Here is a 115,343-nt window from a genome sequence, read left to right as displayed (position 1 = left end):
CCTGACCGTCGCCTCTGCTCTGGTCCACTCCGATGCCCTGCTGTTGGAACTGGCCGGCAACTCGGTCTCAGTGGTGCTGCTTCTGCTGCTCCCCGCCCTGGCCGGGACCCTGCTGGGGCGGCGGCGGCCCCTGGTCAGCCTGCTGCGGGAACGCAACGCCTATCTGGAACAGACCCGCACGCTGACCGCCGAGGCCGCCCGAGCGGAGGAACGGACCCGGATCGCCGGAGAGATGCACGATCTCCTGGGCCACCGGCTGAGCCTGATCTCCGTGCACGCCGGGGCACTTGAGCTCGCCACCGCGCGACAGGCACCCGCCCTCGTCGCACAGGCCGAGCTGCTGCGCACGACCGCCGGTACGGCCATGGGGGAACTGCGCGAGATCCTCGGTGTCCTGCGGCACGTGGACGTCATGGAACCGACGGACAGGACCGGGGACGAGAGGGGAACGCGGGGCGACATCACCGGTCTGGTGACGGAGTCTCGGCAGACAGGCAGCACCGTCGAGCTGGACTGGTCCGTTCCCGACACGGCCGAAGTGGGCCTCGCCACCCGTCAGGCGATCCACCGCGTGGTCCGCGAAGGGCTGACGAACGTGCTGAAGCACGCGTCCGGCGCCCCCACCAAGGTGGAGGTCAAAGGAACGGACAGGGGGATCGAGGTGTCCGTCACCAACGAGGCACCGCGCACGGCGGGCAACTCCCAGGGGGGAAGCCACAGCGGACTCGCCGGCTGCCATGAACGGATCTCGTTGCTCGGCGGCACGTTCGAAGCGGGCGCCTTGATGAACGGCGGTTTCCGCATGGCGGCTCGACTGCCCGCCCAGCGGATCAACACCCGTGAATTCGCCGCGCCCGAGAGGGTCTTGACGGGAACTCCGCCGGACACGGCCCGTCTTCCCTCCGGCGGCATCGGGCCGGAAGGGTCCCGTGCCCCGTTGTCGGACGAGATCCTGACCTGGCCGCGGGTCCTGGGATCGGGCTGTGTGGCGCTGCTCGTGGTCCTGCCGACCGTGGGCTTCCTCGTCGTACTCCTGACGACGGCGGTCCTAAGATGAGCTGATGATCCGAGTCCTGATCGCCGACGACGAGGCACTGATGCGTGCGGGAATCCGGATGATCCTGGAGAACGCCGAGGACATCGAGGTGGTCGCCGAGGCGGGCGACGGTCTGGAAGCCGCCGCTGCATGCCGCACCCAGGACATCGACGTCGCTCTCCTCGACATCCAGATGCCTACCCGGGACGGAATCGCGGCCGCCGAGGACATCGCCCGGCTCTCGCCCCGCACCTGTGTCGTGATGCTGACGGCGTTCGGCGAGGAAGCGAGCGTGACGCGCGCCCTGCGGGCCGGGGCGAGCGGATTCCTCCTCAAGGACACCGGCCCCGTCGAACTGATCCGCGCCGTCCAGCTCGCCGCGAAAGGTGAACCGGTGCTGGCACCCAGGATCACCCGGCAGTTGCTGGAACGGCATGTACGGTCCGGCCGGGACACCGAGGCCGCTCTGCGCAGGACCGATGAACTGACCCCGGCCGAACGGGATGTCCTGCGGCTGCTCGGCACGGGCCTGTCCAACGCGGAGATCGCCGATCAGCTGTATCTGAGCGCCGGCACGGTCAAGGCGCACATCAGCCGGATCCTCACCCGCACCGGCTGCGCCAACCGCGTACAGGCCGCCGTTCTCGCACACGACGCCGGCCTGCTCACCGATCGTTGAGCCGGCCCGGCGAGAGTCGTTCGGCGGGTGTCCGCACCGCGCATTGCCCGACCGTCGTCGAACCGGATCCTCACAGCCCGGCGGACACCGCGATCACGTGCTTGCCCACGCTGCCGCCGCGCTCGAACGCCTGGTGCGCGGCGGGGATGTCCGCGAGCGGGTGGATCTCGTCGACCACCGCGCGCAGTGCACCCGAAGTGACGTGGCCGGCCAGATCGCGCAGCATGGCGGCATCGGGATTCGCGCTGAAGGTACGGATGCGGCGGGCGCCGTAGACGGTGGATGCCGCGATCGCGGCCAGGGCCGGGGCCGACAGACCGACGGTGACCATCCGGCCTCCCTTCGCCAGCCGTCCTCGGTAGCAGTGCAGTTCCGTGCCCACGGTGTCGACGATGACGTCGAACGGCCCGATCCGGTCCGAGGTGGTGGAGCCGTAGTCGAGGACCTCGTCGGCGCCCAGACCGGTGAGGACCGTGGCGTGGCGGTCCCGGGCCAGCGCGGTCACATGGCAGCCGAGCGCATGCGCCAGCTGCACGGCGGCCGTGCCGACTCCGCCCGCCGCGCCCCGTATCAGGACCCGTTCCCCGCTCACCAGGTGCACGCTGTCGCGCAGCGCTGTCAGCGCGGTCGTGCCCGCGACCACGAGTGAGGCCGCGTCAGTCGATGAGAGGCCGGCCGGAACGGGCGCGACGCGGTCCGCGGGGACCACGACGTACTCGGCCGCCCCACCGACGGTGTGCCGCTGCCGCGGGTGCACCGTGCCCCACACACGTTCGCCGGCCCGGACCCCCTCCACACCGTCGCCGGTCGCGGCGACCGTGCCCGCGAAGTCCAGCCCCACGCCGATCGGGAAGCTGCGACCCGACATGAACTTCAACTCCCCGGCGCGGACGATCACATCGTGCCCGTTCACACTGGACGCTTCGACCGCCACCAGAACCTCACCCGCACCCGGAGCCGGGCGGTCCACGTCGTTGACCCGCAGGACGTCCGGGGCACCGTAACTCGTGATCTGAGCGGCCTTCATGTCGCTGTTCCTCTCGTGGACGGCTGTCGTTGGTCCGATCATGGGCCCCGCCGGCGGTTTCACGGTCGTTCGCCTTTTCCTGGGACTGGCAGACCCACCCTCACAGGCCGCGCCCCGGGCATACTGCTGCCGTGACCGACGACCTCCTCGCACTCACCGACCACCCTGACCCCCGACGTGAACTCGCCGAGTTCCTACGGACCCGCCGTACCCGGCTGCGGCCGCAGGACGTCGGTCTGGAACCCGGCCCGAGACGGCGCGTCGCCGGGCTGCGGCGTGAGGAACTGGCCCTGTTGGCCGGGGTGAGCGCGGACTACTACCAGCGCATGGAGCAGGGACGCGACGTACGGCCCTCCGAGCAGGTCCTGGACGCCCTCGCGCGCGCCCTCAACTTCTCCGCGGAGGAGTCCCGGCACCTGCACAGCCTCGCCGCCGCCGCACGCACCCCCGCCCACCGACCGCGCCAGTACGTGCCGGAGGAGGTACCGCCCACCACGCTGCGGCTGTTGCGCACCATGACCTCGCCCGCCGTGGTCATCGGCCGCTTCCTGGACGTACTGGCCTGGAACCCGCTGGCCGGTGCCCTGTTGGGCGAGTTCGCCCAGCGGCCTCGGACCGAGCGGAACCTGCTTGCCCTGCTGCTGCACCCGGAGGCCGACCAGGCATGCCCGGAACGGGCAGCCACCGTCGGCGAGTTGACCGCGATGCTGCGCGCGCAGGTCGCCGCCGATCCGGGGCACCCGCGCGCCGTGCAGCTGGTGGGTGAACTCGCGGTGCACAGCGCCGAGTTCGCCACGATATGGGCTCGCCACGACGTGGCGGAGACCACACGCGGCCGGATGCGCGTCAATCACCCGCTGGTCGGGGAACTGAACCTGGACTGGGACGCCTACCCGATGCCCGGCGCTCCCGGCCCCGTGGTGATCGTCTACACCGCCGAGGAGGGCGGACCCGACGACGAGCGCCTCCAGCTGCTCGCCGGCCTGGTCAACACCACTGACCCGTCCTCGACTTCCGCCTGACGGCGCACCGAATCCGGACCGATGATCAGCGTGGCACCCCGGCTCCCCGGCACGGGCTCGCCGAGTGCTGTTCAGGGCCTCGGAACGTTGCGCAGGTTGGCCCTGGCCAGGTCGAGCATCTTGCCCACGCCCCCGTTGAGCACCGTCCTGCCTGCCGAGAAGGCGAATCCCTTCACCTGTTCGCCGGAGATGTGCGGCGGGATCGACAGTGCGTTGGGGTCGGTGACCAGATCCACCAGACACGGCCCGTCGTACGCCAGCGCCTCCCGCAGGCCTTCGCGGATCCGGCCGGGCTTCTCGATGCGGATCGAGTGGATTCCGACCCCTGCGGCGATGGCGGCGTAGTCCACCGGCTCGTGGTCGGTCTCGTAGTCGGGCATGCCGTCGACCATCATCTCCAGCTTGACCATGCCGAGGGAGGAGTTGTTGAAGACGATCGTCTTCACCGGCAGGTTGTGCAGTTTGACGGTGAGCAGTTCGCCCATGAGCATGCCGAGTCCGCCGTCACCCGACATCGAGATCACCTGACGGCCGGGGTAGGCGAACTGGGCGCCGATGGCGTGCGGGAGAGCATTCGCCATGGTGCCGTGCAGGAACGAACCGATCACGCGGCGGCGGCCGTTGGGAGTGAGGTAGCGGGCCGCCCACACGTTGCACATGCCGGTGTCGACGGTGAACACCGCGTCGTCGTCGGCGAGTTCGTCGAGGACCGACGCCGGATACTCGGGGTGGATCGGCACCTGGTGCTCGACGTCACGGGTGTAGGCGGAGACCACGTTCTCCAGGGACTTGGCATGGTGGTGCAGGGTCCGGTCCAGGTACGAGCGGTCACGCTTCGTCTCCACCAGCGGCAGCGCCGCGCGCAGCGTCTCCCCCACGTCGCCGTGCACGCCCAGCTCCAGCTCGGTCCGGCGCCCGATCCGCGCCGCGTCGTGGTCGATCTGCACGGTGCGGGCCTGCGGCAGGAAGTCGTCGTACGGGAAGTCGGTGCCCAGCAGTACCACGAGGTCGGCCTCGTGCATCGCGTCGTAGCAGGCGCCGTAGCCGAGCAGCCCGCTCATGCCGACGTCGTACGGATTGTCGTACTGGATCCACTCCTTGCCGCGCAGGGTGTGCCCGACCGGCGCGTGCACCCGGCCCGCGAGTTCCATCACCTCGGCGTGGGCATCCCGTACGCCGGCACCGCAGAAGAGCATCACCTTCTGGGCCGAGTTGAGCTTCGCCGCGAGGTCACGCACCTGCTCGGCGGGCGGTACGACCCTGCCGTGGGCGGTGACGAAGCTGCTCGTTCCGGTGGGGTTGGCGGCGGGCGCGTGGGACAGGTCGCCGGGCATGACGAGCACCGACACCCCCTTGTCGGACAGCGCGCGCTGTACGGCGATCCGTACCATCCGCGGCATCTGTGACGGCTGGCTCACCATTTCGCAGTACTGACTGCACTCGGTGAACAGCCGCTCCGGATGTGTCTCCTGGAAGAATCCGGTGCCGATCTGCTTCGACGGGATGTGCGAGGCGATCGCGAGCACCGGGGCGCCGGAGCGGTTCGCGTCGTACAGCCCCTGGATCAGGTGGGTGTTGCCCGGACCGCAGCTGCCCGCGCACACCGCGAGCCGCCCGGTCAGCTGCGCCTCGGCCGCAGCGGCCAACGCCGCCGCCTCCTCGTTGCGCACATGGATCCACTCGATGCCTTCGGTACGCCGGATGGCATCCACGACCGGATTGAGGCTGTCGCCGACGACGCCGTAGATGCGTTCCACCCCTGCTTGTCGCAGGACATCGATCAACTGCTGTGCCACGGTCGGGTTACGCATCGCGGGCCTCCTTGAACGGGTTGCTCGGCAGTACTGGTTCCGGCCCGCGCCGGGAAGCCCGGTCACCACACAGTCACAGTCACCGGCGCGGGCGGTGCGGGTCAGGTCCGCCCTGATACCCGGTACCCACCGTTGCACACCGCTGCCCTGGGACATGATCGCCACGAGGCAGTCGGAAATTCCCCGTTCAGAGGGTCCCGGTGTCGGTTTTCCGGGTTCTGGCGGGTGTGGCTGGATCGAGTCCGGGGCCGGGCGGAAAGTGACGTCGAAGTCATCCGACCCCGGTGCCCAGCGCGCCGCAGAGGGAGAGTTTCCGTGAATCCCACGACCACGACGAACGCGCCGCAGGAACGGCGGGCGGCCACGCTCGTCATGGCCTGCCTGGGGGTGTTCGTCGCCTACCTGCCGGTGACCACCGTCTCCGTGAGTCTGCCCGCCGTCCAGCGGGCCCTGGACGCCTCGACGTCCCAGCTGTCCTGGGTCTCCGACGCGTTCGTGCTGCCCATGGCCGCCCTGATCCTCAGCGCGGGCGTCTTCGGTGACGTCCACGGCCGCAAGAAGGTCTACCTGGCCGGACTCGCCCTCAGCGGCCTGGGCTCGCTCGTCGCCCTGTGCGCACAGAACATCCAGACCGTCTGGGCGGGCCAGGCCCTGGCCGGGCTGGGCTCGGCCGCGCTGCTGCCCACCACACTCGCCCTCATCAGCCACGCCGTGCCCGACCCGCGCGAACGCGGCAAGTACATCGGCCTGTGGGCCACCGCCCTCAGTGCCGCCCTGGCGCTGGGTCCCGTCATCGCCGGCACCGTCCTGAACCACTTCGCCTGGCGCTGGATCTATCTCCTGTCCGTCCCGGTCTCGCTGATCGCCGTGGTCGTCGGCGCGAAGGTCCTGACCGACTCCAGGGCACCCGGCTCGCGCCGTCTCGACTGGCCCGGCCAGATCACCGCCGCGCTGACGATCACCGCTCTCGTGTACGGGATCATCGAAGGCGGGGCCACGTCCTTCACCGACGTCAAGGTGCTGGTCTCCCTGTCCGTCGCCGCGGTCGGCGCCGTCGCGTTCGTCCTGGCGGAACGCCGTAGTTCCAGCCCCATGCTGGACCTGAGCCTGTTCCGCAGTCCGGGCTTCACCGCCACCACCCTGATCGCCATGATCAGCTTCCTGGGTCTGATCGGCTTCTTCTTCGCGCTCAGCCTCTACTTCGGCATGGTCCAGCAGCTGTCGACCCTCGACGCGGCCTGGCGCCTGTTGATGGTGACCCTGGTCACCCTGGTGCTCGGCGCTCCCGTCGGCCGGCTCATCCATCGTGTCTCGCCCCGGGTGCTCATCCCCGGCGGTCTGCTGGTCAGTTCGGCTGCCCTGCTGTCCCTGACGAACATCGGCGTGGACACCTCGTTCGGATCGCTGGCCTGGCGGCTGGCCCTGCTCGGCCTCGGGATGGCCTTCGTCATCACTCCGATGACTGCCACCGCGGTCAGCTCGGTCCCCTTCCACCAGGCCGGCATGGCCGCCGCGGGCAACAACGCCTTCCGCCAGGTCGGCGCGGCCCTCGGCCCGGCCGTCCTCGGCACCCTGCTGTCCACGAAGGCCGTCGACTCCCTGTCGGGCCACCTCACCGACGCCGGTCTGACCGGTCAGACCGTCCGCCACGTCACGGCGGTCGCCGACCACGACGGCATCGGCGCGGTCGCCGGACTCGACCTCGGCGCGGACACGCCCCGCGTGCTGGGCGCCCTGTCCCAGGCGTTCCTGGACGGCCTGCACCTCTGCCTGATCGTCTCCGCCGTGCTGACCCTGCTCGCCGCCGCCGTCGGAGCCCTCCTGCTACGCCGCCCGCAGCACACACCGACCGAGGCCGTGACCGAGCCCCGCGCCGCAGACCCCGTCACCGCGGACGTCCCGCAGCAGCCAGGAGTCTCCTCCCTGACAGCCACCAGCGCCAGGGAGTGACACCAGCCGTACCGGTCGGCACGGGCGTACCGAGCGGAACGCCCGACCGGTACCGGCGTCACCCGTGGGGACGGGGTACGGCGCCGCGACGGGCCCGGGACCGGACGCATCGGTCCCGGGCCCGTCCGCGCGACACGACGGAACCGCCCCGCCCCCGACGAGCACCAGCGGCACCCACCGGATACCTTCCGAACACTTCCGCCGGATCTCATTCCGTCCCGACCAAGGAGGGCCGCCGTGGACTCCCACCCCCTCGACCCGCTCGACCTGCGGCTGCTGCAAGCCCTGCAACTCGACGGACGGGCCCCGTTCAACCGTATCGGCGAGGTTCTCGGGGTGTCCGACCAGACCGTCGCGCGGCGCTTCCGGCGGCTGCGGACCACTGCCGGTCTGCGGGTGCTCGGCATGGTCGACGAGGGCAGGCTCGGCCGCTCCGGCTGGATCGTCCGGCTGCGCTGTACCCCCGACGTGGCCGAGCAGTTGGCGAAGGCGCTGGCGCGCCGTCCCGACACGTCGTACATCAACCTCGTCTCCGGTGGCACCGAGGTCCTGTGCGCGATGAGACCCCGGAGCCGGCAGGACCGCGACGAGCTCCTCTTCGACCGTCTTCAGCGCACTCCCCGCGTCATGTCGGTCAGCGCCCACTGCGTTCTGCACACCTTCTACGGCGGTCCGCTCGGCTGGCTCAACAAGGTCGAGGCACTCGATCCGGAGCAGGTGAACGCGTTGCGTCGGCCCCAGGTGGAACCGGCTGCCGGCACCGTCGCACTCGACGAGGGCGACGAGGCCCTGCTGGCGGTGCTCCGGCGTGACGGACGGGCCACGTTCAGTGAACTCCAGTCCGCCACCGGCCAGTCGGAGTCCGTGGTCAAGCGACGCATGGATCACCTGAGCTCTTCGGGCGTCCTCTACTTCGACGTGCAGCACACCGCCGAATCCGTCGGCAACGGCGTCGGGGCGATGCTCTGGCTCACCGTCGCGCCCTCCGCGCTGAGCGACGTGGGACGCGCTCTCGCCGAGCACCCCGAGGTCTACTTCGCCGCGGCCGTCACCGGCCGGGCCGGCCTCGTCGCCTCCGTCGGCAGCCCCAGCACGGGTGATCTGTACACGTACCTGAGCGAGAGGATCGGGGTTCTCGACGGTGTCCAGGCCGTCGAGACCGTCCTCACTTTGCGCCAGATCAAACAACTCGCCTACGAACCGACGCGCTGACCAGCGGAGCAGCAGATCGCCGTGGCAGCGGAGCAGTACGTCAAGTATTGGCAATGGTTTCCATTTAGATGGGGATCGGCCATGTTTTTGACATTCATTTCCATCTACTGTGGCGAGCGCACCCCTGCCGACCCGCTCCCGTGGAGGATCCATGTCCCCGTCCCCGTCCCGGCGCCTCGCCCTGATCACCGGCGTCTCGCTGACCCTCCTGACGGGGTGCGGCAGTTCGTCGGACTCCGGCGGTGACGGGAGCGGTGCGCAGGAGCCGGTCGCCTCGTCAAAGATCGCCGTGGTCGCCTCCACCAACGTCTACGGCGACATCGTCGAGCAGATAGGCGGCGCGAAGGTCGACGTCACGTCGGTCATCAGCGACCCCGACCAGGACCCGCACTCCTACGAGGCCAACACCCGGAACCAGCTGGCGCTGTCGAAGGCGAAGGTCGTCGTCGAGAACGGCGGCGGCTACGACGACTTCGTCGACCGGATGCTGAAGAGCGGCGGCTCCTCCGCCGAGGTCATCAACGCGGTCGAGGTGTCCGGGAAGACCGCACCGAAGGGCGGCGAGCTCAACGAGCACGTCTGGTACGACTTCCCGACCGTCGCGAAGATCGCCGACCGTATCGCCGCCGCGCTCGGCAAGGCCGATTCCGCGAACGCCGCCCTCTTCGCCAGGAACGCCGAGGCCTTCAAGGCGAAGCTCACGGTGCTGGAGGCGAAGGAGGCCCAGATCAAGAAGGAGCACGCCGGCGAGGGCATCGCCATCACCGAACCCGTGCCGCTCTACCTGACCACCGCGAGCGGTCTGGTGAACAAGACGCCCGCGCAGTTCAGCGAGGCCATCGAGGAGGGCGACGACGTCTCCCCCAGGATCCTTCAGGCCACGCTCGCGGTGTTCAGCGACAAGCAGGTCGGGGCGCTGGTCTACAACGAGCAGACCTCCGGCCCGCAGACCGAGAAGTCCAAGGCCGCGGCAGAGGCAGCCGGTATCCCCGTCGTACCGGTGACGGAGACCCTGCCCGCCGGCAAGGACTACCTCGGCTGGATGACCTCCAACGTCGACGCGCTCGCGAGCGCGCTCGCCAAGTGAGGCAGTCCGCCCCGTCCGCCGTACCCCGCGCCCGCCAGGGTGAGGGGCGGGCCGGGGGCAGCGACCCGGGTGCGGTGGTCAGCCTGCGCGGCGCCGAACTGTCGTACGGCGCACGGGTGGTGTGGCAGGGCCTCGACCTGGACGTACGCCCCGGGGAGTTCCTGGCCGTGCTCGGGCCGAACGGTTCGGGCAAGACCAGTTTCGTACGGGCCCTGCTGGGCCGGCAGCCGCTGTCCGCCGGCACGCTGACCGTCCTCGGCGGCCCTCCGCGCGAGGCCGGCCGGTATCTCGGGTACGTCCCTCAGCAGGCGGAACTGTCCGCGCAGGCGATGCTGCGCGCCCGCGATCTCGTGCGCTTCGGCATCGACGGGCACCGCTTCGGACCCCGGCTGCGCACGGGCGCCGTCCGCCGCCGGGTCGACGAGATCCTCGCCTCCGTCGGAGCCTCGGCGTACGCGGACGTCCCCCTCGGCATGCTGTCCGGCGGCGAACGACAGCGCGTCCGCATAGGGCAGGCCCTGGCGACCGACCCGCGCATCCTGCTCTGCGACGAGCCTCTGCTCTCCCTCGACCTGAACCACCAGCGGGCCGTCACCGAACTCGTCGACGCCCGCCGCCGGTCCCACGGCACGTCCGTGGTCTTCGTGACCCACGAGATCAACCCGGTGCTCGGCCTGGTCGACCGCGTGCTGTACCTGGCACCGGGCGGTCACCGGATCGGGACACCGGAGGAGGTGCTGACCTCGGAGTCCCTGTCGCGTCTGTACGGCACCCGGGTCGACGTCCTGCGCGTCCAGGGGCGGGTCGTGGTCGTCGGCGCCCCCGACGGACCGGCCGCACCCCCGCATCACGCCCACGACACATCCCATCTCCCACCCCATGAGACCGCCCATCGGGCTGTCCTTCAGACCGAGGAAGTACGCCGATGACGCTCGCCGAGGGGGTCTGGCACCAGATCTTCAGCTTCGAGAACTACGGCGAACTCCTGGCGCTGGTCCGCAACTCCCTCATCGCAGGTGCGGCGCTCGGCCTCGTCGGCGGTCTGGCCGGAGTCTTCGTCACCATGCGCGACCTGCCCTTCGCAGTGCACGGCATCAGCGAGCTGTCCTTCGCGGGCGCGTCGGCAGCGCTGCTGCTGGGGGCGAACATCGTGGCGGGCTCGATCGTCGGGTCGCTCCTCGCGGCCGGCGCGATCGGCCTGCTGGGCGCGCGGGCCCGTGACCGCAACTCGGCGATCGGCATCCTCATGCCGTTCGGGCTCGGGCTCGGCGTGCTCTTCCTCGCCCTCTACAAGGGTAGGGCGGCCAACAAGTTCGGTCTGCTCACCGGGCAGATCGTCGCCGTCGACACCCCGCAGATGACCTGGCTCCTGGGCACCTCCGCCCTGGTCCTGGTCGCCCTGACCGTCATCTGGCGGCCGTTGACCTTCGCCAGCGCCGACCCGGACGTCGCCGCGGCCCGTGGCGTGCCGGTGCGCGGACTGTCCTTCGCCTTCATGATCGTGCTCGGCCTCACCGTCGCCCTGTCGGTCCAGGTCGTCGGGGCGCTGCTGGTCCTGACCCTCGTCGTCACACCCGCCGCGGCTGCCGCCCGCGTCACCGCGTCCCCGGTGCTGCTACCGCTGCTCAGCGTGGTCTTCGCCATGGTCTCCATCGAGGGCGGCATCCTGCTCGCCCTCGGCAGCAGCATCCCCATCAGCCCGTACGTCACGACGATCTCGTTCACGATCTACGCGCTGTGCCGCCTGGCCGGCACCTACCGCACCCGGCGGTGGGGAGTCAGGAGGACAGCCCCGCAGGCCGCCTGACTCAGCCCCTTCTCACACCGGCCCGTCCCGCACCACCCCTTGTCACTCACGGACGAACCCGGGCCCCGCGGGACTCACCTCGCGCACACAGAACGGTGATTGCTCCGGTCTCCTCCTCTGGCGCTGCCATATTCGAGAACCACTTCGGAGGTGGCTGTGACGATAGAGGCGACAACATCCTGGCCCACACGCCTGCCCGACCGCACCGCCGACCGCATCACCGTTCTGGAGAGCCGTCGGTCGCGGGCGCTGACGGAGAGCGGGCCGAGAAGACGCGGGGAGTTCGGCGCCCGGGAGCGGATCGACCTGCTGCTGGACGAGGGCTCGTTCACCGAGACCGGGATGTTCGTCCGGGCGCGGCCCACCGGGGACGGCGCCCGGCGCCCGTACGGGGACGGGGTGGTCACCGGACACGGCACGGTCGACGGTCGTCCCGTCTGTGTGTTCGCCCAGGATTCCACCGTCTTCGGCGGCAGCATGGGCGAGGCCTTCGGGGAGAAGACGATCGCCCTGATGGACCTGGCCATGAAGACCGGCTGTCCGGTGATCGGGCTCAACGACGGTGGCGGCGCCCGGATCCAGGAGGGCGTCAGTTCGCTCGCCCTCTACGCCGAGCTGGTGCGCCGCAACGTGCAGGCGTCCGGGGTGATCCCGCAGCTCTCGGTCGTGCTCGGGCCGTGTGCCGGCGGGGCCGCGTACTCGCCTGCCATCACCGACTTCACCGTGATGGTGGACGGTGCCTCGCACATGTTCGTCACCGGGCCCGACGTCATCGAGGCGGTCACCGGGGAGCGGACCAGCGCCGAGGAGCTGGGCGGCGCCCGCACCAGCAACTCCGTCAACGGCAACGCCCACTTCCTCGCCGCCGACGAGGTGGAGGCCCTCGACACCGTACGCGACCTGCTGTCGTACCTGCCCGCGAACAACCTGGAGCGGCCCCCGCAGTACGCACCGGCGGCGCCACCCGACGACGTGTGTCTCGACGGACTCGTGCCGGACCGGCTCGGGCAGGCCTACGACATGCGGGACATCCTGCGCGCGGTCGTCGACGGCGGCGAACTGCTGGAGATCCAGGAGCTGTTCGCGCCGAACATCATCTGCGCGCTGGCCCTCGTCGAGGGCACCTCCGTCGGTGTCGTCGCCAACCAGCCGCTGCACAGTGCCGGTGTGCTCGACATCGACGCCTCCGAGAAGGCCGCGCGCTTCGTGCGGTTCTGCGACGCGTTCGGCATCCCGCTCCTCACCTTCACCGACGTCCCCGGCTATCTGTCCGGCGTCCGTCAGGAGCAGGCCGGGATCATCCGGCGCGGCGCCAAACTGCTGTACGCGTACGCCGAGGCGACCGTCCCGAAGGTCACGGTGGTGGTGCGCAAGGCGTACGGCGGCGGGTACGCGGTGATGGGCTCCAAGCATCTGGGCGCCGACATCAACCTCGCCTGGCCGACCGCGCGTATCGCCGTCATGGGCGCGGAGGGTGCGGTGGGCGTCCTGCACCGGCGTGAACTGGCCGCCGCCGACGACCCGGAGGCGCTGCGGGCCAGCCTGATCGCCGCGTACGAGAGCACGTACGGGACGCCCTACCTGGCCGCCGAACGAGGGTACGTCGACGCCGTCATCGCCCCGCGCGACACCCGCGACCACATCTGCCGCGCCCTGCGCGCACTGCGCGGCAAGCGGGCCCCGATGCCGACGCGCAGGCACGGCAACATCCCCCTCTGAGCCCCGAGTTCCTGCACCGCCCGAGGCTTCCGAGCCGTCCGAGCCGACTGCGTCCCGCCGTTCCCGCCGTTCCCGCGATGTGAGGAGCCATGCCCGATGGACAGCCGCCGCCCCCCGCTCGCCCCCGCCCACCGGAGTCTGCCGGAGTACCTACGACACTGGGCCGAGACCACCCCCGACCGCCGGGCGTTCACCTTCGTCGACCATCCCGCGCCGCACTCGCGCGGCGTCCACCGCACCCTGACCTGGCGCCGACTGGACCTCCGGGTAGGGGCGTTGGCAGCCCGCCTCGCCGAAGAGGCCGAGCCCGGCACCCGGGTCGCGCTGCTGTGCCCGCAGGGTACGGAGTACGTCACCGCCTTTCTGGCGGCGCTCACGGCCGGGCTGGTCGCCGTCCCGCTGTATCCGCCCAGCCTGCCCGGGCACGGCGACCGCCTCGCGGCCGTACTGGACGACGCGTGTCCAGAGGTTGTTCTGACGACCAGTCACATCCTTGACCAGGTGCGGGACTTCTGCGCCCGTCTGCCGGTCCGGATCATCGCCGTGGACCAAATGCCCGACACGGGCGGGGACTTGCCGTCGGCCGTGCCGGACGGTGACTCGGTCGCGTACCTCCAGTACACGTCCGGTTCGACCCGTTCCCCGGCGGGCGTGGAGATCAGTCACGGCAACGTGGTCGCCAACGCCCGTCAGGCGCTGGCGGCTTACGGCCTGGACGAGCATCCGGCGACCTGTGTGGGCTGGCTGCCGCTGTACCACGACATGGGGCTCGTCCTGAGTGTCGCCGCTCCGGTCGTACGGGGACTGCTGTCGGTGCTCATGGATCCTGCCGCGTTCCTGCACGAACCGGTGCGCTGGCTGCGGCTGCTCGCCGCGCATCCTCGTACGCTGAGCGCGGCGCCCAACTTCGCCTACGACTACTGCGCTTCGGCCGTCACCGACGCCCAGAAGCGGGACCTGCGGCTGGACGGTGTCGCCGCGCTGCTCAACGGCAGCGAACCGGTCCGCCCCGGCACGGCCGACCGCTTCCACGCCGCCTTCGCCGCCCAGGGGCTGGCGCCGGACACCCACTGCCCGTCGTACGGGCTCGCCGAGGCCACCGTCTTTGTCAGCGCCGCCCGGCCCGGGGAGCCGCTCAGCCGGTTCTCGCTCGACCGCGACGCCCTCGCCACCGGGAAGGCCCTGTCCGCGCGGGCCGACGACACCACAGCCGTGACGCTGGCCGGCTGCGGCACTCCGGCGGGCCAGCGGGTGCGTATCGCCGATCCCGTGTCACGCGCCCGGTTGTCCGAGGGAGAGGTCGGTGAGATCTGGGTGCAGGGTCCCAACGTGGGGCGCGGCTACCGGAATCGGGACGAGCAGACGCGGCGGGTGTTCGGCGCCATGTTCTCCGACGACACGACCGGTACCGGTCACTGGTTGCGCACCGGTGACCTGGGCACCTTCCTGGACGGGCAGTTGATCGTCACCGGGCGGCTCAAGGACCTCATCGTCGTCGACGGCCGCAATCACTACCCGCAGGACGTGGAGGCCTCGGTCCAGGACACGGACCGCGCTGTCCGGCCCGACCGGCTCGCCGCGTTCGGTGTGCCGGGTGACGCGGGAGAGCTGGTGGTCGTCGTGGCCGAGCACGTACGGAGCATCGGCCTCGCGGACATCGACCTACCGGGACTGGTGCGTGCCGTGCGCGCCGCGGTCTCGGCGCGGCACGGACTGCGGCTCGCCGATGTCGTCCTCGTGCCGCCGGGCACCGTGCCCCGTACGTCCAGCGGCAAGGTGGCCCGGGCGCTTACGCGGCAACGCTATCTGGAGGGGGCCTACACGCCGGAGTCGGCGAAATCGACTAAATCGGCAGAGCCTGCGGAGTCGGGCGAATGAGGCGGGTCGACGAGGGCCCGATACGCCGGCTGGTCGCCGAGCGGGTCGCCGCCTGGAGCGGTACGCCTGCCGAGGACGTGCCCATGGACCGGCCGCTGGCCGACCTCGGAATGTCTTCGCGGGACGCGGTCGTGCTGGCCGGGGAACTCTCGCGGGCAACGGGTCTTGAGCTGTCGGCGACGCTGCTGTGGGAAGCACCCACCGGGGACGCCCTGGTGGCGTATCTGTGCCACACGGAATCGGGGACGCGGACCGGGACCGGGACCGGGACCGGGACCGGGAAAGATCCGGCGGACAGACCGGCCCCTCCCCCGGCTGCGTCCGACGAGCCCATCGCGGTCATCGGGGTCGGCTGCCGGCTGCCCGGGGGTGTGCACGGGCCGGGCGACTACTGGCGGCTGCTGACCGACGGCGTCGACGCCGTCCGCCGGGTGCCCGAGGACCGGTGGCGCGACTTCGGCCCGTTCCCGCCCGACGAGGCGCCCCTGTACGGCGGTTACCTCGACGACATCGCGGGGTTCGACGCGGACTTCTTCCGTGTCACACCGCGCGAGGCCGCGGTGATGGACCCGCAGCAGCGGATCCTCCTGGAGGTCGTCCACGAGGCCCTCGACCATGCCGCCGTCCCGGCCGCTTCCCTCGCCGGCAGCGCCACCGGTGTCTTCGTCGGCGTCTCCGCCGCGGAGTACGGCCTGCTGACGGGTGCCGACCCGGCGGCCGTCGACCCCTGGGCGCCTGCCGGCGGGGCGTTGAGCGTGACGGCTGGGCGGCTGGCGTACGTGCTGGACACCCGCGGACCGAGCATGGCCGTCGACACCGCCTGTTCGTCCTCGCTGGTCGCCGTGCATCACGCCTGTGTCAGCCTGCGCACCGGTGAGAGCGACACGGCGATCGCCGCCGGGGTCAACCTGCTGCTCTCGCCCACCGTCAGTGTGGCGTTCCGGCGAGCGGGGGCGCTCGCGCCGGACGGCCGGTGCAAGCCGTTCTCGGCGGCGGCCGACGGCATCGGACGCGGGGAGGGATGCGCGGCCGTGCTGCTGAAACGGCTGTCCGACGCCGAGCGGGACGGCGACCGCGTCCTCGCCGTCATCCGCGCCACTGCCGTCAACTCCGACGGCCGCTCCAACGGCCTCCTGGCGCCCAACCCCGCTGCCCAGAAGGCCCTGTTGACGACTGTCTACGCTCGGGCCGGTCTCACTCCGGCGCATATCGACCACGTCGAGGCGCACGGTACGGGTACCCCGCTCGGCGATCCGATCGAGGCGGGTGCACTCAGTGCCGTGCTCGGTGCGGGCCGCGACCCCGACCAGCCGCTGCTGCTCGGCTCGGTCAAGGGCAACCTCGCCCACCTGGAGTCCGCCGCGGGCATCGCCGGGCTGGTGAAGACGGTCCTCGCGCTGCACCACGACACCGTTCCGCCGTCCCTGCACTGCGCGGACGGGAGCGCCCTGGACGACCAACGGCTGCGGGTGGTCACCGAGTGTGAGCCCTGGCCGCGCTACGGCGGTACGGCCACCGCCGGGGTGTCCGGTTTCGGGTTCGGCGGCACCAACGCCCATGCGGTACTGGAGGAATGGCGGCCCGACGTCCTCCCACCGCCCCGGGAGGACGACCCGGCCGCCCGCCTCCATCTCCTCTCCGACGTCGACACCGTCCGACTCCGGGACACCGCGATCCGGCTCGCCGACTGGCTCGGTACGCCCGAAGGCAGCGGCGCGGACCCCGCCGACGTGGCGCGCACGCTCGCCGGGCGAGTCGGGCGGGGTGCTGTGCGCGCCGCGGTCGCCGCCCGCGACACCGTCGAACTCGCGGACGGGCTGAGGGCGTTGGGGCATGGGAACCCTCACGCGCAGGTCGTGACCGGCGAGCGGGATCTCGTCGGGCGCGGGCCGGTGTGGGTGTTCTCCGGGTACGGCAGCCAGTGGACCGGCATGGGGCAGCGGCTGCTGGCCGAGGAACCCGCCTTCGCCGCCGCCGTGGAGAAGCTCGACGCGCAGATCGCCCCGGAGTGCGGGCTGTCCCTGTACGAGCACCTGGCGAACGGCGGCGACCTGGACCGGCTGGAAGTCGCCCAACCCGTGCTGTTCGGGCTCCAGTTGGCCCTCGCCGAGCTGTGGCGCTCGTACGGTGTCGAGCCCGCCGCCGTCATCGGCCATTCCGTGGGCGAGGTGGCCGCCGCGGTGTGCGCGGGCGCTCTGGACGTGTCGGAGGCCGCCCGGGTGGTCGCCGTACGGGCGCGGCTGCTCAGCGGACTGCGCGGCGGCGCCATGGCTGTCGTGGACCTCGACGACGGTGAACTCGACGCCCTGGAAAGGGACTTTCCCGGTGTCTGCGTCGCCGTGCACTCCTCGCCCGGACAGAAGATCGTCGCCGGGGAGGAGCCGGCGGTGGCCCGGCTCGTGCGGCGGCTGGAGCAGCAGGGGCGGACCGCGCGCGCCCTGCACGTCGTCGGAGCCGGGCACTCTCCTCAGGTCGAGCCGCTGCTCCCGGAACTGACCGACGCCCTGGCCGACATCAGGGGCGGACAACCCCTCGTCCCCGTCTACTCCACCGTCCTGGACGACCCACGCGACGACTCCCTCTTCGACGCCGCCCACTGGGCAGCGAACCTGCGACGGCCCGTACGCCTGGACCGGGCCGTCGCGGCGGCTTTCGCCGACGGTCACCACGCCTTCGTCGAGATCTCGCCGCACCCGGTCCTGATTCGGGCCGTCCTCGACACTGCGCCCGGCGCCCTCGCCATCGGCACCCTGCGCCGTGACGCCGACAGCTCCGCCGGGTTCCTGACGCAGGTGGGCGCCCTGTACTGCGCGGGCGGGCGCCTGCCGTCGCCGCCGGGCCGTGTGATCGACCTGCCCGCGCCGCGCTGGCGGCACGTCCGGCACTGGTGGACGGACGGTCGCGCGCCGGCCACGACGCCGACGGCGCCCGAGGTGACCGACGTACCGGACACGTCCGTCTCCGGCCGGCTGTGTCATCACATCGCCGCCGTCACCGGGCACCCGGCGACCCGCATCACGCCCGCCACCGCCTTGGCCGACCTCGGCCTGGACTCCCTGATGGCCGTCCGCATCCGCACCGCCCTGCAGGGCGAGTTCGGGATCGAGCTGCCCCTGCGCGACCTGCTCGGCGCCACCAGCGTCCGGTCGGTGGCCGATCACCTTCAACAGATGCTCGTGGCAAGCAAGTCGGCCTCTCCCCTGCGTACCCTGCGCGCCACCGGTTCCCGGGCCCCGCTCTTCCTCGTCCACGCAGCGGGGGGCACCACCGACGTCTACCGGACGCTCGCCGAACGGCTCGGTGACGAGCGGCCGGTGTACGGACTGGAACGGCTACCGGACGCCCGTACGGTGACCGAGAAGGCGTGCCGCTACGCCGAGGCCGTCGCCGCCGCCCACCCCAACGGGGCATTGCTGCTGGGTGGTTGGTCCTTCGGCGGCTTCGTCGCCCAGGAGACGGCGCGGCAACTCACCGCCGCCGGGAGGGACGTGGAGCTCGTGGCCCTCATCGACTCCGTACGGCCACTCCCCCGGCCCGGCGAGACCCCGGCCGACCGGATCCGCGCCCACTTCACGGGCTTCGCCGGTCACGTCGCCGATGCGTACGGAGTCCAACTTGGCCTTCCGTACAACGAGTTGCTCGCGATGGACGACGACGGCGAGCGCATCGACACCGTGCTGCGGGCCCTGCGCGAGGTCGCCGACGTACCGCCTGCCGCCCTGGAGCACCAGCGCTCCTCCTATCTGGACCTGAGGATCGGCGAGGCCCACCGACCCGGACCCTACGACGGGCGGGTGGTCCTGTTCCGGGCCACCGAGCCCGCGCCGCACACCGTGCGCGACCCGGCGTACGAACGGGACGACGAGGCGCTCGGCTGGGACGAGGTGTGCACGCGCCTGACCGTCGTGCCGGTCGCGGGGCACCATCTGTCGCTGCTCGACCCGCCGTACGTCGACGAGGTCGCCGCCCGACTGCGGCGCGCACTCGACGAGCAGAGCCGCTGAACCGGACGACGAGGAGCAAGTCATGGCCCATCCCAGCACCGGAGTGTCCCGACGCACCGTCACCAAAGCCGCGACGGCCGTCGGCCTGACCGCGCTGTTCGGCGGCAGAGCCGCCACCGCCCGAGCCGCAACCCGACTCTCCGCCCGCACCCTGGACGTCTCCGTGTCGTCCTCCGCCCTGGGCCGCAGCGCTCCGGTACGACTGATCCTGCCGTCGAGTTTCGGCACACAGACCGGGCGGACCTACCCCGTGCTGTATCTGCTGCACGGCGCCCACGACGACTACACGTCCTGGACCCGGGAGACGGACATCGAGGCCTTCACCGAGGGCCGCGACCTGATCGTGGCGATGCCGGACGCGGGGCCCACCGGCATTCCCACCGCCTGGCGCGGCGGCCCCGACTACGAGACCTTCCAGCTCACGGAGGTGCCCGCGCTGCTCGCCCGCCAGTACCGGGCCTCCGGTGTCAGGGCCGTCGCCGGGGTCTCCACCGGTGGCTACGGCGCGATGGCGCACGCGGCACGCCATCCGGGGCTGTTCGCGGCAGCGGCCTCGTACAGCGGCATCCTCGACACCATGGCACCCGGTGTGCCCCCGCTCGTGGACGCCATCGTGGCCCGCGAGAACCTGGCGCCCCGCTCCCTGTGGGGCAGCCCCCTCCTGAACCTCCTCACCTGGCGCGACTTCAACCCGCGGTCCCGCGCCGAGGGGCTGCGCGGCACCCCCCTGTACGTCTCCAGCGGCAGCGGGATCGTCGGCGGCACCGGTGACTGGCTGCCCGAGGCGCTGGAGAGCGCCCTGTGGCTCTCCGCACACGCCTTCACCGACACGCTCGCGCTGCTCCGCGTCCCGGTCACGACGCACTACTACACGGGAGGAGGACACGGCTGGGACTACTGGAAAGGGGAGTTCACCGCGTCGTGGCCGATGCTCGCCGGTGCGCTGGGGGTGCCGGAGTGAGGCCGGTGCCGTCGGGGCACGGAACGGAACGGAGGGGACGGCCGTCCAACCCAGGACTCGTCCCTCACCTCACGGGCAACAGCCCTCGGGTGAGCCGCTTCCGGGTGAAAGGAGGGCCCTCCGTGGCGACCCCCGCCCCGCGCGACTTACCGGACGGCCCGGGATCCGCCCCTGTACTGCCTGACCTGGTCAAACTGCTGCGCGACCAGTTGGAGGCCGTCGCCGACGAGGTGGAGCAGGAGGTATGCAGCCAGGTCCCGGAGTACGCCGCCCGGTCGGCGGGCGGAACGGACCGGGCACACCTCAGATCGGGGGTCGTGCAGGCGCTCACCCTGTTCGTCGACCACATCGCCGATCCGTACTGCCAGGGCGACTCGATCACCGCGATCTACCACGAGCTGGGGCGCGGCGAGGCGCTGGAGGGCCACAGCCTCGAAACCCTGCAGTCCGCGCTGCGGGTCGGGGGGCTGCACGCCTGGCGGCTGCTGGGCCGCACGACGGAGGAACTCGGGCTGGACTCGGCGGTCATGGCCGGGCTGGGCGAGCTGGCGTTCCGGACCGTGCACGAGGTCGCCGAGGCCGCGGCAGCGGGCTATGCGGAAGGGCAGCTGCGCAGCACGGACGAGCTGGAGCGGCGTCGGGGGCGGCTGCTCGGTCTGTTGCTGGGCGAGGGGCCGGTGTCCCCGGAGGCGGTGCGGGACATGGCGCACGGCGCCCGGTGGACCGTACCGCCGTACGTCGCGGTCGTCGTCCTCGCGGCCTCGCCGGACCAGCGGGAGGAGGAGCGGCCGTTGGCGGCGGCGGGGGCGCTGGTGGACATGGACTCCCGGCCGCCACGGATGCTGGTGCCCGACCCGGACGGCTCGGGCGGCTTCGGCGGCCGGGCGTTCACGCTCGCGCTGCGGGGGCGGCCGGCGGCGATCGGGCCGACCGTCCCGCTCACCGAGGCCGCCAGGTCGCTGCGCTGGGCCACCCGGGCCCTCGGGCTGATGGGGCGCGGGATACTCCCCCGGCAGGGGGTGGTGCGCTGCGCCGACCATCTGTCGACCCTGCTGCTGCACAGCGACGAACCCATGCTCGAACTGGTCCGGGCGCGCGCTCTCGCTCCCCTCGACGCGGTCTCGGAGCAGCAGCGCGGGAGGCTCGCGGAGACACTGCTCGCCTGGCTGCTCACGGGCAGCATCGTGCCCGATGTCGCCGCCCGACTGCACATCCACCCGCAGACGGTGCGCTATCGCCTGCGCCAGCTGGAGAAGGTGTTCGGCGAGGCCGCCCTGCACGACCCGGCCAACCGCCTGGATCTGATCCTGGCACTCACGTCGGCACAAAAAAACGAGGAATTCCTGAATTCCCGTCCATAACCCTCAGTGCGGCAACACGAATACGTTCGGGATGTCCTTTCTCTTAGGCGCTTGACCGCGCCCCACCCTCAAAGGATCCCCCATGCGTATCCGCTTCTGTATCGCCGCGCTCGCACTCGTCGGCGGAGCCGGACTGGCCACCCTCTCGGCACCCGCCGCCACCGCCGCCGTATCCGCCGCCGCCTGTACCGACATCGACGTCGTCGCAGCTCGTGGCACGTTCGAGCCGGGCACGCTCGGCGCGATCGTCGGCGACCCGGTGTATTCCTCCCTCCAGCGGAAACTGACGGGCAAAAATCTTTCCAGCTACAAGGTGAACTACCCCGCTGACCTTTCCCTCACCTCGGCGGCGCAGGGCAACTCGGATCTGGTGAACCACGTCAGGAGCCAGGCGTCCGCGTGCCCGAACCAGCGTTTCATTCTGGTCGGCTATTCGCAGGGCGCGAACGTCGTCGACAACTCCATCGGAATCAGCAGCGCCGGCGCGGTGGTCGGCAGCCCGATCGTGGCCACCATTCCCGCCGCGCTGGAAGGAAAGGTCGCCGCGGTGCTGCTGTTCGGCAACCCGATCCGCGCCATCGGCAAGAGCGTCACCGGCACCTACCAGAGCCGCACCATCGACTTCTGCGCCAAGGGCGACCCCATCTGTGAGAACGGCGGGGGCGACGTGCTGGCCCACCTCGGCTACACGGCGAACGCCGGCGCGGCGGCCGACTTCGCGGCGGGCAAGGTCTGAGCCGTCTGAACCCGCAGCCACACGGCAAGTCGTACGGAAACTCGTACGGGAAAGGGCCCGGGAGAAAATTCTCCCGGGCCCTTCTTCCATGAGAGGAAGCTCAGGTAGCTATCGTGGATCCCGCGCGAACTCCGTGAGGCTCGTGGAGACGGGCTCCGGACGGCCGTTGTTCTGCGTGGGCGCGGCGGTCAGCACGTCGAGATGCTGGTAACCGTCGGCGATCACGGGATCGAGGTCGGCAGGGACACGGCCCGCCAGCAGTCCGTCGCCCGCGAGGACGGTGAGCGTCGGGTTGGCGGCGAGCCCGTCCGGGTGCACGATGAGCCGCTTCACCTGCGGGGAGGTGGCCAGTTCGAGGTCGGTGACCAGCTTGGTCGGGAAGTACTGCTCGGTGAAGTCGAGCGGCTGCTCGGCGAGGCTGCGGGCCAGTTCCTGGATGTCGGTGACCTCCTTGCCCGCGCCGGTGAACGGCGTCCCGTCGGCCGACCGGTACCCGGGGTCGTCCGGGTCGCCGACGCGGTCGTAGTTCCGCCAGGTGTAGAGCGGTCCGTGCGGGCGGTCCGGGATGGCCTTGTACGCGATGCCGAACAGCCCCGGCTGCGCGTCGCTCCCGTTGGCGGCGGGGAAGCTCTTGTCCACGATCGGCCCGCCGTCGAAGAACCCCACGCTGCTCTGCAGGAACGCCAGCGGTACGGAGTTGTCGTCCAGCAGTGCGCCGAGCACCGTCTCGTTGGTGAGCCGGAAGTCCTTCACCGCCGGTGAGCCCGTGAGGAAGGTGGCGGCGTCCTTGGAGAACAGGAAGCGGTTCGTCGCCTCGATGTTGACGTTGGCGGGCAGATAGGACGGCAGGTCGGCCTCGCCACCCGGATCCCGTATCGCGCCGAGCCCCGCGATGGCCAGCAGGGTCATCGTCTCGGCGTTGAGCAGGACCGGCGCGGACAGCGAGCGCGGCAGCAGTCCGCTGTCGAGCCCGGCCTGCACGACGCCGTAACCGAGGCCGATGTCGGGCAGGTCGGTGTCGTCCGGGATGCTGCCGCTCAGGTCGGCGAGCGAGGTGGAGACGGTGGTGTCGAGGGCGAAGTAGCCCGCGCACTGGCGGTGTCCGGCGTCGGTGGTGGTGGCGGGGTTGCCGTCGAAGTCGGCGACCGCGAAGTACCCGGTGATCACACCGCCCAGGGAGTGCCCGCCGCACAGCACCTTCCGCTCGCGCAGCTCCTGGTCGGGCAACTCGGCGGTGAGCAGGGTGTACTGGTCGCGGACGGTCTGCTCGATACCGAGCTTGGCCATCCACCCGAGCTTGTCGTTGCCGACGAACCCGGCGAACGTACGGCCCGCGACCTGCTTGCCCCGGTAGTAGTAGTCGACGGCCGCGTGCTGGTCGCCGGAGTCGATACCGGTGTGGTCCTCCATGCAGTTGGATCGCCGGTCCAGGGCCCAGAACTCGATGTGCAGGCCTCGTTCGGCAGCGCGCGCCACAGTGTTGCGGGCGACGCTGTCGAAGGCCCCGGCGCCCTCCAGGATGCCCGGCTGGGCGACGAGGATCCGGTCGGCGTCGGCCGATTCCGTGGGCCCGTCGGAGGAGCGGTAGCGCAGGTACGACAGCCAGTCGCACGCCGCCGGCCGGGCCCCGAAGGACACCGGCAGTGGTGCTTTCACCCGGACCACCGTCTCGGTCACTCCGGCGACCGCCGTGCTCGACGACGCCACGGGGGCCTCGGTGCGCGTGCTCTCGCCGTGCGCCTCCGGGGCCACCGCGGTGAGCGTCCCGGTGGTCAGCAGCACCGCCAGCGCGGTGCCGCGCAGCCCCTTGAAGGGCGTCCCTCTGCTGCGACTCGTATTCATAGCCGGACCGTAGGACCGCGCGGACCACGCGATCAGGCGGTGCTCACAAGAACGCAGCTCCCGGTGGCGCCTTTGTCATCAGGCACCAACCGGTCCTCTCTTCCTGCCTACGGTTCTTCCCGTCTACGGTTCTTCCCGCCTACAGACCATCGTTCTTCATGGCGGCGACGATCCGGACGTGGCGGTCGGCCGCGGTGCCGGACCACTCGTTCTCGTAGTTCAGGCCGTAGGGCCAGAAATGACCGCCACCGGTGGACAGTTTGGCGCTGGAGCCGTCGAACTGCCTTACCAGCGCGGCGGCTTGCGTACCGGTCCAGGTGCCGCTGCCGCCCAGCGAGGACCAGCCCGAGCTGGTGCCCACGCCTATGGTGTGGGCGATCTCGTGGAGAGCGGTCCGCTCGGTCATGTAGCTGCGGTTGCTGCCGAAGCGGATGGTCCCGTTGAGGCTGCCGTCGGCGGTGGGCACACCGGGCTCGTAGCGGACGGTGATGGTCTTCCCGAGGTCGCTGAGGTTGTTGTAGCGGGACACGGCGGCGTTCATGGCCGTGGTGATGAGGTTGTAGGCACTCTGCTGGTCCGCCGTGGGGCTGCTCGCCCGGACCAGGGACCAGGTGATGGTGGCCGCCGCGGCCTGCTCTCCGGCCACCGGGGCGGTCTGCGGGGCTGCTTGCGCTATGCCGGGTCCGGCCAGCATCGCTGCTGCCAGGGCGGCCACGACCGCTTTGTTGCGCCAAGAAACTCGCTGTGAACTCATGGGGGCTCCTGTGGGGGGATGAGCCGTCGCATTGGGGGACGACGGCATCCTGAAAGCGCTTTCCCAGGTTGCCGGGAGGCTAGCCAGATGTTTCGGGCACGTCAATGAACTGCGCCAAGTGCCGCCGCCACAACGGACCTTGCACACCATCTTGACGTGTTCATTTTTGTCATCAAGCATGCCGTCAGCGCGATTCCTTCTGTTCGGTTCTGTTCGCCTCCTTGTTGTGGAAGGGAGTGCCGTGTCCCTTCGGCACAGCCATCGCATCGTCCGGGCTCTGGCTCCGGCGGTTCCCCTGATACTCGGCGCGGGTCTCCTGGTCCCACAGCCCGCGGCGAGCGCGGAGGCGACGGCACAGAGCACGGTCACCGTGCGAATCGATCCGTCGTACCAGCAGCAGGAGTTCGAGGGCTGGGGGACGAGCCTCGTCTGGTTCGCCAACGCGACGGGCGGCTACCCGGAGCCCGTCCGAAGACGGCTCGTGGACATGCTGTTCGGCGAGGACGGGCTCGATCTCAACATCGCGCGCTACAACATAGGCGGCGGCAACGCCCCGGACGTCCGCACGAACTACATGAAGGCCGGCGCGACCATGGAGGGCTTCTGGAAGGCCCCCGAGGGCACCACCCAGAAGGACATGGACTGGTGGGACCCGAACGACCCGGACGACTGGAACTGGGACGCCGACGCGAACCAGCGCTGGTGGGTGGACCAGGTCAAGGACAAGGTCACCACCTGGGAGGCGTTCAGCAACTCGCCACCCTGGTTCCAGACGGTCAGCGGGTACGTCTCCGGGGGCTTCGACTCGAACACCGACCAGATCCGCGCGGACCGTGTCGACGAGTTCGCCGCCTATCTGGTGCGGGTGACCGAGGAGATGGAGAAGCGGCACGGCATCAGGTTCGACACCATCGATCCGCTGAACGAGCCCAACACCAACTACTGGGGTACCCAGTTGGGCACCGACGGTCAGCCCACGGGCGGCCGGCAGGAAGGCGCGCACGCCGGACCGGCGCTCCAGCAGAAGGTCGTTCTGGCCCTCGACAAGGCACTCGCCGGAGCGAAGACCGACGCCACCGTCTCCGCGATGGACGAGACCAACCCGACCATCTTCACCCAGAACTGGAACGCCTACAGCGCCGACGCCCGGGCCGCCGTCGACCAGCTCAACGTGCACACCTACGGCACCGGAATGCGCACCAGCGCCCGGGACATCGCCAAGGGCGCCGACAAGAAGCTGTGGATGAGCGAGGTCGAGGGCAACTGGGGTACCGGATCCGACTTCACGAGCATGGACCCGGGGCTCGGCATCGCCACCCGCATGGTCGACGACATGCGTGAACTGGAGCCCTCGGCCTGGGTGTTCTGGCAGCCGATCGAGGACTCGATCCCGCAGGCGGCGGCCGGCAAGAACTGGGGCAGCATCCACATCCCGTTCAACTGCACGGCGGCGGACACCCTGGAGACCTGCCCGATCAAGACCAACTCCAAGTTCCACACCATCCGGAACTTCACGCACTACATCCGGCCCGGTGACCACTTCGTGAAGACCGACGACGCGTCCACCGTCGCCGCCGTGAAGGCGTCCGGCCGTGCGGCGACGGCGGTGCACGTGAACAGCGGCACGACCGCGCGTTCCGTGACGCTCGATCTCTCGCGCTTCGGCAAGGCCTCGCGGAAGGCCTCCGTCACGCCCGTGGTGACGAGCGCCGACGGCGCGCTGGTGCGGGGCACTCCGGTCCGGGTGACCGACCGGTCGGCGACGCTCACCGTCCCCGCGAAGTCGGTGACGACCTTCCTGATCGAGGGTGTCAGCGGCGTGGCGAAGGACGCCGCCCTCGTACAGCCCGGGCACGTCTACCGGCTCCAGGGCACCCAGAGCGGCAAGTCGCTGGCCCCGTCGGACGACGGCACCGGCGTCGTCATCCGCACGACCGACGCAGCCAACCCCCAACAGCTCTGGTCCGTACAGCAGTTGACGCCCGGCACCGAGAACCGCGAACGCTACGCCCTCACCAGCGCCACCACCGGGAAACTACTCGCCGTGCGCGACAACGTGGCCGTCCTGGAGAACCCGGACACGGCGAACGGTGAGCCCGACAGCGGCGCCCAGTGGATCCTGTCGACCACCGGCGACGGCTCCTGGACGTTCGTGAACGCCGCCACGGGCCGCCTGCTCGACGTCACCGGGCAGTCCTCCACTGACGGCGCGAAGGTGTCCACGTACACCCCGACTTCGGCAACGAACCAGCGCTGGGCCGTGCCCGACGAGACGGTGCTGCGCACCGAGCCCGCGACGACGTTCACCGTCCCCGGCCTGCGGCCCGAACTGCCGACGACAGTGACTCCGGTGTTCCCGGACGGTGCCCGGGGCACGCTCCCCGTGGTGTGGGATCTGCCGTCGGACCGGGCCTGGCGCAAGGCCGGGACCGTGCGGGTCAGGGGTGAGGCGACCGACGCGCTCGGGCGCACCGTCCCCGCGACGGCGGTCGTCACCGTCGACACGATCGCCTCGACACTGCCCGGCCGCGCCAAGACCTACGTGGGCGGGCAACCGGAGTTGCCCGCCACGGTCGTCGGTGTCGGCGCGCACGGCGGCCTGACCGACCTTCCGGTCACCTGGGATCCGGCGCCCGAGGGGGCGTTCGGCGCGACCGGTACCGTCACCCTGCACGGCGTCGCGCGGATCGTCGGCGGCGGTACGGCCGACGCGACCGTACGCGTCCAGGTCACGGAGCCGGTGGCGACGAACATCGCGCCCGACTCGGACGTCTCCGTCGCCGCCACGTTCACCGAGAGCGGCTACTCGGCGGAGAAGCTGCGCAACGGCGATCTGACCGAGAAGGCGTGGTCGAACTGGAAGTCGGGGAACACCAAGAACGCTTCCGACACCATCACGTACACGCTGCCGAAGGCCCGCGATCTGAGCAGGGTCGTCGCGCGCTTCTACCGGGACGGCTCCAACGCGTCCTTCCCCGCCGGCCTCAAGGTGCAGGTGCGGGCGACCGGCAGCGACACGTGGACCGACGCGAGCGACACCGTGCCGGTCGGGACCGAGGGCGCGCCGGTGATCGACGTACCGCTGACGGCGGGCCCTGCGGCCGGGGTGCGGGTGGTCATGACGGCACGTCAGGGCGGTTACATCACCATGAGCGAGCTCGAGGTGTACGCCAAGTCGCCGGGTGTCGCCTCGGATTCGGCCGCCGCGTCGATCGAGGTGGCCGGCGTGCCGGTCGCGTCCTTCGACCCGGCGACGACCGACTACCGGGTCGCGACCGGCGATTCGGTGCGGGCCGAGGTCACGGCGACGGCTCGCGACCCCTACGCCGACGTCACGGTCGAGAAGGTACGCGACCACGGCCGGACGTCGGCGGTCGTCACGGTGACCGGTGAGGACGGGACGCGGACGACGACGTACCGGATCACACTCGTACGACGCTGAGGGCACGCTCGGAGGGAGGGGAACCGCTCGGTTCCTCTCCCTCCGGCCGTCAGCGCGTCAGGTTCGCCCGGACGGCGGCGGCGACGACCGCGTCCCGCTCGGTCCGGCTCAACAGCCCCTGGGACAGCCAGCTGTCGGCGAGGGCCCGGACCGCGTCGACGAAGGCCCCCTGGGTGACGAAGGGAGCCCGCGCCCAGAGCACGTCGAGGAAGGTCAGTCCGTCCGTGCGGGCGCGGTTGGGCACCCCGGAGGTGGCCGTGCCGAACACGACGACGGGCTCGGAACGCCTGAAGTAGGCGTGGTAGCGGGCGGTGTCCGCGATGTGGAACGGGGCCAGGGTCAGGCCGTGCGTGGTGAAGTGCAGCGGGCGGCCCTCTGGTTTGACCGAGGCGGCGAGGTCGCCCTGCAGCGTGAAGTCCTTTTGAAGTTCTCTGCCCTGTGAACGGGGGAGATTCCTACCTACCTTGCGGTGGTGGGTTTGACGCCACGGGTGCGCCTTGCGACTGCCCTTCCGGCAGCCGGGACGAGCGCGTGGCCCGTCCGGTACAGGTGCAAGACGTTCCGGGCTGCGTTGTGGTCGGCGTTGCCTTCCCATCCGCAGTCCGGGTTCTTGCATACGAACGTGGCCTGGTCTTCGCGGCTGCCGGGGGTGATGAACCCGCAGGCCGAGCAGCGCCGGGAGGTGTTCGGGGCCGGGACCTTGTGCAGGGTGCCGCCCTGGCGAGCGGTCTTGTACGCCAGCTGTGTCACGGTGCGGCCCCATGCTTCTTGGCTGATGGAGCGGTTGAGGCCGGACTTCTGCGCGACGTTCTTCCCGGGTTCCTCGGTGGTGCCCCTGGCGGACTTGACCATGTTCGTGATGGTGAGTGCTTCGACCACAACCGTGCCGTACTGGCGGGCGAGGCCGGTGGTGGTCCGGTGCTGCCAGTCAACGGCGCGGCGCGTGGCTCTTGCGCGGAGCTGCTTGATCTGGTCGTAGGTGGAACGCAGCCGCTTCGAGCCGCGCTCGGTGGGTTTGCGGAAGCTCTTGCGGTGTGCGGCCCGCTGTTCCAGGCGGAGGAGCCTGGCTTTCTCGTCGGGGTTCAACCACTTGTCGCGGTCGGCGGTTGCGTCCGGGAGTCGGGGCACACGCCCGTGGTCCTGATGGTTACCGTCGGACAGGGCGAGGGGCAGGTTCACCCCGACGTCGATGCCGACCTCGGGGCCGGCGTGCGGGGCGGGCCTGGGTTCCAGGGTCTGGATACGGAAGGCGATGTGCCAGCCGAGCGCATCCTTGACGAGCCGTGCCCCGGTGATGCGGTTCTCCTTGTTCGCGGCTTTGCCGACGGGGAGATCCTTCGTCCAGCGGAACCGGACACGGCCGATCCTGGGAATGTTGACCATGCCCCATCGGCGGTGCACCCGCTTGATCTGGAGGTCGCGTCCCTGCGGGACGTCCACGGACATCACCGACCGGGTACGGGCCTTGAAGTTGGGTTCCTCAGCCCGGCCGTCCCAGCAGTTTTTCCACGCCTGCAGGTACGTCCTGAGGACCGCCTGCGCGGCCTGCGCGGGAAGGACCCCGTACCAGTCGATCTCTTTACGGGCCTGCCGCAACGTCTGGTCCATGCGGGACAGCGAACGCCGGCACTTCGGCGTCATCTGCCACAGGTCGTGGATCTGATTCCACATCGCACGGGCGGCGTGGGCCTGCCCATCCATGAGCAGGACCTGCGCAGGCGTCAGCGCCAGACGGGCACGATGCCCGAACTGCCGCTTCTCCCAAGCAAGTTCGCTGCTCACGCGAGCACCGTATCATTTGGTTCATGTCACCACGATGGAACCCTAATCCCGATGTCAGAACCGGTCGTCATGTTGTCTACAACCTGCACGTCCACTTGGTTTTCGTCACCAAATACCGACGGAACGCGTTCACCGATGCCATGCTGACGCGCACCGAAGAGATCATGCGGGAGGTCTGCACCGACTTCGAGGCCGAGCTGAAACAGTTCAACGGCGAAGAGGACCACGTACACCTGCTCGTCCACTACCCGCCCAAGGTCCAGCTTTCCAAGCTGGTCAACTCCCTCAAGGGCGTCAGTTCCCGATACCTCCGCCAGGAGTACGACACCCACGTCCGCCGCCACCTATGGGGCGGACACTTCTGGTCCGGCTCCTACTTCGCAGGCTCCTGCGGCGGCGCACCCCTGACCGCCGTCCGCCAGTACATCGAGAACCAGCAGCGGCCCGTTTGAGCCGGTGTCCCGAGACGCAGTGAACTCCGGCGCTCCGCACCTCCGGGTCGTGGTCTGGCTCCGGGCCACCAGCAGGACCGGACCGTAGAACACCGACTGGACCGTGGGATCGTCCAGGGCCCGTTCGACGCGCCGTCGGTACGGGGCGGAGACGGTGATCCGGTCACCGCGCTGCCAGTTCCTGCTCAGGGTGAGGTAGCCCGGGTGCGGCCCCGGCCGACTGCGGAACCCCGTTGACCGTGACGGTGAAGCCTCCCGTGACCCAGGACGGCACCCGGAGTTTCAGGTCGAGGCTGCCGTCGCCGCCCTCGCGGAACGTCAGGGTGCTCTGGATCTACGTTTCTGTGGTCGGCAGCCAGACGCGCATCGTCGAAGGGCCGCGGTTCGCCCAGGAGTTGTAGGGGACCAGGACGATTCCCGTGCCCTCGGCGGCGGAATCGGTCGCTCGGTCGAGTGGCCGGTACGGCCATACGGGGTCGCCGGGACCGTCCTGTTCGACGAGCTCGCCCGGCGCGACCACAGTGCCGGTGCCCTCCGGCCCGTCCACCGGCTCGGCCGACGGATCCACCCGTACGGCGTCCACCTCACGACCGTCGGGCAGGTCCACGGACTCCGCGCAGTAGACGAGCGGGCCGCGCTGGACGGCGACCGTGCCTCGTACGGCGTCGATGCGCGGGTCAGGGGCCATCCACCGTGGCGCCACAGGCAGTTCGAGCCGGATCTCGTCGCCGGGAAGGAAGAGCCGGGTGATCTCGGCGGTGCCCGGGCCGACCGTACGGCAGGTGCCGTCCGGGTCGACCAGGTAGGCCGTGGCGTCCTCCGTCCACGCGGGGACGCGCAGCGACAGGGTCCAGGGGCGGGCCGGGGACGAGCGGTCGATCCGTACCGTCACGTTGCCGCCGGACGGGTAGTCGGTGCGGACGCGCAGGGCGATGTCGTGGCCGCCGGTGAGGGACGTGGTGATCTGCGCGTCGGCGTACTGGTGGAGCTGGATGCCCCGGTCGTCGGCCGTGGCGAGGTGAGCGGGGAGCTGGGCCAGGGTGCGTGCTACGTTCGTCGGGCAGCAGGACACCGCGAACCAGGGGGCGCGCAGGCTCGATTCGGCGCGTGGGCTCACGGCGTCGGCGGCGGGTACGGGGCCCTGGTGGCGCCGGTGGAGGGTGTTGGCGTAGAAGAAGGACCGGCCGTCCTCGGACGGGGAGGTGGCGACCACGTTGAACAGGGTCCGCTCGGCGAGGTCGGCATAGCGCGGGTCGCCGGTGGCCAGGAGCAGCCGCCAGGCGAGTTGTACGGAGGCGACGCCGGCGCAGGTCTCCGAGTAGGCGCGGTCGGGCGGGAGGACGAAGTCGTCGCCGAATGCCTCGTCCCGGTGGTGGGAGCCCATGCCGCCGGTCAGATAGGTGCGCCGGGCGACCGTCGCCTCCCACTGACGTACGACCGCCGCGAGCAGTTCCTCGTCGCCGGTCTCCACGGCAACGTCGACCGCTCCGGACGCCAGGTAGAGGGCGCGGACGGCGTGGCCGCGCAGCACCGTGGCCTCCCGTACCGGCAGGTCGTCCTGGTGGTAGACGCGGCCGAACTCGCCGTCGGCGAGGGTGCCGTGGCCTCGGCGGTCGATGAACAGGGCCGCCTGGTCGAGGTAGCGCTCCTCGCCCGTCAGCCGGGCCAGTTCCACGAGGGCCGTCTCGATCTCCGGGTGGCCGCAGACGCGCTCGATGCCGCCCCGGCCGAAGGTTGCGCAGATGTGGTCGGCGGCGCGTCGGGCGATCTTCGTCAGTTCGCCCTCGCCCCGGGCGCGGGCCTGGGCGACGCCCGCCTGGATCAGGTGCCCGTAGCAGTACAGTTCGTGACCCCATTCGAGGTCGCTGTAGCGGGGCTGCTGTCCGGGGTGGCCGAAGGCGGTGTTCAGGTAGCCGTCCGGTTCCTGGGCGGATGCGACGGCCACGGCGAGCGCGGCAATGTCCTGGTCGAGCGCGGTACCGGTGCCTGTGCCTGATTGCCAGGCCATCGCTTCGAGGAGCTTGTAGATCTCGGAGTCCGCGAACTCCCGTCCCCGCCGGTCTTGTTGAACACGCCCCTCGGCGACGGCCCGGAAGTTGCCGGTCCAGCCGACGCGTTCCATCCAGTCGCGGCAGTGGGCGAGGGTGGCGGTGGCGTTGACCTCCCGGCGCCCGGCCCAGAAACCGCCGGTGATCCTGACCTCGTCCAGGCCCAGCGGACGCAGTCGTCCCCGGGTCGGTGCCACGGGCAGCACGGTCGACAACTCTCGGTTATCGCTCACCAATTGATGCCTTTCATCCGGTTGGTCAGCCCTTCAGTGCGCCCGACATGAAGCCTCGTACGTAGTGCCGTTGCAGCAGCAGGAAGAGGAGGAGACAGGGCACGGCGAGGACCACCACCCCGGCTTCGGTGGCGCCGTAGTCGACGGCGCCCATGCTCTGCTGCCGGAGGTTGGCCACGGCCAGCGGCAGCGGGGCCTTCTCGCTGTCGGAAATCAGGATCAGCGGGGCGATGAAGTCGTTCCAGGCCGCGAGGAACGCGAACAGGCCGACGGTGATCAACCCCGGTCGTACGGCGGGCAGAAGCACCCGGCGCAGTGCGCCCGCCGTACCGCAGCCGTCGACGAGCGCCGACTCCTCCAGTTCGCGCGGTATCGCCTCGAAGGAGATCCGCATCATGAAGGTGGCGAACGGCAGTTGGAACATGGCCAGGACGAGGCTCAGCCCGATCAGTGAGTTCTGGAGGTGGAGTCGGCCGAGCAGGACGTAAAGGGGGATGAGGAGGGTGGCGTACGGAACCATGAGGATGGCCAGAGTGAGCAGGAACAGCAGGTTCTTGCCGGGGAAGTCGAAGCGGGCGAAGGCGTAGCCGCCCAGCAGGGACACTCCGAGGGTCAGGACGACGGTGAGTACGGAGACGACGGTGCTGTTGAGGAAGTACTGCCACAGGCCCGCGTCGTAGTCGAGGAGCGTCCGGTAGTTGCCGAGGCCGTAGCCGGACTCCTGTGCGGTCCCGGGTTGGCCGCTGACCGAGGCCCAGGCGTTCCACACCAGGGGGAAGAGGAAGATGACGGCCAGCCCTCCGGCGACGACGTAGTAGGGCGTACGGCCGAGGGCGCGGGTCAGCACCGTGGTCTCCCTTCCGCTGGTGTACGGGCTCTCATGACTCGTCGGCTCATGACTCGTCGGCGCGGCGCAGGCCGCGGAACTGGAGGGCGTTGAGCAGGAGGAGCACGCCGAGCACGATCACCGAAAGGGCCGCCGCCGTACCGAGGTTCATCCGCTGGAAGGCCTCCCGGTAGATCAACTGGACGACGGTGACCGTGCTGTTGTCCGGTCCGCCCTTGGTGAGGACGAAGAACTGGTCGAAGGCGAGCAGCGATCCGGTCACGCAGAGCAGCAGTGTCAGCGCGAGGGACGGGCGCAGCAACGGCAGCGTGATGGAGCGGAAGATCTGGCCCCGGCTCGCGCCGTCCATCCGGGCCGCCTCGAACACCTCGTGGGGGATGCGCTGGAGGCCCACGAGGAGGATCAGCATGTAGAACCCGGCGAACTTCCAGACGATGAGGAAGACGGTCGAGAGGAGGGCGGAGGTCGGGGTGCCGAGGAAGGACACCGGGTCGTCGACGAGGCCCAGGTGCTCCAGGATGCGGCTGAGGGGTCCGGTGCTGGGGCTGTACAAACCCCAGAACAGCAGGGATGCGGAGGCGAGTCCGAGGGCGCTGGGCAGGAAGTAGACGGTACGGAAGAAACCCGCCGCCGGGCGGGACTCCTGCACCAGCAGGGCGAGGAGAAGGGCGAGTCCGAGGAGGACGACCGTGACGATCACGGTGTAGAGGAGCGTGAAGCGGACCGCCGGCCAGAACAGGGTGGTGTCGGTGGCGTCGGTGTAGTTCTCGGGGGCGTTGATCCCCCGGTCGCCGGCCAGGAGCGGCCAGTCGCTGAGGGACATCTGGCCGACGAGGAGCAGGGGCAGCAGGAAGAAGACGGTGACGAACACTGCCGTGGGGGTGGCGTAGGCGAGGCCCTGTACTTTGCGGGACCTCCATCGGGGTGCGGTCGTGCGAGGCGGGGGGACCTGGGGTTCCGGCCGGGTCCGGGGTTGGGCCGCCGTCGGGTCAGCCGCCTTCACCTGCATGGCTCTCCTCTGCCGTGCGACGTGGACGTGGGCTGGCTGTGCCGCTGAAAGGCAGGGGCGCAGCCCCGCTTTTCAGGGGCGCGGGGAACTGCGCGACCAGCCCCCACGCGCCCGCGGCTCACACTCAGTCCGCCAGCGAAGCACTCACCGCGTCGTTGTCCTTGTCCACGTCCGATCCGTCGCCGAAGGCGGCGTCGCGCATCAGGCTCAGCCAGGGGCCGTTGGGGTCGTTGAAGGTCTGGCCGAACTTCAACGCGTACGGGGTCCGGCCGTCCGCCACCAGTTGGTTGATGGCCACCAGTCTCGGATCCGCCTTGGAGTACTTGTTGGACGCGAGGTCGGTGCGTGCCACCACATCCTTGTGGGCGGCGACCACATCGACCTGTGCCTGGTCGCCCAGGGACCAGGAGAGGAAGTTCCAGGCCTGGTCGGCCGACTTGCTCGTGGCGGAGATCCCGATGGCGTCGCCGCCGACGAAGGTGGACCTGCCGCCGTCGGGCCCGGGAATGGGCGCGACCCCGAGGTCCAGGTCCTTCGGCATCAGGCCCAGGGTGGTCGAGGGCATCGGCATGACGCCGACCTTTCCTTTCGGGAAGACGCCGGTCCAGGTGGCGCCGGTCTCGTCGCGCGCGCCGGGGGCGACGATGTCGTCGTCGACCCAGCCCCGGTAGGTGTCGTAGACCTTCTTCGCCGTGGCGGAGTCCAGGGTCGCCTCGGTGCCGTCCTTGTTCAGCACGTCCTCCCCCGCCGCCCAGATGGAGGGCCACCAGGTGAAGACACCGCAGCCGCCGCAGTTGCCGCCGAAGAAGGTGCCGTTGACGTCACCGCCGAGCGCGTCCACGGCGCGTGCCTGCCGGTCCCACTCGGCGAGGGTGGTGGGCGGCTTCTCCGGGTCGAGCTTCGCCTGCCGGTAGAGGTCCTTGTTGTAGAAGAGCACCGACAGGTCGAGGGTGTGCGGGACGACGTACTTCCGGTCCTCGTACGTGCCCGCCTTGATGTGCGACTGGGCGAGGCTGTCGGCGAAGGGCAGGGCGTCGATGCGGTCGGTGAGGTCGGCGAAGAGCCCGCTGGAGGTGTAGTTCGGGACGAACACCACGTCGGAGGCGAAGAGGTCGGGCAGGTCCTTGGAACCGGCCGCCGCGCCGACCTTCGCCTGGTAGTCGTCGGTGGGGATGACGGTCAGGTCGATCCGGTTCTTGTGGCCCGCGTTGTACGCCTTGACCAGGGCCTCGCTCTGCGGCCGGGTCGCCGCCCGGGTCCACATCGTCAGCGTGGCACCGTCGTCCTTGCCCGTGACGCCGGCCGCTCCCCCGCCACCGCTGCCTCCTCCGTCGTCCGAGCCGTCGTCCCCGGAGCCACAGGCCGTGACCAGGCTCGCGGCGGCGAGAAACGCGACGGCACCGGTGGCAAGTCTGCGGAGGCGTCCACGTCTGATTCCACGTGGCCCGGTCGTGCTCCCCATAACGATCCCCCTCGTGTGGGTTCTGCTGGGTTCTGCTGGGTTCTGCTGGTCCTGCGCCGGAAAGACACCGAAAAGCTTTTCTGAAAGTAAGGACTTGGCTCACAGCCCGTCAATCCCCTTGCACACAAGGGAAATCGACGGCCCCGACGTGATGGCTGACGAAACCTGTGAAACTGCGCGTGCCACGCCCCGGCCGAAACAACTCGCGTACGGTTTACGCACGCAGGGCGAGAGAAGGAGTTCACCCATGGCACAGGCCACCGGCCCCTCTCGTGCGCAACCCGCAACACTCAGCGACGTGGCCCGTCTGGCGGGCGTCTCCATCGCCACCGCGTCCAAGGCGCTCAACGGCCGGAGCCAGGTGCGCGCCGAGACCCGGCAGCGGGTGGTCGACGCTGCCGAGCGGCTGTCGTTCCGCCCCAACCAGCTGGCCCGCGGCCTGCTCGCCGGGCGGACGGGCACGGTCGGTCTGCTCACCAGCGACCTGGAGGGCCGGTTCAGCATCCCGATCCTGATGGGCGCCGAGGACGCCTTCGGGGCGGGCGAGGTCGCCGTGTTCCTCTGTGACGCCCGCGGGGACGCGATCCGCGAACAGCACCATGTCCGGGCGCTGTTGGGCCGTCGGGTCGACGGTCTGATCGTGGTGGGAAGCCGGACCGACCCGCGTCCGTCGCTGGGCCGTGAACTCCCCGTCCCGGTGGTCTACGCGTACGCGCCGTCGAACGATCCGGCCGATCTGTCCATCGTCCCCGACAGCGTCGACGCCGGCCGGATCGCCGTGACACACCTGTTGGCGTGCGGCCGTTCCCGGATCGCGCACATCACCGGCGACCCCGGGTATCTCGCGGCGCGGGAGCGGTCCGAGGGGGCCATGGGCGCGCTCGCCGACGCCGGTCTGGCCCCGGTCGAGGATCCGAGGTTCGGTGCCTGGTCGGAGGGCTGGGGGCGGGCGGCCACCGCGCTGCTGCTCGACCGGCACCCGGAGGTCGACGGGGTGCTGTGCGGCAACGACCAGATCGCGCGCGGCGTCATGGACGTACTGCGTGAGCGCGGCCGACGCGTACCGGAGGACGTGTCGGTCATGGGCTTCGACGACTGGCACGTGCTGACCTCCGGTGCCCGGCCGCCGCTGACCAGCGTCGACCTGAACCTGGAGGAGGTCGGGCGGGCGGCGGCGCGCGCCCTGTTCAGCGCGATCGGCGGGGTGCGTCGCTCGGGGACGGAGGCGCTGCCCTGCCGGGTGGTCATCAGGGGTTCGACGGCACCGCTGTCCTGAACCGGCCGATCCACCCTCTCGGCGAACTCGGGCCTCACCCAACCCTCTTGACACCTCATCAGCTCGCTCCTACGTTGCGAAAACCTTTCAGGTCTGTTTTCCGTGCTCTTCGGTTCATGAACGTCGGCGCCATCGCGACCACACGTCTGTCAGGCAACGGGACAGGGAGCCTCCGATGAGAAGACCGCACTCCTTACTGGTACGACGTCGGCGCACGAGGTACCTCCTCGTCGCCCTGCTGCTCACCCTCGCCTCCGTCCTCACCGCACCCCCGGCCGCCGCCGCGCAGACCATCGGGTTCCCCACGTTCAGCGGCCCCGCGGTCCCGGCCCCGCCCGTCGCCCAGACCACCGGCGACATGATGAAGGCCATCTACGACGCGGAGAGTTCCGGCACCGACTTCTGGATGGACCGTCTGCTGGCCCGCTCCGGCGACGACCCGGCCGGCCCCTGGCTGATGAGCCGTGGCCGCGGGCTCTTCATGAAGACCCACGACCCGGCGATCCTCGGTTTCGGCGGCCATGTCGCCTACTGGGAGAGCGTCAACGACCAGAACGCCTACAGCGTCGCGATCAGCCCGGGCACCTTCACCGAGCAGGTCTCCCAGCGCCGCCAGATGCCCAGCCACTGGAACAGCGTGCACACCAGCGGCTCGGTCACGGTGAACCAGACCAAGTTCATCACCGAGAACAACGTGGCCGTGACCAACCTGTCGATCAAGAACAACGGCAGCGGATCGACCACCCTGCAACTGCGGGCGACTTCGCCGTACGCCACGACAGGCACCGGCAGCGAGCTGACCGGCCAGGCGAGCGCCTACAACAACCTCACCACCCTCCGCCCCCGCCTCACCGGCGACGGATTCGCGGTCACCAGCGGCGGCCTCAACCGCTCGGTGACGGTTCCGGCCGGGGCCACGGTGACCGCCAAGGTGGTGATGGGCTTCGTCACCGACGAGATCCCCCAGTCGCTCACCGAGTACAACGCCTACGCGGGCTACTCGAACGCGACCGCCTTCGCGACGCACGTCAGGGCCTACAACCTGTGGTGGGCGCAGAACGTGCCCTACATCGACGTACCCGAACCGGCGATCAAGAAGAGCATCTACTACCGCTGGTGGCTGATGCGCTTCAACAACCTGGACGCCGACATCCCCGGGCAGACCTTCCAGTTCCCGACGTCGACCGAGGGCGTCCTCGGCTACAACAACGCGATCGCGCTGACCCAGCCCATGCACATCGACGACCTGAAGTACCTTCGCAACCCGGCCTACGCGTACGGGGACTGGCTGAGCGTCGGCCAGACCTCCAAGGGTGGACGGTTCCTCGACAACCCGGGTGATCCGGAGAACTGGTCCAACAGCTACACGCAGTACATCGCCGAGGCGGCCTGGAAGAGCTACCAGCTCCACGGCGGCCAGCCGGCCATCGCCGCCAACCTGGCGCGCTACGCGGAGGGCGACGTCAAGGGACAGCTCGCCAACTACGACCACGACAACAACAAGCTCATCGAGTACGACTGGGGCGCGCTGACCGGCAACGACGCCGACGCGGTCTCCTTCCACTGGAAGCCCGGCAACATGGACCGCGCCGAGTCCGCCTACCAGTACAGCGGCGCGCTGGCCGCCGCACAGGCCTACGACGCGATCGGCAACACGGCCAAGGCGAACGAGATGCGGACGCTCGCGACGCAGATCAAGGACGCCATCGTCAACGTGCTGTGGAACCCCAGCCGGCAGTTGTTCGAGCACCGGTTGAAGTCGACGAACGAGTGGGTGCCCTGGAAGGAGATCAACAACTACTACCCGTTCTCGGTCGGCGCCGTCCCCAACACGGCGACGTACAAGCAGGCCCTGCGGCTGTTCGACGACCCGGCGCAGTACCCGATCTTCCCCTTCTACACGGCCAACCAGGTCGACAAGCAGGCGGCGGCCGACGCCGGGGAACCGGGTTCCAACAACTTCTCCACCATCAACTCCACGGTGCAGTTCAGGCTCTACTCCTCGGTGCTGCGCAACTACCCCAACTCCTGGATGAACGCGACCGACTACAAGAAGCTCCTGTACTGGAACACCTGGGCACAGTACGTCGGCGGCAACACCCAGTGGCCGGACGCCAACGAGTTCTGGGCCGACTGGAACGGCAGCAGCATCAACTACCGCTCGTGGATCCACCACAACATCCTGGGCAGCAGCAACTGGACGGTGATCGAGGATGTCGCGGGGCTCCGTCCGCGCAACGACGCCAAGGTCGAGCTCTCGCCGATCGACATAGGCTGGAGCCACTTCACCGTCAACAACCTCCGCTACCGCAACGCCGACCTGTCCGTCGTCTGGGACGACCCGTCCGACGGCGTGGTGCGCTACCCGGGTATCCCGGAGGGCTACTCGATCTACGTCAACGGCAACCGGGCCGCCACCGTCAACTCCCTGGTGCCCTTCACCTGGGACCCGGCCACCGGTGCCGTCACCACGAGCGGCACGGTCACCTACAACACGGCGGTCGCCGGACTCCAGGCACCGAACCAGGTCGTCCAGAGCAGCCCGCGCATGGTCGACATGCTCGCCAAGGCCGGCGTCGATCTCACCGCCGACCTGACCAACCTGGCCTCCGGGGCTACCGCTTCGGCCTCGTACACCGGGTCGGGCAGCGCGGTCTCGGGCGCGGTCGACGGCTATCCGACCAACGAGCCGTTCTGGGGCGCAGGCGGCTCCCCCAACAGCCAGGACTGGTACGAGCTGAACCTCGGAACCGCGCGCACGCTGAACGAGGTGCGCCTGCACTTCAAGGACAGCCGCCCGGCGAGTACGACCTACCGGGCGCCGTCCGCGTACAACATCCAGTACTACGAGGGCAGTTCGTGGGTGAACGCGCCGAGCCAGACCAGGACCCCGACCGCGCCGCGCGCCAACTACAACCTCGTGCAGTTCCCGGCGATCACCGCCCAGCGCATCCGTGTCCTGGCCACCAACGCCTCCGGCGCCAAGACGGGCCTGACCGAGGTCAAGGTGTTCAACCGGGGCGGCGTCCAGCCACCGCAGCCACCGGCCAACCAGGCTTCCTCGGCAACGGCGTCCGCGTCGTACACCTCCGCCTGGGAGAGCGTCGCCGCAGTGAACGACGGCGTTGATCCGCCCTCGTCGAACGACACGGTGAACCCGCGCTGGGGGACCTGGCCGGAGACGGGCCAGCAGTGGGCCGAGCTGACCTGGCCGGCCGCGAAGACCCTCGACAAGGCCGACGTGTACTTCTTCGACGACGACCAGGGCATCGACATGCCCTCCGCGTGGAAGCTCCAGTACTGGAACGGCAGCGCCTACGTGGACATGCCGGGCGCCGGCGCCTACGCGCTGGCCAGGAACCAGTACAACACCGTCTCGTTCACCGCCACCAGCACCACCCGGCTACGGGTGCTGCTCACCGCCACCGGCAGCAGCTCCGTCGGACTCCTCGAAGTCAAGGCGTACGGACCCTGAAGGGATGTGGCTCAAGTGACCCGATCCGCCCGCTCCAGATGTACGGCCGTGCTCGTCGCCGTGCTCGCCATGGTGGTCGCCCTCCTGGTGGCATCGCCGCCCGCGTCCGCCGCCGTCACGTTCAGCTCGACGGGGGTGAACCAGAACGGCGGCAACTGCCTTGACCTGCCGGGCAGTTCGACGACCAACGCCACCCAGCTGCGCGCGTTCACCTGCAGCTCCGGCGCCAACCAGAGCTTCGGCTACACGCCGGTTGCCGGGACGTCCGACACGTACACGATCACCACGCAGTCCGGTCAGTGCGTCGACGTCTTCGGGGCGTCGACGGCGGACAACGCCACGATCATCCAGTGGCCGTGCCACAGCGGAACGAACCAGCAGTGGCGGCTCGTTCCGGTGACGGTCTCCGGAACCGACAGGACGTTCAACGTGGTGTCCGTCAGCTCGGGCAAGTGCGTGACGCCGAGCGGCGGTTCGTCGGCCTCGAACACCAACCTGGTGCAACTTCCGTGCGCCACCGCGAACGGCAGGGTGTGGCGGCTGCCCGGCTTCACGAGCGGGGGCGGCACGGGCACGCACACGTTCACCAACCCGCTGTCCCAGCACGGGCCCGACCCCTGGCTGACGTACTACGACGGCTACTACTACCTCGCCACGACCACCTGGAACTCGACGGTCACCATGCGCAAGGCGAGCACTCTCGCCGGGCTCGCCACGGCAGCCGACCAGGTGATCTTCAACCTGACCCGGCCCAACGGAGCCGGCACGATGTGGGCCCCGGAGTTCCATCTGCTCGACGGGCCCAACGGGAAGCGGTGGTACTTCTACTACACGGCCGGGCGGGAGCCGTACGACCTGGGCACCCAGCGCATCCATGTCCTGGAGAGCGCCGGGCTTGACCCGATGGGGCCCTACAGCTTCAAGGCCGACCTGCTCGACCCGACCCAGGACAACACCTGGGAACTCGACCCGGGCATCCTCCAGTTGAACGGCTCGCTGTACCTCCTTGGCACCTTCTACAACGGGTCGCAGCCCATGTTCATCCGGCCGCTGTCCAACCCGTGGACGGCGAGCGGTACCCGCCGGGTGCTGTCCTCCCCGACCCTCAGCTGGGAGACGGTCGGCGGCGCGGTCAACGAGGGCGCCGAGGTGCTCCAGCGGGGCGGCAAGACGTTCATCGTCTACTCCGCCAGCCACTGTTCCACGCCCGACTACAAGCTGGGGATGCTGACGTACAACGGAACCGGTGACCCGCTCAACTCCGCCTCCTGGGTCAAGTCGCCCAACCCGGTGTTCCAGCGCTCCAACGCCAACGGCGTGTACGGCCCCGGCCACAACGGGTTCTTCAAGTCACCGGACGGGACCGAGGACTGGATCGTCTACCACGCCAACAACTCCACCTCCGGCGGCTGCGACATGAACCGCACCACCAGGGCACAGAAGTTCACCTGGAACGCGGACGGCACACCGAACTTCGGTACGCCGGTCGCGCTCGGCGTCACGCTGACCGCGCCGTCGGGCGAGTAACGGCTGGTTCGGGAACCGTAGTTCCAGAGCTCGATCCTGTTGTTCCGCCCGCCGACGGTTCGGGAACCACCACTTCCCGGACCGTCGGTTTGCGGATGAGGAGCAGCGCCGCGTCGTCGTGGAGCCGGCCGCCCACATGGGTCAGCAGTTCCTCGTGGAGCGCGTCGAGCGTGCGCGACGGCTCGTCGCAGGCGTGGCGGGCCAGTCCTTCGTGGAGCGGGTAGAAGGCGCGGCCCCGGTCGCGGGCCTCGGTGACTCCGTCGGTGTACAGCAGGAGCTGGTCACCGTCGGTGAAGGGCAGCACCTGGAGGTCGGGGGTGTGCCCGGTGAGGGCGCGCAGTCCGAGGGGCGGGGCCGGGTGCGTGGGTTCCACGGTCACGAGGGCGCCCGAGGCCCGGACCAGCAGCGGGGGCGCGTGTCCGCAGTTCACCACCTCCAGGTGGCCTGGCCTCGGGTATCCGGCAACGATCGCGGTGACGAAGTCGTCCACGCCGAGGTTGCGGGCGAGGCTCCGCTCGATCCGGTCGACGACGGCGAGGAGATCTGGCTCGTCATAGGCGGCCTCCCGGAAGACGCCGAGCACCAGAGCGGCGGTCCCGACGGCCGGCAGCCCCTTGCCGCGCACATCGCCGACGATCAGTCTCACCCCGTACGGCGTGGGTATCAGCGCGTACAGATCACCACCGATCCGGGCCTCGGCCGCCGCCGCGCTGTAGCGGACGGCCACCTGGAAGGGGCCGACCGTCGCCGGTACGGGGCTGAGCAGGGCGTGCTGGGCGGTCTCCGCGACCGAACGGACGGCGTCGAGCACCCGTTCCCGGCGCCCGCGCAGTGCGCTGGCCAGCCCGCTCGCCAGGGTGACGGCGCCCAGGGCGGAGAGTACGGCGGCCAGTTCGGGGCCCGGTACACCGTCCTGGTCACCGAGCGTGGCGCCGAGCAGCCCGGCGAGGAGGCCGACGCAGAGGACACCGCGCGGTCCGTTGGTGGTGGCGGCCAGTGCGGGTCCGGCGGCGAGCAGCGGCAGCCAGCTCGTCCCGGCTCCGCCGACGAGATCGCCGAGGGCGACGGCTGCGACGACCAGCACGGGCAGGGCGGAAAGCAAGGACGGGCGGTTCCTGAAGACTCGCATGGACCAGCGGTCTCCACCTCGGTGTCGGGCCTGACTCATGTCCGTCCGCAGTCCTCACCTGTGTACGGGGCGAGCCCCCGAAATGCCTGTTTCATCCAGGTATCCAGGAAACGCGACCAGCGGGGGCGACAACAAGGAGAGGGTTTTCAGATAGTGAGCGAGAGACTCCTGGTCACACGGTCGGCCACCGGGATCAGCCGCGCCCGGATCTCCGGCAGCCTGGAGAGCCGGTCCACCGGCATGGAGACACCGAGCGAGCCGAGCGTGTCGCCCCGGTAGACGGGGACGGCGACACAGACCGTGCCCAGGGCGTACTCCTCCAGGTCGGTGACGGCCGGGGCGACGGGTGAGGAGTCGATTCGCCGGAGCAGTTCCAGCCGGCTGGTGATCGTCCTCGGGGTGAGGTCGTTGAGGTGGTGGCGGGAGAGGTAGTCCTTGCGGGCGTCCTCGTCCATTTCGCGCAGCACTGACTTGCCCAGCGCGGTGGCGTGTCCCGCGTCCTCGAACCCCACCCAGAGGTCGACGCGGGGCGCCCGGGGGCCGTCGACGATCTCGGCGACCCGGATCTCGCCCTCCTCGTAGAAGGTGAGGTAGGCGGCGGTCGTCAGCTCGTCACGCAGCGCGGCGAGCGTGGGACGGACGCGGCTGAGCAGCGCCTGTCCGCTTCCCGTGACCTGCAACGACCGCACCTTGTCCCCCAGGATGAACCCGCCGTCGGCCAGTTTCCGCAGGTAGCCGTCGTGGACCAGGGTGCGCAGCAGGTGGTAGGCGGTGGCCAGGGGCAGCCCCGTCTCGCGTGCCAGCTGCTTCGCCGGCGCCCCGTTCGCGTGTGCGCTCACCGCCTCCATGAGGCGGAAGGCCCGCTGGACGGAGGTGATGAGCGTGGGGCCGTCGTGCGCAGCCATACGACCAGCGTGCGCCCGGCGCCCGGCACGGGCAAGGCGTGCGGGTCCTCACCGCGAACGCGGCGGCGCCGTACTGTTCCGCATGACCAGCCGCGTCGGCACCAGTGTCGTGCCGTGCTCCGTGGCGTCCTGCCGCATCTGCCGCAGCACGCCCTCCACGCACAGCCGCCCCACCTCGGCGAAGTCCTGGTGCACGGTGGTCAGCGGCGGCAGGAACGAGCTCGCCTCCGGGATGTCGTCGAAGCCGATCACGCTGACGTCCTCGGGCACCCTGCGCCCGCTCTCGTGCAGGGCCCGCAGCAGCCCCAGCGCCATCTGGTCGTTGGCCACGAACACCGCCGTACAGTCCGGCATTGCGGCGATCCGCAGACCCGCGTGGTAGCCGGACTCGGCCGACCAGTCCCCGCGCACCAGGGGCGGCGCGATCCGGTCGGCCGCGAGGAGTTCGGCGCGCCAGGCGTCGGTGCGGCGCTGCGCGGCGTACGAGCCCTCGGGGCCCGCCAGATGCCAGACCGTGCGGTGCCCGAGGTCCAGGAGATGCCGTACGGCGGTCCGGGTGCCGCCCGCCTGGTCGGTGTCGACCACGTTGTAGCGGTCGCCCGCGTCGGAGTCGGCCACGACCACCTGGACGTGCGGCGGCATGGAGAGGGTCGACGCGTCGAGGAGGTGCACTTCGAGGATGACGATGACCGCGTCGACGGCGAGCTCGCCGAGCCGCGAGAAGGCTCCGCGCACCTCGTCCTGCGTCGGCACGGCGACCGGCAGCAGGGTGACCGAGTACCCCTCGTGGGCCGCCGAGGTGGCGATCGCCTCAAGTGTGCGCACGTTGCCGGTGGTGGACAGGCCGAAGGTGATGACGCCGATGGTGCGGAACTCGCCGCGTTTGAGGGCCCGGGCGGCGCTGTTGGGGCGGTAGCCCAGCTCCTTCATGGCGGCGAGGACCTGCTGCCGCGTCTCCTCGTTGACGCCGGGGAAGCCGTTCGACACCCGGGAGACGGTCTGCGAGGACACTCCGGCGACCCTGGCGACGTCCGCCATGGAGGCGCTCTGTGTACGGCGGGCGGCCCGCTTCCTGGTGCGTGCGCGCGCCCGCCCCGGCTCGGCCGAGGTGCCGTCAGCTGTGTCCACCCGTCAATCCTCGCTCTCCGGTCCACAGTTGCGCCCGACGACCCTTGACCAGCGTCGGGGGAGCGGTGTAGACATGCCGCCATCAGATGTTTACGTAAACATAACAGCCGGTGGACCTCTCGTGGGGGTCTTGCGGAGACGGATGTTTACGTAAACATCGGGGCGGCGGCGGACCAGCGCCGGTTCCGAGACGGACGAGCGAGGCAAGACAATGACGACCCTAGAACCGCCGGTGGCCGCGAAGCGCGCCCCGGCCCGGTCCGCGGCGAAGAGGGACCGCCGCTCCTGGACGGGATGGGGGTTCATAGGCCCGTTCGTGGCGGTGTTCGCCCTCGTCTTCCTGGCACCCATCGGGTACTCGATCTATTTGAGCCTGTTCAGGGACCAGCTGATCGGCGGCACGAGTTTCGTCGGCCTGGACAACTACACACAGGCCCTGAAGGACGACCAGTTCTGGCAGTCCCTCACCCGGGTGGCACTCTTCCTGGCCGTCCAGGTGCCGATCATGCTCGGCATCGCCCTGCTGATCGCCCTGGCCCTGGACAGCGGACGCCTCTTCGGCAAGGACTTCTTCCGCATCACGATCTTCCTGCCGTACGCGGTGCCCGCCGTGGTCGCCACCCTGATGTGGGGCTTCATGTACGGCACCAAGTACGGCCTGGTGGGTGACATCAACAGCGCGTTCGGCGTCACGCTGCCCGACCCGCTCTCCAGCGACCTGGTCCTGGCGTCGATCGGCAACATCGTCACGTGGGAGTTCATCGGCTACAACATGCTGATCTTCTACTCCGCGCTACGGGTCATCCCGCTCTCGCTCTACGAGGCCGCGGAGATCGACGGCGCCGGGCAGTTCCGCATCATCACCGCCATCAAGCTCCCCGCGATCCGCGGTGCCCTCGTCATCGCGACGATCTTCTCGATCATCGGCAGCTTCCAGCTCTTCAACGAGCCGGCCATCCTGCGGCCACTGGCACGCAACGCCATCACGACCGACTTCACCCCGAACTTCTACACGTACTCGCTGTCCTTCAACGGCCAGCAGCACAACTACTCCGCGGCGGTCGCCATCATCATGGGGCTGATCACCATGGTCATCGCCTATGTCGTGCAGCTCCGCGGCATGCGCAAGGGAGCGTGAACCATGAGCAGCTCCGTCACCACCACCTCCCCGGCTGCACCCGCAGAAGCCACCGGCGGTTCCAAGGGCGCGCCCCGGCTGCGCACCCGCCGTAAGCACAACCCCGGCAGCCCCAAGCGCAGCATCCTGCTGACCGTCCTCACCGGGCTGATCCTGGTCTACACGGTCGTGCCCCTGATCTGGCTGGTCATCAGCGCCACCAAGACCCAGGACGGGCTGGCCAGTTCGTCCGGAATGTGGTTCAGCAGCGACTTCGCCCTCTGGCAGAACATCCACGACACGTTCACGTACCACGACGGCATCTTCGTCCGCTGGCTGCTGAACACCCTGCTGTACGTCGTGCTCGGCGCCGGCGGCGCCACGCTGCTGGCGATCCTCGGCGGCTACGCGCTGGCGAAGTTCACCTTTCCGGGCAAGCGCGCCGTGTTCGCCGTGGTCATCGGTGCCGTCGCCGTCCCGGGCACGGCCCTGGCGGTGCCCACCTTCCTGATGTTCAGCAAGATGGGCCTGACCGACACCCCGTGGGCGGTGATCATCCCCTCGCTCGTGTCGCCCTTCGGTCTGTATCTGATGTGGGTCTTCGCGACCGAGGCCATCCCCACCGAACTGATGGAGGCGGCCCGCATCGACGGAGCGGGCGAGATACGCACCTTCTTCCAGGTCGCGATGCCCCTGCTCGCCCCCGGCACCGTGACCGTCCTGCTGTTCACCACGGTCGCGACCTGGAACAACTACTTCCTGCCGCTCATCATGCTCAAGGACCCCAACTGGTACCCGCTGACCCTGGGTCTGGACGCCTGGAACAACCAGGCCCAGACGATCGGCGGCGACGTCGTCACCAACCTGGTGATCACCGGATCACTGCTCACCATCATTCCGCTGATCGCCGCGTTCCTGCTGCTCCAGAAGTACTGGCAGTCCGGCCTTTCCGCCGGAAGTGTCAAGGAGTGATCCACCCTCAGGCCCCACACCCCCCTCGGCTCCACCGCGTTTCACCCTCACACAGCATTCACCCTCACCCCGTCCCACCCACGAAGAAGTGGAAGCATCTCGATGCGTAGAACCACCGGCCGCCTGATGCGCGGCATAACCCTGCTCTCCGTCCTCGCCCTCGGCGCGACCGCCTGCGGCGGCTCCGACGACGACAGCTCGGACCAGAAGGGCGTCTCCGCCGCGGACATCCAGGCGGCCCTCAAGAAGGGCGGCACGGTCAATGTCTGGGCCTGGGAGCCCACGCTGAAGTCGGTCGCCGCCAACTTCCAGAAGAAGTACCCCAAGGTCAAGATCAACCTGGTGGCCGAGCGGTCCGGCGACAAGCACTACACCGCCCTGTCGAACGCCATCGCGGCCAAGAAGGGTGTCCCGGACGTCGCGCAGGTCGAGTACTTCGCGCTGAGCCAGTACTCCCTCACCAAGGGCCTGAGCGACCTGGCCCCCTACGGTGCCGACAAGCTCAAGGCCAAGTACACGCCCGGCCCGTGGAACGCCGTGAGCGACGGCGACAAGGTCTACGGCCTGCCGATGGACTCGGGCCCCATGGCGATGTTCTACAACAAGAAGGTCTTCGACAAGTACAAGATCGCCGTCCCGACCACCTGGGACGAGTACGTCGAGGCGGCCCGCAAGCTGCACAAGGCCGACCCCAAGGTCTACATCGCCAACGACGCCGGCGACGCGGGCTTCACCACCAGCCTCCTGTGGGAGGCCGGTTCGCGCCCCTACAAGGTCGACGGCACCAAGGTGTCGGTCAACTTCGACGACGCGGGCGCCAAGAAGTACACGGACACCTGGCAGAAGCTCATCGACGAGAAGCTCGTCTCGCCGATCAACGGCTGGACCGACGACTGGTACAAGGGTCTGGGCGACGGCACCATCGCCACCCTGACCACCGGCGCCTGGATGCCCGCCAACTTCGTCAGCGGTGTCCCGCAGGCGTCCGGCCAGTGGCGCGCGGCCCCGATGCCGGCCTGGACCAAGGGCGACAAGGCCAGCGCGGAGAACGGCGGCAGCTCGCTGGCCCTGCCCGAGCTGGGCAAGAACAAGGAGCTCGCCTACGCGTTCGTCGAGTACGCGAACGCCGGTGACGGTGTGCAGACCCGTGTCGACGAGGGCGCCTTCCCGGCGACCACCGCTCAGCTCCAGGACCCGGCGTTCCTGAGCAAGAAGTTCGACTACTTCGACGGCCAGGAGGCGAACAAGATCTTCGCCGACTCCGCCGCCAACGTCGCCAGCGACTGGTCGTACCTGCCCTTCCAGCAGTACGCCAACTCGATCTTCAACGACACCGTCGGCAAGGCCTACGTCTCCAGCACGAAGCTCTCCGACGCGCTGAAGACCTGGCAGGACGCCTCCATCAAGTACGGCACGGAGCAGGGCTTCACCGTCGAGAAGTAACAGCTGGGCAGTAGCAGCCGAGGAGCGGCCGGAAAGCGTCAACGCCGGCCGCTCCTCGTACCCCCCGTACCTTGGAAGGACCACCATGACCTCCGCCTCCCCGTCCCGTCTGCCGTACGGGCCGGACGGTGACTCCGTGCCCCGTCTCGCGTACGGCGCCGACTACAACCCCGAGCAGTGGCCTCGGGAGGTGTGGGAGGAGGACGTACGGCTGATGCGCGAGGCCGGTGTCAACATCGTCTCGGTGGGGATCTTCTCCTGGGCGCGTATCCAGCCGGACGCGGACACCTGGGACTTCGGGTGGCTGGACGAGATCATGGACCTGCTGCACGAGGGCGGGATCGGCGTCGATCTGGCCACCGCGACCGCGTCCCCGCCGCCGTGGCTCACCACCGCGCACCCGGAGATCCTCCCGGTGACGGCCACGGGCGAGACGGTCTGGCCGGGCGCGCGCCAGCACTGGCGCCCCACCTCCCCGGTGTTCCGCAGCCATGCGCTCGGCCTGGTCCGGAAGATGGCGGAACGTTACGCCAACCACCCGGCCCTGGTGGCCTGGCACATCTCGAACGAGCTGGGCTGCCACAACATCTACGACTTCTCGGACGACGCGGCCCACGCCTTCCGCGACTGGCTGCGCGCCCGTTACACCACGCTCGACGCCCTCAACCACGCCTGGGGCACTGCGTTCTGGTCGCAGCGCTACAGCGACTGGGCGCAGATCCTGCCGCCCCGGCTGGCCGGCTCGCACCCGAACCCCACCCAGCAGCTGGACTTCAAGCGGTTCTCCTCGGACGCGCTGAAGGACTACCTGGTCGCGGAGCGGGACATCCTGCGCGAGTACACGCCCGAGGTCCCCATCACCACCAACTTCATGGTGATGGGCGGCACGAAGGGCATGAACTACCCGGACTGGGCGGGCGAGATCGACTTCGTCTCCAACGACCACTACGTCCACCCGGGCCCGCAGGACCGCGACGAGCTGTCCTTCTCCGCCAACCTGACCAGTGGTATCGCGGGCGGCCGTCCGTGGTTCCTGATGGAGCACTCCACCAGCGCGGTCAACTGGCAGCACGTCAACGTGGCCAAGCGCCCCGGTGAGCTGGCCCGCGACTCGCTGCTGCACGTCGCGCACGGCGCCGACGCCGTCTGCTTCTTCCAGTGGCGTCAGTCGGCGGCCGGCGCCGAGAAGTACCACTCCGCGATGGTGCCGCACGCCGGCGCCGACAGCGAGGTCTTCCGTGGGGTGGCCGCCCTCGGCCAGACCCTGAAGGACCTGGCGCCGATCGCGGGCTCCGAGCGCGAACCGGCCCGCGTCGGGATCGTGTTCGACTGGGACTCCTGGTGGGCGAGCGAGCAGGACTCGCACCCCACCGCCCTCCTCGACTACCGCCAGGAGGGGTTGAACTGGTACTCGGCGCTCCTCTCTCTCGGCATCCGCTCCGACATCGTCACCACGCGCACCGAGTTCAGCCGTTACGACGTGCTGATCACCCCGGTCCTGCACATGGTCCCGGCGACACTCGCCAAGGAACTGACGCGGTACGCGGAGACGGGCGGCCATCTGGTCACCACCTACTTCTCCGGCGTCGTCGACGAGAACGACCACATCTGGCTCGGCGGCTACCCGGGCGCCCTGCGCGACCTGCTGGGCATCCGCGTCGAGGAGTTCGGCCCGCTGCTCGACGGTGAGTCGGTCGAGGTCGACGGCGGCGGTACGGGCACGGTGTGGACCGACCGCATCGATGTGACCGACCCCGAGGTCGAGGTCCTGGCCCACTACCGCACGGGCGCCTACGCGGGCCGCCCTGCCGTCACCCGCCGTACGACGGGCGAGGGTTCGGCGTCCTACGTCTCCACGCGCCTCGGTGCCGACGGCCTCGCGGCGCTGCTGCCGGGGCTGCTCGCGCCGGCCGGTGTCGACAGCGAGCTGCCCGAACCCGCCCGTGGGCGGGTCGAGTTGACCGTGAGGCAGGGCGGCGGAAGCCGTTTCCTGTTCCTGGTGAACCGCAGCGAGGAGGAGGTCCCACTGCCGGGCCTCGACGGAGAGCGGCTGTCCGGCGGTACGGATACCGACGGCGTCCTCGTCCTCGCGCCGAGGGAAGTCGCCGTACTTCGACAGCCCGCCCACTGAGCGACCCCGCGCACCACACTCGCACCACCCCTGAACTCCCTTGATCCAAGGGGCACACCGTCGTGCCCCGTGTCCGTGCGCACCCGCGCACGGTGCGGGCACGGCGGTCCACCGCAGCGACCACATCTGAGTTGGGAGCACACGTTGGCACGCCGTACCCGCACGCGACACCTTCTGGGAGTCGTCGGCATCACCGCCCTGGCCACTTCGGCCGCTCTGGTCAGCGCGCCTTCACCGGACGCGCAGGCGGCGGCCGAGGCCGCCGTCCCGTCCGTCACGGTCACCCCCGATCCCTCGTACAAGCAGGAGAAGTTCGAGGGCTGGGGCACCAGTCTGGTCTGGTTCGCCAACGCGACCGGCGACTATCCCCCGGCGGTCCGCGAGAAGCTCGCGAAGCTGCTGTTCGGTGACGACGGGCTGGCGCTGAACATCGCCCGCTACAACATCGGCGGCGGCAACGCTCCCGACGTGAAGGACTACCTGCGGGCCGGCGGGGCCGTCGAGGGCTGGTGGAAGGCGCCTGCGGGCACCACCCGCGCGGACACCGACTGGTGGAGCGCCGACGACGCGGCCGACTGGAACCCGAAGGCGGACAAGACCCAGCGCTGGTGGGTGGACCGCATCAAGAAGGACATCACCCACTGGGAGACGTTCAGCAACTCGCCGCCCTGGTTCATGACGGAGAGCGGCTATGTCTCCGGCGGTTTCAACGCCAACGCCGACCAGCTGAAGGCCGATTCGGTCGACGACTTCGCCGCCTACCTGGCGGGGGCGACGAAGCGTCTGGAGAAGGCCGAGGGCATCAAGGTCGACACCGTCGACCCGTTCAACGAGCCCAACACCGGCTACTGGGGCACCCGTCTGGGCGCCGACGGCCTGCCCGTCGGCGGCCGTCAGGAGGGCGCCCACATCGGCCCCGCGCTCCAGGAGAAGGTTCTCGCCGCGCTGGCCCCCGCCCTGAAGAAGGCGAAGGTCAAGTCGGAGATCTCGGCGATGGACGAGACCAACCCGTCCATCTTCGCGAACAACTGGAACTCCTACTCGCAGGCCTCCAAGGACCTCGTGGACCAGATGAACGTCCACACCTACGGCACCGGGCAGCGCACCACCGTGCGCGACCTCGCCAAGGCGGCCGACAAGCCGCTGTGGATGAGCGAGGTCGAGGGCGACTGGGGCGACGGGCAGAGCTTCACGGACATGCGTCCGGGTCTCGGCCTCGCCCAGCAGATCGTCAACGACCTGCGTGAACTGGAGCCCCAGGCCTGGGTGTTCTGGCAGCCGGTCGAGGACTACGACAACATGAAGCCCGGCGGCGAGTCCGCCAAGGGCGGCAACTGGGGCAGCGTCCAGCTGTCGTTCAGCTGCAAGTCCACGGACACGCTGGCGTCGTGCCCGATCTACACGAACACCAAGTTCGACACCGCCCGCAACTTCACGCACTTCATCAAGCCGGGCGACAAGCTGATCAAGGTGGACGACACCTCCAGCGCCGCGGCCGTGACCAAGGACGGCAAGGGCGCCTCGCTCGTCCACGTCAACAGCACCACCGCGGCCCGTGACGTCACCATCGACCTCTCCAAGTTCCGCACCATCAAGGGCAACGCGACCGTCACGCCGACCGTGACCAGCGCCGACGGCAAGCTCAAGCAGCAGGCCCCGGTCAAGGTCGTCGACGGCAAGGCGACGTACACCGTCCCGGCCCAGTCCGTGACCTCCTTCGCCGTCAAGGGCGTCTCGGGTGTCGCGAAGGACGCCGGCCTGTTCAGCAAGGGCCACTCCTACACGCTGACCGGCGTGCAGAGCGGCAAGGCCGTGACCGTCGGCGCCAACGGCACGAGCCTGGTCATCGGCTCCGCCAACGGCACCGTCGCTCAGCAGTGGCAGCTCGACGCCCGGCACGGCGAGAAGGGCGCCCGCCAGCGGTACGTGTTCGCCAACCCGGCCGAGGGCAAGCGCCTGGCCGTGCGCGACAACGTCCCCGTGGTGGAGCCCGACACGGGCAAGCGGGATCCGGCCACCGAGTGGATCATGTCGACCACCGGTGACGGGACATGGACGCTGATCAACGCGGCCACCGGCCGCCTCCTGGAGGTCGGCGGCCAGGCGACCAACGAGGGTGCCGCCGTCACCACGTGGATCGCCAACTCCGGCTCGAACCAGCGCTGGAGGGTCACGGACGTGACCGACCGGAGCTGACCCGGTAGTTCGTCCACGAAGGCCGCCTCCGCGTGAGGCGGCCTTCCGCGTGTCCAGGACCTGGGACGGCGGGCCCGCAACCCTCTCGCAACGTCCCGCGCGGTCCACTGGGACGGTGGAGATGCCCGAGAAGGACCCGCGCGTCGAACTGACCCCGGCCGCCGCCGGACTGCTGCGGCGACTGCACGCGATGCACGGCCCGCTGATGTTCCACCAGTCCGGCGGCTGCTGCGACGGCAGCGCGCCCATGTGCTTCCCGGCGGGCGAGTTCCGGACCGGCGGCTCGGACATACTGCTCGCCGAACTGGTGGTCGAAGGTGTCCCCGAACCGGTGACGTTCTGGATGTCCCGCAGCCAGTACGAGGTGTGGTCCCACACCCGGCTGATCGTGGACGTCGTACCGGGCCGGGGCAGCGGTTTCTCGCTGGAGGCGCCCGAAGGAGTGCGCTTCCTGATCCGCTCCCGGGTCGTCAACACCTAGCCTCCCGCGCGCCCCCACGCGGCTCATCGTCGTCTGGTGTGCTCCCCCTGCGCCCTGCCACAGTTGACGGGACATCAGGGGGTCCGGATGCGTGCAAGCGGACGGTTCAGAACGGGCAGAGCGGCAGTCTCGGCTGTCGCGGTACTCGCAGCGCTGGCCGGCGCGGCCCTGACAGGGGCGGCACCGGCCAGCGGCGCGCCGAGAGCCACTCAGGTCGCGCCGGGCGTGCGCTACGCGCAGTTCGACATCGTGGCGGCCAAAGGGGTGACCCACGCCCACCTGCTGAGCGTCGACCTCGGCAACGCACGGGTACGGGTCAACCTTCTCTACGCGGGGGCGGTGGCGGCGCGGGCCGCCGTCTCCAGGCTGGCAGACGCCAAGGGCGCCGTCGCGGCCGTCAACGGCGACTTCTTCAACATCAGTGAGGTCCAGCATCCCGGGGTCGCGGCAACGGGCGCGTCGGTGGGCCCGGCGATCGCGAGCGGTGTGGTGCTCAAGTCGGCGGTGCCGAACGGTCAGCGCTTCGGCCCTTCGATGCCGCCCGGCGTCACCACCAGGGCCGTCCTCGGCGTGGGCACCGACAGAAGGGCCCGGCTGGACAACCTCGCCCTGTCGGGCAGCGTCGGCACACCCGCGGGACGGTTCACGCTCGGCGGGCTCAACCAGTACGCGCTGCCGGTGGGTTCCATCGGCGCGTTCACCCCGGCCTGGGGCAGCGTCTCCCGGGCGCGGGCGGTGTGCGGCACGGACACCGACCGGGCAGCGCCGTGCAGTACGGACACGTACGAGGTGACGGTGCGGCGCGGCAAGGTCGTCCGGGCGGCGAACTCCCCCGGCGGCGGTGCCATCGCCGCCAACACCACGGTCCTGGTGGGCCGGGAGGCCGGCGCGGGGCAACTGCGGAAACTGTCCGTCGGTGCGTCGGTCACGGTCAAGAGCCGTCTCGTGGCTGCGACGAGCCGTATCCCGTACCGCTTCGCCCTCGGCGGCTACCCGGTACTGAGGGGCGGCCGGCCGCTGACGGGCCTCGACAACAACACCGCCGCCGTGCGCACCGCGGCGGGCATCGCGAACGGCGGGCGCAAGCTGCTGCTACTCGCGGTGGACGGTGAGCCGAAGTACCGGAGCGGACTGACGGTCGCCGAAGTCGCCGCCACCATGCGGAAGTTGGGTTCGGTCGACGCCTTCAACCTGGACGGCGGCGGCTCCACGACCCTCGTCGCCAGAGCACCGGGAGCGAGCAAGGTCACCGTCCGCAACCATCCGACCGGCGGCGCCGAACGAGCCGTACCGAACGGCATCGGGGTCTTCTCGATCACCTGACGCCACGTTCGCACACTGCCCACGCTGTCTGCTGTCCCGGTGGCAGCTTCAGGCTGCCTCCTTGAGAAATGGCCAGCGCGAACCTCCTCCGCCACGCGCACTTCGCGACTGTCGGCCGCACGTGTGGTGTCTCGCGAGTGTCAGGGCGTCCCGTGGGCGTCGAGGAACGCTTCGAGCCCCGCGAGATCGTCCGTGTTGAGGTAGTCGACGCCTGCGGCGAGGAGCTCGCCCCACAGCGCGTCCCGGGCGGGGCCGGCCACATCGGGCGTGGCCCAGAAACGCACCTGCTGTCCGCGGGCGTGGGCCGCCGACATGATGCCGTTCAGCCGGGCGCGCTCGGCGTCCGGGAACGGACCGACGCCCGGCCAGGTGAAGTTGAGCGTCCAGTTGTCGGAGATCAGCGGCACGAAGGAGGCCGGTGCCGAGGTGCCGAGGTCGGCGAGGCGCCCGTCGTAGAAGGCCCGCCGTACGCTCTGCGCCTCCATGGGCACCCGGGCGGCCCGGTCGCCGGAGATCACGGCGGTGACCGGCCCGGGGTGGACACGGCCGTGGGCGTACGTGGTGAACAGGCCCCGATAGCGCCGGAGATGGCGGTCGAGTTCGAGATACGTCGACGAGCCCTCGGTCTTGATGTCGATGAGGAGCTGGAGCGGCCGACGGTAACCCCGGTACACGGAGCCGTGGTTGGCCCTCACGCGTGCGGCGAGGGTGTCGAGGTAGAGCGATTCGAGGGTACGGGCCGGGTCGAGATCCGCGGGGTCGTGGGCGACGAGGAGCTGGTCGCCGACGAGGTAGATGTCGGCCTCGACGCTGCCGAAGCGGTGGTCGAGGGCGTCGAGGAGCGGGCGGGGATGCTCGAAGTCGTTGTGGGCGTGGGCGCGCCACAACGGACTTGGCCCGTACGTCGGTTCACCCGCGAGGGCGCGCGCGGCAGGCAGGACGACGGTGCCCGCGAGGGCGGCGCCGAAGGCGGTGAGGGCTCTGCGACGGGTGGTGAGGGCCATGCGCTGCCTCCCTGGCTGGAGTTCATGTGGGGCTGACTCTGGAGCTGACCGAGGAACGACGCTCCCGCGAGTATGCGGGCCGTACACCGCCCAGCAGCACAGCCCGACAAGGGAGTTGGCCGACTTGCCGCTGTGCGTTCACTGGTACCGCTGTGTGTTCATGTCGTCCGCGCCGCGCACACGAAGAAGCCCGCCCCTCATACAGAGGAGCGGGCTTCCGCCGTACGGCGGGTACGTCAGGGGGTGCGCAGGTCGACCAGTTCGGCGAGGGCGGCGCGGTGGACGCCGGACGTGCCGTAGGCGATCGAGTCGGCCTTGGCGCGCTTGAGGCACAGGTGGGTCGGGTGCTCCCAGGTCATACCGATGCCGCCGTGCAGCTGGAGTGCCTCCTCGGCGGCCCGGACGGCCACGGGAGCCGCGTAGGACTGGGCGACGGCGACCGCGATGCCGGAGTCCGCGCTGCCGGTGGCGAGGGCGTCCGCCGCGCTCCGGGCAGCCGCGCGCAGGCCGACGACCTCCAGCCAGAGCTGGGCCAGCCGGTGCTTGACGGCCTGGAAGCCGCCGACGGGCCGGTTGAACTGCTTGCGGTCCTTCAGATAGCGCACGGTCTCGGTCAACGCCCATTCCGCGAGCCCGAGTTGCTCGGAGGCGAGCAGTCCGGCCCCGGCCCGCAGCGCACGTCGTACGGCGGGTTCGGCGTCGCCCAGCAGCCGGGCCGAGGCTCCGTCGAAGGTGACCGTGGCGACCGGCCGGGTGAGGTCCAGGGAGACCTGCGGGGTGACGGTGACGGCGTCCGCGTCGGTGGACACCGCGTACAGCCCGCCGTCGTCGGCCGGAACCAGCAGGACGTCGGCGGACGTCGCGTCCGCGATGCCGGTCAACTCGCCGTGCAGCAGGCCGCCTTCGTGCAGGACGACCTTGTAGGCGCCGCCGGGAGCCACGTTCAGCGCGACGGCGAGGGCGCCGACCGTCCGGCCGGAGGCCAGTGCGGTGAGCAGCTCGCCCGCCGCGTCGCCCGTCCCGGCCAGCAGCGCCTCGGTGGCGACGACGGCACTTGTGAGGTAGGGGACGGGTGCGACGGCGCGCCCCAACTCCTCCAGCACAACAGCGACTTCGCGGTGCGAGGCACCCTGGCCGCCCTGATCCTCCGGCACCAGGAGACCGGCCAGGCCCATGCCTTCGGCGAGGGACTTCCACAGGGAGAGGTCGTGCGGGACGTCCGTCTCCATGCGGGTGATCACGCCGGCCGGATCGCAGTGGTCGGTGAGCAGGTCCCGGACGGCGGCGCGCAGCGCCTCTTCCTCCTCCGAGTACAGCAGGTCGGGCTCGGTGCTCGCGGTGCTCGGCGTGCTCATCGGGCGAGGTCCTTCCAGGCGACGTCCTTGTCGGTCCGCGGTTCGCTGGGCAGGCCCAGGACACGTTCGGCGACGATGTTCAGCAGGACCTCGCTGGTCCCGCCCTCGATGCTGTTGCCCTTGGAGCGGAGGTAGCGGTAGCCGGCGTCACGCCCGACGAAGTCCACCAGTTCGGGCCGGCGCATGGTCCAGTCCTCGTACAACAGGCCTTCCTCGCCGAGGAGTTCGACCTCCAGGCTGCTGATCTCCTGGTTGAGTCGGGCGAAGGAGAGCTTCAGGCCGGCACCCTCCGGGCCGGGCTGGCCCGCGACCAGCTGCTGGCGTGTCCGCTCCCCTGTCAGCCGGGCGACCTCGGCCTCCACCCACAGCTTCAGCAGCCGCTGGTGCAGATCATGGGTGCGCAGTTCGGGGCGTTCACGCCACGACTTGGCGACGGGCCCGATCATGCCGCCCTCGCGCGGGATGCGCATACCACCAATGGCCACGCGCTCGTTGTTCAGCGTGGTCTGCGCGACCCGCCAGCCGTCGCCCACCTCGCCGAGGCGATGGGCGTCCGGGATGCGGACGTCGGTCAGGAACACCTCGTTGAACTCGGCCTCGCCGGTGATCTGCCGCAGCGGCCGGACCTCGACACCGGGGTCGGACATGTCGCAGAGGAAGTACGTGATGCCCTTGTGCTTGGGCACGTCCGGATCGGTGCGCGCGATGAGGATGGCCCAGCGGGCGAGATGCGCGCTGGACGTCCACACCTTCTGCCCGTTGATGATCCAGCCGTCCCCGGACCTAACCGCCCGTGTCCCCAGCGCGGCCAGGTCGGATCCGGCCCCCGGCTCGCTGAAGAGCTGGCACCAGACCTCCTCCCCCACCCACAACGGCCTGAGGAACTTCCGCTTCTGCTCCTCCGTGCCGAAGCCGAGGATGGTCGGCGCGGCCATTCCCAGACCGATGCCGATGCGCCGGGGGTCGTTGTCGGGAGCCCCGGCGGCCTCCAACTCGGCGTCCACGACGGCCTGGAGGGTGCGCGGCGCGCCCAGCCCGCCCAGCCCTTCCGGGTAGTGCACCCAGGCGAGCCCGGCGTCGAAGCGGGCTTTGAGGAAGTCGAGCCGGCCGGTACTGGCAGGCGGATGTGCGGCCAGCAACTCCCGTGTCAGTCGGGTGAGTTCAGCTGCGTCGGTCATGCGGCGGCTCCGTTCTCCAGTGAGGGCAGCACCGCGACCCGGCCGGTGGTGACACCGTCGGCGACGCGCTGCACGGCGGCCGAGGCCCCGCCCAGCGGCACGCGCTCGCTCACCAGCGGCTTGATCGCGCCCCGGGCGGCCAGCTCGGTGAGCTGCTCGTGGCAGTGCTGGACCAGCTTCGGGTTCTTGGTGGCGTACAGGCCCCAGTGCAGGCCCAGGATCGAGTAGTTCTTCACCAGGGCGTGGTTGAGCCCGGGGCTGGGAATGGTCCCGCTCGCGAACCCGACGACCACGATGCGTCCCTCGAAGGCGACGACCTTGGTGGACTGGGTGTAGGCCTCCCCGCCGACGGGGTCGTAGACCACGTCGACCCCGCGCCCACCGGTGGCTTCCTTCACGGCCCCGACGACGTTCTCCGTACGCCGGTCGATGACGACGTCGCAGCCCAACTCCCGTGCCACGGACACCTTCTCGGCCCCGCCGACGACGCCGATGACGGTGGCGCCGGCGGCCTTCCCGAGCTGTACGGCGGCGCTGCCGACCCCGCCGGCGGCGGCGTGCACGAGGAGCGTCTCGCCGGCTTCCAGGGCGGCTCGCCGGTGCAGTCCGAACCAGCCCGTCTGGTAGCCGATGAGGAGGGAGGCTGCCTCGGCGTCATCGAGCGACTCGGGCGCCGTGAACAGCCCGCGGGGGTCCGCCAGCACGTACTCGGCGAAACCGCCGTACGGCAGCACGGGGTTGCCGATCACCCGGCGGCCGTCCTCGGTCTCGCCGCAGATCTCGACCCCGGGAGTGAACGGCAGCGGCGGCCTGACCTGGTACTCCCCACGGCACATCAGGACGTCCGGGAAGTTGATCGTCGCGGCACGCACCTTCAGCAGCACCTGGCCCTCGGCGGGCACCGGCCGCTCCACCTCACCGAGGACCATCACCTCGCCCGGCTCACCGTTCTGGTGCACTTGCCATGCCTGCATGGGGGGCCTCCACGGGACTGCGCTCGTCTTGTTCGGCTGACCGGGCTCGATCGCATACTAAGCGGTCGCTTGCAGATCAGGGAACTGTCGAGAACCGGTCCGCGGCAGTCGCGTACGTCACGGTCCACGTCACGATCGCGACGCTTTCGTGCGGGCGGGCCGCGCCCGCACATGCATCCGCTCCCCCTGCGGCCCGAACAGGCTGAGGAACTCCGCGGGCCCCTCCCCCACCGCCCCGAACCAGTGCGGCACCCGGGTGTCGAACTCGGCCGCCTCGCCCGGCCCGAGCACCACGTCGTGCTCCCCGAGCACCACCCGGAGCCGCCCCGACAGCACGTAAAGCCACTCGTATCCCTCGTGCGTCCGGGGCTCGAGCTCCTCGCTGATCACCGGCAGGATCACCTTGAACGCCTGGAGTCCGCCCGGCTGCCGGGTGAGCGGGAGATACGTCCGCCCGTGCCGCACGATCGGCTTGGCCCGCACCCGGGGATCGTCGACGGGCGGGGCCCCGACGAGCTCGTCGAGTGCCACGCGATGCGCACGTGCGATGGGCAGCAGCAGTTCCAGGCTCGGGCGCCGCAGCCCCGCCTCGAGCCGGGACAACGTACTGACGGAGATGCCGGTCGTGGCGGACAGCCCCGCGAGGGTCGCGCCGCGCTCCTTGCGAATGCGTCGCAGCCGGGGTCCCACCTCCGCGAGGACGTGGTCGGTGTCGTCCTCGGTCGTGACATCGGTTGTGACATCAGTCGTGGCGTCGGTTGTGGCATCCATACGGCTATTGCAGTTTCGGCAAAGAGGTTTGTCAATACGGCAGCGAACGGGCGACGGTCGGGGTGGAGGTGGTCACCATGACCGCAGAGCACAGGACCGACATGTACGAGGTCGTCGTCATCGGAGGCGGTGCGGCCGGACTGTCCGCCGCGCTGGTCCTCGGCCGGGCCCGCTGCCGCACCCTGGTCGTCGACGCGGGCGAGCCGCGCAACGCACCGGCCGCGCACATGCAGGGCTATCTGTCCCGCGACGGCATGCCGCCGGCCGAGTTCCTGGCGGTGGGCCGCGAGGAGATCGCGCGGTACGGGGTGGAACTGGTCCGGGACCGGGCGGTGGACGTCACGAAGAGCGGGGACTTCACGGTGACGCTGGCGAGCGGTGACAGGACGGTGCACGCCAGGCGGCTCGTCATCGCCACGGGGCTGCGGGACGAACTGCCCGCCGTACCGGGCGTCGCCGAGCGCTTCGGGCGGGACGTGATCCACTGCCCGTTCTGCCACGGCTGGGAGGTACGGGACCGGGCGTTCGGCGTGCTGGCCTCGACCCCTGCGAGCGTGCACCAGGCGCTGCTGGTCGCCCGGTGGTCGAAGGACGTGACGCTGTTCCTGCACACCGTCGCGGAGACGGAACTCGGCGACGAGGACCTGCGCAGGCTGGCTGCGGCGGGCGTCGCGGTGGTCCCCGGCGAGGTCGCGTCCCTGACGACCGGCGAAGACCGCCTCACCGGTGTACGACTCACGGACGGCACGGCCCATGCCCGCGAGATCCTGTTCGTCGCCCCGCGCGCCGTTCCGCGCAACGCCCTCTTCGAGACCCTGGGCGCCGACCTGACGGAAACCCCGTTCGGGACGTACCCGAGGGTCGACGCGACGGGCCTGACGACCGTGCCCGGCGTCTGGGCGGCGGGCAACGCGATCGGCTTCGCGGAACAGGTCGTCCACGCGGCGAGCGGCGGCTATCGCGCGGCCACGGCGATCGTGGCGGACCTGGTGTTCTCCGACGTGGACCCCGTCGGCCGGTCCGGCGTCTGAGAACAGGGCCTGTTTCCCGGATGTGCATCCGCCACGCCCGTTGCACCATGGCTGCATGCTGCTGACCCGGCTCGCCCACGTGTCCCAGGAGGTCGCCGCCACCTCCGCCCGGTCCCGCAAGATCGCGCTGCTCGCCGAACTGTTCCGGGACACCGCCGCCGACGACGTGCCGATCGTCATCCCGTATCTCGCCGGACGCCTGCCACAGGGACGGCTCGGCATCGGATGGAAGGTGCTGGACCAGCAAATCCCCGGCGCAGCCGGGCCGTCCCTCACCGTACGGGACGCCGACGCACGGCTCACCGCGATCGGCGCGGTCACCGGAGCCGGTTCGCAGTCCGAACGCAGGCGTCTGGTGGGCGAGTTGCTGGCGGCGGCCACCGCGGAGGAGCAGCGGTTCCTGTTCGCACTGATCACAGGCGAGGTACGGCAGGGGGCCCTGGACGCCGTGGCCGTGGAAGGCCTGGCGGCGGCCACCGACGCGCCGCCCGCGGACGTACGGCGCGCGGTGATGCTCGCGGGCGCGATCCAGCCCGTCGCGCAGGCCCTGCTGGCCGACGGACCGGCGGCCCTCGCCCGCTTCCGGCTCACCGTCGGCCGACCCGTCCTGCCGATGCTCGCGCACAGCGCCTCCTCGGTGGCGGAGGCCGTCGAGAAGCTCGGGGCCTGCGTGGTCGAGGAGAAGCTGGACGGCATCCGGGTCCAGGTCCACCGCGACGGCGACGACGTACGGCTCTACACCCGCACCCTCGACGACATCACCGACCGGCTGCCTGAACTGACCGCCGCCGCCAGGGCGTTGAGAGGCGAGCGGTTCATCCTGGACGGCGAGGTGATCGCCCTCGACACTGCCGGGCGCCCGCGTTCGTTCCAGGAGACCGCCGGCCGCGTCGGCTCCCGCGTGGACGTGGAGACGGCCGCCCGGGAGACACCGGTCTCCCCCGTCTTCTTCGACGCGCTGTCGGTCGACGGCCACGAACTCCTCGACCTCCCCTTCGCCGAACGGCACGCCGCCCTGGCCCGTCTGGTCCCCGAGCCGATGCGGGTGCGGCGCCTGCCGGCCGGTGGCACCGCCGACCTCCCCGCCGCCGAGAAGTTCCTCGCCGACACCCTCGCGCGCGGCCACGAGGGCGTCGTGGTCAAGGCCCTCGACGCCCCCTACAGCGCGGGCCGGCGCGGAGCGGCCTGGCTGAAGGTCAAGCCCGTACACACCCTCGACCTGGTGGTGCTGGCGGCCGAGTGGGGCCACGGACGCCGTACCGGCAAGCTGTCGAACCTCCACCTCTCGGCCCGCAACCCCGACGGTTCCTTCGCGATGCTCGGCAAGACCTTCAAGGGCATGACGGACGCGATGCTGACCTGGCAGACCGAGCGGCTCCAGGCGCTGGCCGTGTCGGACGACGGCTGGGTGGTGACCGTACGGCCGGAGCTGGTCGTCGAGATCGCCTACGACGGTCTCCAGCGCTCAACCCGCTACCCGGCCGGCGTCACCCTCCGCTTCGCCCGCGTCGTCCGTTACCGGGAGGACAAGTCCCCGGACGAGGCCGACACCGTAGAGACCCTGCTGGCCGCGCGCCCGGAGGCGACCCGGTGACGGCTGCTGCGGCGGCGAAGGGGAAGCGCAGCGCGGGACTGTTGCTGTTCCGCCGGACCGCGTCCGGCCACGAGCTGGAGGTGCTGCTCGGGCACATGGGCGGGCCCTTCTTCGCGCGGCGCGATGCCGGGGCCTGGACGATTCCCAAGGGTGAGTACGAGGACGGGGAAACGGCCTGGGACGCGGCGCGCCGGGAGTTCCGGGAGGAGCTGGGGCTGGCGCCGCCCGACGGCGAGGCCGTGCCGCTGGGCGAGGTACGGCAGGCCGGCGGGAAGGTCGTCACGGCGTGGGCGATCGAGGCGGACCTCGATCCGGCGGCCGTGGTGCCGGGCACGTTCCGGATGGAGTGGCCCCGGGGGTCTGGGCAGGAGCGGGAGTTTCCCGAGCTGGACCGGGTGCGGTGGTTCGGCCTCGATGAGGCCCGGGCTGTGATCGTGACGGCGCAGGGCGGGTTTCTGGACCGTCTGACGGAGCACTCGAAGCCTTGAGATCGTGTCGGCGGGCGGCGTACGCGTTGCGGGGGCCATCGGCGCGCGGGAAGGTCGAAGGACGGCCCTCAACCTGGAGGCAAGGCATGCCCATCGCGACGGTGAACCCGGCGAACGGTGAGACCCTCAAGACGTACGACGCCATGGACGACGAGGAGATCGAGCGCAGGCTCGGGGCCGCCGAGGCCGCCTTCCGCGCGTACCGCACGACCGGCTTCGCCGAGCGGGCGCGGCTGCTGAGCCGGGCCGCCGGCCTGCTGGACGAGGACCGGGACGACATCGCCCGCACCATGACGCTCGAGATGGGCAAGCCGGTCACGCAGGCGCGCGCGGAGGCCGCGAAGTGCGCGAAGGCGATGCGCTGGTACGCCGACCACGCCGAGGAACTCCTCGCCGACGAGGAGCCCGCCGAGGCGGACGTCAAGGACTCCGGCGCCTCTCGCGCGGTGGTCCGTTACCGTCCGCTGGGCCCGGTGCTCGCGGTGATGCCGTGGAACTTCCCGCTCTGGCAGGTGATCCGCTTCGCGGCGCCGGCACTGATGGCGGGCAACGTCGGCCTGCTCAAGCACGCCTCGAACGTGCCGCAGACCGCCCTCTACCTGGAGGACCTGTTCCGTCGGGCGGGTTACCCCGAGGGCTGCTTCCAGACGCTGCTGATCGGGTCGGGCGCGGTCGAGGACATCCTGCGCGACCCGCGGGTGCGGGCGGCCACGCTCACCGGCAGCGAGCCGGCGGGGCGCGCGGTGGCGTCCGTCGCCGGGGACGAGATCAAGAGGACGGTGCTGGAGCTGGGCGGCAGCGACCCGTTCATCGTCCTGCCGTCCGCCGATGTCGCACGGGCCGCGCAGGTCGCGGTGACAGCGCGTGTGCAGAACAACGGGCAGTCGTGCATCGCCGCCAAGCGGTTCATCGTGCACACGGACGTCTTCGACGCGTTCGCGGAACGCTTCTCGACCGCCATGGCGGCGCTGAAGGTCGGCGATCCGCTGGCCGAGGACACGGAGGTCGGGCCGCTCGCGAGTGAGCAGGGGCGCGAGGATCTGGAGGCGCTGGTCGACGAGGCCGTGGAGAGCGGCGCGACTGTTCTGTGCGGTGGCGAACGCCCCGAGGGCCTCACGGACGACGGCTGGTACTACGCGCCGACCGTCCTCGCCGACATCACGCCCGAGATGCGCATTCACCAGGAGGAGACGTTCGGCCCGGTCGCGACGCTGTACCGCGCGGCCGATCTGGAGGAGGCCTTGGCGATCGCCAACGACACACCTTTCGGCCTCAGTTCGAACGTGTGGACCCGCGACGAGGCCGAGGTGGACCGTCTCGTACGGGACCTGGACGCGGGCGGGGTGTTCGTCAACGGGATGACCGCGTCCCACCCGGCGTTGCCGTTCGGGGGTGTCAAGCGATCCGGGTACGGGCGTGAGCTGTCGGGGCACGGAATCCGCGAGTTCTGCAACATCACGACGGTATGGCACGGAGCGTGAGCGTTCCGCGGCTACGATCCCCCCTGTGAACCGCGAAGTGACTCTGCCTCTGATCGTCGACAGCCGCGGCACGTTGCAGGTTGCCGCCTCCGACGTCAGCAAACTGCTGCGCACGGTCGGCGGCCGCTGGCTGCATCTGGTGGAGGCGGGCCAGGACAACCTCGACGAGGACACCGTGGCCGCCCTCACCATCGAACTGGCGAAACTGGCCGACCGCATCGACGTGGCCTGCATCGCCCACAGCAGCGGGAGCGCCTCCGGCTGAGGTGAGGGATGCGCCGTGGGGGCGCGGGTTTCGTGCCGTCCACCGGTCAGCTGTGGCTGGTCGCGCAGTTCCCCGCGCCCCTTGAGTCGCCCCGCACCTGAAACACCGACGGGCTACCCCAACCGCGCTACCGAATCGGCATCCCCGAAAGAGTCCGCGCAATCACCAACCGCTGGATCTCACTCGTACCCTCGAAGATCGTGTAGATCGCCGCATCCCGGTGCATCCGCTCCACCGGATACTCCCGCGTGTACCCGTTCCCCCCGAGTATCTGAATCGCCTGCCCAGTAACCTTCTTCGCCGTCTCGCTCGCGAACAGCTTCGACATCGACCCCTCCGCCGCGGTGAACGGCTTCCCGTTGATCGCCATCCACGACGCCCGCCACGTCAGCAGTCGCGCCGCGTCGATGGACGTACGCATGTCGGCGAGCTGGAAGGCGACCCCCTGGTTGTCGATGATCGGGCGCCCGAACTGCTCACGGGTCTTCGCGTAGTCGAGGGCGACCTCGTACGCGGCGCGGGCGGTGCCCACCGCCATCGCGGCGACGGCGGGACGGCTCGCCTCGAAGGTGGCCATCGCCGCGTTCTTCACCCGCTCACCGCCGGACTTCGCCCGCTCACGGGCCCGGGCGAGGCGCTCGTCGAGCTTCTGCTTGCCGCCGAGGAGGCAGGAGCCGGGGATGCGGACGTTCTCCAGGACGACCTCGGCGGTGTGCGAGGCGCGGATGCCGTGCTTCTTGAACTTCTGGCCCTGGGACAGGCCCGGTGTGTTCGGCGGGACGATGAAGGACGCGTGACCCTTGGAGCCCAGTTCGGCGTCGACCACGGCGACGACCACGTGGACGTTGGCGATGCCGCCGTTGGTCGCCCAGGTCTTCGTGCCGTTGAGGACCCACTCGTTCTTGGCCTCGTCGTACACGGCACGGGTGCGCATGGAGGCGACGTCGGAGCCGGCGTCGGGCTCGGAGGAGCAGAAGGCGGCGACCTTGACATCATTGGCGTCGCCGTACATCTGGGGGATCCAGGTGCCGATCTGCTCCTCGGTGCCGTTGGCGAGGACGCCCACGGCGGCGAGGCCGGTGCCGACGATGGAGAGGGCGATGCCGGCGTCACCCCAGAAGAGTTCCTCCATGGCCATCGGGATGCCGAGGCCGGTGGGGTCGAAGTACTGCTGGGCGTAGAAGTCCAGGGAGTAGATGCCGATCTTCGCGGCCTCCTGGATGACGGGCCAGGGCGTCTCCTCGCGCTCGTCCCACTCGGCGGCGGCGGGACGGATCACATCGGCGGAGAACCCGTGGAGCCAGTCACGGACCTCTTTCTGTTCGTCATTGAGCTCCATGGTGAATTCGGCCATGACCCCTCCATCGCTGCACTAGCATGTTACCTAAGGTAACTGGAGTCTGTTACCCGCCGGTAGGAAAAGTCAACTCCCGGGCCCCGGTCGGCAACCCGTTCGATGGGCATGGACCGATCAGTGCTAGTTTGCGCAAGCGTCACCGAAATCAGCACGGGTGGGGAGAAACCATGGACACCACGCAGCCAACCGATCAGCAGCGGTCCGCCGACCGCCGCCGGCGCGAGCTGCTGGAGGCCGCGGACCGGGTGGTGCTGCGTGACGGCCCCGGCGCCTCGATGAACGCCATCGCCGCCGAGGCGGGCATCACCAAACCGATTCTGTACCGGCACTTCGGCGACAAGGGCGGACTCTACGCCGCTCTGGCCAAGCGGCACACCGACGCTCTGCTCAACTCGCTGCGGGCCGCGCTGGACGCTCCGGCGGAACGGCGGGAGCGGGTGGAGGCCACGCTGGACGCCTACCTCGCGGCGATCGAGGCGCGGCCCCAGGTGTACCGGTTCCTGATGCACCCCGGAGACAGCGTGTCACCCGGCGATCCCGGGTTCGATGTGAGGAAGCACTCGCTGCCGTTGCTGCGGCTGATGGGCGAGGAGTTGGCCCAGGTGATCGAGGATCGGCTGGATCTTGGTCCCGGCAGTCAGCAGCTGGCGCGGGTGTGGGGGCACGGGATAGTCGGGATGATGCATGCGGCGGGAGACTGGTGGCTGGGTGAACGGCCGTGTTCGCGGGCCGAGTTGGTGCGGAGTCTGGCCGACCTGCTGTGGGGGCGGCTCGCTGCCGCCGGGGATCGCGTGGGGGGTCCGGGGTTCTGAGGGGTCACGTTTCGGGTGCGGGCCGGTGGGTGCTGGTCGCGCCCACGCGGCGGAACCGCGAATGTCACAGCCCCGCGCCCCTGAAAAGGTCGGTCAGCTCGTCCCGTTCCACGAAGCTCGGGTTGCTTGTCGCATGAGCCTCTTGTGGCGCCAGCCCGTCAAGCGGTCCACGTACGTCCGGCCTTCCAAGTGGTCGCACTCGTGCTGGAGGCAGCGGGCGAAGAAGCCCGTGCCCTCGATCCTCACCGGCTCCCCTGCCACCGTGAAGCCCTCGACCACCGCTTCGTCGTACCGCTCCGTGCCCGCTTCCAGGCCCGGGAGGGACAGGCAGCCCTCGGGGCCCCGCATCACCAAACCGTCCGCCTCGACCAGGCGGGGGTTGATCACGTGGCCCACGTGGCGGACATCCTCGTCGTCCGGGCAGTCGTATACGAAGACCCTCAGGGCCCTGCCGATCTGGTTCGCGGCGAGGCCCACGCCCTGGGCCGCGTACATCGTCGCGAACATGTCCTCGACGAGCGCGGCGAGTTCGGCGTCGAAGTGTGTCACTTCCGCGCAGGGGGTGTGGAGAACGGGGTCGCCGAGCAGTGTCAGAGGGCGGACGCGCCCTCTCGTGCCCGGGATGGAGCCTGGTCGCATGGCCGCAAGGGTACGGTCACCCATGTCGCGCGGGCGCCGTGGTGGTGCCGCGATGCGGATCCGGTGTACGGATCTCGATAGGCTGAGGTCCACACCACGTGGCCGGAGGCACAGGCGCGGCGCGTACGCAAGGAGGATCGAGATCTGATGGCAGGCAACTCGGACCCGCTCACTCCGCGGGCCAAGCTGGCAGTGACGGCCGGCAAGGCCGTAGCGGCGGCATCGCGTGCGGCAGGGCGCGGCAGCGGGTCGGTGATCGGCGGCAAGGTGGCCCTCAAACTCGACCCCGACCTCCTCGCCCGGCTCGCCCAGCACCTGGACGTCATCCTGGTCTCGGCCACCAACGGCAAGACCACGACCACGCGGCTCATCGCGGAGGCTCTGCGCGCCGCCGGGCCGGTCGTGTCGAACGCGCTCGGCGCGAACATGCCCGCCGGCATCACCTCGGCGCTCGCGGGCGGCTCGGACGCCAAGTTCGGGGTCATCGAGGTCGACGAGAAGTACCTCGCCGGTGTCGCCCGGGACACGGACCCCAAGTGCATCGCGCTCCTCAATCTCTCCCGCGACCAGCTCGACCGCGCCGCCGAGACCCGCATGCTCGCCGAGAACTGGCGTGAGGGGCTCGCCGGTTCGAAGGCCGTGGTCGTCGCCAACGCCGACGACCCGCTGATCGTGTGGGCCGCCTCCTCCTCCCCCAACGTGATCTGGGTCGCCGCCGGGCAGATGTGGAAGGACGACGCCTGGTCCTGCCCGTCCTGCGGTGGTGTGATGCAGCGCCCCGGCGACGACTGGTTCTGCGGTCAGTGCGGTTTCCGCCGCCCGACGCCGAGTTGGGCGCTGTCCGGCGACCACGTGATCGACCCGCACGGGTCGGCCTGGCCGATCCACCTCCAGCTGCCGGGGCGCGCCAACAAGTCCAACGCGGCGGCCTCCGCCGCTGTCGCCGCCGTGTTCGGCGTACCGCCGCAGGTCGGCCTGGAGCGCATGTACCAGGTGCAGGCGGTGGCCGGGCGGTACGACGTCGTGCAGTTCATGCAGCGCGATCTGCGGCTGCTGCTCGCCAAGAACCCGGCCGGCTGGCTGGAGACGTTCTCCCTGATCGACCCGCCGCCGACCCCGGTCATCCTCTCCGTGAACGCGCGGGGCGCCGACGGTACCGACACCTCGTGGCTGTGGGACGTCGACTACACGCAGCTCACCGGGCACCCGATCTTCGTCATCGGCGACCGCAAGCTGGACCTCGCGGTGCGCCTCGAGGTGGCCAACCAGCACTTCCAGGTCTGCGAGAACGCCGACCAGGCCGTGCAGCTTGCGCCGCCCGGCCGGATCGAGGTCATCGCGAACTACACCGCCTTCCAGGATCTGCGCCGCCGCGTCGGCAACTGACCACTGCCGCCAACCGACCACTGAGGACGATCACTTCATGAGCGACAACCAGCTGCGTCTGGTGTGGATCTACCCGGACCTGCTCAGCACGTACGGCGACCAGGGCAACGCGCTCGTGGTGGAGCGCCGGGCCAAGCAGCGCGGCCTCGACGTGGCCCGGCTCGACGTGCGCAGCGACCAGCCGATCCCCACGTCCGGCGACATCTACCTGATCGGCGGCGGCGAGGACCGGCCGCAGCGGCTCGCGGCGGAACGGCTTCGCCGCGACGGCGGACTGCACCGGGCCGTCGGCAACGGCGCGATCGTGTTCTCCGTGTGCGCCGGATACCAGATCCTGGGCCACGAGTTCATCAACGACCTCGGTCAGCGCGAGCCGGGCCTCGGGCTCCTCGACGTGGTCTCGGTGCGCGGCGAGGGCGAGCGGTGCGTGGGCGACGTACTCGGAGACATCGACGCGCGCCTGGGCCTGCCCCCGCTGACCGGTTTCGAGAACCACCAGGGTGTCACCCACCTCGGGCCCACCGCCCGCCCGTTCGCGAAGGTGCGGCTCGGCAAGGGCAACGGCACGGGGGACGGCACGGAGGGCGCGTACAACGACACGGTCTTCGGTACGTACATGCACGGGCCCGTGCTCGCCCGTAACCCGCTGATCGCGGACCTGCTGCTGAAGCTGGCCCTCGACGTCAACGCGCTGCCGCCGACCGACGACCGCTGGTACGACGCACTGCGCAACGAGCGGATCACGGCGGCGCAGCAGCCCGCCTGACCTGCGCGCACCCCCGCTCCCGCCCCGACCTGTACACCTGCCGTCCGCGTCGGCGACACCGGCCCGTCTGACGGGGCATCCGCACAGGTGAGCGCGGGTGTCCAGCACGCGGACGGGTGCTACGGCCCTGGTCCCCGCCGCCGGTATGGTGGCGGGGATCGAGCCGGACAGCGTAGTCCGGTCCCGGCCCACGTGGAGAAGGTTTTCGGGCGATGCGCATTGGTGTCCTGACGTCCGGCGGCGACTGCCCCGGCCTGAACGCCGTCATCCGGTCCGTCGTGCACCGCGCCGTCGTGGACCACGGTGACGAGGTCATCGGCTTCCGGGACGGCTGGAAGGGCCTCCTGGAGTGCGACTACCTCAAGCTCGACCTCGACGCGGTGAGCGGCATCCTCGCTCGCGGCGGCACCATCCTCGGCTCCTCCCGGGTCCGCCCCGAGCATCTGCGCGACGGCGTGGAGCGGGCCAGGGGCCATGTCGCCGAGCTGGGACTCGACGCGATCATCCCGATCGGCGGCGAGGGCACGCTCAAGGCGGCGCGGCTGCTGTCCGACAACGGCCTGCCGATAGTCGGCGTACCGAAGACCATCGACAACGACATCGCGGTCACCGACGTCACCTTCGGCTTCGACACGGCCGTCGGGGTCGCCACGGAGGCCCTGGACCGGCTCAAGACCACCGCCGAGTCCCACCAGCGCGTCCTGATCGTCGAGGTCATGGGCCGCCACACCGGTTGGATCGCCCTGCACTCCGGCATGGCCGCGGGCGCCCACGCCATCGTCGTACCTGAACGCCCCTTCGACATCGAGGAGTTGGCCGCACGTGTCGGCGAACGCTTCGCGGCGGGCAAGCGGTTCGCGATCGTCGTCGCCGCGGAGGGCGCGAAGCCGCGCGCGGGCTCGATGGACTTCGACGAGGGCGCCAAGGACGTGTACGGCCACGAGCGCTTCGCCGGGATCGCCCGGCAGCTCTCCCTGGAGCTGGAGGAACGGCTCGGGAAGGAGGCGCGGCCGGTGATTCTCGGGCATGTGCAGCGGGGTGGGACGCCCACGGCCTATGACCGGGTGCTGGCCACCCGGTTCGGGTGGCATGCGGTAGAGGCGGTTCACCGGGGGGAGTTCGGGCGGATGACGGCTCTTCGGGGGACGGACATTGTGATGGTGTCCTTGGCCGAGGCTGTCGAGACGCTCAAGACGGTTCCTGAGGCTCGGTACGCCGAAGCGGAGTGCGTGCTTTAACCGTTGTTCTTCGGGTGCGGGTCCGATGTGGCTTGTCGCGCAGTTCCCCGCGCCCCTGAAGGGGCGCCCCCGGTCCTCGTCGTGACCGGGGGCGGTTCTACTCTGGGGGGATGGAGCACAGCGGGCACGGTACGACCATGGATCTTCTGCCCTTCACCCTGGGGCGGGGACTCGGGTGGTCCGCCGACCCGTTCTTCCTGGTCGCCTGCCTGACGGGGCTCGGGCTCTACGGGTGGGGGGTCCTGCGGCTCGCCCGGCGTGGGGACAAGTGGTCCGTCGGGCGGACGGTCTCCTTCGTGCTCGGTGTGCTGACCGTCATGCTCGTCATGTGCACCAGGCTCAACGACTACGGCATGGTCATGTTCAGCGTGCACATGGTGCAGCACATGGTGATCAGCATGGTGTCGCCGATCCTCATTCTGCTCGGCGCGCCGATCACGCTCGCGCTGCGCGCGCTGCCGCCCGCCGCCCGAGGGCGGAAGGGGCCGCGTGAGCTGCTGCTGGCGTTGCTGCACAGCCGGTACATGCGGATCGTCACGCACGCGGCATTCACCATCCCGCTGTTCATCGCCAGTCTGTATGTCCTGTACTTCACGCCGCTCTTCGACTTCCTGATGAGTTCGAAGGCCGGACACATCACGATGATGTGTCACTTCCTCGCCGTCGGGCTGATCTTCTTCTGGCCGATCATGGGCGTCGACCCCGGTCCGAACCGGCCCGGGTATCTGATGCGGATGCTGGAGCTGTTCGCGGGGATGCCGTTCCACGCGTTCTTCGGGATCGCGCTGATGATGGCGTCGGAGCCGATGGTCGAGGCGTACAAGAACCCGCCCGTCTCGCTCGGCATCGACGCTCTCGCCGACCAGAACGCGGCGGGCGGGATCGCCTGGGCGTTCAGCGAGATCCCGACCGTCCTGGTGCTGCTGGCGCTGCTCTTCCAGTGGCACGGCTCCGAGCAGCGGCAGGCCAAGCGCCAGGACCGGGCCGCCGACCGCGACGGCGACAAGGAACTCGAGGCGTACAACGCCTATTTGGCCTCACTGAACGCACGTGGGCACTGAATCAACTTTTATTATCCTGCCTAAAACACTTTCGCATTCAGTAGCATGGCCGTGACGTATCCGCCGGGGGGAGCGGTATGACACTTCATGCTTTCAGTAAACCTGGGCTGCAGCGACTTACCGTCGCACTGTTGTGCGTTCTATTAGCCAGCAGTTGCGACAGGGAGCAGCCGCCGACCGTGGTGAAGGCGGTTGCTTCGGGGGTGCCTTCCCTCGCGCCGTTCTTCGACGAGGACAGCGGCCTGGGCCATGACGCCCAGGTCCGTTCGCAGCCCGCGCACGGCAGCAGCCTGCAACAGGGCAGCACGCCCGGGCTGTACGGGGGCACGAGGAGGCCGACGGTCTGTGACGTCGACCGGCTGGAACAATTCCTCACCGACCCCAAGAACAACAGGAAGACCCAGGAATGGGCACGTGTGGTCGATATTCCGCAGAGCGGGATTCCCGCCTATCTCGACCGGCTCACACCCGTTCTCCTGCGTCACGACACCCTCGTGAAGAACCACGACTACAAGAAGGAAAAGGCAGTCCCCTACGACGCGCTGCTCCAGGCGGGAATCGCGGTCCTCGTCGATGAGGCGGGAGTTCCCGCCGTGAAGTGTTCATGCGGAAATCCGCTGAAGCCGTTCAAGGGTGCCACGAACCGCATTTCCGTCGAGTTCGAGGACGGCAACAAGCAGTGGAGCGACTACGACGTCGACGAGGTCGTGCTCGTACGTCCCGCACCCAGCAAGGTCGACCGGTTCGCGCTCATCGACGTGGACGAACCGGAGCGGGGCATCTACCGACAAACCGGGACCAAGGGCGAGGCCGACCAGGTCTTCGACACGCGCGAGCGGCACCCGGTTCCGCCCCTCGCCGGGACGACCTTCGCCGCCGCGAGCAGTCGGCTGACGAACCTGGGCCTGGCCACGGCGTACGACAGCGCCGGGCTGCCGCCGTCCGACGCCACCGTCACCGGGTCGGACCCGGGGCCGGGGACGGCGCTCCCGTTCGGCTCGTACGTGAGGCTGAACGTGCGCATCAACTCGGGGTCGCCCGACGACGGGAGCGGCGGTGGAAACGGCGGGACCAATCCCCCGGCGTCGGGATCAGATCCAGGTCCAGTTCCAGGTCCAGGTTCCGGGTCGAGTTCGAGTTCGAGTTCGGGTTCGAGTTCGGGTCCGAAGTCCGACACCCCGGCACCCGGCGTGACCGGTCCGTCGTCCCCCTCGGCCGATCCCTCGACGCCTTCGCCGTCTCCGTCGTCGATGTCCTCCCCCGGTGACGAGCCCACGCCCTCCGCTTCCGAGCCGTCCTCGTCCGATCCGCCACCGTCCGGCCCCGGCAGCAGCACCCCGGACACCGGGCCCACGAGCGAGCCGCCGTCCTCCGAGCCGCCCCCACCGAGCGACCCGCTCAGCGCACCACCGGAAACGACCGGCTCACCCCCCGACCCACCACCCCCCGAGCCGAGCAGCCCACCTCCCACGACCGCCACGGCCTCGGATACGCCGGGCGCGCGACGCGCCCCTCAGGGGCGCGGGGAACTGCGCGACCAGCCCCCACCGAACCGCAGCCGATGAACCACCCAACAGCGGAGTCACCGGATGCCACCAGGATCACCCACATCGGGAGTGGGCCGGGTCATCGCCGGCCGATACCTCCTGCTCAACCAGCTCGGCAGCGGCGGCATGGGCCATGTCTGGCTCGCCCACGACCAGGGACTCGCCTGCGAGGTCGCCCTCAAGGAGATCCTGTTCCGCGATCCGGCCGAGGCTTCCACGGAGCGCAGCGCCCGGGTCGCCCGGGCCCGGGCCGAGGCCCGGCACGCGGCCGTCCTGCGCGGCAACCCGAACGTGGTGACCGTGCACGACGTACTGGAGCACGAGGGTCTGCCGTGGATCGTCATGGAGTACGTGGCGGGCGCCCTCGACCTGCGCGACCTGATCGGAATGCGCGGCCCCCTGGCACCCGCCGAGTGCGCCCGGGTCGGCCTCGCCGTCCTGGACGCGCTGACCGCCGGCCATGAGCAGGGCATCATGCACCGGGACGTGAAGCCGGCGAACATCCTGCTGGCGCCGGACCGCACCGCGACGCCGTACGCCCGGATCCTGCTCACCGACTACGGCATCTCGGTGCAGCCCGACGCGGGCGAGACGCGGTACACGATGACGTCCGCCCTGGTCGGCACGGCCGGTTACATGGCGCCCGAGCGTGCCACCGGCGGGCCGCCGACCGCCGCCGCCGACCTGTTCTCGCTGGGCTGCACGCTGTACTACGCCGTCGAGGGTGTCGGGCCGTTCGAACGGGACACACATCTCGCGGAGATCACCGCGGTGGTCATGGAGGAACCCCGGAAACCGGAGCGGGCGGGCGCGCTGGGGCCGTTACTGGAGGCGATGCTCGCCAAGGACCCGGTCCAGCGGATCACGGCGGCCCACGCGGAATCGGCCCTGGACCGGATCGTCACACCTCAGGTCGACGCGTACGAGCGCACGAGGACGGACCCGGGGTCGATGCCGCCGTGGGGCGCACCGGAGCAGCTGACCGGGCACCAGCGTGTGTCTCCACCGGGCGCACACGCACCCGCCGACCCGGCCGCGTATCCGCCGGTTCCCGTACCGCCGCGTCCCCGGCGCCACCGTGCGCTCCCGGCCGCCCTGGGAGCCCTGTTCGGGGTCGTCCTGGCCGGTGTCGGCGTCTGGCTGACCCTCGGCGATCCGCCGGGCGGCGGCGACGGGCAGACGACCCAGAAACCCTACGGCGACCCCGTCGGTCTCGCCGCGCCCCTGGCGGAGGGCGACTGTGTGATCGCCGACTGGCCCGGCGGCACGCGCTTCCAGGGGACGCCACGGCTGACCGTGGACCCGACCTGCCGGGACGCGCCGCCGGACGGGCAGGTGCTGGCGGTCGTGGACGCCGCGTCCGCCGCCGAAGCGCGGGCGCAGGGGCCCGCCCAGTGCGAGGAGCGGACCCGGGATCTGCGGGAGAAGCTGGCGGACGTGGGCGGGTATGCCGTCGTGCCGGCCGAGGGCGCGTTCGATGCCGCCGAGGGGCGTACGGCCTGTCTGCTGCTCGGCGCGAACGGGCCGGTGTACGGGCCGCTCGGGCCGTATCGGGCGCCCGGGCAGGCGTTCCGGGACACGGCCACCATGCAGAAGCGGGACTGTCTCCGGGCGCCCTCCAGGCGGGACACCCAGCTGATCGCCTGTACCGAGCCGCACGACGAGCAGGTCCTCGGGTTCACGCGACTGGACGCCGGTGTCTCCTTCGAGCAGGCGCGGGACATGTCGGACGCGGCCTGCGCGAAGGACGTGCCGCCGACCGACTACGGCTTCGATCCGTCGGTCTACGAGGCCGGCTCCTGGACGAGTCGCGGAGCGTGGGCCTCCGCAACGCATTTCGTCGTGTGCACCGTTCGGAAGCAGAACGGGGGCACCATGGAGGGAGAAGAGCCATGAGGAGGGTGTCGCGATGCCCGGTTCCGCGAACGGTTCCACGAAGACCATGGGGGTGCTCACCGTTGGCGGGCTCGTCCTGGTGACGGCCTACACGGTGACGCTCGGCAGCAACGGCTGGCTGTGGTTCGGCTGGGTGGTGCTGGGCCTGATCACCCTCGGGATGGTGGTCAGCCGGCCCACCTGACCTCCGTACACCCGAATGGACCAACGACGGTAGTGGCGGGCCGCGCGGTCAGTTCTCGAAGAGCCGGCTCGCCGAGTGGACGCCCGGCTGGTACTTCGGCAGCCGGGCGGTGATCTTCATGCCGGCGCCGAGCGCGGTCTCGATGACGAGGCCGTGGTCGTCGCCGTAGACCTGGCGGAGCCGGTCGTCCACGTTCGAGAGGCCGATGCCGCCCGACGGGCTGACCTCGCCCGCGAGGATACGGCGGAGCAGCACCGGGTCCATTCCTGCGCCGTCGTCCTCGATGACGACCAGGGCCTCGGCGCCCGCGTCCTGCGCGGTGATGCTGATGTGGCTCTTGCCCGCGAAGGCCGCCCTGCCCTCCAGTCCGTGTTTGACGGCGTTCTCCACGAGGGGCTGGAGGCAGAGGAAGGGCAGGGCGACCGGGAGTACCTCCGGCGCGATCTGGAGGGTGACGGAGAGACGGTCTCCGAAGCGGGCCCGGACCAGGGCCAAGTAGTGGTCGATGGCGTGGAGTTCGTCGGCGAGGGTGGTGAAGTCGCCGTGCCTGCGGAACGAGTAGCGGGTGAAGTCGGCGAATTCCAGGAGTAGTTCGCGGGCCCGCTCGGGGTCGGTGCGCACGAACGAGGCGATCACCGCGAGCGAGTTGAAGATGAAGTGCGGCGATATCTGGGCGCGAAGTACCTTGATCTCGGCCTCGATCAGGCGGGTGCGGGACTGGTCGAGGTCCGCCAACTCCAGTTGGACCGAGACCCACCTCGCGACCTCTCCTGCGGCGCGGACGAGGACGGCGGACTCGCGGGGCGCGCAGGCGACGAGGGCGCCGTGGACGCGGTCGTCGACGGTGAGGGGGGCCACGACTGCCCAGCGCAGGGGGCAGTCCGGGGCGTCGCAGGTGAGACGGAAGGCCTCACCGCGGCCGGTTTCCAGGGGTCCGGCGAGGCGTTCCATGATCTCGGCGCGGTGGTGTTCGCCGACGCCGTCCCAGACGAGGACCGACTTCTGGTCGGTGAGGCAGAGGGCGTCCGTGCCGAGCAGGGTGCGCAGGCGGCGGGCCGAGCGGCCGGCGGTCTCCTCTGTGAGGCCGGCGCGCAGCGGGGGCGCGGCGAGGGAGGCCGTGTGCAGGGTCTCGAAGGTGGCGTGCTCGACGGGGGTGCCGAGGCCGCCGAGGCGTTCGGGGCGGGCGGTGCGTCGGCCGAGCCAGAAGCCGGCGGCCAGCAGCGGAAGGATGGCCACGCAGAGCCCGGCGAGGAATCCGCTCATGTCCGGGTCACCTCCGTGCGCGCCCCGCCCGAGAGACCGTGGCCGCCATGGCCGCCGTGCGCCCCGGACAGTTCCTCCGGCAGGTGGAAGCGGGCCAGGATGGCCGCCGTACCGGCCGGGACGCGGCCCGGGGTGGCCAGGGACACCAGGATCATGGTGAGGAAGCCCAGGGGCACCGACCAGAGGGCGGGCCAGGCCAGCAGGGCGTGCAGGGCGCCCGTGCCCGGGAAGCCCGCCATGGTCGCGGCCACGGCGACGAGCGCGGAGCCCCCGCCGCCCAGCATCCCGGCGGCGGCGCCCGGCGGGGTCAGGCGGCGCCACCAGATGCCGAGGACGAGCAGCGGGCAGAAGGAGGACGCGGACACGGCGAAGGCGAGCCCGACGGCGTCGGCGACCGGGAGTCCGCCCACGATGGCGCTGGCGGCGAGCGGTACGGCCATGGCGATGACCGTGCCGAGCCGGAAGTGCCGTACGCCGCGTGAGGGCAGGACGTCCTGGGTGAGGACGCCGGCGACGGCCATGGTGAGCCCCGACGCGGTGGACAGGAACGCGGCGAAGGCGCCGCCGGCCACCAGCGCGCCCAGCAGGTCTCCGCCGAGGCCGCCGATCACGCGGTCGGGCAGCAGGAGGACGGCGGCGTCGGCGTCGGAGGTGAGGGCCAGTTCGGGGGCGTAGAGGCGGCCCAGGGCCCCGTAGACGGGCGGGAGGAGGTAGAAGGCTCCGATGAGGCCGAGGACGGCGACGGTGGTGCGGCGGGCGGCGACGCCGTGCGGGCTGGTGTAGAAGCGGACCACGACGTGCGGCAGGCCCATGGTGCCGAGGAAGGTGGCGAGGATCAGGCCGTACGTGGCGTACAGCGGGCGTTCCTCGCGGCCCTCGGCGAGGGAGGTCGACATGCCGCCGTTGGTGCCGCGGTCGGCCTGGGGGACGGCGGCGCCCTTGGCGAAGGTGAGGCGGGTGCCGCGGTCGATGTGGTGGGTGCCGGCGGGGAGTCGGAGGACCTGACCCTGGTGCGGGCGGCCGTCGACCGTGCCGGTCACGGTGACGGTGAGCGGGGCCTTCAGCTTCAGGTCGAGACCGTCCTCGACGCGGACGACACGCTGTTCGCGGAAGGTGGCGGGTTCGTCGAAGGGGTGGCGCGGGGCGCCGTCGCCCTGCCAGGCGAGGACGAGGAAGAGGGCGGGGACGAGCAGCGCGGTGAGCTTCAGCCAGTACTGGAAGGCCTGGACGAAGGTGATGCTGCGCATGCCGCCGGCGGCGACGGTGGCGACCACGACGACGGCGACGATGACCCCGCCGGCCCAGTCGGGCGCGTCGGTCAGCACGGCCAACGTCAGCCCGGCGCCCTGGAGTTGGGGCAGCAGGTAGAGCCAGCCGACGCCGACGACGAAGGCCCCGGCGAGCCGTCGTACGGCCTGGGAGGCGAGGCGGGCCTCGGCGAAGTCGGGGAGCGTGTAGGCGCCGGAGCGGCGCAGCGGGGCGGCGACGAAGAGGAGGAGCAGGAGGTAGCCGGCGGTGTAGCCGACGGGGTACCAGAGCATGTCGGGGCCCTGGACGAGGACGAGGCCGGCGATGCCGAGGAAGGAGGCGGCGGAGAGGTACTCGCCGCTGATCGCGGCGGCGTTGAGGCGGGGGCCGACGGTGCGGGAGGCGACGTAGAAGTCGGAGGTGGTGCGGGAGATGCGCAGACCGAACGCGCCGACGAAGACCGTCGCCACGACGACGAGGGCGACGGCGGGGACGGCGTAGTTCTCGTTCACCGGGACCGGTTCCTGTTCATCAGCGGTCCTGGTCCTCGACCAGCCGGACGAAGTCCCGCTCGTTGCGTTCGGCGCGCCGCACGTACCAGCGGGCGAGCAGCACCAGCGGCACGTAGAGGCCGAAGCCGAGGATCAGCCACTCCAGCTGGTGGGCGTCGGGCATCGCCGCGAAGAGCAGCGGCAGCGGGGCGATGAGCAGCGCGAGGACCGCGAACACGGCGAGGGCGGCGCGGAGTTGGGAGCGCATCAGGGAGCGGACGTAGGTGTGGCCGAGGGTGGTCTGTTCGTCGATCTCGGTGCGCGGCCGGTAGTAGCCGGAGGTACGGCGGGCGCGCCGGGGCGGCCCGGTGACGACGACCCGGCGTTCGGAAGGATCCTGGGGCATGGGTAGGACTCCGCCCGTCAGCTCGCGGGCCGGCGCATCAGCAGGTCCCGCAGCTCGCGGGCGTGCCGTCGGCTGACCTGGAGTTCCTCGGCGCCGACCAGGACACTCACGGTGCCCGCGTCGAGGCGGAGTTCGCCGATGTGGCGCAGGGCGACGAGATGGCGGCGGTGGATGCGGACGAACCCGCGGGCGCGCCAGCGGTCCTCCAGGGTGGAGAGCGTGATGCGTACGAGGTGGCTGCCCCGGTCGGTGTGCAGGCGGGCGTAGTCGCCCTGGGCCTCGACGTGGGTGATGTCGTCGACGGCGACGAAGCGGGTCACGCCGCCGAGTTCGACGGGTATGTGGTCGGGGTCGGGTTCGTGCACGGGTATGGGCGCGGGGACCGGCGGGGCGCCGGTCCGCAGTTCGGCGGCCCGCCTGATCGCCTCGGCCAGGCGTTCCTTGCGTACGGGTTTCAGTACGTAGTCGACGGCCTTGAGGTCGAACGCCTGGACGGCGAAGTCCTCGTGGGCGGTGACGAACACGACGAGAGGCGGCTCGGCGAACCCGGTGAGGAGTCGGGCCAGGTCGAGGCCGTCGAGGCCGGGCATGTGGATGTCGAGGAACACCACGTCGATGGCCTCGGGGCCGCCGGGCCCCGACTGCAGGGCCCGGTTGATGCGGCGCAGCGCCTCGGTCGCGTCACCGGCTCCCTCGGCGCTGCCGATCCGTGGATCCGCGTGCAGCAGATACAGCAGCTCCTCCAGGGAGGGACGTTCGTCGTCGACGGCGAGGGCGCGCAGCATGAAGGTGGAGTGTAGGTGGGATTCGTACATGTGCCCATGCGCCGGACGTGCAAGCCGCCAACGCGCGCGGTGCCCGCCGGTCGCTGGATACAGTGCCCGGATGAACAGCAGGCCGGCGCCTTTCGACGAGCTGGACCGGAAGATCATCACCATCCTGATGGCGAACGCCCGTACGAGCTTCGCCGAGATCGGCGCGGCGGTCGGTTTGTCGGCCACCGCGGTGAAGCGGCGGGTGGACAGGCTGCGCGAGACGGGTGTGATCACCGGGTTCACGGCGACGGTGGAGCCGTCGGCGCTCGGCTGGACCACGGAGGCGTACGTCGAGGTGTACTGCGAGGGCGCGGCGCCGCCGAGGCGGCTGGCGGAGGTCGTGCGCAACCATCCGGAGATCACGGCGGCGATGACGGTGACGGGTGGCGCGGACGCGCTGCTGCATGTGCGGGCGACGGATGTGGGGCACTTCGAGAACGTGCTGGAACGCATCCGCAGGGAGCCGTTCATCCGGAAGACGATCAGCTACATGGTGCTGTCCCACCTCCTCCCGGAAAGCCCCGAGGCGGGCGCCACCCACCCCGCCCCGAACACCACTTCGGACAACGCATCAGAACTGCGCTGAGGAGGTCAAAGACGCAGGATTCCTGCGCAGACACGCAATCGTTGTCGCTTGTCGAGCGTAGGGCTCAGTTCCTACCGTGGTGTACATCCCACTGGAACATTGCAGGAAGCGGAGGAACCCCTCTGTGCCCGAAAGCCGTGTGCCGCGCCCCCGGCGCTTTCTCGTCTGTGAACCCAGACATTTCGCCGTGCAGTACGCGATCAACCCCTGGATGAACCCCGACACCAGGGTCGACGTCGATCTCGCCCAGGAGCAGTGGCGCTCGCTGATCAGCGCCTACCGCGCCCATGGCCACACCGTGGACACCGTGGAGCCGGTCGCCGGCCTGCCCGACATGGTGTTCGCCGCGAACTCCGCGGTCGTCGTCGACGGCCGTGTCTTCGGCTCCTCCTTCCACGCCCCCGAGCGCCGCCCCGAGTCGACCGTGTACGAGACGTGGTTCAAGTCGGCGGGCTTCGACGTGTACCGCCCCGAGTCGGTGTGCGAGGGCGAGGGCGACCTGGTCCCGGCCGGCCGCTGGATCCTGGCGGGCACGGGCTTCCGTACGACCCGTGAGGCCCATCACGAGGTGCAGGAGTACTTCGGCGTCCCGGTGATCGGCCTCAAGCTGACGGACCCGTACTTCTACCACCTGGACACGGCACTGTTCGTCCTCGACGAGAGCAACATCGCGTACTACCCGGACGCGTTCTCGCCGGGCAGCCGCGAGGTGCTGGCGCGGCTGTACCCGGACGCGGTGGTCGCGACCCGCGAGGACGCGATGACGTTCGGTCTGAACTCGGTCTCGGACGGCCACCACGTCTTCATCGACCCGGGCGCCACGGCCCTCGCCGCCGAACTCACGCGCCACGGCTACCTTCCCGTCCCCGTCGACCTGTCGGAGTTCCGCAAGGCCGGCGGCGGCATCAAGTGCTGCACTCAGGAGATCCGCTCATGACCGCACTCACGAGCACAGGCACGGGCACGCAGTCCTCCGCGGAGCTGATCCGTGCCGAGGAACCGGTCCTCGCGCACAACTACCATCCGCTGCCCGTGGTCGTGGCTCGCGCGCAGGGCGCTTGGGTCGAGGACGTCGAGGGCCGCCGCTACCTGGACATGCTGGCCGGCTACTCGGCCCTCAACTTCGGCCACCGCCACCCGGCGCTGATCGAGGCGGCCCACCGCCAACTGGACCGTCTCACCCTCACCTCCCGCGCCTTCCACAACGACCGGCTCGCCCAATTCGCCACCTCGCTGGCCGAGTTGACGGGCCTGGACATGGTCCTGCCGATGAACACCGGCGCGGAGGCCGTCGAGAGCGCCATCAAGGTGGCCCGCAAATGGGCGTACGAGGTGAAGGGCGTCCCCGCCGACCGGGCGACGATCGTGGTGGCGGCGGACAACTTCCACGGCCGTACGACGACGATCGTCAGCTTCTCGACCGACGAGACGGCCAGGGCGGGCTTCGGTCCGTTCACGCCGGGCTTCCGGATCGTGCCGTACAACGACCTGGCGGCCCTGGAGGAGGCGATCGACGAGACGACGGCGGCGGTCCTCCTGGAGCCCATCCAGGGCGAGGCGGGCGTCCTGATCCCGGACGACGGCTATCTGACCGGCGTCCGCGAGCTGACGCGCCGCAAGGGCTGCCTGTTCGTCGCGGACGAGATCCAGTCGGGCCTGGGCCGCACCGGCCGCACGCTGGCGGTGGACCACGAGAACGTCGTCCCGGACATGCTGCTGCTCGGCAAGGCTCTGGGCGGCGGCATCGTGCCGGTGTCGGCGGTGGTCGCGCGCCGGGATGTACTCGGAGTGCTGCGACCGGGTGAACACGGCTCGACGTTCGGCGGCAACCCCCTGGCGGCGGCGGTCGGCCAGGCGGTGGTCGAGCTGCTGGAGACCGGCGAATTCCAGCGCAGGGCGGCCGAGTCGGGTGTCGTGCTGCGCGAGGGTCTGACCGGTCTTGTCGGCAAGGGCGTCGTCGGATTCCGGTCGCGGGGACTGTGGGCGGGCGTCGACGTCGACCCGGCCATCGGGACCGGACGGGAGATCAGTGAGCGGCTGATGCGGGAAGGGATTCTCGTGAAGGACACGCACGGCTCGACGATCCGGCTGGCGCCGCCGCTGACGGTCACCGGGGAGGAACTGGCAGTGGCCCTGAGCACGTTGGAGAAGGTGCTGACGCAGGGAGCCTGACGGCGGACGGCACGGCGCGCGGCGACGGACTCCGGCAACTCCAGGCCCAGCAACCCTGCCCGGATCGGCTGCAGTTCGTCTCTGAGCCCGTCGAGAAGCTCCCTTTGGGGCCGGCGCCGCTGATCGACGGCGTGCGGCAGGGCGGTGCCCTTCGGGGAGTCCTGTGGGAAGGCGTCCACGGTGAAGCTGTTCAGCAGTCCTTGCATGGCGTGGGTCAGCCGGAGATGCAGGGCGCGTTCGGTACGCAGGAGAGTCCCGGTGAGCTCCGCGCCCCGGACGTGTTTCGCGAAGCTCTTGACGAAGGCCAGCGCCGACAGGGCGAAGGTCACCGACATCGAGTACGCCTCGACCGTCTCCAAGCAGCTCTGCTCGTACGCCGGTTCAGCGTCCGGAGTCAGGGGGCCCAGGTAGCTGCCGGGCGGGAACACCGGTCGGCCCTCGCTGTCGGAGTACGTGTCCAGGTAACCCTCGATCACACCGATCATGGTCCCCGGGACTCCGGCCGGGGCCCAGTCACCCAGCGGGGACAGTGTCCGCAGAACATCCGTTCCGGTGTCGTCGGGCACCGAGAATCCCAGATCGGGGACCTTCAAAGCGGGGCAGAGCAGACACGCGAGCTGTTCGGCGTCGCTGATCGAGTTGGCACCGTCGCGTCCGGGGTTGGTCCACTCCCCCGGTGCGGCGGTGGAGCAGTTCAGGATGGCTTCCCAGACGGCGAGCAGGGCGCGGCGAGGCTGGATCAGCATGGGTGGCGGTCCACTACTTGGTGTGCCCGTGCACGAGGATCATGCCGACGTAGCCGTCCCTGATCGGATCGTCGGCGGCAGGGTCGATGTGGTGGAATTCCCGGCCGTTGATCAGGTCCGACAGACAGTCCTCGACATCGGACTCGACGATGTCGAGCGCGGGGAAGGTGCGGGTGCCGACCTTGTACCCGTTGAAGTTCCCCGTGCTGAAGTTCTCCATGAAGGTCATGACGAAGGGGGCTCCCGGCTTCAACAAGGCGATGAACTGCCTCAGGGCGGTGGTGAACTCCGCGCGGTCCGTGGTGATCGAATCCGCCACGAAGAACATCGTTCCGAGATCCCACCGCTCGTCAGGGGTGGACCTCAATATGTCCCATTCCCTTACGGTCGCGCGCGTCCGCAACTGTTCCCCCGGACCCTGAACTGCGCGATACACCTCATTCTCGGCCAGCACCCGCCAGAAAATGTCCCAGTTGCCTAAATACCCCTTGGCGAGCCGCCCCGAGAGCCATTTCCGATTCGCTTCGGAAAACTCCAACAGACTTATTTCACTACAGAAGGGAAGCATCGCGAGGGCCGGATACAGATTGCTTCCAGATCTGACATCGACACCACGCGCACCTACGTCAAACGACTGAGCGCAAAGAAAATCACGCACGATCTTCAGGATTTTATGGTCCTCATTGTGCAGGCGCGCATAATTGCGATTCAGGTAGGCCTCCGAGTCAAAAGCATCCCAGCCGTACGCGGAATTACCTGCCATGCGTCTCCCCGGAGCCAGCCCGGCCTGGAAGGCTGAGGATACTACCAACTCCTGCGCTCTGGTGCTACTTTACGTAGAATCTGCACAGACTCTCGCGAGAAGGATCGAGCCTTTGCCCTCAGGTATGCCAAACAGCGGGCAAGATCAGTTCCGCTCCCCTCGAGAAAAGGATCTTGCCGACCTTTATCGGCTCGACCATGAGGCTTTCGGCGAGACCGACGGCTACACGCATCTCGTTCTCCGGCAATTGTTCGACGCTCATCGCCGCGACTTCCTCCTGCTCAAACGCGATGGAGTGCTGTGCGGGTACGCACTGCCCGTGCTCGGCGCCCGGGAGGACCACGCATGCCTCCTGGCACTCGCCGTACTGCCTGAATTCCAGGGACAGGGCTGCGGCCGATCCCTCCTGAACGCCGCGGTACAACAGGTCAGAGAAGCAGGCGCCCGACGTATGGAGCTCGCGGTACGAGAGGAGAACCACGCGGCCCGTGGACTTTACAAGAAGTACGGATTTCGGGACGGCGAACTCCTCACGGACTACTACGGTCCAGGAAACCACCGCTTTTCGATGAGTTACACCATGGACTGACATTCAGTACGCCACGGGAACGCGGGGGAGACAGAGGCATGGCCCGAAGAAACAGCAACGGAGACGGCGTACCCAGCGCGGCCTCCGAGGCCCGAGCCTGGCTGATTCTGGCACTGGGCGTCGTTACCACCGGATTCGGCATCGCCTTCGCCGCGGCCTCCGAGGAGGGCGGAAGGATCTCCCTGGCCAACCAGGAGATCTCCGGCGTCCTCACCGCCCTCGGCGGAGGCATCGTCGGTGCGGTCATCAGCATCATGTTCGCCAGGGCCTCGGACCGCGAGGTCCTCCAGAACATGCGGGACGTGCTGGAGGACTCTCTCACCAGCACCTTGCGGTCGGACAACGCCCGCCTGGCCTCCGCGAGACACCTGTGGCACCACTACTTCGTGACGACACTGCGCGGAAAGAACGTCTGGCGGTACGAGCAGTACCCCTTTCACCTCAGTGCCCACATCGGATCCCTGGCCGTGGAGATCGACGTCCAGGCCGACAGCGGAATGACGCACAAATACCTGGTGGAGGCCTTCGTACGGCACGAACGACTGACCGTCGTCAGCCGCAAGGCCAGCGACGAGGCGAACGTCTTCGTCGAGGTCTATCCGCAGTTCGACGGCGAGCTCTCCGAGTACTTCGGTGCCGGTTTCGTCAGAACGTGGGACTCCACCAACATCGTCACCAAGGTCATCCTCAGCAGACTGCCCCTCCTCCCGAGCACCGAAGGCACCCTCGCGGAGAGCGACTTCGCGGAGCTGGACCGCATGTGGGAGGTGGGCTTCAAGCGTCTCAACGAGGTCCTTCCGGACTGCACCTGAGACTGATCGCCCCCGTTACAGGAGGCCACCCCGACGCATAGACTGACGTACCGACGCGCACCCCGTTGACCTGCGTTGACTGCATTGATCTGAGGAGCGACCCCTTGTTCTACTACGTACTCAAATACGTGCTACTCGGGCCGCTGCTGAGACTTGTCTTCAGGCCCCGGATCGAGGGACTCGAAAACGTACCGTCGTCGGGCGCCGCCATCGTCGCCGGCAATCACCTGTCGTTCTCGGACCACTTCCTGATGCCCGCGATCCTCAAGCGGCGCATCACCTTCCTCGCGAAGGCCGAGTACTTCACCGGTCCCGGGGTCAGGGGGCGGCTGACCGCGTACTTCTTCCGCAGCGCCGGGCAGATTCCGGTGGACCGGTCCGGCAAGGAGGCGGGGCAGGCCGCGATCCGTGAAGGGCTCGGGGTGCTGAGCAAGGACGAGCTTCTCGGCATCTATCCGGAGGGCACCCGGTCGCACGACGGGCGGCTGTACAAGGGCAAGGTCGGGGTCGCCGTCATGGCGCTCAGGGCCCAGGTGCCCGTCATTCCCTGCGCGATGATCGGCACCTTCGAGGCGCAGCCGCCGGGCAAGGTCATCCCGAACATCCATCCCGTGGGGATCCGCTTCGGCAAGCCCCTCGACTTCTCCCGCTACCTCGGGATGGAGGACGAGAAGGCGGTACTGCGGGCCATCACCGACGAGATCATGTACGCCATCCTCAACCTCTCCGGGCAGGAGTACGTCGACCAGTACGCGGCCGTCGCCAAGAAGGAGGAGACCGATCGGAAGGCCGCCGAGAAGAAGGCGGAGAAGGAGGCGCGGGAGCGCAAGTTCCCGCGTATGCCGCTCAGTTGACCGTGTGCCCTCGGTCGGCGGTTGACGTGCGCCTTCGGCCGGCGTGGGCGATCTGCTGATAGCTAATCCGCACCGGCCGTGCCGCCGTCGGCGGTTACCGTCGCTCCATGAGACGAGCTGTGGTGATCGGGGCGACCGGACAGATCGGGCGGGTGGCCGTGGGGGCGCTCGCCCGGGACGGGTGGGAGGTGACCGCCGTCTCGCGGGGCGGCGGCAGAGACGGGAACTGGCCGGACGAGGTTCGGGTCACGGTCGCGGACCGGGCCGACGACGCGGCGCTCGCGGCTGCCGTGGGCGACGGGTGCGACGTCCTCGTGGACATGGTGGCCTACGGACCCGAGCACGCACGGCAGTTGGCGGGTCTCGCCGGGCGGGTCGGGTCGGCGGTGGTGATCTCCAGTGTGTCCGTGTACGAGGACGACAAGGGACGGAACTTCGACACGCAGGCGGAGCCCGGCGGCTTCCCCGAGTACCCGGTGCCGATCCCCGAGGAGCAGCACACGGTCCGGCCGGGCGAGAGTACCTACGGCACCCGGAAGGCGGGCCTCGAGCACGAACTCCTCGCCGCCGGCGACCGGTTGCCGGCCACTCTGCTGCGGGCGGGCGCGATCCACGGACCGTACGGCCGTACCCCGCGCGAGCTGTACTTCGTCAAACGCAACCTGGACGGGCGGCGCCGGCGCGTCCTCGCATACGGCGGCGGGAGCCGTTTCCATCCGGCGAGCGTCCACAACATCGCCGAGCTGATCCGGCTGGCCGCCGCACGTCCTGGTTCCCGGGTCCTGAACGCCGTCGACGCCGAGGCGCCGACAGTGGCGGAGATCGCCGCGGTGATCGACGCCGTGATGGGGGTCGAGGTGGAGAACGTTCTGGTGGACGGTCCGCCTCCGGCGCCCACCGTGGGCGACACCCCGTGGTCGACTCCGGTGCCCGTGGTGTGCGACATGTCCGCCGCCGAAAGGGAGTTGGGCTACCGGCCCGTCGTCACGTACGCGCAGAGGCTGCCGGAGACCGTCGCCTGGATCGAGGGCCGACTGGCCGGGCGGGACTGGCGGGAGGCGTATCCCAGGATGTACGAGACGTACGGCGACCTCTTCGACTACGCGGCGGAGGATGCCTGGCTCGTGTGACGGGAAAGGGCGGCCGGAGGATTCTCCGGCCGCCCCTCACCTCGTACGACAACTGACCGCTACCGCTACGAACTTACGGCTACGGCTTCGGTGTGGCGTGCGGGGCGCAGGTCACGTCCGTCGCGTCCACCTTGCCGGTGAGCAGGTAGGTGTCGACCCGGGCGTTGATGCACGGGTTGACGAGTCCGGTCACGCCGTGGGAGCCGGCGTCCTTCTCGGTGATCAGGCGGGAGCCCTTGAAGCGCTTGTGCAGTTCGACGCCACCGTCGTACGGGGTGGCCGCGTCACGCTCGGACTGCACGATCAGCACCGGCGGCAGACCCTTGCCCGACTTCACGTTCACCGGGGTCTGCTGCTTGACCGGCCAGGTCGCGCACGGCAGGTTCATCCAGGCGTTGGCCCAGGTCATGAACGGGTAGTCCTTGTTCAGCCGGGTGTTGTCGCGGTCCCACTTCTTCCAGCTGGTGGGCCACTTGGCGTCGGTGCACTCGACGGCCGTGTAGACGGCGTTGCCGTTCTCCGAGGCCGCGTTGCCCGCGGTGTCCGTGAGGTCGGGGGCTGCCGCGTCGACGAGCGCCTGGGTGTCACCCGCGACGTACTTGCTGAACACGGTGGCGACCGGGATCCACGACGAGTCGTAGTACGGGGCGCTCTGGAAGAAGGAGATCAGTTCGGCCGGTCCGACGACCCCGCCGATCGGGTCCTTCTTCGCGGTGGCCCGCAACTCCAGCCATTTCGCCTGCACTTGGGCCCGCGTGGTGCCGAGGTGGAAGACGGCGTCGTTCTTGGCCACCCAGTCCTGCCAGTCGTTCCAGCGCGTCTCGAAGGCGATGTCCTGGTCGAGGTTGGCCTCGTACCAGATCTTCTCGCGCGACGGATTCACGACACTGTCGGCGATCATCCGGCGGACGTGCCCCGGGTACAGCGTGCCGTAGACGGCCGCGATGTACGTCCCGTACGACACACCGAGGAAGTTGAGCTTCTTCTCCCCCAGCGCGGCCCGGATGACGTCCAGGTCGCGCACGGTGTTCGGCGTGGTCATGTACGGGAGCATCTCGCCGCTGCGTTCGTAGCAGCCCTCGGCGTACTCGCGGGCCGACTTGCGCTGGGCGCGCTTGTCCGCCTCCGTGTCGGGCACCGGGTCCGGCTTGGGCGCCTTCACGAACTCCTGCGGGTCGACGCAGGATATGGGCGCCGAGTGGCCGACTCCGCGCGGGTCGAAGCCCACGAAGTCGTACGCCTTCGACACGTTGAGCCACAGCGCGTTCTTCGTCACGACCCGGCGCGGGAAGCGCAGCCCGGAGCCGCCCGGTCCACCCGGGTTGTAGACGAGCGCGCCCTGCCGCTCCTCCTTGGTCCCCGTGTTGCCTATACGGTCGACGGCGAGCTTGATCTGCTTGCCGTACGGCTTCGCGTAGTCGAGCGGCACCGTGACATATCCGCACTGGATCGGCTTCTCAAGGCCCCAGTCGGCCGGGCAGTCCTGCCAGTCGATTCCGGCCTGCTCGGCTCGCGCGGCGGCGATCGTCGCGCCGCGTGTCTCACGGTCCTGGCCGTGGCGGGCGTCCGCGACGGCCGAGGGCGCCGCGACGGCGCCGGCTATCAGGGTCGCCGTGACGAGTGCTCCGGCGGAGCCGAGCGCTGCGGCTCGTTTCGGCGGTGTGGTGCCTTTCAAGTGGGGTCTCCCCGTATGTAGTTCTGCTTCTGCGTGGTTGGTAAGGGGGATCCTTGCGGCTGTGCGGGACTTGTGAAAAGGGGGTGGACGACCTTCTTTGCCAATCCGATAAACGGAGAGGAGCGTTGCGCTCAGCGGACATCCGGTGCGATGTGGGGCTTTTCCATGATCGCTGGACGGGTCCGCCGGCCCGGGTGATCAGCTGTGGTGGTCCGTCTCCAGAGCCGCGAGCGCCTCGTCCAGCACCCGGCGCAGCCGTAGTGCGTCCGGCGCGACCGCCGTCACCAGCGCGGCGGGCCCGGCGAGCGGCATGAGCGCGGCGCCCTCCGCGAGCATCCGGGCTTCGACCGGCGCGTCCGCGAACTCCGGCCGCACGATGACGAGTTGCCCGAGAGCGCGGTGTCCCGCCAGCACGGCGGGCCCGTCCCAGCCGCCCGGCGCTCCGGGACCGCAGGCCAGCTCCTGGTCGAGGACGACGCGCCCGCCGACCCGCACCGTGAGGCGGCTGCCGAGCCGTCCGGATTCCTCGCCGAACCGCCCGAGCACCTGCTCCTCGCGGAACACGAGCCGGGCGCCCGGCGCGAGATCGACACGCGTTACGACGTACAGCTCACTGCCCTGGGCACAGATCAACTGCTCGGGCAGCCAACGGAGTTCGCCGCCGTCGGCGACACCGATCCGTACGTCGTAACGGGCCTCGCCCTTCGCCTGGCCCGGCAGTGCGATGGTGGCCGCGGCGGACGCCAGATGCAGTCGGGCACCCTCCGCCACCTCCGCCTCGACGGTGAAGTGGTCGCCGCCGAGCGGGCCGCTCATCGCGCCGACCAGCATGACGCGGGCCTCGTCGCCGTGCGCGCGGATACGGCGCAGGGCCAGCGGGCCGTCACCTTCGAGCACCGGCAGAGCGGTACCGCCCCGGCCGTCCGCCCGGGCGACGATCCGCGCGGTGGCCCGTACGCCGGTGGTCATGCCGTCCACGCCGCGAGCTGCGCCCGCACCCACGCGGCGACGTCCTCCACCCCGGCCTCGCTGCGCAGCGACTGGAAGACGACGGGCATCTCCCCGCGCGCAGTCTTCGCGTCGGCGGCCATCCGGCCGAGGTCTGAGCCGACGTACGGCGCGAGGTCGGTCTTGTTGACGACGAGCAGGTCGGCGGTGGTGACGCCGGGGCCGCCCTTGCGCGGGATGTCGTCGCCGCCGGCCACGTCGATGATGAAGATCTGCGCGTCGACGAGGCCCTTGGAGAAGGTGGCGGTGAGGTTGTCGCCGCCGGACTCGACGAGCACGATGTCGAGCGGCCCGACCTCGTCCTCCAGGTCCTCGACGGCTTCGAGGTTGGCGGAGATGTCGTCGCGGATCGCGGTGTGCGGGCAGGCGCCTGTTTCGACGGCGGTGATGCGCTCGGGGGGCAGCACGGCCTCGCGCAGCAGGAACTCGGCGTCCTCACGGGTGTAGATGTCGTTCGTGACGACCGCGAGGGACAGCTCTTCGCGCAGGGTGCGGCAGAGGGCGGCGACGGTGGCGGTCTTGCCGGACCCCACGGGCCCGCCGAGGCCGATGCGAAGCGCACGGCGGGTGCCGTCGGGACGGTGCGCGTCCGCGCCCACGGCCGTGCCGGCTTGGGGGTGGGAGTGGTCGAGGTGCATGGGGAGCGGCTCCTGTTCTGGTTTGTGCTGTTGCGTATGTGCTGGTCCTCATCCCCCGGGATGGGACGGGATGGGACGGGACGGGACGGGTAAGTGTGGCGGGGGCGAGCAACCCCTATGACGCGAACAGCCGCACCGCCCACCCCGCATGCCCCTCCGCCCCCACCTCCAGCATCGGCGCGGAAGCCGCGGGCAACGCGTCGACCCCACCCCCGGCCCCCACCTCCCGAGCCGCCTCCACCGCCCGGTCCGCGACGCGATCCAGTTCCGGCGCCAACCGGGCCAGCGCCCCGGTCGCATCGAACGGATCAAGGCTCAGCAACCGCACAACCGCCGTCGCAGGCCCGCTGACGCTCTCGTACACGGAGCAGTACGCCGCGTCCTCCGGCCCCAGCCCCGCCGCCCGCGCCGTGAGCCCCAGCACCACCGGCTGATGCGCCCCCTTGGGGAACTCCCTTGCCAACGCGTCGAGTTCGGCCGACGGCCAGGTCGCCCGCGCCGCCCGCATCAGCTGCCGTCCCAGCTTGCGCGCGGCGACGCGCAACGCCGGCGACGGCGTCCGCGCGTCCGCCGCATCGTCGAGCGCAACCGGATCGACACCCAGCGCCGCGGCCGCGGCGAGCGAGGCCGACACCAGCCCCGTCGTGTGCAGTCGGCCCCGGCAGAACTCCTCCAGGCTCGCGGCCCCAGTGACACGCCCCGCCTTGACGGCGGCCTCGGCCCCGCCGGAGTGCGCGTGCCCTCCGGCGGGGAAGCGGCCGTCGGCCAGGACGAGCAGCGCTGCCCTGCTCATCGAAACCTCCTCATCAGAAGAGGAAGTAGCGCTGGGCCATGGGCAGTTCGGCGGCCGGCGTGGCCTCGACCAGCTCCCCGTCGATGTGCACGGCGAAGCTGTCGGGGTTGATCCGTACGTCCGGACGCGCGTCGTTCTCCCGCATGTCGGCCTTGGTCACCGCCCGGGTCGACTCGATCGCCACGAACCGCTTACCGAGCCGAAGCCGTTCGGGCAGCCCGTCGTCGATCGCCAACTGGGCGACGAAGTTGAACGAGTTGGACGCCGGCGCCCGCCCGATCGCCCCGAACATCGGCCGGGGCAGGATCGGCTGCGGAGTGGGGATCGAGGCGTTCGCGTCGCCCATCTGCGCGTAGGCGATCTGCCCGCCCTTGATGACGAGATGCGGCTTCACCCCGAAGAACGCGGGCTCCCAGAGGACCAGGTCGGCGAGCTTGCCCGTCTCCACCGAGCCGATCTCCCGCGCGAGACCCTGTGCGAGGGCCGGGTTGATCGTGTACTTGGCGACATAGCGACGTACTCGATGGTTGTCGGCGCTGCCGTCACCCGGCAGAGCGCCCCGCCGCCGCTTCATCACATGGGCCGTCTGCCAGGTCCGCATGATGACCTCGCCGACCCGTCCCATGGCCTGCGCGTCGGACGAGATGATCGAGATCGCGCCCAGGTCGTGCAGGATGTCCTCCGCGCCGATCGTCGACGGCCGGATGCGTGACTCGGCGAACGCCAGGTCCTCCGGCACCGACGGGTTCAGGTGGTGGCAGACCATCAGCATGTCGAGGTGTTCGTCGGCGGTGTTGACGGTGTACGGCCGCGTCGGGTTGGTCGAACTCGGCAGTACGTGCGGCTCGGAGACCACGGACATGATGTCCGGCGCGTGCCCGCCGCCCGCACCCTCGGTGTGGTAGGCGTGGATGCCGCGGCCCGCGATCGCGGCGAGCGTGTCGGCGACGAAACCGGCCTCGTTGAGGGTGTCCGTGTGGATGGCGACCTGGATGCCCGTCCGGTCGGCGACGGTCAGGGCCGCGTCGATGGCGGCCGGGGTCGAGCCCCAGTCCTCGTGGATCTTCAGGCCGAGGGCGCCGCCGCGGATCTGGGAGAGCATCGCGTCGTGCGAGACGGTGTTGCCCTTGCCGAGCAGGCCGAAGTTGAGCGGGTACTGCTCCATCGCCTCCAGCATCCGGGCGAGGTGCCAGGGACCGGGGGTCACCGTGGTCGCCTTCGAACCCTCGGCCGGGCCCGTACCGCCACCTACGATGGTCGTGATGCCCGACGCGAGCGCCTCGTCGGCGATCTGCGGGCAGATCAGGTGGACGTGCGCGTCGATGGCACCCGCCGTCACGATCCGGCCGTTGCCCGCGATGATCTCGGTCTCCGGACCGATGACCAGGTCGGGGTGGATCCCGTCCATCGTGTCGGGGTTGCCCGCCTTGCCGATGCCGGTGATGCGGCCGTCGCGGATGCCGATGTCGGCCTTGACGATGCCCCAGTGGTCGACGATCACCGCGCCCGTGATGACCGTGTCCGGGGTGCCGTCTGCGCGCGTAGCGCGGGCCTGGCCCATGGATTCGCGGATGACCTTGCCGCCGCCGAACACCGCCTCGTCACCGGCGAGACCGGGACCGCCGCTGCGGTCCTCCTCGATCTCGATCAGCAGGTCGGTGTCCGCGAGCCGGATACGGTCGCCGGTGGTGGGGCCGAACAGGTCGGCGTACGCGGCACGCGAGATCTCAGGCATCGAGGGCACCTCCGGTCTCCCCGCGCAGTCCGGGCACGATGCGCGCGCCGGCGAGCGGAACGAGTTGGACGTCGACGGGGATCCCGGGTTCGAAGCGTACGGCGGTGCCGGCGGCGATGTTGAGCCGCTTGCCGCGCGCTGCCGCGCGGTCGAACTCCAGGCCGGGATTGGCCTCGGCGAAGTGGTAGTGGGATCCGACCTGGACGGGCCGGTCGGCGGCGTTCAGCACGGTCATCGACGTGACCTCGCGGCCCTCGTTGTACACAACGGGTCCGTCGGCGAACAGGATCTCTCCGGGAATCACGGCAGTCCCGCCCCTCAGACGATCGGGTCGTGGACGGTGACGAGCTTGGTGCCGTCCGGGAAGGTCGCCTCGACCTGGACGTCATGGATCATCTCGGGGATGCCCTCCATGACGTCCTCCCTGGCCAGCAGCGTCCGTCCGGAGGACATCAGCTCGGCGACCGTACGTCCGTCACGGGCGCCCTCGAGGATGTGCGAGGTGATCAGCGCGACCGCCTCGGGATGGTTCAGCCTGAGCCCACGGGCCCGGCGCTTCTCGGCCACGTCCGCCGCCACATGGATCAGCAGCCTCTCCTGCTCGTGCGGGGTCAGTTGCACGGCTTCCCACCTCACATCCTCGCTCCGGACCGTGCGGGGTCCGGTTGGCCCGATGCCACCAAAACCGCTGGTGGCGAGATGGGCACGCTAGTTGGCCGGAGTTTCAAGGACGTTAACCGGCCCGTGATCCACCCGGGGCACGCGGGGCGGGCCCGCCCATGCTCATCAGACCGCGAATTCCATCCTGAAGCACTTCCATCGGCGCGCCCCCGAAGAGGGCCATCTGCGCGATGAAGCCCTGGGCCGCAGCGATCATGGTCCGTGCGACGCTCTCGGCCGGTACGTCGGCCCGCATCATCCCGGCTTCCTGATAGCGCTCGACCAGCCGCACCCAGGGCTCACGGACCTTGGCGTAGCCCTCGTTGAGCACCTTCGACAGTTCGCCGTCGCGCAATGTCTCGGCCCACACCTGGACGATCAGCCGGGGGAAGACGGCTGCCCCCTCGTGCGCCAGCCCCGGCCGCAGGCCCAGCATCCTGCCCATCACCTCACCCACGATCACGTCCGGCGCCGGAGGCGGGCTCTGCTCGCCCGCGGTCTCGAAGGCGTCCCCGACCTCCTGCAGCACCTCGATGACGATGGCGGCGATCAGCTCCTCCTTGCCGGTGAAGTAGCGGTAGACGGCCCCGGCGGAGAGGTCGACCTCCTTGAGCACGTCCTGCATCGACGTGGCGTGAAAGCCGCCCCGTGCGAAGCAGAGTGCCGCCCCGTCGAGGATCTGACGGCGTCGGGCGTCGAGGTGTTCCTGGGATACACGGGCCATGCCCACAAAGTAGAACGAACATTCCTTCTTGACAAGACGAGCTGCCCGCAGGACGGTGATGACTCCTAAAACGAACGATCCTTCTTTTTAGATTCGAGGGAAACCATGTCCACCAATGCCACTGCGACCGCCCAGGGGCACCGCCACCACCTGATCGCCGTCATCGTCCTGGTCCCCGTCCTGGCCGCGCCGGCACTCTGGGCCTTCGCCTGGCCCGCCGCTCGCCTCGCACCCCGCGACCTGCCGCTCGGCGTGGCGGGCCCGGCCACCGCGGTCACACAGATGGAGCGGCAACTGGCCGCCCACGAGGGTGCCTTCGAGATCCACCGTTACGCCGACGAGGCCGCCGCCCGCGACGCCATCGAGAACCGGACCGTATACGGTGCCGTGGTCGTCACCGCCCAGGGCCCCGAGCTGCTCACCGCGTCGGCCGCGAGCCCCGTCGTCGCCCAGCTCCTCCAGCAGGCGGTGACCGAACAGGCGGCGCGGTCCGGTGGATCCGGCGCTCAGGTCAGGACCGTCGACGTCGTCCCCTCCGCCGCGAACGACCCGCGCGGCGCCGCCTTCGGCGCGAGCCTGCTGCCGCTGGCTCTCGCCGGTGTGGCCGCCGGCGCCGTGGTCACCCTGCTCGGCCTGCGCGGGGTACGGGCGGCCGGTGCGCTGCTTGCCGCCGGCGCGCTGGTCGGTGTCGTCGCCGCCGCGCTCGCGCACAGCTGGCTCGGCGTGCTCACCGGCGACTGGTGGGCGGAGGCCGCCGCGCTGGGACTGACGACACTCGCCGTGAGCGGCGCGGTCGCCGGACTCGCCGCACTGCTGGGCACCGCGGGAATCGGCCTCGGCGGCCTGACCGTCGTCCTGCCCGGCAACCCCTTCTCCGGCGCTTCCAGTGCCCCTCGACTGCTGCCCCACCCCGTCGGCACGATCGGCCAGTGGCTGCCGCCGGGTGCGGGCGCCTCCCTGCTCCGCTCGGTGTCGTTCTTCGACGGCGCGGCGGCCCTGGGGCCCGCCCTGACCCTGACCTGGTGGGCGGCGCTCGGCCTCGGCGCGGTCCTGCTGGGCAGCGCGCTCAGGCGCCGTACGGAGGACGGGAACAGCGAGCCGATGACGGCCGCCGCCGAGCGGGAACCCGCTCTGCTGACCTGACCGCCCACACCGAAACCGGGCCCGGACCGGCGGCCGGGTGCCCCCGCCGCAGCGGATGGGGGCACCCGGCCGTTCTCGCGCAGTCCCCCTCATCCGCCGGCCCGTCCGACCGCTGAGCGCGCTCAGCGCGCTCCGGACCCGCGATGCTCCGCCGCGATGCCGAACCTCTGCCGTTCGACGGGCCCGGCAGCGGCCTCCCTGACGCTGGAGACCGCGCTGACGACGTGCTCCTCCGCCGCGTCCAGCTCGTCGAGGCGTTCCAGATCGGCTGCGGAGACCAGGGCGACGAGGGGCTTGCCGTGCCGCGTCACGACGACGCGCTCACCGCCGTACACCACCTTGTTGATCAGGTCGGCGAGTTCAGCCCTGGCTTGCGTCACCGGAATCTCGTAGGCCATGTGTTCCAGCCTAGGGCCTGCCCGGCGGATCAGGCCGCGGACGTGGGGCCCGGCAGGCCCTGGCCCCGCCCTCCGACGCCCCCGCAGAAGGGCCGAGGTCCGCTCACCCGACCTCCGCCCGAAGCCGGCACCGAGAACCCCGTGGAGCAGCGCACCCCCGGGGTTTTCGCTGTCAGCGAGCACCTCGCGGAGCCCTCGCGCCGAACTCTGTACGTCCTGTACATTTTTTACGGAAGCCATCGAGGAGGCGCGCGCCATGAACGACAGCGACGACCCGTCAGCCCGCTACGTCCTGCCCGAGTTCACCGAACGAACCAGTGCGGGGAGCCGGACACTGGATCCGTACTCGAAGCTCCTGGAGGAGCGGATCGTCTTTCTCGGGACGCCGGTCGACGACATCTCGGCGAACGACGTGATGGCCCAGTTCATGCATCTCGAATACCTCGCGCCGGACCGGGACATCTCGCTCTACATCAACTCCCCCGGCGGCTCGTTCAGTGCGATGACGGCGATCTACGACACGATGCAGTACGTCACCTGCGAGGTGGAGACGATCTGCCTGGGGCAGGCGGCCTCCGCGGCGGCCGTACTGCTGGCGGCGGGCACGCCGGGCAAGCGCAGCGCGCTGCCGGGGGCCCGGGTGCTCATCCACCAGCCCTCACTGTCCGAGCCGATCCATGGACAGGCCAGCGATCTCGCCATTCAGGCCCGGGAGTTGGGCCGGGTCCGTAATCTGCTGGAGGAACTGCTCGTACGGCACACCGGACAGAGCCCTGAGCAGGTCGCCGCGGACATCGAGCGGGACAAGATCCTCGATGCCCAAGCCGCCCTGGAGTACGGCCTCGTGGACCGGATCGTGCCCAGCCGCAAGTCCTCGCCCCCCTCCCCCGGCACGAGGTGAGCCGCCGATGCTTCCGCCCGAACTGCCTCCGCTGCCCGCCCTGACGCGTGCGGAGGGCGAGTTGATCGACCGTTACCTCGAAGTGGCCGATCTGCTCGGCCGTATCAACCCGGCGTACCACGGCGACACGTACCGCGGCCTGCGGGCCGCGCAGGCGCTGGTCGCCAAGGCGGTGGCGTTGCGCGACGCGCTGGAGTTGATGCATCAGCGGGGCGAGGCCGAGGTGCACGCCCCTACGCTCGCGCGTGCGCTGCGCGTCCTCGACGGGGAGCGCCGCACCGCGCGTGTCACCGTTCCGCGTGAGCCCGCCAGTTGACTCACCGGTTCGGCGCAGCCGTGCCGGGCGGGCCCGTGTATCGCGGCGACCGACCGTCCGGAACGGGGCGGGAAGTGACTGCTCGCCATCCCCCGTTTGGAGTAGAGACGGCTCCCTCGACCGGCCCGTTCGGCTTGCGCGACGCGCGTAGTTCGTGACCGAAACGAGACCGCTCAAGCGCTGGTCCGGGGGTGCGCGACCCCCTCGAAAGTCGTCCGGGGGTACGGGTGTCCACCCGAATGGGCCAGCGGTGAGTAACACCACAAAGCCCCGATTCCATTGGGATTTTCCTACTTACATGAGCCAAGATCCCTTCCTGACGACAAGCCCCCGCCACAAGCGGCGGGGCGATCCGGGCGGACGCCGAGTCCTGCCGCCGCCCGGATGACCGGTCGACAGATGTGCATCGGCAGGAGTGGAGGACCCAGGCACGACGGGTCGCCGGAACGGTCACGCCATGACCGGGCCGAGCAGCCCTTGGGGTGAAGCCGCGTCAGCGGCCGGGCAACTTCGCCAGCCCGAATCCGACAGGTCATCCTTCACAGGCGGCTGACGAAGGGTTACGCATGTCTGCGCTCAATCGTGTCCCGTCACTGATGACCCGTGCCGGTACGGCCTCGGCTCTCACCCTCGCCGCCGTCGGCGGCACCCTGGTGATCCCCGGTGTCGCAACCGAAGCCGCGGCGATCGCACCGTCGACGAAGGCACTCCAGATCGCGGCCTCCAAGAAGGGCTCCCCCTACAAGTACGGCGCCGCGGGACCGGGCAGGTTCGACTGCTCCGGGCTCACGCTCTACTCGTACAAGAAGGCGGGCAAGAAGCTGCCTCGTACGGCGGCGGCCCAGTACAACAAGACCAAGCACATAGCCGCCAAGAGCCGTCGGGGCGGAGACCTGGTCTTCTTCCACTCGGGCTCGAACGTCTACCACGTGGGCATATACGCCGGAAAGGGAAAGATCTGGCACTCCCCGAAGACCGGGGACGTCGTGAAGCTCCAGAAGATCTGGACGAAGAGCGTCTGGTACGGCCGGGTCAGCTGACCTCCCCGGGGCGGGACGGCGGCCGTAGGTGAGCCGCCGTCCCGGTCCGGGACCCTTCACAGCGACAGAAGCGACAGCAGCGGCTCCAGCAGGAGCAGCGCGCCGAGGACCGTCAGCGCGGTGCCGGTGACCGCCTCGACGGCCCGGGCCGCCCGCGGCCGGCGCAGCCACCGGCCGAGCCGGTCCACCAGGAGCGCCACCGCCGGGAACCACACCAGGGCCAGCGCCACGATGATCAGCGCGAGCAGCAGCGTCCGGGGCAGCGCGGGAGAGCCCGCCGGCACGAACTGCGGCAGCAGACTCAGGAACGTGATGGGCGCCTTCGGGTTGAGCGCGTTGGTGACGAAGCCCTGCCGCCACGGACGTACGGCGGTCCGTGCCTCCTCGGCCACCGCAATCACCGCCTCCCGGGGCCCGCGCAGCGACCGCAGCGTCCGCGCCCCGAGGTACAACACGTAGACCCCGCCCAGCAGTTGCAGTGCGCGGAAGAGCGCGGGCACCGCCGTGAGCACGGCGGCGACACCGGCGACGGCCAGCGCGGTGTGCAGAAGCAGCCCGCCGGTGACCCCCAGCGCGCACACGACCCCGGCCCGCCGGGAGACGAGGGCGTTGCGCACGACGACGGTGAAATCGGCGCCCGGCATGGCGACCATGCCTGCGGCGACCCCGGTGAAGGCGATGAGCTGTGCGTCCATGGCGTCCAGCGTGCCCGGAGCCTGCCTTCAGCAGGTATGTCGAATACCCTGGGTCTGCCTTAAGCAACCGTTATGCCTCGGCCATGGCTTCCCCTCTCTGTCCCTGGAGCGGCCGGATGTACGACCCCACCCGTCTCGCCGCTCTCGTGGCGGTCGCCGAGGCCGGATCCATCACCCGCGCCGCCGAACGCCTCGGCTACACGCCGCCCGCACTGTCGCAGCAACTCGCCAAGCTGGAGCGGGAGACGGGCATCGCCCTGCTCGTACGGCATCACCGGGGCGCCCGGCTCACACCGGCGGGCGAGCTGCTGGTGACGCGTGCCCGCCGGGTGCTGGACGAGCTGGACCGCGCCCGGCACGAACTGGCCCGGCTCACCGGCCTGTCGGGCGGTGCGCTGCGGCTGGGCACCTTCCAGACGGCCGGTATCCAGCTGCTGCCGCCGGTGCTGAGCGCGTTCCGCCGGGCCCATCCGGACGTGGAGCTGTCCGTCGCGGACTACGAACCGCCGGACGGTGTGGCCGCCGTGGCCGCCGGAGAGGTCGATCTCGCGCTCACGCACGCCTACGAACCGGCCGTACGCGCGCCGTTGCCCTCGTCGGTCACCGCCGAGCCGGTCCTGGTCGAGGAACTGGTCCTGGTGACCGCACCCGGCCATGTGCTGGCGGGGGACGCCTCGCGGCTGCCGCTGGCCGAGCTGGCGGGCCAGCCGCTGATCAGCATGGCGCCGAACCATCCGCCCCGCCAGGGCGTGGAGGCTGCCCTCGCCCGGGCCGGCGCCACCCCGTCGGTGCTGGTGGCGACGCCGGGGTACGCCCTGGTGTGCGCGCTGGTCAGCGCGGGGCTCGGGGTGGCGGTCGTACCGGAGATGGTGGCGCGGACGGCGGTCACGCCGGTCGGGACCCGCCTGCTGGAACCGGGCGACCTGCGCCGGACGATCTCGGTCGTCCGCCGCACCGGCGAGACCGCGCCCGCAGCCGACGCGTTCCGCGCCCTGCTGCGGGGCGCGTTCGGCCGCGCGCACGGCAGCGGCAACCTGGCGTAGGCGGCGAACCGTTACGGCTCCTGCTGGCCGACCGCCGTCACCGGGGGCCTGGCCGGGACCGTCCACGGGAGTTCGATCGACACCGTCTTGCCGCCCTCGCGGGTGGGATGGACGCGCAGTCTGCCGCCCGACTCGGCGGTCAGCCAGCGGATGATGACCATCCCCCGGCCGTTGTCCTGCTGCACGGCGGCGGGCAGACGTTTGGGGAAGCGCGGGTGACTGTCGGTCACTCCGATGCGCAGATGTTCATCGCGGTCGAGGGCGATGTCCACCGTGAAGGTGGGTGACAACCCGAAGGTGTGCTGTACGGCGTTCGTGGCGAGTTCCGAGACGATCAGACGGATGCTGTCGGCGGCTTCGGCGTCACCCGGCAGGCCCCATTCCGCCAGCACGTTGGCCACATACGCGCGGGCGGCGGAGACCGAGGCGGGATCGCTCGGCAGAGTGACGGATGCTTCCAGGTGGTCTGCCATGGCGACGTCGTCCCTTTCCCACAGGACCGCGGCCCGACACGGAGCGGCTGGTTCGAGTACGGTCCCGGACTGGTGCTTCGCGCCAGACTGCCATTCCCGCGCCGGTCACGGGGTGCGATCCACCAAGATATGCATATATCTGTCGCTCGAAGCGGTGAACTCTGCTACCCCAGAGCGTATTTGGGCGGCTCATTAGGAGTAAGGAGTTGCCCATGCAGTACGGTCCCGCGGTGCGCCGCCGAAAACTGGGTGCCGAACTGCGCGCGCTGCGTGCCAGGGCCGGTCTCACGAGCGGTGAGGCGGCCCGTCTGGTGGGCTGGCACCAGTCGAAGGTGAGCCGGATCGAGACAGGCGCGAGCGGGGTGAAACCGGCGGACGTCCGGTTACTCCTGGACGCGTACGAGGTGCCGGACGGCGAGTCGCGCGAGCTGCTGCTCGTACTGGCGGGCGGCGAGGACGGCGGTCAGCACGGCTGGTGGCACGCCTATCGTGGCGTACTGCCGCCCACCTACCGGGATTTCATCAGCCTGGAGTCGCAGGCCAGCACGATGCGCACGCTGGAGACCTCGGTGGTACCGGGGCTGCTGCAGACCCCGGAGTACGCCCGTGCGATGACCCGGGCGGCTGTGGACAGCCTGGAGGAGACACGGCTCGACGCGCTGGTCGAGGTGCGGCTGGCCCGGCAGGACGTGCTGCGTTCGGACCCGCCGCTGGCGCTGAGCGCGGTCCTCGACGAGGCGGTGCTGCGCCGTGAAGTGGGCGGGCCCGAGGTGATGACGCGTCAGTTGGGACGCCTTGTGGAAGCGGCCCGGCTGCCCCAAGTGCAACTCCAGATCCTGCCGTTCACCGCAGGGGCGTACATCGGCATCACTGGCCCTTTCGTTATCTTCTCCTTTCCGAGCACTTCTGACTTGGATGTGGTTGTTCTCGACCAGATGATGAGTAGCCTCTACCTCGAACGGAAAGAAGACCTCCAGGCCTACAGCGAGGCCTTCAACACCCTTCAGATCCACGCCCTTTCGCCCGGGGATTCGTTGGATTTCATCGCCGGTCTGAATCACGGCGTGTAAGGAGGCACCAATGTCCGCACTGCCTCGGAACGTACCGTCCGTCGTCGAACCACCCGGTGCGCAATGGCTGCGCAGCAGCTACAGCACCGGCGCGAACAACTGTGTGGAGACGGCCCGTCCGGACACCGGAGTCCGGGCCGGACTGCTCGCCGTACGCGACTCCAAGAACGCGGCGGGGCCCGCCCTGCTCTTCTCCCCCGAGAGCTGGGAGGGCTTCCTCACCGCGCTCCGGTGATCGCCCTACGACACACGGCCGCGTCCGCCGACTCATGGTCGCGTGTCACTGATCACCCGCACCACGGATCTACGGATCTACGGATCTACGATCGGTTCTCGCCGATCACCCGTACCGCCCGCGCGATCTGTTCCTCGGTCAGGTCCGCGCGGGCGGTCAGCCGCAGCCGGGACACTCCGTCGGGCACGGACGGCGGGCGGAAGCAGCCCACGCCCACTCCTGCGGCCCGACAGTCGGCCGCCCACCGCACGGCCTCCTCCGGTGACGGCGCGCGCACGGAGACGACGGCCGCGTCCGGGCGTACCGCCGCCAGCCCCTGAGCCGTCAGCCGGGTGTGCAGCTCGCGCGCCACCGCACGCGCCCGTGCGGCCCGTTCGGGCTCGCGGCGCAGCAGCGTGAGGGCCGCGAGGGCCGCGCCCGCCGCCGCGGGGGCGAGACCGGTGTCGAAGATGAACGTACGGGCCGCGTTGACGAGGTGCTCGATCACCGGCGCGGGTCCCAGCACAGCACCCCCCTGGCTGCCGAGCGACTTGGACAGCGTGACGGTCACGACGACGTCCGGTGCGCCCGCAAGTCCGGCCGCGTACGCCGACCCTTGCCCGCCCTCGCCCAGAACCCCCAGCCCGTGCGCGTCGTCGACCACCATCCCGGCGTCGAACTCCCGGCAGACGGCGGCGAGGTCGGCCAGCGGTGCCGCGTCCCCGTCGACCGAGAAGACGGTGTCGGACACGGCCACGGCGGGCCCGGTGTGCGTGCCGAGCGCCTTGCGGACGGCGTCCGGGTCGGCATGCCCGACGACCTGGGTCGTTCCCCGGGCCAGGCGGCAGCCGTCGATCAGCGAGGCGTGGTTGCCCGCGTCCGAGACGACGAGGGAGCCGTGCGGTGCGAGCGCGGTGACCGCGGCGAGATTGGCGGCGTAGCCGGAGGAGAAGACCAGGGCTGCCTCGAAACCGCAGAAACCGGCCAGTTCGCGTTCGAGTTCCGCGTGCAGTTCGGTACTGCCGGTGACGAGCCGCGAGCCGGTGGCCCCGCCGCCCCAACGCCGGGCGGCCCTCGCCGCGCCCTCGGTGACCTCGGGGTGGCGGGCCAGGCCCAGATAGTCGTTGCTCGCGAGGTCGAGGAGCGATGAGTCGGCGGGGCGGGGCCGCAGGGTCCGCACGAGTCCGGCGCGGCGGCGCGCCTCGGCCTGCTCGTCGATCCAGCCGAACGCCATGGGTCGGTCCTCCGGGGCAGCTACACGTTTGTAGGCAGTGGACAGACCCTAGCGGGCCCCTCCGACACCCAGGATGTGGCAATACCCACAGCCAGAATTATCAAGCAAAGAATCAACACAGGTCAGCAACCCAGCGCGCCTTCGGCGTGCGCCGGGAGAGCGGTAAATCCCGGCGCACGCCGGGGGTGCTTCTGTATGCCCTGACGGTGGCTGGGTCGGGTTCGGGATCGTGGTGTGGCCGTTCCGGCCGAAACCGTTGCCTCTGTGATGCTGTGCAGCTCGTAGGTCAGCATGGTGCTGAGGGCCGTCCACGGGGACCGTGGAGTGTTGCTGTGAGCACGGGCGTCAGATTCCTGATCCACCCTGGCCCTCCCGGAACGGCGTACCGCTTTGCCCTCTGCCGAGTGGAAGGAGCGAGCCGTGGACGTCCTCCACGAACGCTGCGCGGGTCTGGACATCAGCAAGAAAGACGCCAAGGTCTGCGTCCGAACTCCCAGTGCCCGGCGGCGCGGGACCTTCACCACCGAGACCACCACCTGGGGCGCGACCACGAACGCGGTGCTGGAACTGCGGGACCACCTGCTCGCCGCGCAGGTCACGCCGGTGGTGATGGAGGCGACCTCGGACTACTGGAAACCTTTCCACCACCTGCTGGCCGAGGACTTGAACGTGATCCTCGTCAACGCGCGGCAGGCCAAGAACCTGCCCGGCCGCAAAACGGATGTCTCGGACGCGGCCTGGCTGGCCCAGCTCGGCGCACACGGCCTGCTCAAAGCCTCCTTCGTGCCGCCCCAGCCGGTGCGGGAACTACGCGACTTGACCCGGGCCCGGACAGTGGCGACCCGCGAACGCAGCAGGGTCGTCCAGCGGCTGGAGAAGCTGCTGGAGGACACCGGCATCAAACTCTCCGCGGTGGCCGCCGACATCATGGGCGTCTCGGGCCGGGCGATGCTCGAAGCCCTGATCGCCGGGGAACGCGACCCGCAGGTGCTCGCCGAGCTCGCCAAACGCAAGCTCCGCAACAAGATCCCTGCCCTCACCGAGGCACTGACCGGACGCTTCCGCGAGCACCACGCCTTCCTGACCCGGTTGCATCTGGACCAGTACGACCAGCTCACCGCCGTCATCGAGCAGCTCACTGGGCGGATCGAGGAGGCGATGGCGCCCTTTCGCGACGCCCTGGACCTCCTCGACACCGTCCCCGGAATCAACCAGGCCATCGCCGAAGTGATCGTCGCCGAGACCGGCGGCGACATGAGCCGCTTCCCCACCGCCAAACACCTGGCCTCCTGGGCCGGAGTCCGCCCCGGCCACCACCAGTCCGCCGGCCGGACCAAAAACTCGAAGGTCCGCCCCGGCAACCCCTACCTCAAAGGCGCCCTCGGCCTGGCCGCCATGGGCGCCGCCCGCACCAAAGACAGCTACCTCGCCGCCCGCTACAAACGGCTCACCGCCCGCCGAGGCGTGATGAAAGCCCTGGTCGCCGTCGAGCACTCGATCATCACCGCGATCTGGCACATGCTCACCGACACCAGGCCCTACCACGAACTCGGCGGCGCCTACTTCACCCAACGCGACCCCGAACGCACCGCCCGCCGCGCCATCACTCAGCTCAACCAACTCGGCTACAGCGTCACCCTCAACCCCATCGAGGCGGCAGCCTGACCACCGGCACGACCACGCACCCGGCGCCCACACTCCACGACGCCGGGCACACAACCCTGCCCACACCCACTCTGAACAGGTCCTATTTACGCGTCAGAGGCTTTATCACACCACCCGCACTTGAGGGAACCCCGCCGGCTGGCCGTTCTTGACCGGCCCACCGAACGCGGCCCGGTTGGCTGGTGTGTCCGGCGCGTCCAGCACAAAACCGTCCACCGCGGCCAGCCGCATCCCGCGGCAGAAGGAGCCCTCCAGGCCGACGGGCCCCGGAGTAACGGGACCCGCCGATGCGTGCTATTCGCCTCGCGGCCGAACCCAGGGCGTGTATCTGCTCATCAGGCACGCCCTGCCTGGTTCTTTAGCCAGTCATCAAGGGTCCGCGCGGTTGTCTCTCCGTGTTTTTCGATCATCGAGTGGTGGTCGCCGGGGACGTCCACCACGTCCAGCGGTACCGGCCACACGGTCTGCCACTCGTCGGGGACGATGCGCGGCCGGCCGGAGTCGGCAGGAATCAGTTCGGAGGCGCGGAGCAGGAGTACGGGGGTGTCGACAGGCCGTGGCCTCCAGGTCTCGAAGAGGGCGAAATACGTGGCCATCGCGGTGAGTCGCATGCCGGTCATGCGTCCGAACTCGGCCTCTCGTTCGAGGGAACGCTCCTCCATGACATGGACGATGTAGTCGGTCTGCGGGGTGCCGGCCAGGTAGGTGTCCAGCATGACCACGCCGGTGGCGGGGGTTCCGAGTTCCTCCAGACGGGTTGCGACCGCGTACGCGAGCGACCCTCCGGAGGACCGGCCGGCCAGGGCGAACGGGGCACCGTCCAGGTCACGGAGGATCGTGCGGGCCGCGTGCTCGACGACCGCCTCGACGCTGCCGGCGACGAGTTCGTCGGCGGTGAATCCCGGCATCATCAGGGAGTAGGTGCTTCGCAGGCCGCGCAACGGCCGAGCGAGGCTGACGAACTCCTGGTCGCTGGCCCACACGGAGGTCGACGGCAGGCCGACGAGGGCCGGATACTGGTCTCCGTCACCGAGTTTGACCAGTCCCGGGGCGCTGCCGACCTGGTCGGCCGAGGTGAACGCCGGGCGCAGGCCCGCCGAGTTCATCAGGACCTTGCCTGCCTGGTCGTAGCGGCCGACGGTGAGGGCATGCCGGTAAAGGGCCTCGACGGCACCCGCGACAGCGGTGGCCGGGTCGGTCGGGGCCGCGGCGCGCGCGGGCTCGTCAGCAGGGGCGGTGAACTGCCGGTTGAGGGCCGTGACCAGTGCCGTAGGGGTCGGATGGTCGAAGACCAGGGTGGGCTGGAGCCTCAGTCCGGTGGCGGCGGTGAGCCGGTTGCGGAGCTCGACCGAGGTGAGGGAGTCGAATCCCAGCTCGCCGAAGGCCCGGTCGGCATCGATGCCGTCGGGGCCGCTGTACCCCAGCACCCGGGCGGCCTCGGCGCGCACGAGTTCCAGCAGCGCCGCCTCGCGAGTGGCGGGGTCGAGACCGGCAAGCCCCGTGGCCCCCGTCCGGTCACCGCCGTGGTTGCCATCCCGGACGGAGGTCCTTCGGGGAGCGGCGGCGCGGACAAGGCCGCGCAGGACGGCCGGAATCCGTTCCGCGGGCATCGCTTCGGCGGACCTGAGCGCGAGGCGGAGAGGAACGAGCAGCGGCTCGTCCGGTTCCGCCATGGCCCGGTCGAGGGCCTCCAGTCCGAACTCGGCGGTGAAGGGCAGAAGCCCGCTGCCGCCGAGCCGGACCCGTGCGGACGCGTCGAGTGCGTCGGCCATGCCGCCGGTGCCCTGCCAGGGGCCCCACGCGAGGGAGAGCGCGGGCTGCCCCGCGGCCCGGCGGTACTGGGCCAGGGCGTCGAGGAAGGCGTTGGCTGCCGCGTAGTTGGCCTGGCCAGGGCTGCCCAGCACTCCTGCGGCGGAGGAGAACAGCACGAAGGCGGTCAGTTCGTGTCCTGCGGTGGCGTCGTGCAGGTGCCAGGCCGCGTCGGCCTTGGGACGCAGGACGCTGTCGAGTCGTTCGGGAGTCAGATCGGTGACGAGACCGTCGTCCACCACTCCGGCGAGATGGACGACTCCGGTGAGGGGATGTTCGGCGGGGATCCCGGCGAGCAGCCGGTCGAGCGCCTCGCGGTCGGCGACGTCGCACGCGGCGAACGTGACCCGGGCACCGGCGTCGGTGAGTTCGGCGGTCAGGGTGTCCGCTCCGGGGGCGGCCGACCCGCGCCTGCCGGCCAGCAGCAGGTGCCGTACACCGTGTCGGGTGACGAGGTGCCGGGCCACGAGGGCGCCGAGGGCTCCGGTCGCGCCGGTGACCAGGACGGTGCCGTGTGTGTCGAACCGCGTCGGCTGCCCGCCCGGGGGGACGGCCGGTTCCCTCGGCGTCGCGGGCAGTCGGGTCAGCCGAGGCAGGTGGGCGGTGCCGGCGCGCAGGGCCAGTTGCGGTTCTCCTGTCGCGAGTGCGCCCGGCAGGGCGGCGAGCGAGGTGTCGTCCTCGTCCAGGTCGACCAGGACGATCCGGCCCGGATGCTCGGCCTGGGCCGCTCGGGCCAGGCCCCACACGGCGGCGGAGGACGGTCGTGGCCCCCGGTCGTGCGGGCCGACAGCGACCGCGCCGTGGGTGACGAGCACCAGTCGGATGCCGGCCAGCCGTTCGTCGGCGAGCCACGCGCCCAGGGTGCCGAGCGTCTCGTGGGTGGCGTTGCGGGCTGCGGTGGCCGCGTTGTCGTTCTCCGGCGCGTCGCAGAAGACGACGACGGCGGTGGGAGCCGGCGCACCGCTGTCGAGCGACTCGGTGAGGGACTGGCGGTCGAGGTAGGGGACGACGTCCAGGCCGGTGGCAGTGGCCAGTCGGGGCCGCAGTTCCTGCGGATCGAGGCCGAGCATGCCCCACGCACCGGGCGCCTGCCCGGACCCGGAGGCGGGTGCCGCGGTCGGCCACTGCAGCCGGTACAACGGCTCGTTCTCGTGCGCGGTGGCGCGCTCCGGGACGGCCGAGGGTGTGCGCAGGGTCAGGGAATCGACGGTCAGGACGGGCCGGCCGTCGGGGGTGGTCAGGTGTACGCGTACCGCGCCGTCCCCGGTGGGCGAGAGCCGGACGTACAGTTCGTCGGCGCCGGTCGCGTACAGCCGTACGCCCGACCAGGCGAAGGGCAGTCCCGCGGGGACCGCGGCGCCCTCGGGGCCGTCCGCGCCGAGGATGCCGAGGGCCAGGGGCTGGAGTGCCGCGTCCAGGAGCGCCGGGTGGACGGCGTACCCGTCGGCGGTGTCCGTGCCGTCGTCGGGGTCCGTACGGGAGTCGGTGCCGACATCGTCGGGCAGGACCACCCGGGCGTAAAGTGTGCCCGCCGTCTGCCAGAGATCGGTGAGGCCGTGGAAGGCCGGGCCGTATTCGAGGCCCGCTTCGGCGGTCCTGTCGTAGAAGTCGTCCAGCGGTACCCGGCGGGCGTCGGCCGGCGGGTGGGCGGTGTCGCCCGTGTCCGGTTCGGCTGTCGGGCTGCCCTGGGCGAGGAGGCCGGTGGCGTGCCGGGTCCACGACAGATCGGGGGTCTCCTCGGACCTGGCGTGGACGGTGAAGGGCCGTCGGCCGTTGTTGTCCGCGGCTTCGACCGTCAACTGGAGGGCGATTCCGGCGCGTTCGGACGGCGGAAGTGGCAGGGGCGCGTGGATGACGAGTTCGTCGAGCCGGTCGCAGCCCACGTGTTCGCCTGCGTGCAGGGCCAGTTCGACGAAGGCCGTGCCGGGCAGCAGCGGGGTGCCGGCCAGCGCGTGGTCGGCCAGCCAGGGGTGGCCGGCGAGGTCGAGCCGACCGGTGAGCAGCACCCCACCGGACGCGGGCAGCGCGGTGACCGCGCCGAGCATGGGGTGGTCCACCGCGACCAGGCCGACGGCCGACGCGTCCCGGCCGGCGCCGACGCCGCCGAGTACGCGCAGCCAGAAGCGTCGGTGCTGGAAGGCGTACGTCGGCAGCGGGACCGTACGGGCGCCCGTGCCCGCGAAGTACGTGTCCCAGTCGACCGGCGTGCCCTCGACGGCGAGCCGTGCGACCGCCGCGACCAGGGCGTCGGCCTCACCGAGGTCACCTCCGCGCAGGGCGGCCAGGCAGGTCACGGCGGAGGGGGTGTGATCGGCTGCGGTCTCCTCGGTCATCGCGGTCAGGGCGCCGCCCGGGCCCACCTCCAGAAAGGTGCGCACCCCTCGGTCGAGCAGAGTGCGCAGCCCGCCGACGAAGCGGACCGTGTCACGCACATGCCTGACCCAGTAACCGGGCGCGCACAGTTCGGCCGCGGAGGCCGCGGTTCCGGTGATGTTGGAGATGACGGTCAGTTCGGGCTCGTGGAAGGCGACCCGCGCCAGTTCCGAGGCGAAGTCCGCGAGCATGGGCTCCATGAGCGAGGAGTGGAAGGCATGGCTCACCGCGAGCTTCTTGGTCCGGTAGCCAAGCCCGACGAACTCGGCCGCGACCCCCAGGATCTCGCTCTGTGGGCCGGAGACGACCACCGAGGTGGGGCCGTTGACCGCAGCGATGCCGACACTGCGGTCCGAGTGAGAGGCCAGTACCCCGACCACCTCGGTCTCGAGCGCCTGGACGGCCAGCATGACTCCGCCGGGCGGCAGCGCCTGCATCAGTCGGCCGCGCGCCGCGACCACGCGGCAGGCGTCGGCGAGTGACCAGACTCCGGCGACGTGGGCGGCGGCGAGTTCTCCGACGGAGTGGCCGATCAGTACGTCGGGACGGATGCCCCAGCTCTCCAGGAGCCGGTACAGCGCCACTTCCACGGCGAAGAGGGCGGGCTGGGTGAACTCGGTCCGGTCCAGTTCCCCGGGACGTTGGGGGTCGGTGGCGAAAACGACGTCGCGCAGTGGGCGGGGCAGCAGCCCGTCGAACTCCGCGCAGATCGCGTCGAAGGCGACGGCGAAGACGGGGTGGCGCTCGTACAACTCCCGCCCCATGCACACCCGTTGGGATCCCTGACCGGGGAAGACGACGGCGAGCGGGGTTTCGCGCACGACGCCCCGGATCACCTCGGCGGTGGCGGCCGGCGTGCCGACGGCCAGCGACTCCAGGCCCGCGACCAGCGCGGGGAGGTCGTCGGCGACGACGGCCGCGCGGTGGGCGAGAGCGCTGCGCGTGGTGGCGAGCGAGCAGGCGACGTCCAGCGGGGTCGTGCCGGGGCGTGCCCTCAGGTCGGCGAGGAGACGTGCGGCCTGGTCGCGCAGGGCGGCTTCGGTGTGGCCCGAGACGAGCCAGGGCACGACGCTCGCGGGTCGGGGCGCTTCCGGCGTTGCTTCCGGCCCCGTCGCCGGCTCGGCATCCTGCTCCTGCTCGGGTGCCTGTTCGAGGACGAGATGGGCGTTGGTGCCACTGATGCCGAATGACGAGACGGCCGCCCGGCGCGGGCGCCCGGTCTCCGGCCAGGGTTGGTGTTCCGTCAGCAGCCGTACCGTACCGGCGGACCAGTCCACCTGCCGCGTCGGCTCGTCCACGTGCAGCGTGCGCGGCAGCACGCCCTCCCGCATCGCCAACACGGTCTTGATGACCCCGGCGACACCGGCGGCGTACTGGGTGTGGCCGATGTTGGACTTGATGGAGCCGAGCCACAGGGGTTGGTCCTCAGGGCGGTCGCGGCCGTACGTCGCCAGCAGGGCCTGCGCCTCGATCGGATCGCCCAGCCGGGTCCCCGTGCCGTGCGCCTCGACGACGTCGACGTCCGTCGCGGCAAGACCGGCGTTGGCCAGGGCCGCCCTGATCACCCGTTGCTGGGAGGGTCCGTTGGGCGCGGTCAGCCCGTTCGACGCGCCGTCCTGGTTCACCGCCGAGCCCCGGATCACGGCCAGCACCCGATGGCCGTTGCGGCGGGCGTCGGAGAGCCGTTCCACCACCAGCATCCCCACGCCCTCGCCCCAGCCGGTGCCGTCGGCCGTGTCCGCGAACGCCTTGCACCGCCCGTCGGAGGAAAGGCCGCCCTGGTTGGCGAACTCGGCGAACGCCCCGGGTGTCGCCATGACGGTGACGCCGCCGGCCAGCGCGAGGTCGCACTCGCCCGCCCGCAGCGCCTGCCCCGCCAGATGCAACGCCACCAACGACGACGAACACGCCGTGTCCACCGTCACCGCCGGACCCTCAAGACCCAGCACATACGACACCCGGCCTGACATGACGCTGCCGGACGAGCTGGTCAGTGCGTAACCGCTTGCCAGGGAAGGGGAGTTCATCAGCAGAGCGCCGTACTCCTGCGGGGTGCCACCGACGAACACGCCGGTGCGGCTGCCACGCAGGGACAGCGGGTCGATGCCTGTCTGTTCGATCGCCTCCCACGACGCTTCGAGCAGCAGTCGCTGCTGCGGGTCCATGGAGAGCGCCTCGCGGGGCGAGATGCCGAAGAACTCCGCGTCGAAGTCGCCCGCGTCGTAGAGGAAGGCACCCTGTCCGGAGAGGGTGGTCTGCCGTCCGGGATCGTAGAGGGCCAGCGCGTCCCAGCCCCGGTCCACGGGGAAGTCCGCCATCTCGTCCCGGCCTTCGGTGACCAGACGCCACAGGTCCTCCGGGCCGGTGACACCGCCGGGGTAGCGGCAGGCCATCCCGACGACGGCGAGCGGGTCGTCGTCCACGGGCAGGCGGGCGGGCGGCAGCGCGGGGCTCGCTGCTTCCACGCCGCCCAGCAGTTCCTGGTGCAGGAGGGTGGCGAGGGCGGTGGGGGTGGGATGGTCGAAGACCAGGGTGGCGGGCAGGCGCAGACCGGTCGCGGCGTTCAGACGGTTGCGCAGCTCGGTCGCAGTCAGCGAGTCGAACCCCAGGTCCTTGAACGGCCGGCCGGCCGCGATCTCCGCCACGTCGGAGTGGCCCAGCACCGCCGCCGCCCGGGTACGCACCAGATCCAGCAGCACGGCACGCCGCTCCGGTTCGGCGAGTCCGGCGAGGCGCTCGCGCAACCGGCCGGCGGCGGTGGTGTCGTCACTGGAGGCGCGGTCGGCGTCGGAATCGCCGCGCAGCGCGCGTGCCGCCTCGCGGATCTCCTCGATCAGCGGGCGGCGCCGGGACAGGGCGTAGACGGGTGCGAACCGCGCCCAGTCCATGTCGCTGACCGTCAGCGCGGTCTCGCCGTGTTCGACGGCCTCCCGCATCACCTCGATCGCCGACTCGGGCCGCATCTGCCGTACGCCCATGCGGTTCAGCTGGTCGGCGAGCGCTCCGAAGCCTTCCAGCATGCCTCCGTCGGCCCAGCCGCCCCACGCGAGCGAGGTCGCCGTCAGCCCGCGTGCCCGCCGCTCGTACGCGAGCCCGTCGAGGTAGGCGTTGGCGGCAGCGTAGGTCGCGTTGCCCGCGCTGCCCCAGACTGCGGCGCCGGACGAGAAGAGCACAAACGCGTCGAGGTCGAGACCGGAGGTGAGTTCGTCCAGGTGCCGGGCGCCCTCCGCCTTGGCCGCCATGCCGTCCGTCAGCTCCTGCGGTTCGACGGCGAGCGCCGGACCGTAACTCGTGGAACTGGCGGCGTGGATGACGGCGCTCAGGGGCCACGACGGCGGTATGTCGTCCGCCAGTACGGCGGCCAGGGCATCCCGGTCGGCCACGTCGCAGGCCGCGAACGTCACCTCGGCTCCGAGTGCCCTCAGTTCCTGGGCGAGTTCGTCGGCCCTGGGCGCGGAGGCGCCCCGGCGGCTGACGAGCAGCAGGTGCTCCGCGCCGTCGGCGGCCAGCCAGCGGGCCAGATGGGCGGCGATGCCGCCGGTGCCGCCGGTGATCAGTACCGTGCCGCGCGGCTTCCAGGGCCGTACCGGCCCACGGTCGGTGAGCGGAGCCCGCACCAGCCGCCGCGCGTAGGCCGCGGGGCCGCGGATCGCCAGCTGGTCCTCACCCGCGGCAGCGCCCGACAGCAGGGCCGGCAGCAGGGCGGCGACGCTCTCGCTCCACTCGCGCGGCAGGTCGAGAAGACCACCCCACCAGTCGGGATGCTCAAGGCCCAGCACCTGGCCGAGCCCCCACAGCCGAGTCGCCTCCGACCGTACGGCGTCACTGGTGGCCACGGCTGCGGCCCCCCGGGTCAGCCACCACAGCGGCGCCTTCACGTCCGCCGCGCGCAGGGCGCGGGTCAGGACGAGGGCGTCACCGGCCGTCTCCAGCAGGGAGACGACACCGGCGTACCCACCGGCGTGTTCCGCGATGTCCGTACCGAGGGTCGCGTTGCTGGAGACGTCCAGGTCGGCACCTGCCGTGCGCAGCGCCTCCGCGATCTCTCCCCCGTCGCTGCCGTGGGGGACGACCAGCAGCCAGTGCCCAGACAGCGGCGCCCCCTCCGCGGCGCGGGGCGAGAGGGTGATGCGCCGCCAGGCCACGCGGTAACGCCAGTCGTCGGTCGCCCGGCCGGACGAGGCACGTGCTCCGGCGCCGTCCGGCAGCTCCATCCAGAAGCGGCGGTGCTGGAAAGCGTAGGTGGGCAGGTCGACCGGCCTGGCGCCACTGCCCGCGAACCACTCCTGCCAGACGACACCGGCGCCCCGGACGTACGCCTCGCCCAACGACAGCAGCAGCCGCTCGGGGCCGCCCTCGCCGCGGCGGAGCGTTCCGGTGACAGCCACGTCGCGGCCGGCCGACTCGGCCGTCTCCTGCACAGCGGCCGTGAGTACGGGGTGGGGGCTCACCTCGACGAAGACGTCGTGCCCCTGCTCCAGGAGCAGCCGTGTCACCCGCTCGAACTCCACCGGCTGCCGCAGATTCCGGAACCAGTAATCCCCGTCCAGGCTCTCCGTGTCGACCCGGTCTCCGGTCACCGCCGAGTAGAAGGCCACCTGGGATGACACCGGCGTCACGTCGGCCAGCAGATCCGCCAACTCCACACGCAGGCCCTCCACCTGGAAGGAGTGCGAGGCGTAGTCGACGGCGATCCGCCGTGCCCGTACACCCTGTTCCTGCGCCCACGCCAACAACTCGTCGAGCGCCTCGGTCTCGCCGGCGACCACGACCGAGGCCGGGCCGTTGACCGCCGCCAGATCGATCCGGCCGCCCCAACGGGCCAGTTTCTCGCGCACGTTGTCCGCGGGCAGCTGTACGGAGACCATCCCTCCTTTGCCCGACAGTGCGAGGATCGCCTGCGAACGGAGGGCTACCACGCGGGCACCGTCCTCCAAGGACAACGCACCCGCCACCACGGCCGCCGCGATCTCGCCCTGCGAGTGACCGACGACGGCCGCCGGCTCCACGCCGTACGACCGCCACACCTCCGCCAGCGACACCATCACCGCCCACAGCACCGGCTGGATCACATCCACCCGGCCCAACTCGACCTCATCGGACAGGACATCGGTCAACGACCAGTCCACGAACTCCGACAACGCCTGCTCGCACTCTGCCATCCTCGCCGCGAACACCGGCGAAGAACTGAGCAGTTCGGCCGCCATTCCCACCCACTGCGACCCCTGCCCCGGAAACACGAACACCGTCTTCGCCTTGGTGCCTGTCCCCGTGACCAGGCCAGGCATCTCCGTGTCCTCGACCAGGGCACGCAGCCGGTTGAGGAAGCCGTCCCGGTCGTCGGCGACGAGTACCGCCCGGTGCTCGAGGGCGGCGCGGGTGGTGGCGAGGGAGTGTCCGACGTCGGTGGTGGTGAGGTCGGGGTGCTCGTTCAGGTGGTCGTGGAGGCGGCTCGCCTGCGCACGCAGCGCGGCCTCGGTGGCCGCGGACACCGTCCAAGGCACAGGACCCGAAACGGGCGCTGCCTCGACCCCCGGCACAGACTCGCCCTCAGGCCCCGCGACCTCTCC

Annotated in this window: 94 protein-coding genes and 1 riboswitch (1 of these 95 running past the window's edge); of the genes, 55 read left to right on the top strand and 39 right to left on the bottom strand. The window is 70.3% G+C overall.

Going from position 1 to position 115,343, the window contains the following annotated elements; all coding sequences use genetic code 11:
* Both G3I71_RS21640 and G3I71_RS21635 read left to right on the top strand, forming a co-directional pair.
* On the top strand, positions 1-1,057 hold the 3' portion of the coding sequence (locus G3I71_RS21640) for a histidine kinase (protein WP_343243027.1). Its footprint begins 428 nt before the window's first position; the window shows 1,057 of its 1,485 coding nt (coding positions 429-1,485); the start codon falls outside the window, past its left edge; its stop codon occupies positions 1,055-1,057.
* Positions 1,058-1,061: 4 nt separating this feature from the next.
* Positions 1,062-1,715: a response regulator transcription factor gene (locus tag G3I71_RS21635; RefSeq protein ID WP_164316486.1), complete on the top strand. Its 654-nt coding sequence runs from the start codon at positions 1,062-1,064 to the stop codon at positions 1,713-1,715.
* A 70-nt stretch (positions 1,716-1,785) separates the two neighbouring features.
* Here the strand turns inward: G3I71_RS21635 and G3I71_RS21630 are convergent, their stop codons facing one another.
* Positions 1,786-2,742, bottom strand: coding sequence for an NAD(P)-dependent alcohol dehydrogenase (locus G3I71_RS21630; protein WP_164316485.1), 957 nt, complete (start codon positions 2,740-2,742; stop codon positions 1,786-1,788).
* A 131-nt stretch (positions 2,743-2,873) separates the two neighbouring features.
* Here G3I71_RS21630 and G3I71_RS21625 point away from each other — a divergent pair, with 131 nt between their 5' ends.
* Positions 2,874-3,764 (top strand): helix-turn-helix transcriptional regulator, encoded by an 891-nt coding sequence (locus G3I71_RS21625; RefSeq protein ID WP_164316484.1) that lies wholly within the window; start codon positions 2,874-2,876, stop codon positions 3,762-3,764.
* Between the two features lie 71 nt (positions 3,765-3,835).
* Here G3I71_RS21625 and G3I71_RS21620 read toward each other — a convergent pair whose 3' ends face one another.
* The gene (locus G3I71_RS21620; RefSeq protein WP_164316483.1) at positions 3,836-5,575 is read right to left on the bottom strand and encodes a pyruvate dehydrogenase; all 1,740 of its coding nucleotides are present in this window, start codon (positions 5,573-5,575) and stop codon (positions 3,836-3,838) included.
* Positions 5,576-5,947: 372 nt separating this feature from the next.
* On the opposite strand from G3I71_RS21620, the gene G3I71_RS21615 reads away from it, so the two are divergent.
* From G3I71_RS21615 to G3I71_RS21565, 11 genes are all read left to right on the top strand, one after another.
* A complete protein-coding gene (locus G3I71_RS21615) occupies positions 5,948-7,525 on the top strand; it encodes an MFS transporter (protein ID WP_164316561.1) in 1,578 nt (525 codons plus the stop codon).
* 237 nt (positions 7,526-7,762) lie between these two features.
* Positions 7,763-8,737, top strand: a complete 975-nt coding sequence (locus tag G3I71_RS21610) for an Lrp/AsnC family transcriptional regulator (protein WP_164316482.1) — start codon at positions 7,763-7,765, stop codon at positions 8,735-8,737.
* A 151-nt stretch (positions 8,738-8,888) separates the two neighbouring features.
* Entirely contained in the window at positions 8,889-9,824 is a 936-nt protein-coding gene (locus tag G3I71_RS21605) for a metal ABC transporter solute-binding protein, Zn/Mn family (RefSeq protein ID WP_164316481.1), read from the top strand.
* A gap of 74 nt (positions 9,825-9,898) precedes the next feature.
* The gene (locus tag G3I71_RS21600) at positions 9,899-10,753 is read left to right on the top strand and encodes a metal ABC transporter ATP-binding protein (protein WP_164316560.1); all 855 of its coding nucleotides are present in this window, start codon (positions 9,899-9,901) and stop codon (positions 10,751-10,753) included.
* Positions 10,750-11,631, top strand: coding sequence for a metal ABC transporter permease (locus G3I71_RS21595; RefSeq protein ID WP_164316480.1), 882 nt, complete (start codon positions 10,750-10,752; stop codon positions 11,629-11,631). The genes G3I71_RS21600 and G3I71_RS21595 overlap by 4 nt, the downstream gene beginning before the upstream one ends.
* A 156-nt stretch (positions 11,632-11,787) precedes the next feature.
* Positions 11,788-13,350, top strand: a complete 1,563-nt coding sequence (locus G3I71_RS21590) for an acyl-CoA carboxylase subunit beta (RefSeq protein WP_164316559.1) — start codon at positions 11,788-11,790, stop codon at positions 13,348-13,350.
* Between the two features lie 96 nt (positions 13,351-13,446).
* On the top strand, positions 13,447-15,228 hold the full coding sequence (locus tag G3I71_RS21585; protein WP_164316479.1) for a fatty acyl-AMP ligase: 1,782 nt from the start codon (positions 13,447-13,449) through the stop codon (positions 15,226-15,228).
* Complete coding sequence (locus G3I71_RS21580; protein WP_164316478.1) at positions 15,225-19,232, top strand: type I polyketide synthase; 4,008 nt, start codon at positions 15,225-15,227, stop codon at positions 19,230-19,232. The genes G3I71_RS21585 and G3I71_RS21580 overlap by 4 nt, the downstream gene beginning before the upstream one ends.
* Positions 19,233-19,254: 22 nt before the next feature.
* Complete coding sequence (locus tag G3I71_RS21575) at positions 19,255-20,193, top strand: alpha/beta hydrolase family protein (protein ID WP_164316477.1); 939 nt, start codon at positions 19,255-19,257, stop codon at positions 20,191-20,193.
* 122 nt (positions 20,194-20,315) lie between these two features.
* On the top strand, positions 20,316-21,554 hold the full coding sequence (locus G3I71_RS21570) for a PucR family transcriptional regulator (RefSeq protein ID WP_164316476.1): 1,239 nt from the start codon (positions 20,316-20,318) through the stop codon (positions 21,552-21,554).
* Positions 21,555-21,636: 82 nt separating this feature from the next.
* Positions 21,637-22,290 carry a cutinase family protein gene (locus tag G3I71_RS21565; protein WP_164316475.1) on the top strand — a complete coding sequence of 218 codons (654 nt, stop codon included), beginning with the start codon at positions 21,637-21,639 and terminating at the stop codon, positions 22,288-22,290.
* A 108-nt stretch (positions 22,291-22,398) separates the two neighbouring features.
* On the opposite strand, the gene G3I71_RS21560 is transcribed toward G3I71_RS21565, so the two are convergent.
* Both G3I71_RS21560 and G3I71_RS21555 read right to left on the bottom strand, forming a co-directional pair.
* Positions 22,399-24,132, bottom strand: coding sequence for a hypothetical protein (locus G3I71_RS21560; RefSeq protein ID WP_164316474.1), 1,734 nt, complete (start codon positions 24,130-24,132; stop codon positions 22,399-22,401).
* A gap of 139 nt (positions 24,133-24,271) precedes the next feature.
* Positions 24,272-24,886: a hypothetical protein gene (locus tag G3I71_RS21555; RefSeq protein WP_164316473.1), complete on the bottom strand. Its 615-nt coding sequence runs from the start codon at positions 24,884-24,886 to the stop codon at positions 24,272-24,274.
* A 241-nt stretch (positions 24,887-25,127) separates the two neighbouring features.
* Here G3I71_RS21555 and G3I71_RS21550 point away from each other — a divergent pair, with 241 nt between their 5' ends.
* Positions 25,128-28,328: a glycoside hydrolase gene (locus tag G3I71_RS21550; RefSeq protein WP_343243026.1), complete on the top strand. Its 3,201-nt coding sequence runs from the start codon at positions 25,128-25,130 to the stop codon at positions 28,326-28,328.
* Between the two features lie 49 nt (positions 28,329-28,377).
* Here G3I71_RS21550 and G3I71_RS51255 read toward each other — a convergent pair whose 3' ends face one another.
* Positions 28,378-28,596, bottom strand: a complete 219-nt coding sequence (locus G3I71_RS51255) for a hypothetical protein (protein ID WP_239149271.1) — start codon at positions 28,594-28,596, stop codon at positions 28,378-28,380.
* A 191-nt stretch (positions 28,597-28,787) separates the two neighbouring features.
* The gene (locus tag G3I71_RS21540) at positions 28,788-30,110 is read right to left on the bottom strand and encodes an RNA-guided endonuclease TnpB family protein (protein WP_164316472.1); all 1,323 of its coding nucleotides are present in this window, start codon (positions 30,108-30,110) and stop codon (positions 28,788-28,790) included.
* 23 nt (positions 30,111-30,133) lie between these two features.
* Between G3I71_RS21540 and tnpA the strand changes: the two genes are divergently transcribed.
* On the top strand, positions 30,134-30,562 hold the full coding sequence (gene tnpA / locus G3I71_RS21535; protein ID WP_164316471.1) for an IS200/IS605 family transposase: 429 nt from the start codon (positions 30,134-30,136) through the stop codon (positions 30,560-30,562).
* Positions 30,563-30,725: 163 nt separating this feature from the next.
* Here the strand turns inward: tnpA and G3I71_RS52735 are convergent, their stop codons facing one another.
* From G3I71_RS52735 to G3I71_RS21510, 5 genes are all read right to left on the bottom strand, one after another.
* On the bottom strand, positions 30,726-30,836 hold the full coding sequence (locus G3I71_RS52735) for a hypothetical protein (protein WP_343243025.1): 111 nt from the start codon (positions 30,834-30,836) through the stop codon (positions 30,726-30,728).
* 60 nt (positions 30,837-30,896) lie between these two features.
* On the bottom strand, positions 30,897-32,843 hold the full coding sequence (locus G3I71_RS21525) for a beta-L-arabinofuranosidase domain-containing protein (RefSeq protein ID WP_164316470.1): 1,947 nt from the start codon (positions 32,841-32,843) through the stop codon (positions 30,897-30,899).
* 25 nt (positions 32,844-32,868) lie between these two features.
* Entirely contained in the window at positions 32,869-33,690 is an 822-nt protein-coding gene (locus G3I71_RS21520) for a carbohydrate ABC transporter permease (RefSeq protein WP_164316469.1), read from the bottom strand.
* Positions 33,691-33,736: 46 nt separating this feature from the next.
* Positions 33,737-34,561, bottom strand: a complete 825-nt coding sequence (locus G3I71_RS21515) for a sugar ABC transporter permease (protein WP_343243024.1) — start codon at positions 34,559-34,561, stop codon at positions 33,737-33,739.
* 262 nt (positions 34,562-34,823) lie between these two features.
* Positions 34,824-36,161: a sugar ABC transporter substrate-binding protein gene (locus tag G3I71_RS21510; RefSeq protein WP_164316467.1), complete on the bottom strand. Its 1,338-nt coding sequence runs from the start codon at positions 36,159-36,161 to the stop codon at positions 34,824-34,826.
* A 247-nt stretch (positions 36,162-36,408) separates the two neighbouring features.
* Here G3I71_RS21510 and G3I71_RS21505 point away from each other — a divergent pair, with 247 nt between their 5' ends.
* The 3 genes from G3I71_RS21505 to G3I71_RS21495 all read left to right on the top strand — a co-directional run bounded on the left by G3I71_RS21505 (position 36,409) and on the right by G3I71_RS21495 (position 42,439).
* Positions 36,409-37,437, top strand: coding sequence for a LacI family DNA-binding transcriptional regulator (locus G3I71_RS21505; protein ID WP_164316466.1), 1,029 nt, complete (start codon positions 36,409-36,411; stop codon positions 37,435-37,437).
* Positions 37,438-37,612: 175 nt separating this feature from the next.
* The gene (locus G3I71_RS21500; RefSeq protein WP_164316465.1) at positions 37,613-40,912 is read left to right on the top strand and encodes a discoidin domain-containing protein; all 3,300 of its coding nucleotides are present in this window, start codon (positions 37,613-37,615) and stop codon (positions 40,910-40,912) included.
* A gap of 69 nt (positions 40,913-40,981) precedes the next feature.
* Complete coding sequence (locus G3I71_RS21495; protein ID WP_164316557.1) at positions 40,982-42,439, top strand: family 43 glycosylhydrolase; 1,458 nt, start codon at positions 40,982-40,984, stop codon at positions 42,437-42,439.
* Here the strand turns inward: G3I71_RS21495 and G3I71_RS21490 are convergent.
* The 3 genes from G3I71_RS21490 to G3I71_RS21480 all read right to left on the bottom strand — a co-directional run bounded on the left by G3I71_RS21490 (position 42,411) and on the right by G3I71_RS21480 (position 45,511).
* Entirely contained in the window at positions 42,411-43,568 is a 1,158-nt protein-coding gene (locus tag G3I71_RS21490) for a PP2C family protein-serine/threonine phosphatase (RefSeq protein WP_164316464.1), read from the bottom strand. The genes G3I71_RS21495 and G3I71_RS21490 overlap by 29 nt on opposite strands.
* 146 nt (positions 43,569-43,714) lie before the next feature.
* Positions 43,715-44,473, bottom strand: a complete 759-nt coding sequence (locus G3I71_RS21485; protein WP_164316463.1) for an IclR family transcriptional regulator — start codon at positions 44,471-44,473, stop codon at positions 43,715-43,717.
* Positions 44,474-44,521: 48 nt separating this feature from the next.
* Positions 44,522-45,511 carry a LacI family DNA-binding transcriptional regulator gene (locus G3I71_RS21480; RefSeq protein WP_164316556.1) on the bottom strand — a complete coding sequence of 330 codons (990 nt, stop codon included), beginning with the start codon at positions 45,509-45,511 and terminating at the stop codon, positions 44,522-44,524.
* A 301-nt stretch (positions 45,512-45,812) separates the two neighbouring features.
* Here G3I71_RS21480 and G3I71_RS21475 point away from each other — a divergent pair, with 301 nt between their 5' ends.
* The 7 genes from G3I71_RS21475 (at position 45,813) to G3I71_RS21445 (ending at position 55,264) form a co-directional block, all read left to right on the top strand.
* Entirely contained in the window at positions 45,813-46,739 is a 927-nt protein-coding gene (locus tag G3I71_RS21475; protein WP_164316462.1) for a carbohydrate ABC transporter permease, read from the top strand.
* 3 nt (positions 46,740-46,742) lie between these two features.
* The gene (locus G3I71_RS21470) at positions 46,743-47,690 is read left to right on the top strand and encodes a carbohydrate ABC transporter permease (RefSeq protein WP_164316461.1); all 948 of its coding nucleotides are present in this window, start codon (positions 46,743-46,745) and stop codon (positions 47,688-47,690) included.
* Between the two features lie 102 nt (positions 47,691-47,792).
* Complete coding sequence (locus G3I71_RS21465) at positions 47,793-49,133, top strand: ABC transporter substrate-binding protein (RefSeq protein WP_164316460.1); 1,341 nt, start codon at positions 47,793-47,795, stop codon at positions 49,131-49,133.
* Between the two features lie 85 nt (positions 49,134-49,218).
* Complete coding sequence (locus G3I71_RS21460) at positions 49,219-51,264, top strand: beta-galactosidase (protein ID WP_164316459.1); 2,046 nt, start codon at positions 49,219-49,221, stop codon at positions 51,262-51,264.
* Positions 51,265-51,408: 144 nt separating this feature from the next.
* Positions 51,409-53,460, top strand: coding sequence for a glycoside hydrolase (locus G3I71_RS21455; protein WP_164316458.1), 2,052 nt, complete (start codon positions 51,409-51,411; stop codon positions 53,458-53,460).
* Positions 53,461-53,581: 121 nt separating this feature from the next.
* Positions 53,582-53,941, top strand: a complete 360-nt coding sequence (locus G3I71_RS21450) for a DUF779 domain-containing protein (RefSeq protein WP_164316555.1) — start codon at positions 53,582-53,584, stop codon at positions 53,939-53,941.
* A gap of 87 nt (positions 53,942-54,028) precedes the next feature.
* Positions 54,029-55,264 carry a phosphodiester glycosidase family protein gene (locus tag G3I71_RS21445; RefSeq protein WP_203730973.1) on the top strand — a complete coding sequence of 412 codons (1,236 nt, stop codon included), beginning with the start codon at positions 54,029-54,031 and terminating at the stop codon, positions 55,262-55,264.
* Between the two features lie 140 nt (positions 55,265-55,404).
* Here G3I71_RS21445 and G3I71_RS21440 read toward each other — a convergent pair whose 3' ends face one another.
* The 5 genes from G3I71_RS21440 to G3I71_RS21420 all read right to left on the bottom strand — a co-directional run bounded on the left by G3I71_RS21440 (position 55,405) and on the right by G3I71_RS21420 (position 60,546).
* A complete protein-coding gene (locus tag G3I71_RS21440; RefSeq protein WP_164316457.1) occupies positions 55,405-56,268 on the bottom strand; it encodes a phosphatidylinositol-specific phospholipase C/glycerophosphodiester phosphodiesterase family protein in 864 nt (287 codons plus the stop codon).
* Positions 56,269-56,504: 236 nt separating this feature from the next.
* A complete protein-coding gene (locus tag G3I71_RS21435; protein ID WP_164316456.1) occupies positions 56,505-57,623 on the bottom strand; it encodes an acyl-CoA dehydrogenase family protein in 1,119 nt (372 codons plus the stop codon).
* Positions 57,620-58,801, bottom strand: a complete 1,182-nt coding sequence (locus G3I71_RS21430; protein WP_164316455.1) for an acyl-CoA dehydrogenase family protein — start codon at positions 58,799-58,801, stop codon at positions 57,620-57,622. The genes G3I71_RS21435 and G3I71_RS21430 overlap by 4 nt, the downstream gene beginning before the upstream one ends.
* Positions 58,798-59,775, bottom strand: coding sequence for an NADPH:quinone oxidoreductase family protein (locus tag G3I71_RS21425; protein ID WP_164316454.1), 978 nt, complete (start codon positions 59,773-59,775; stop codon positions 58,798-58,800). Before G3I71_RS21425 ends, G3I71_RS21430 begins: the two co-directional genes overlap by 4 nt.
* A 129-nt stretch (positions 59,776-59,904) precedes the next feature.
* Positions 59,905-60,546, bottom strand: a complete 642-nt coding sequence (locus G3I71_RS21420; protein WP_164316453.1) for a helix-turn-helix domain-containing protein — start codon at positions 60,544-60,546, stop codon at positions 59,905-59,907.
* A 77-nt stretch (positions 60,547-60,623) separates the two neighbouring features.
* Between G3I71_RS21420 and G3I71_RS21415 the strand changes: the two genes are divergently transcribed.
* The 5 genes from G3I71_RS21415 (at position 60,624) to G3I71_RS21395 (ending at position 65,405) form a co-directional block, all read left to right on the top strand.
* The gene (locus G3I71_RS21415) at positions 60,624-61,577 is read left to right on the top strand and encodes an NAD(P)/FAD-dependent oxidoreductase (protein ID WP_164316452.1); all 954 of its coding nucleotides are present in this window, start codon (positions 60,624-60,626) and stop codon (positions 61,575-61,577) included.
* A gap of 55 nt (positions 61,578-61,632) precedes the next feature.
* Positions 61,633-63,171, top strand: coding sequence for an ATP-dependent DNA ligase (locus G3I71_RS21410; protein WP_164316451.1), 1,539 nt, complete (start codon positions 61,633-61,635; stop codon positions 63,169-63,171).
* A complete protein-coding gene (locus tag G3I71_RS21405; protein ID WP_164316450.1) occupies positions 63,168-63,659 on the top strand; it encodes an NUDIX domain-containing protein in 492 nt (163 codons plus the stop codon). The genes G3I71_RS21410 and G3I71_RS21405 overlap by 4 nt, the downstream gene beginning before the upstream one ends.
* An 86-nt stretch (positions 63,660-63,745) precedes the next feature.
* Positions 63,746-65,140: an NADP-dependent succinic semialdehyde dehydrogenase gene (locus G3I71_RS21400; protein ID WP_164316449.1), complete on the top strand. Its 1,395-nt coding sequence runs from the start codon at positions 63,746-63,748 to the stop codon at positions 65,138-65,140.
* Between the two features lie 25 nt (positions 65,141-65,165).
* The gene (locus G3I71_RS21395) at positions 65,166-65,405 is read left to right on the top strand and encodes a DUF6213 family protein (protein WP_164316448.1); all 240 of its coding nucleotides are present in this window, start codon (positions 65,166-65,168) and stop codon (positions 65,403-65,405) included.
* 127 nt (positions 65,406-65,532) lie between these two features.
* On the opposite strand, the gene G3I71_RS21390 is transcribed toward G3I71_RS21395, so the two are convergent.
* Positions 65,533-66,759, bottom strand: a complete 1,227-nt coding sequence (locus tag G3I71_RS21390) for an acyl-CoA dehydrogenase family protein (protein WP_164316447.1) — start codon at positions 66,757-66,759, stop codon at positions 65,533-65,535.
* A gap of 170 nt (positions 66,760-66,929) precedes the next feature.
* Here G3I71_RS21390 and G3I71_RS21385 point away from each other — a divergent pair, with 170 nt between their 5' ends.
* Positions 66,930-67,574: a TetR family transcriptional regulator gene (locus G3I71_RS21385; protein ID WP_164316446.1), complete on the top strand. Its 645-nt coding sequence runs from the start codon at positions 66,930-66,932 to the stop codon at positions 67,572-67,574.
* Between the two features lie 93 nt (positions 67,575-67,667).
* Here G3I71_RS21385 and def read toward each other — a convergent pair whose 3' ends face one another.
* The gene (def, locus tag G3I71_RS21380; RefSeq protein ID WP_203730971.1) at positions 67,668-68,213 is read right to left on the bottom strand and encodes a peptide deformylase; all 546 of its coding nucleotides are present in this window, start codon (positions 68,211-68,213) and stop codon (positions 67,668-67,670) included.
* A 147-nt stretch (positions 68,214-68,360) separates the two neighbouring features.
* Here def and G3I71_RS21375 point away from each other — a divergent pair, with 147 nt between their 5' ends.
* From G3I71_RS21375 to G3I71_RS50365, 7 genes are all read left to right on the top strand, one after another.
* Entirely contained in the window at positions 68,361-69,599 is a 1,239-nt protein-coding gene (locus G3I71_RS21375) for a MurT ligase domain-containing protein (RefSeq protein WP_164316444.1), read from the top strand.
* 37 nt (positions 69,600-69,636) lie between these two features.
* A complete protein-coding gene (locus G3I71_RS21370) occupies positions 69,637-70,365 on the top strand; it encodes a type 1 glutamine amidotransferase (protein ID WP_164316443.1) in 729 nt (242 codons plus the stop codon).
* Between the two features lie 212 nt (positions 70,366-70,577).
* Positions 70,578-71,603, top strand: a complete 1,026-nt coding sequence (locus tag G3I71_RS21365) for a 6-phosphofructokinase (RefSeq protein ID WP_164316442.1) — start codon at positions 70,578-70,580, stop codon at positions 71,601-71,603.
* A gap of 110 nt (positions 71,604-71,713) precedes the next feature.
* Entirely contained in the window at positions 71,714-72,664 is a 951-nt protein-coding gene (locus tag G3I71_RS21360) for a cytochrome c oxidase assembly protein (protein ID WP_164316441.1), read from the top strand.
* A 203-nt stretch (positions 72,665-72,867) separates the two neighbouring features.
* Positions 72,868-74,229, top strand: a complete 1,362-nt coding sequence (locus G3I71_RS21355; RefSeq protein ID WP_343243023.1) for a PASTA domain-containing protein — start codon at positions 72,868-72,870, stop codon at positions 74,227-74,229.
* A 24-nt stretch (positions 74,230-74,253) separates the two neighbouring features.
* On the top strand, positions 74,254-76,107 hold the full coding sequence (locus tag G3I71_RS21350; protein WP_164316439.1) for a serine/threonine-protein kinase: 1,854 nt from the start codon (positions 74,254-74,256) through the stop codon (positions 76,105-76,107).
* A 13-nt stretch (positions 76,108-76,120) separates the two neighbouring features.
* Positions 76,121-76,291 carry a hypothetical protein gene (locus tag G3I71_RS50365; protein ID WP_203730969.1) on the top strand — a complete coding sequence of 57 codons (171 nt, stop codon included), beginning with the start codon at positions 76,121-76,123 and terminating at the stop codon, positions 76,289-76,291.
* Positions 76,292-76,339: 48 nt separating this feature from the next.
* On the opposite strand, the gene G3I71_RS21345 is transcribed toward G3I71_RS50365, so the two are convergent.
* The 4 genes from G3I71_RS21345 to G3I71_RS21330 are packed head-to-tail and all read right to left on the bottom strand — an operon-like array spanning position 76,340 to position 80,484.
* The gene (locus tag G3I71_RS21345) at positions 76,340-77,554 is read right to left on the bottom strand and encodes a sensor histidine kinase (RefSeq protein WP_164316438.1); all 1,215 of its coding nucleotides are present in this window, start codon (positions 77,552-77,554) and stop codon (positions 76,340-76,342) included.
* Entirely contained in the window at positions 77,551-79,314 is a 1,764-nt protein-coding gene (locus G3I71_RS21340) for a cation acetate symporter (protein WP_164316437.1), read from the bottom strand. Before G3I71_RS21340 ends, G3I71_RS21345 begins: the two co-directional genes overlap by 4 nt.
* Before the next feature lie 19 nt (positions 79,315-79,333).
* Positions 79,334-79,699, bottom strand: coding sequence for a hypothetical protein (locus G3I71_RS21335; RefSeq protein WP_164316436.1), 366 nt, complete (start codon positions 79,697-79,699; stop codon positions 79,334-79,336).
* Positions 79,700-79,716: 17 nt separating this feature from the next.
* Entirely contained in the window at positions 79,717-80,484 is a 768-nt protein-coding gene (locus G3I71_RS21330; protein ID WP_164316435.1) for a LytTR family DNA-binding domain-containing protein, read from the bottom strand.
* A gap of 100 nt (positions 80,485-80,584) precedes the next feature.
* Between G3I71_RS21330 and G3I71_RS21325 the strand changes: the two genes are divergently transcribed.
* From G3I71_RS21325 to G3I71_RS21310, 4 genes are all read left to right on the top strand, one after another.
* A complete protein-coding gene (locus G3I71_RS21325; RefSeq protein WP_164316434.1) occupies positions 80,585-81,100 on the top strand; it encodes an Lrp/AsnC family transcriptional regulator in 516 nt (171 codons plus the stop codon).
* A 124-nt stretch (positions 81,101-81,224) separates the two neighbouring features.
* The gene (ddaH, locus tag G3I71_RS21320) at positions 81,225-82,037 is read left to right on the top strand and encodes a dimethylargininase (RefSeq protein WP_164316433.1); all 813 of its coding nucleotides are present in this window, start codon (positions 81,225-81,227) and stop codon (positions 82,035-82,037) included.
* On the top strand, positions 82,034-83,272 hold the full coding sequence (gene rocD / locus G3I71_RS21315) for an ornithine--oxo-acid transaminase (protein ID WP_164316432.1): 1,239 nt from the start codon (positions 82,034-82,036) through the stop codon (positions 83,270-83,272). Before ddaH ends, rocD begins: the two co-directional genes overlap by 4 nt.
* 258 nt (positions 83,273-83,530) lie before the next feature.
* A complete protein-coding gene (locus G3I71_RS21310; protein ID WP_164316431.1) occupies positions 83,531-83,683 on the top strand; it encodes a hypothetical protein in 153 nt (50 codons plus the stop codon).
* 348 nt (positions 83,684-84,031) lie between these two features.
* Here the strand turns inward: G3I71_RS21310 and G3I71_RS21305 are convergent, their stop codons facing one another.
* On the bottom strand, positions 84,032-84,781 hold the full coding sequence (locus G3I71_RS21305; RefSeq protein ID WP_164316430.1) for an SCO2525 family SAM-dependent methyltransferase: 750 nt from the start codon (positions 84,779-84,781) through the stop codon (positions 84,032-84,034).
* On the opposite strand from G3I71_RS21305, the gene G3I71_RS52930 reads away from it, so the two are divergent.
* The 4 genes from G3I71_RS52930 (at position 84,780) to G3I71_RS21285 (ending at position 88,166) form a co-directional block, all read left to right on the top strand.
* The gene (locus tag G3I71_RS52930; RefSeq protein ID WP_369335571.1) at positions 84,780-85,370 is read left to right on the top strand and encodes a GNAT family N-acetyltransferase; all 591 of its coding nucleotides are present in this window, start codon (positions 84,780-84,782) and stop codon (positions 85,368-85,370) included. The genes G3I71_RS21305 and G3I71_RS52930 overlap by 2 nt on opposite strands.
* Before the next feature lie 38 nt (positions 85,371-85,408).
* A complete protein-coding gene (locus G3I71_RS21295) occupies positions 85,409-86,182 on the top strand; it encodes a hypothetical protein (protein WP_164316428.1) in 774 nt (257 codons plus the stop codon).
* A 104-nt stretch (positions 86,183-86,286) separates the two neighbouring features.
* Positions 86,287-87,036, top strand: coding sequence for a 1-acyl-sn-glycerol-3-phosphate acyltransferase (locus G3I71_RS21290; protein WP_164316427.1), 750 nt, complete (start codon positions 86,287-86,289; stop codon positions 87,034-87,036).
* A 107-nt stretch (positions 87,037-87,143) separates the two neighbouring features.
* Positions 87,144-88,166, top strand: coding sequence for an NAD(P)-dependent oxidoreductase (locus tag G3I71_RS21285; RefSeq protein WP_203730966.1), 1,023 nt, complete (start codon positions 87,144-87,146; stop codon positions 88,164-88,166).
* Positions 88,167-88,245: 79 nt separating this feature from the next.
* Here G3I71_RS21285 and G3I71_RS21280 read toward each other — a convergent pair whose 3' ends face one another.
* The 8 genes from G3I71_RS21280 to G3I71_RS21245 all read right to left on the bottom strand — a co-directional run bounded on the left by G3I71_RS21280 (position 88,246) and on the right by G3I71_RS21245 (position 95,399).
* A complete protein-coding gene (locus tag G3I71_RS21280; protein WP_164316426.1) occupies positions 88,246-89,841 on the bottom strand; it encodes an alpha/beta hydrolase in 1,596 nt (531 codons plus the stop codon).
* Positions 89,842-90,039: 198 nt separating this feature from the next.
* The gene (locus G3I71_RS21275; RefSeq protein ID WP_164316552.1) at positions 90,040-90,810 is read right to left on the bottom strand and encodes an urease accessory protein UreD; all 771 of its coding nucleotides are present in this window, start codon (positions 90,808-90,810) and stop codon (positions 90,040-90,042) included.
* Entirely contained in the window at positions 90,807-91,487 is a 681-nt protein-coding gene (ureG, locus tag G3I71_RS21270) for an urease accessory protein UreG (RefSeq protein WP_164316425.1), read from the bottom strand. Before ureG ends, G3I71_RS21275 begins: the two co-directional genes overlap by 4 nt.
* Before the next feature lie 115 nt (positions 91,488-91,602).
* Positions 91,603-92,280, bottom strand: coding sequence for an urease accessory protein UreF (locus G3I71_RS21265; protein ID WP_164316424.1), 678 nt, complete (start codon positions 92,278-92,280; stop codon positions 91,603-91,605).
* A 13-nt stretch (positions 92,281-92,293) separates the two neighbouring features.
* Positions 92,294-94,015, bottom strand: a complete 1,722-nt coding sequence (locus G3I71_RS21260; protein ID WP_164316423.1) for an urease subunit alpha — start codon at positions 94,013-94,015, stop codon at positions 92,294-92,296.
* A complete protein-coding gene (locus G3I71_RS21255) occupies positions 94,008-94,319 on the bottom strand; it encodes an urease subunit beta (RefSeq protein WP_164316422.1) in 312 nt (103 codons plus the stop codon). The genes G3I71_RS21260 and G3I71_RS21255 overlap by 8 nt, the downstream gene beginning before the upstream one ends.
* Before the next feature lie 14 nt (positions 94,320-94,333).
* Positions 94,334-94,636, bottom strand: a complete 303-nt coding sequence (locus tag G3I71_RS21250; RefSeq protein WP_164316421.1) for an urease subunit gamma — start codon at positions 94,634-94,636, stop codon at positions 94,334-94,336.
* Between the two features lie 112 nt (positions 94,637-94,748).
* Positions 94,749-95,399: a TetR/AcrR family transcriptional regulator gene (locus G3I71_RS21245; RefSeq protein WP_164316420.1), complete on the bottom strand. Its 651-nt coding sequence runs from the start codon at positions 95,397-95,399 to the stop codon at positions 94,749-94,751.
* Positions 95,400-95,504: 105 nt separating this feature from the next.
* Between G3I71_RS21245 and G3I71_RS21240 the strand changes: the two genes are divergently transcribed.
* The gene (locus G3I71_RS21240; protein ID WP_164316419.1) at positions 95,505-96,542 is read left to right on the top strand and encodes an ABC transporter permease; all 1,038 of its coding nucleotides are present in this window, start codon (positions 95,505-95,507) and stop codon (positions 96,540-96,542) included.
* 122 nt (positions 96,543-96,664) lie between these two features.
* Here the strand turns inward: G3I71_RS21240 and G3I71_RS21235 are convergent, their stop codons facing one another.
* Positions 96,665-96,940 (bottom strand): type II toxin-antitoxin system Phd/YefM family antitoxin, encoded by a 276-nt coding sequence (locus G3I71_RS21235; RefSeq protein ID WP_164316418.1) that lies wholly within the window; start codon positions 96,938-96,940, stop codon positions 96,665-96,667.
* A gap of 256 nt (positions 96,941-97,196) precedes the next feature.
* On the opposite strand from G3I71_RS21235, the gene G3I71_RS21230 reads away from it, so the two are divergent.
* From G3I71_RS21230 to G3I71_RS21220, 3 genes are all read left to right on the top strand, one after another.
* The gene (locus tag G3I71_RS21230) at positions 97,197-97,841 is read left to right on the top strand and encodes an ATP-dependent Clp protease proteolytic subunit (RefSeq protein ID WP_164316417.1); all 645 of its coding nucleotides are present in this window, start codon (positions 97,197-97,199) and stop codon (positions 97,839-97,841) included.
* Positions 97,842-97,848: 7 nt separating this feature from the next.
* Positions 97,849-98,157 (top strand): hypothetical protein, encoded by a 309-nt coding sequence (locus G3I71_RS21225; RefSeq protein ID WP_164316416.1) that lies wholly within the window; start codon positions 97,849-97,851, stop codon positions 98,155-98,157.
* A 383-nt stretch (positions 98,158-98,540) separates the two neighbouring features.
* Positions 98,541-98,720: riboswitch (cyclic di-AMP (ydaO/yuaA leader) on the top strand.
* 3 nt (positions 98,721-98,723) lie between these two features.
* Entirely contained in the window at positions 98,724-99,197 is a 474-nt protein-coding gene (locus tag G3I71_RS21220) for a C40 family peptidase (protein WP_164316415.1), read from the top strand.
* A gap of 56 nt (positions 99,198-99,253) precedes the next feature.
* Here the strand turns inward: G3I71_RS21220 and G3I71_RS21215 are convergent, their stop codons facing one another.
* Entirely contained in the window at positions 99,254-99,892 is a 639-nt protein-coding gene (locus G3I71_RS21215) for a LysE family translocator (protein ID WP_164316414.1), read from the bottom strand.
* A gap of 116 nt (positions 99,893-100,008) precedes the next feature.
* Here G3I71_RS21215 and G3I71_RS21210 point away from each other — a divergent pair, with 116 nt between their 5' ends.
* Positions 100,009-100,935 (top strand): LysR family transcriptional regulator, encoded by a 927-nt coding sequence (locus tag G3I71_RS21210; protein WP_164316551.1) that lies wholly within the window; start codon positions 100,009-100,011, stop codon positions 100,933-100,935.
* A gap of 11 nt (positions 100,936-100,946) precedes the next feature.
* Here the strand turns inward: G3I71_RS21210 and G3I71_RS21205 are convergent, their stop codons facing one another.
* Positions 100,947-101,408 (bottom strand): ATP-binding protein, encoded by a 462-nt coding sequence (locus tag G3I71_RS21205; protein WP_164316413.1) that lies wholly within the window; start codon positions 101,406-101,408, stop codon positions 100,947-100,949.
* A gap of 212 nt (positions 101,409-101,620) precedes the next feature.
* On the opposite strand from G3I71_RS21205, the gene G3I71_RS21200 reads away from it, so the two are divergent.
* Positions 101,621-102,478: a helix-turn-helix transcriptional regulator gene (locus tag G3I71_RS21200; RefSeq protein WP_164316412.1), complete on the top strand. Its 858-nt coding sequence runs from the start codon at positions 101,621-101,623 to the stop codon at positions 102,476-102,478.
* 10 nt (positions 102,479-102,488) lie between these two features.
* Complete coding sequence (locus tag G3I71_RS21195; RefSeq protein WP_164316411.1) at positions 102,489-102,713, top strand: DUF397 domain-containing protein; 225 nt, start codon at positions 102,489-102,491, stop codon at positions 102,711-102,713.
* A gap of 85 nt (positions 102,714-102,798) precedes the next feature.
* Here G3I71_RS21195 and G3I71_RS21190 read toward each other — a convergent pair whose 3' ends face one another.
* A complete protein-coding gene (locus tag G3I71_RS21190) occupies positions 102,799-103,926 on the bottom strand; it encodes an 8-amino-7-oxononanoate synthase (RefSeq protein ID WP_164316410.1) in 1,128 nt (375 codons plus the stop codon).
* A 420-nt stretch (positions 103,927-104,346) separates the two neighbouring features.
* Between G3I71_RS21190 and G3I71_RS21185 the strand changes: the two genes are divergently transcribed.
* Positions 104,347-105,591: an IS110 family transposase gene (locus G3I71_RS21185; protein WP_164316409.1), complete on the top strand. Its 1,245-nt coding sequence runs from the start codon at positions 104,347-104,349 to the stop codon at positions 105,589-105,591.
* 335 nt (positions 105,592-105,926) lie between these two features.
* Here G3I71_RS21185 and G3I71_RS21180 read toward each other — a convergent pair whose 3' ends face one another.
* Entirely contained in the window at positions 105,927-115,265 is a 9,339-nt protein-coding gene (locus tag G3I71_RS21180; RefSeq protein ID WP_343243022.1) for an SDR family NAD(P)-dependent oxidoreductase, read from the bottom strand.
* Between the last annotated feature and the right edge of the window lie 78 nt (positions 115,266-115,343).

Source organism: Streptomyces sp. SID12501 (assembly GCF_010550245.1).
In the GTDB taxonomy this organism is placed as follows: domain Bacteria; phylum Actinomycetota; class Actinomycetes; order Streptomycetales; family Streptomycetaceae; genus Streptomyces.
The sequence above is the reverse complement of the archived record's forward strand: the minus strand, read 5'-3'. Positions and strand labels throughout refer to the sequence as shown.

Bases quoted from the DNA above. Each gene is read 5' to 3' on its own strand.
- G3I71_RS21635 (WP_164316486.1), top strand. From the start codon at position 1,062: ATGATCCGAGTCCTGATCGCCGACGACGAGGCACTGATGCGTGCGGGA.
- G3I71_RS21630 (WP_164316485.1), bottom strand. From the start codon at position 2,742: ATGAAGGCCGCTCAGATCACGAGTTACGGTGCCCCGGACGTCCTGCGG.
- G3I71_RS21620 (WP_164316483.1), bottom strand. From the start codon at position 5,575: ATGCGTAACCCGACCGTGGCACAGCAGTTGATCGATGTCCTGCGACAA.
- G3I71_RS21615 (WP_164316561.1), top strand. From the start codon at position 5,948: ATGGCCTGCCTGGGGGTGTTCGTCGCCTACCTGCCGGTGACCACCGTC.
- G3I71_RS21605 (WP_164316481.1), top strand. From the start codon at position 8,889: ATGTCCCCGTCCCCGTCCCGGCGCCTCGCCCTGATCACCGGCGTCTCG.
- G3I71_RS21595 (WP_164316480.1), top strand. From the start codon at position 10,750: ATGACGCTCGCCGAGGGGGTCTGGCACCAGATCTTCAGCTTCGAGAAC.
- G3I71_RS21585 (WP_164316479.1), top strand. From the start codon at position 13,447: ATGGACAGCCGCCGCCCCCCGCTCGCCCCCGCCCACCGGAGTCTGCCG.
- G3I71_RS21580 (WP_164316478.1), top strand. From the start codon at position 15,225: ATGAGGCGGGTCGACGAGGGCCCGATACGCCGGCTGGTCGCCGAGCGG.
- G3I71_RS21575 (WP_164316477.1), top strand. From the start codon at position 19,255: ATGGCCCATCCCAGCACCGGAGTGTCCCGACGCACCGTCACCAAAGCC.
- G3I71_RS21565 (WP_164316475.1), top strand. From the start codon at position 21,637: ATGCGTATCCGCTTCTGTATCGCCGCGCTCGCACTCGTCGGCGGAGCC.
- G3I71_RS21560 (WP_164316474.1), bottom strand. From the start codon at position 24,132: ATGAATACGAGTCGCAGCAGAGGGACGCCCTTCAAGGGGCTGCGCGGC.
- G3I71_RS21555 (WP_164316473.1), bottom strand. From the start codon at position 24,886: ATGAGTTCACAGCGAGTTTCTTGGCGCAACAAAGCGGTCGTGGCCGCC.
- tnpA (WP_164316471.1), top strand. From the start codon at position 30,134: ATGTCACCACGATGGAACCCTAATCCCGATGTCAGAACCGGTCGTCAT.
- G3I71_RS21510 (WP_164316467.1), bottom strand. From the start codon at position 36,161: ATGGGGAGCACGACCGGGCCACGTGGAATCAGACGTGGACGCCTCCGC.
- G3I71_RS21505 (WP_164316466.1), top strand. From the start codon at position 36,409: ATGGCACAGGCCACCGGCCCCTCTCGTGCGCAACCCGCAACACTCAGC.
- G3I71_RS21500 (WP_164316465.1), top strand. From the start codon at position 37,613: ATGAGAAGACCGCACTCCTTACTGGTACGACGTCGGCGCACGAGGTAC.
- G3I71_RS21495 (WP_164316557.1), top strand. From the start codon at position 40,982: ATGGTGGTCGCCCTCCTGGTGGCATCGCCGCCCGCGTCCGCCGCCGTC.
- G3I71_RS21490 (WP_164316464.1), bottom strand. From the start codon at position 43,568: ATGCGAGTCTTCAGGAACCGCCCGTCCTTGCTTTCCGCCCTGCCCGTG.
- G3I71_RS21485 (WP_164316463.1), bottom strand. From the start codon at position 44,473: ATGGCTGCGCACGACGGCCCCACGCTCATCACCTCCGTCCAGCGGGCC.
- G3I71_RS21480 (WP_164316556.1), bottom strand. From the start codon at position 45,511: ATGGCGGACGTCGCCAGGGTCGCCGGAGTGTCCTCGCAGACCGTCTCC.
- G3I71_RS21475 (WP_164316462.1), top strand. From the start codon at position 45,813: ATGACGACCCTAGAACCGCCGGTGGCCGCGAAGCGCGCCCCGGCCCGG.
- G3I71_RS21470 (WP_164316461.1), top strand. From the start codon at position 46,743: ATGAGCAGCTCCGTCACCACCACCTCCCCGGCTGCACCCGCAGAAGCC.
- G3I71_RS21465 (WP_164316460.1), top strand. From the start codon at position 47,793: ATGCGTAGAACCACCGGCCGCCTGATGCGCGGCATAACCCTGCTCTCC.
- G3I71_RS21460 (WP_164316459.1), top strand. From the start codon at position 49,219: ATGACCTCCGCCTCCCCGTCCCGTCTGCCGTACGGGCCGGACGGTGAC.
- G3I71_RS21450 (WP_164316555.1), top strand. From the start codon at position 53,582: ATGCCCGAGAAGGACCCGCGCGTCGAACTGACCCCGGCCGCCGCCGGA.
- G3I71_RS21445 (WP_203730973.1), top strand. From the start codon at position 54,029: ATGCGTGCAAGCGGACGGTTCAGAACGGGCAGAGCGGCAGTCTCGGCT.
- G3I71_RS21440 (WP_164316457.1), bottom strand. From the start codon at position 56,268: ATGGCCCTCACCACCCGTCGCAGAGCCCTCACCGCCTTCGGCGCCGCC.
- G3I71_RS21435 (WP_164316456.1), bottom strand. From the start codon at position 57,623: ATGAGCACGCCGAGCACCGCGAGCACCGAGCCCGACCTGCTGTACTCG.
- G3I71_RS21430 (WP_164316455.1), bottom strand. From the start codon at position 58,801: ATGACCGACGCAGCTGAACTCACCCGACTGACACGGGAGTTGCTGGCC.
- G3I71_RS21425 (WP_164316454.1), bottom strand. From the start codon at position 59,775: ATGCAGGCATGGCAAGTGCACCAGAACGGTGAGCCGGGCGAGGTGATG.
- G3I71_RS21420 (WP_164316453.1), bottom strand. From the start codon at position 60,546: ATGGATGCCACAACCGACGCCACGACTGATGTCACAACCGATGTCACG.
- G3I71_RS21415 (WP_164316452.1), top strand. From the start codon at position 60,624: ATGACCGCAGAGCACAGGACCGACATGTACGAGGTCGTCGTCATCGGA.
- G3I71_RS21410 (WP_164316451.1), top strand. From the start codon at position 61,633: ATGCTGCTGACCCGGCTCGCCCACGTGTCCCAGGAGGTCGCCGCCACC.
- G3I71_RS21400 (WP_164316449.1), top strand. From the start codon at position 63,746: ATGCCCATCGCGACGGTGAACCCGGCGAACGGTGAGACCCTCAAGACG.
- G3I71_RS21390 (WP_164316447.1), bottom strand. From the start codon at position 66,759: ATGGCCGAATTCACCATGGAGCTCAATGACGAACAGAAAGAGGTCCGT.
- G3I71_RS21385 (WP_164316446.1), top strand. From the start codon at position 66,930: ATGGACACCACGCAGCCAACCGATCAGCAGCGGTCCGCCGACCGCCGC.
- def (WP_203730971.1), bottom strand. From the start codon at position 68,213: ATGCGACCAGGCTCCATCCCGGGCACGAGAGGGCGCGTCCGCCCTCTG.
- G3I71_RS21375 (WP_164316444.1), top strand. From the start codon at position 68,361: ATGGCAGGCAACTCGGACCCGCTCACTCCGCGGGCCAAGCTGGCAGTG.
- G3I71_RS21370 (WP_164316443.1), top strand. From the start codon at position 69,637: ATGAGCGACAACCAGCTGCGTCTGGTGTGGATCTACCCGGACCTGCTC.
- G3I71_RS21365 (WP_164316442.1), top strand. From the start codon at position 70,578: ATGCGCATTGGTGTCCTGACGTCCGGCGGCGACTGCCCCGGCCTGAAC.
- G3I71_RS21360 (WP_164316441.1), top strand. From the start codon at position 71,714: ATGGAGCACAGCGGGCACGGTACGACCATGGATCTTCTGCCCTTCACC.
- G3I71_RS21350 (WP_164316439.1), top strand. From the start codon at position 74,254: ATGCCACCAGGATCACCCACATCGGGAGTGGGCCGGGTCATCGCCGGC.
- G3I71_RS50365 (WP_203730969.1), top strand. From the start codon at position 76,121: ATGCCCGGTTCCGCGAACGGTTCCACGAAGACCATGGGGGTGCTCACC.
- G3I71_RS21345 (WP_164316438.1), bottom strand. From the start codon at position 77,554: ATGAGCGGATTCCTCGCCGGGCTCTGCGTGGCCATCCTTCCGCTGCTG.
- G3I71_RS21335 (WP_164316436.1), bottom strand. From the start codon at position 79,699: ATGCCCCAGGATCCTTCCGAACGCCGGGTCGTCGTCACCGGGCCGCCC.
- G3I71_RS21330 (WP_164316435.1), bottom strand. From the start codon at position 80,484: ATGCTGCGCGCCCTCGCCGTCGACGACGAACGTCCCTCCCTGGAGGAG.
- G3I71_RS21325 (WP_164316434.1), top strand. From the start codon at position 80,585: ATGAACAGCAGGCCGGCGCCTTTCGACGAGCTGGACCGGAAGATCATC.
- rocD (WP_164316432.1), top strand. From the start codon at position 82,034: ATGACCGCACTCACGAGCACAGGCACGGGCACGCAGTCCTCCGCGGAG.
- G3I71_RS52930 (WP_369335571.1), top strand. From the start codon at position 84,780: ATGCGTCTCCCCGGAGCCAGCCCGGCCTGGAAGGCTGAGGATACTACC.
- G3I71_RS21305 (WP_164316430.1), bottom strand. From the start codon at position 84,781: ATGGCAGGTAATTCCGCGTACGGCTGGGATGCTTTTGACTCGGAGGCC.
- G3I71_RS21295 (WP_164316428.1), top strand. From the start codon at position 85,409: ATGGCCCGAAGAAACAGCAACGGAGACGGCGTACCCAGCGCGGCCTCC.
- G3I71_RS21285 (WP_203730966.1), top strand. From the start codon at position 87,144: ATGAGACGAGCTGTGGTGATCGGGGCGACCGGACAGATCGGGCGGGTG.
- G3I71_RS21275 (WP_164316552.1), bottom strand. From the start codon at position 90,810: ATGACCACCGGCGTACGGGCCACCGCGCGGATCGTCGCCCGGGCGGAC.
- ureG (WP_164316425.1), bottom strand. From the start codon at position 91,487: ATGCACCTCGACCACTCCCACCCCCAAGCCGGCACGGCCGTGGGCGCG.
- G3I71_RS21265 (WP_164316424.1), bottom strand. From the start codon at position 92,280: ATGAGCAGGGCAGCGCTGCTCGTCCTGGCCGACGGCCGCTTCCCCGCC.
- G3I71_RS21260 (WP_164316423.1), bottom strand. From the start codon at position 94,015: ATGCCTGAGATCTCGCGTGCCGCGTACGCCGACCTGTTCGGCCCCACC.
- G3I71_RS21245 (WP_164316420.1), bottom strand. From the start codon at position 95,399: ATGGCCCGTGTATCCCAGGAACACCTCGACGCCCGACGCCGTCAGATC.
- G3I71_RS21240 (WP_164316419.1), top strand. From the start codon at position 95,505: ATGTCCACCAATGCCACTGCGACCGCCCAGGGGCACCGCCACCACCTG.
- G3I71_RS21235 (WP_164316418.1), bottom strand. From the start codon at position 96,940: ATGGCCTACGAGATTCCGGTGACGCAAGCCAGGGCTGAACTCGCCGAC.
- G3I71_RS21230 (WP_164316417.1), top strand. From the start codon at position 97,197: ATGAACGACAGCGACGACCCGTCAGCCCGCTACGTCCTGCCCGAGTTC.
- G3I71_RS21225 (WP_164316416.1), top strand. From the start codon at position 97,849: ATGCTTCCGCCCGAACTGCCTCCGCTGCCCGCCCTGACGCGTGCGGAG.
- G3I71_RS21220 (WP_164316415.1), top strand. From the start codon at position 98,724: ATGTCTGCGCTCAATCGTGTCCCGTCACTGATGACCCGTGCCGGTACG.
- G3I71_RS21215 (WP_164316414.1), bottom strand. From the start codon at position 99,892: ATGGACGCACAGCTCATCGCCTTCACCGGGGTCGCCGCAGGCATGGTC.
- G3I71_RS21210 (WP_164316551.1), top strand. From the start codon at position 100,009: ATGTACGACCCCACCCGTCTCGCCGCTCTCGTGGCGGTCGCCGAGGCC.
- G3I71_RS21205 (WP_164316413.1), bottom strand. From the start codon at position 101,408: ATGGCAGACCACCTGGAAGCATCCGTCACTCTGCCGAGCGATCCCGCC.
- G3I71_RS21200 (WP_164316412.1), top strand. From the start codon at position 101,621: ATGCAGTACGGTCCCGCGGTGCGCCGCCGAAAACTGGGTGCCGAACTG.
- G3I71_RS21195 (WP_164316411.1), top strand. From the start codon at position 102,489: ATGTCCGCACTGCCTCGGAACGTACCGTCCGTCGTCGAACCACCCGGT.
- G3I71_RS21190 (WP_164316410.1), bottom strand. From the start codon at position 103,926: ATGGCGTTCGGCTGGATCGACGAGCAGGCCGAGGCGCGCCGCCGCGCC.